This is a genomic window from Micromonospora fiedleri (assembly GCF_016774385.1).
Classification (GTDB): Bacteria; Actinomycetota; Actinomycetes; order Mycobacteriales; family Micromonosporaceae; genus Micromonospora; species Micromonospora gifhornensis.
The window spans coordinates 113573-228098 of sequence record NZ_JAETXL010000007.1 but is presented as its reverse complement, the minus strand read 5'-3'; the positions used below and the strand labels follow the sequence as shown (position 1 = coordinate 228098).

The following is a 114526-nucleotide window of genomic DNA, read 5'->3' as shown; positions in this document are numbered from 1 at the left end:
GATCACCACTGACGTCGCGGTCACCGACGGTGCCTGGCACCACGTGGTGCTGGCCGGTGCCGGTAACGTGCAGCGGCTCTATCTCGACGGCGTGCTCAAGGGCACCCTGAACGGGACGATCGCCCAGATCGCCGGCGGGTCGGCGAACGTGCTGGTCGGCGCGGGCTTCGTCGGCGGCTCGTGGCCGACGCACGTCAACTCCGGTGCCACCCCGGCCAAGGCGACCTACTTCAACGGCTCCATCGCCGAGGTCGCGTTCTTCAACCAGGCCCTGACCGCCACCACCGCAGCTGAACTCAACAGCGTCGGCCGGACCAGCCATCCGGTCCTCAGCAAGGTGGTCCGCCCGTCGGGCGGGGTCACGGCCGAGATCGGCTACGACAAGGTCAGTGGCCGGGTCGCCACGGTCACCGACGAGAACGGCGGGGTGTGGCAGCTGGGCAGCCCGACCGTCTCCGGCAGCAGCGACGTCTACGCGGCCTCGGTGCTCGGCGCCAAGCCGGCGGACTACTGGCGCCTCGGCGAGATCGAGGTGACCGACGCCGTCAACGAGGTGCAGGGCGGTACGGCCACCTACAACCAGGTCACCCTCGGGGTGGCCGGTCCGTTCAGCGACAGCAAGGCCGGATCGTTCAACGGCACCTCCTCGCATCTGGTGCTGCCGCCCGAGGACATGCCCACCACCGGCCCCAACTCCATCGAGTTGTGGTTCAAGATGCCGTCCGGCAACAACAAGGGCGGCGTCCTGTACGGCTACCAGGCCAGCCCGATCAACGACCCGACCGTGACCGGCAACTGGACCCCATCGCTCTATGTCGGCACCGATGGGAAGCTGCGGGGCGGCTTCTGGACCGGCAGTCCCACCCGGGTGATCACCAGCCCGATAGCCGTCAACGACAACAAGTGGCACCACGTGGTGCTCTCCGCCGCCAGCAACACCCAGTCGCTCTACCTGGACGGCATCTCCATCGGCAAGCTCGACCACGCGCTCGTCACCACCGACGCCGTCAACGCCTACGTCGGGGCGGGCAAGTGGGCGGGCAACTGGCCCATGCACGGCACCGGCGACGTCGGCTACTTCCCCGGCTCGATCGCCGAGGTGGCGTTCTACCGTTCGCAGCTCACCCCCGAGCAGGTGGCCACGCACTTCCTGGCCTCGAAGCAGACCGCCCCGGTCGCGGTGACCATGATCTCCGGGGTCGCCACCGCCTTCCCGATGCCGGTCTCCACCATCACCGTGACCGGGCCGACCGGTGAGACCACGTCCTACACCTACGACCTGGTCAACGGCAACCGGTTGGTGGCGCAGACCGACGGGTTGGGCAACACCACGAAGTTCGGCTACGACGTCGGCGGGTACGGAAACCTCACCTACGACCCGCGCGGTGTCTGGACCCAGGAACTCCAGGATGCCCGGGGCAACACCAAACAGGTGATCACCTGCCAGGACCAGTCCGCCGGCAGATGCTCGTCGGTCTATTACACCTATTTCCCGGACGCGACGACCACCACCCTCACCCCGGACGCCCGCAACGACCTGATGTTGACCCTGCGGGACGGCCGGTCGGCGTCGGAGACCGACAACACCTACCTGACCAGCTACGGCTACGACACCAAGGGCAACCAGACCACCATCACCGATCCGCTCGGTCGGGTCACCCGCATGACGTACACCGACGGCACCACGGTCGCGGCCAAGGACGGCGGGTTCGCGCCGCCCGGTCTGCCGGACACGGTGACCACGGCGGGTGGGCAGATCCAGCGCATCATCTACTACGCCAGCGGTGACATCGCCGAGGTCGTCGAGCCGGGCGGCAAGATCACCCGCTACACGTACGACGGGCTCGGACAGCTGCTCACCGAGACCGAGGTGACCGACACCCACCCCACCGGGCTCGTCACCAGCCGTACCTACGACCTGCTCGGGCGGGAGATCACCGAAACCGAGCCGGCCGTGACCAACCGGGTCACCGGCGCGGTGCACACCGCCCACACCAGCACCACCTACGACGTGGACGGCAACATCACCGAGGTCACGGTCAGCGACCTGACCGGCGGCGACGCACCGCGTACGACCAGGCACACCTTCAACGCGTACGGGCAGGAGGTGTCGGTCACCAACGCGGCGAACCAGACCACCCAGTTCGCGTACGACCTGTACGGCCGGATCGTCACCGAGACCGAACCCGACGGCGGGGTCACCACCAGCACCTACGACGTCGAGGGCAACCTGCTCACCTCGACGGTGGTCGGCTTCACCGGCGACCCGAACAACCCGTCCGCGCCCCGCGATCTGGTCACCACCCAGCGGTCCTACGACCCGGCGGGCCGGCTGGCCCGCGAGGTCGACTCGATGAACTGGGAGACCCGCTACACCTACACCGACAACGGTCTTGAAGCGCGGGTGGTACGCGCCGACAACGCGGGCAACGAGTTCCTGATCGAGGAGAACTTCTACGACGCGGCCGGCAACGTGGTGCGGGAGGTGACGAACAACGGTCACACCACCACCACGACCACCTACGACGCGGCCGGCCGAACGATCTCCACGACGGTGGACCCGGACGGGCTGAAGCGAACCACCACCCTGACCTACGACGCCGACGACAACGTGGTCTCCACCGTCTCCTCGGACGCGAACGGCACGCCCACCAGCATCTCCGAGGCGATGTACGACAACGCCGGACGGGCGATCGCCGAAACCGAGTACACCTCCACCGCGCTGACGCCGGTGGCCCGGTGGAAGCTCGGCGAGACCGGGGGCACGAAGGCGGCCGACTCCGTCGGCAACAGTCCCGCTACCGCGCTCGGTGGCGTCACCTGGTCCACCGACCGTGGTGGCTCCGCCGTGCTCGACGGCACCACCGGGTACTTCAAGTCCGGCCCGGTCGTGGACACCACACGGGCGTTCACGGTCAGCGGCTGGGTGAAGCTCACGTCCGAAAGCACCGAGCAGTCGGTGTTCGGCGCGCCAGGTGCGATCGGCAACTCGGCACTCAAGCTCTACTACGCGCCCAACCAGGACCAGTGGTACACGGCCATGTCGTTCCGGAAGGCGGACGGCACGGTCACCTGGATCGGTGCGGGTAGCGGTGTCGGCTCCGCCGTGGCGGGCACCTGGACGCACCTGGCCATGGTCGCGGACCCGGCGGACAAGTCACTCAAGCTCTACTCCGACGGTGTGCTGCGCGCGACCGTGACGACCACCGAGAACTTCAACAACGCGGCCACCGGGTTCACCATCGGCGGGGCCGACGGCTTCGGTTGGCTCACCGGCTCGATGAGCGATGTGCAGGCGTACCAGAAGGCGCTCTCCGCCGCCGAGATCGGGCAGGTCAGGACCGGTGCCGTGCCGGCCGCGGACGCGCAGGTCATCCGGACCTCGCAGACCCTGGACTTCGACGGCCTGCCCACCTCCGTCACCGACCCGAACGGCAACACCACCTACTACGGGTACGACGAGGAAGGCCGGGCGGTGAAGACCACCTCCCCGGCGGCCCTGGTCGAGCAGGCCGGGCAGGTCTCGGCGATGGCCAACGCGGTCAGCTGGGTCGGCTACAACACCTTCGACGAGCCGACCGACACCCGCGACGCCAACGGCAACTGGTCGGTGGTGGAGTACGACGCGGTCGGCCGGGTGGTGGCCGAGCAGGCCCCGGCGTACACCCCGCCGGGCTCCTCGACCCCGATCGTCCCGCGCAGCACCCAGGTGTACGACACGGGCGGGCAGCTCGTCTCCGTCACGGACCCGGCGGGCCGGGTGACCCGTTACGAGTACGACCAACTCGGCCGGGTCTCCAAGACGATCGCGCCGAACGACGGTGCGAGCACCTACACCTATGACGACCTGGGCAACATGCTGTCGTCCACCGACCCGACCGGAGCGGTCACCACCGCGACGTACGACTACCTGGGTCGGACGGTCACCACGACGGAGGTCGTGCGGCAGCAGGGCACGAACCACACCACCCAGTACGCCTACAACGCGCAGGGCTGGCCCTCGGTGGTCACCAGCGCGACCGGCGTGACCAGCAGCACCGAGTACAACGTGCTCGGTGAGCCGACCTCGGTGCTCGACGGCGCCAACAACCGGACCCGCTACGAATACGACGCGGAGGGCCGGACGACCAGGAGCATCCGGCCGGACGGCTCGTACTCCACAGTCGAGTACGACCTGGCCGGGCGGGCGGTCCGCACGACCGAGCGCGCCCCGGGCGGTGCCCTGCTCTCCGAGCAGGTGGCCCGCTACGACCGGGCCGGCAACATGGTGTCCAGCACGGATGCGCGCGGCACCACCACCACCTTCGAGTACGACGCGACGGGCGTGCTGACCAAGCAGATCCAGCCGATCTCCGCATCGGATTCGATCGTCACCACGTTCGGCTACGACCTGGAAGGCAACCGCACCCGGTTCACCGACGGGCGGGGCAACGCCTTCTACACGACGTACAACTCGTGGGGGCTGCCCGAGTCGCAGATCGAACCGGCCACCAGCGCCCACCCGAACCCGGCCGACCGCACCTTCACCATCGAGTACGACGACAGCGGTCTGCCGGTGCGGCAGATCCTGCCCGGCGGGGTCACGGTGACCAACTCGTACGACGAGTCGGGTCAGCTGATCCGGCAGGCAGGTGCCGGTGCCGAGGTGCAGACCGAGGAGCGGGAGTTCGGCTACGACCTGGCCGGTCGAATGACCTCGCTGTCCGGTCCCGGTGGCACCAACACGATCAGCTACGACGACCGTGATCTGCCGGTGTCGGTGACCGGCCCCTCCGGAAACTCGGCGTTCGGTTACGACGCCGACGGGCGCCTCGCCTCCCGGCAGGACGCGGCCGGCACCACCTCCTATGGGTACGACGTCGCGGGACGGCTGTCGACGCTGGCCAACCCGACGGCCGGCGTGCAGATGGCGTACACCTACAACACGCTGTCCCAGGTCACGAAGATCACGTACGGCTCGAACGGCAACACCCGCAACTTCACCTTCGACCCGCTGCGCCGGCTCAACAGCGACGAACTCAAGTCGCCGTCCGGGGCCTCGCTGGCGAAGATCTCGTACGACTGGGACCTCAACGGCAACATCATCGCCAAGACCACGACCGGCTTCGCCGGTTCGGCGGCGAACACCTACACCTACGACCTCGCTGACCGGCTGACCTCGTGGAACAACGGCAGCACGATCACCGCGTACGCGTACGACAAGTCCGGTAACCGGGTGCAGAACGGCAGCAAGCTGTTCAACTACGACCAGCGCAACCGGCTGATCAACGCCGACGGCGTCGGGTACACCTACACCGCACGCGGCACCCTGGCCCAGGCCGGCGCCAACATCACCCGTACCGATGCGTTCGGGCAGGTGATCGAGCAGCAGTCCACCAACGGCACACAGACCTACACGTACGACGGTCTCGGTCGGGCGATGCGGCCCGGGCACTCGTACACCGGGCTCGGCAACGACCTGGCCGCCGACGCCTCCGCGAGTTACGTGCGTGGGCCGTCCGGTGAGGTGGTCGGTGCCGCCTCCGGCGGTGACAAGCGGTTGGTCTGGACCGACCTGCACAGCGATGTGGTCGGCCAGTTCAGCCCGACCGGTACGGCACTGACCGGCTCGGTCACCTACGACCCGCTCGGCAAGGTGCTGAACACGGTCGGTCTGCTGGGGCAGCTCGGCTACCAGTCGGAGTGGACCGACGCGCTGACCAACCGGGTGAACATGCACGCCCGCTGGTACAACACCGACACCGGGCAGTTCGACACCCGGGACACGGCCAACAACAGCCCCGTCCCGGACTCGATCAACGCCAACCGCTACCAGTACGGTGACGCGAACCCGCTGATCGTCACCGACCCCACCGGGCACTGGGGCTGGGGCAGCGTCAAGAAGTCCTTCTCCCGGGCGGTCAGCTCGGTCTCCTCGACGGTCCGCTCGGCGTACTCGTACACCTCGTCGTACGCCTCCAGCGCCTACTCGTACGCCTCGTCCTACGCCTCCTCGGCGTACCGGTCGGCCAAGTCGACGGTGACCAAGACCGTGACGAAGGCCAAGACCACCGTCAAGAAGAAGTACCAACAGGCGAAACGCAAATACACCCAGGTCAAACAGCAGGTCAAAAAGAAGTACAACCAGGTCAAACGCACCGTCAAGAAGAAGTACGAGGCGGCCAAGAAACACGTCACCAAGAAGGTCGCCCAGGTCAAGAAGAAGGCCAAGCAAGCGGTCGCCAAGGCGAAACAGGCCGGCAAGAAGGTCGCGGCCAAGGCACAGCGAACCGTCAAGAAGGCCGTCAGCCAGGTACGCGACGCCACGAACGCGGCCAAAAAATGGGTCAAGGACCACAAGGACGTCCTGTTGGAGGTCGCCGCGATCAGCGGCGCGATCCTCGCCGGCATCGCCTGCACCGCGGTGACCGCCGGCGCCGGCGCGGTCGCCTGCATGGTCGGTGCCGGGGCGTTGATCAACCTGGCGAAGGACGCGGCGCAGGGCGACATCCACAGCATCGGTGACGCGCTGGGTTCGCTGGGCACCGGCGCGGTCACCGGTCTGGTCGGTGGTGCCGGTGGTGCGATCGCGGCCAGGGTCGGTGCGGCGGTGGCGAAGAAGGCCGGTACGGGTCTGTTGGGTCGGTTGGCGACCGAGTCGGCCGAGGCTGGTGCCGAGGACGCGATGTCGCAGCTGGCGATGACGGGCAGCTACAACCCGCGTACGGCGGCGGAGAACATGGTGCCGGGCCTGGGTGCGTTGAACCGTAAGAGCGGTGGTGGCGCGCGTAGCGGTGGTGCGGTCGCCGGTGGCTCCGGTGGTGGTAACGGGTTCGGTATCTCGGTCGGTGGGGCTGGTGCGTCGTGTTCGACGTCGGGTCGTCGGCACAGTTTCGATCCGAAGACGCCGGTGTTGATGGCTGATGGCAGTAGTCGGCCGATCGAGGATGTCAACGTCGGTGACAAGGTCATGGCCACTGATCCGGTGGCGGGTGTGTCGGTGCCGAAGCAGGTCACCCAGTTGCACCGCAACCTCGACGAGGACCTGACCGACCTGACGGTGAAGGACCAGGACGGCAAGGTGACGAAGGTCGAGACGACCTGGCATCACCCGTTCTGGAACGCCTCGGAGCGGAAGTGGACCGACGCGAAGGACCTGAAGCCGGGTACGAAGCTGCTGGTCAAGGGCCAGGGCGCGGTCACGGTCGTGGCGGTGCTCAACCGGCTCGGCCTCGAAGAGATGCGCGACCTCACCGTCGCCGACATCCACACGTACTACATCGTCATCGACGACCAACCCGTCCTCGTCCACAACATCAATAAGCCGCGGTCGGATATATGTGGGCCCCGAGGTGAGCCTATCTATGACATCCCAGGAGGATCGAGTGGTGGCCTAGGGGCTCGTGAGGAAATTCCGAAACCAATGCTTAAGGCTTACAACATCGGCGTCCAGGCTGATGCCACTAAGCCGACTCCCTTGTGTTCCTACTGCAGGCAAAACCCGGCGCAGGCTGTCGATCATGTCGAGCCGAGAATTCATGGCGGCGATCTGACTGATCAAAATACGACACCGATTTGCACGAAGTGCAATAGCTCAAAGCGTGATGGGATGGTGCCGTATAATCCTCCAGCGGGATTCACGGGCACGTGGCCACCGGCACACTGGCCGGCTAGGATGACTCAGGAGTGGTTCCTGCTACATGCAGGCCGGGGCAAGAAATGAGGGTGTGTGACAGACGCGATATATGTGAATCATGTCGACCCATTCGGCCGAGATGCTCCGTATCACATTGCCATGGTCGATCTGACTTACTCCGGTCTTCCTGGTCAACTCGAACAGGTCTGGCTGAACCCCTTGGGTGACCATTTTCGGGTCGCGTGTATACCGTTCTGCGCCTACGGTCTGGCATACCTGGATGAGGTTGTCCTCGATCCGGATGGTGTCTTTGTCCGTGAAGTTGTAGGCCTGTCCGGCAACCGCGTCCTTCGCGCACTAGTACACGAGCGGCGCGAAGGTTGTGACGTCAATCCGGATAGTGTTTGCGAATCTCTCACGGCAATTGCTTCCAATCTGGGGATAGGCATGGAAATGCATGGCGATCGTTTCCTTGCTTTTGACGTGCCGCGTGGCGCGGATGTTCGAAGTCTTGTTGATGCGATGGCCTCCTGGGCAAGCCGAAAGGCTCTCCATTACGAGTGGAGTGATGTTCGGAGTTTCGCCTATTCGCGCAGCTCCGGTTGACGGATATGCTGGTTCATCTGCCTGTCTGAGTTCTGCGCTCGGTGACATTGGGTGTTTGCGAAGAACCAGGACGGGAAGGTGACGAAGGTCGAGACGACCTGGCATCGGTCCGGCGAAGATTGGGCTATCTCGGTGAGCAGGAATGCCGGCCGATGAGGGCGGGCGTGTGCTCGTGCGACGTAGCGGGCGACGACGTCTTGGCCGGAGAACTCGCCTTGTTCGATCTGGAAGACTCGGCCTCTGGTGACGCCCATGCGGTCGGCGGTCTGCTGTTGGGTTAGGCCGCGGGCGCGGCGTACCTCGGCGAGGTGGTGTCCGACCACGGTGGCGAGTAGTTCCCGCTTGCCGTCTTCGACGGACTGCTCGCCGCCGGCGCGCTCGACGTGTGCGGCGCGGATGTCGCTCCAGCGTGCGTAGCTGCTCATGGCTGTCGGCTCTCCTCCTTGGCGCGTTCCTTCAGGTAGATCTCGTAGCGTTGCTCGGCCAGGGGGATCGCTTCGGTGTACCACTGCTGCCAGCGTCCGGCCTTGTCTCCGGCGATGAGCGGCGCAGAGAGTTCACGGGCTGCCACGTCACGGCTGATGTCGGGAGCACGGTGGCTGGACTTCCAAGGTAGTGTGGAGGTCGTGTCGGCGGTATACGAAGAGCTTCCGTTCAGCGAGTTCCTGCATCGCCCTGCTGCCGCAGCCGAGCGACTGGGTCAGGTGCGTGCCCTGCGGCTGCGTCGTCGTGGTGCGGACGACCTGGCCCTGACGTCCGCCGACCAGATGGAGCGCGACGCGGTGGTCATCGACTTCACTGCGCGGCTGCTGGCGGGTCTCGTCCGGTCAGAGTCGACCGACGTCGTGCGTCGGGTGCTCGGTGAGGCCCTGCCGTGGGTCGCCTTCCTTCCCCCGGAGGACGTGACGGAACTGCTGAGCGAACTGGTCACGGTCGCCCAGGGGGCGGCCTCGTTGGAGAACCTGTCGCCGGTCGCTGTTCTGTTGGCGCAGTGGCGACACACCGCCGAGATCTATGCCGACCCGGTGCTGTTGGAGCGGGTGACCCGCGAACCGGCTGGTGACCTTGGGCCGGTGCCGGCACCGGGTTCGGAGCGGTGAGTCCCAAACGAGGCGATCGCGCTGCCCCTCCTGCCTTGCCCGGCGAGTTCGACCTGCGTTTCGCCGATTCGGCGGCAGCCGACGGTTGGGAACACCTCGCCCGGCAGGCACCCGGCAATCTGCGACGTGCCTTCGATGCTTTGCGGAAGGCCCCACGTTCGCGCACCTCGCCTGAGCGTCAGCACCGCCTGAAGGGGTCGCTGGCGTCCGGCAGCTGGAAGGGCCAGGAACTGGAGCGCTGGCAGTACGAGGTGACCGGCGGAGGTCGGATCTGGTACCTCGTCGACGACGAGCGCCGCACGGTCTGGCTCACGTATGTCGGCACCGGTCATCCGCGTGAGACGGAGTGACCGGCTCGGGTCAGCCCCGGGCGGGGCGTAGGGCGTACCAGGCGGCGCCGAGGGTGAGGACGCCGAAGCCGGCCAGCACGCTACCCAACGGCAGGTTGACCGCGAGCAGGATGCAGCCGACCAGACCGGCCCCGGCGAGCGCCTGCACCGGCAGGTGCCGGTCGCGGTCCCGGCCCAGGGTGAGTGCCGCCGCGTTGGTGATCGCGTAGTAGACCAGCACGGTGACGCTGGAGAAGCCGATCGCGCCGCGCACGTCGGCCAGCATGACCACCAGGATCACCACGGCTGCCACGGCCAACTCGGCGCGGTGCGGCACCCGGTGTACGGGGTGCACGGCTGCCAGGGCGGCGGGCAGGTCACGGCGGCGGGCCATGGCCAGGGTGGTGCGGCCGACCCCGGCCACCAGGGAGAGCAGGACCCCGGCCACCGCGACGGTGGCTCCGGCGCGGACCACCCAGGCCAGGCCGGGCAGCCCGGCGGCGGTCACCACGTCGGCAAGTGGTGCGGCCGAGGCGGCGAGCCGCTCCGGGCCGAGCACGCCGAGGGTGATCACGGCCAGCGCCAGGTAGATGACCAGCACCAGGCCGAGGGCGAGCGGCACCGCGCGGGGGATGGTGCGTTCGGGTTCGCGTACCTCCTCGCCGAGGGTGGCGATGCGGGCGTACCCGGCGAAGGCGAAGAAGAGCAGGCCGGCGGCGGTGAGGATGCCCCGGGCGGAGCCGCCGGGCGCGTCGATCCGGGCGATCGAGACGCCGGTCGCGCCGGCCACCGCGACCAGGGCCAGCACCGCCAGCACGACCAGCACCAGGATGCGGGTGGCGGTGGCGGTCTTGGCGATGCCGCGCAGGTTCACGGCGGTCACCGCGACGACGGCGGCGACGGCGACGAGCCGGGCCTGCCCGGGCCAGAGGTACGCCCCGATGGTCAGCGCCATCGCCGCGCAGCTGGCCGTCTTGCCGACCACGAACCCCCAGCCGGCGATGAAACCGGCGAACGGGCCGAGCCGTTCCCGGCCGTACACGTAGGTGCCGCCGGATTCGGGGTAGCGGGCCGCGAGCCGCGCCGAGCTGGTCGCGTTGCAGTAGGCGATGAAGCCGGCCAGCACCAACGCGGCCAGCAGGCCGACCCCACCGGCCGCCGCTGCGGCCGGGGCGAAGACCACGAAGATGCCCGCACCCAGCATCGACCCCAGACCGATGACCACGGCATCGGGTACGCCCAACCGGCGCGCCAGCTGATTCACGGCGGCAGCCTAGACAGGCTTGGTGAACGGCCGGTCCCAACTTCGTGACCGGGCCGGCAGCGGCAGTTCGTCCCAGGGCACCCGGTGCAGGATCCGGTCCAGCAGCAGCCCCAGCAGCAGCCCGGCCACCGAGTCGCTCAGCCAGTGCCAGCCCAGGTAGGTGGTGGTGCACAGCACCACGGCCGGGGGGACGACCCGGATCGCCGGCACCACCCGGCGCGGCAGCCTCCGGCCGAGGGTCGCCAGCAGGGGTGCGAGCAGCAGCGCGATGACGCCGTACCAGACGATGGCGTTGGCCACGTGCCCGGACGGGTACGACTGGGCGAAGCGGACCGGCAGGTCCTCCTGGAACAGCGGGAGAGTCTGCTCGGCGGGTAGGAACGGTTCCTTGATGCTGGCGCTCGGTGCCGGACGGGCGGTCCACACCTTCAGCGGGCCGATGGTGAACAGGGTGAGTACGAAGGCGGTGACCGGGACGAGCAGCGGGCGTACCGAGCGCAGCCGGATCGCCAACAGCACCGACAGGCCGGTGGCGATCAGGGTCAGCGGGGTGCCCTGACCGAGGTAGTTGAGGATGATCGCAACCCACCGGGCGGCGGTGGGTCGGTGCGCGTCGGCCCAGTCGGCGACCGACCGGTCGATGCCGAAGAACCAGCCGGCGGCGAGTGCCACGGTCAGCCCGACGAGGGCGGCCAGCAGCAGCGCGTCGAACCACCAGCCGGCCGGTCGGACCGGTGCCAGGCGTACGCGGCGGCGTACCGTCGTGGTTTCTCGCACCCGATCACGCTACCGGCCGCGCGCGGCGGCCGGGTTCGGGCGGTGATCACGGTGACTGTGTGTCCAGCCACGCGGGGAGGCGTTCCGGCGGCGAAAGCGTCAGACTTGACGCCGTGCGGATCACTTCGGCCCTCGTGGACCCGGCGTTGCTCGACCTGCCCTGGTCGACACCGCTGGAGCAGTGGCCGGCCGAACATCTGGTCGCCCTGCCGCAGGGCATCTCCCGGCATGTGGTGCGCTTCGTCCGCCTCGGCGGGTACGTCTACGCGGTCAAGGAGACCGGGGAGCGGGTCGCCGAGCGGGAGTACGACCTGCTGCGCGCCCTGGAGCGGATCGACTTCCCGTCGGTGCAGGCGGTGGCGATCGTCGCCGACCGGGAGTCCGACTCCGGTGAGCCGCTCGACCCGGTGCTGATCACCCGGCATCTCCAGTTCTCCCTGCCCTACCGGGCGTTGTTCTCGCACACGCTGCGACCGGAGACCATGGGTCGGCTGCTGGACGCGCTGGCCGCGCTGCTGGTCCGGATGCACCTGACCGGCTTCTTCTGGGGCGACTGCTCACTGTCGAACACGCTGTTCCGACGCGACGCGGGCGCCTTCGCCGCCTACCTCGTCGACGCCGAGACCGGGGCGCTGCGCAACGGCCTCTCCAACGGTCAACGTGGCGAGGACCTGGAGATCGCCCGGGTCAACATCTTCGGTGAGGCGCTCGACCTGCAGGCCGCCGGTCTGCTGCACGAGTCGATCGACCCGGAGGTGGTCTGCGAGGAGGTCGTGCAGCGCTACGAACGGCTGTGGCACGAGATCACCTACGAGCAGCAGGTCGAGCGGGAGGCCCGGCACGACATCGAGGGCCGCATCCGCCGGCTCAACGAGATGGGCTTCGACGTGGCCGAGGTGGCCATGTCGACGATCGGCAACGGGCGTTACCTGATCCGGCCGAAGGTGGTCGACGCCGGCTACCACCATCGGCGACTGCTCCGGCTGACCGGTCTGGACGCCGAGGAGAACCAGGCCCGCAAGCTGCTCAACGACCTCGACGCGTACCGGGCGGAGAGCGACCTGACCGACGAGCAGCAGGCCGCCCACCGCTGGCTGACCGAGGTGTTCGAGCCGGTGGTCCGGGCCGTCCCCGCACACCTGCGCCGCAAGCTGGAGCCGCAGGAGTTGTTCGCCCAGATCATCGAGCACAAGTGGCTGCTCTCCGAGCGGGCCGGCCGGGACGTCGGGATGCGTCACGCCGTGCAGTCGTTCCTCACCGAGGAGTTGGTGCACCGCCCCGACGAGCAGGCGGTGCTCGGCGTGGAGATCCCCGCACCCCGCTGATGCGGGGTCACTGGACCCAGGTGCCGCCGCGCATCACCCGGACGACGTTCAGGTCGTTGTCGAGCACCACCAGGTCGGCGCGCAGACCGGGCTGGAGGGCGCCGACCTGGTCGCCGAGGCCGATGGCGAGCGCCGGGGTGGTGGAGACCATGCGTACCGCGTCGGGCACCGGGATGCCGGCGGCCACCGCGTGCCGCAGGGCCGCGTCCATGGTGAGGGTGCTGCCGGCGATCGCACCGTCGCCGGCCAGTCGGGCCACCCCGTCGGCGACGGTCACGGCCTGGCCGCCGAGTTCGTACTCGCCGTCGGGCATGCCGGCGGCGGCCATCGCGTCGGTGATCAGCGCGCAGCGTTCCGGCCCGGCGGTGGAGGTGGCGAAGGTGAGCGTGCCGTCGTGCAGGTGCACTCCGTCGGCGACCAGTTCGCAGATGACGTTCGGAGTGCTCAACAGCGCCACGACCGGCCCCGGCTCGCGGTGGTGCACCGGACGCATGCCGTTGAACACGTGTGTGCCGACGCTCGCGCCCGCCGCGATGGCGGCACGGGTCTGCTCGTACGTGGCGTCGGTGTGACCGACCGCGGCGACCACGCCGTGTCCGGTGAGCAGTTCGATGGCGGCCAGCGCCCCGGCCCGCTCCGGCGCGATGGTGACCATCCGCACCGCCCCGTCACCCAGCTTGATCAACTCGGTCAGCTCGTCGGTGGACGGGTCGCGGAGGAACTGCGGGTTCTGCGCGCCGCAGCGGGCGGCGGACAGGTACGGCCCCTCGAAGTGGATGCCGGCCAGCACCCCCTCGTTGACCAGCGGCGCGAAGGCCGTGGTGGCCGAGCGCATCAGCTCGAAGGGTGCGCTGACCAGGCTGGCCAGCAGGCTGGTCGTGCCGTGGCCCAGGTGGAACGCGGCGGCGGCGCGGGCGGAGTCGGCGTCGCCGGTGGTGAAGGTGTGCCCGCCGCCGCCGTGGGTGTGGATGTCCACGAAGCCCGGTACGACCCAGTGCCCGTCGCGTACCGACGGGTACTCGGCGACGGCGGTGATCCGGTCGCCTCTGACCTCGACGCAGCCCTGCCGGACGACCCCGGTCGGGGTCACCACCTTGCCGTTCACCCGTACGGTCATGAGTCCTCCAACTGGTCGAGGGCGAGCAGGGCGGCACCGAGGCAACCGGCCTCGTCGCCGAGGGCGGCCGGGACGAGTCGTGGCTCCCGGTGGAAGGTCAGGCGTTCGCGCAGGGCGGTGCGCAGCGGGTCGAACAACCCGGGGCCGGCCTGGGCGAGGCCGCCGCCCAGCACGATCGTCTGTACGTCGTACAACGCCTGCGCGGTCGCGAGGCCGTCGGCCAGCGCCTCGACGGCCTCCCGCCAGACCCGGGTGGCCAGTTCCTCGCCGGCCGCCGCCCGGCCGGCGACCTCGGCGGCGGTGACCACTGTCGGTCCGGCGGCCCCGCCGTCCGGTGTGGTGTCGGCGTTGCCGGTCGTGCCGGTGGCGAGTGCGGTGTAGCGGCGGGCCACGGCCGAGGCGGAGGCGATCGCCTCCAGGCAGCCGGAGCGTCCGCAGCCACAGCGCGGACCGCCCGGGCGGACCAGGATGTGGCCGAGTTCTCCGGCGGCGCCGTGTGCGCCGGTGGCCGCCGCTGCGGCGACCACGTGCGCGGCGGCGATGCCGGTACCGATCGCCACGAACAGCACGTGCCCGCAGTCGCGGCCGGCACCGAGACGCGCCTCGGCGAGGCCGCCGGCACGGACGTCGTGGCCGAGCGCCGTGGGCAGGCCGAGCCGGTCGGCCGCCAGGTCCCGCAGCGGTACGTCCCGGAAGCCGATGTTCGCCGACCAGACGGCGACGCCCCGGGTCTGGTCCACGATGCCCGGCACCACGATGCCGAGCGCGGTCGGGGTGAGCCCGGCCGTGCGCGCCGTGTCGATCAGCCCGTCGGCGACCGTGAGGATCGTGTCGACCACGGCCTCGGCCCCACGGTCGGCACCGGTGGGGTGCCGTTCGGTGTGCACCACGGCACCGTCCGGACGGATCAGCGCGCACTTCATCCCGGTGCCGCCCACGTCCAGCGCGACGACGACCCTGCCGTCGCGCTCGCTCACGCGAGCACCACGGACCGGCTCAGGTGCCGGGGCGCGTCGGGGTCGAGCCCGCGACTTGTCGCCAGTGCGACGGCGAAGCGTTGCGCCAGGATCAGGTCGGCCATCGGGTCGACCGGGTTGCGTCCGGCGGCCCAACGACCCAGCACGGTACGGACCCCGTGGGTGCGGCTGTGCACGAAGGCCGCGCCGGTGGCGGCGACGTCCTCGGGCAGCCCGTCGGGCAACTCGCCGAAGGCCCAGACCAGCCGTCCGGGAGCGGCCACCGAGATGGGGCCGTGCCGGTAGTCCATCGCCGGGTACGCCTCGGCCCAGAAGGTGGCCGCCTCCCGGCACTTCAGTGCCGCCTCCAGGGCCAGCCCGATCGTCCAACCGCGGCCCAGGAAGGTGACCTGCTCGATCAGGCTCGGGTCGATCGGCAGCGGGGCGCGGACGGCGACCTCCGCGTCGGCGACCAGCGCGTCGATGTTGTCGCCGAGCTGTGCACGCAGCAGCGCCAGCGCGGTGGTGGCGAAGCGGGTCTGCACCACCGACCGTTCGTCGGCGAACGGCAGGGGCACCGCGGCGTCGGCGAGGCTCACTGCCGGGGAGGCGGGGTCACCGACCAGCACCGTGGTCGGGATTCGCCCGCGCAGCGCGGCGAGCAGGTCGAGCACCTCGGTGGTGGTGCCGGAGCGGGTGATCGCCAGCAGCCGGTCGTAGCGGCGGCCGGTCGGGAACTCGCTGGCCTGGAAGGCGTCCGTCTCGCCGTGACCGGTGGCCTCGCGGCGGGCCGCGTACGCCTTCGCCATGAACCACGACGTGCCGCAGCCGACGACGGCGACCCGTTCACCGTCGCGCGGCAGCCGGTCGAGGACTGTCGGAGCGAGGTCGGCTGCCTGGCGCCAGCAGTCCGGCTGGCTTGCGATCTCCGCGTGGACGTACGCCATGAGAACTCCTCGCAGCGGCTGCGCAATATGGCTCGTTTGACCCGTCTTTCGCGCGTTATTCTGCGCGAAACTCGATGGAAATAGCAACCGCAGGCTTGATCGAGCAGTGTCGGGTTTTGCTGTTTCCGCGTTTTGAGCACTAGTGTGCACGCAACCAATCACATTCGTGCAGACACGGAGGTCCCGGGGTGGACCGTTACGCGAGATGGAACGCCCTGCTCGAGATGCTGACCGAGTCCGGTCGGGTCACCGTCGAGGAGGCCGCTGACCGGCTGGACGTTTCCCAGGCCACCATCCGGCGGGACTTCGACCAGCTCGCCCAGCAGCAGATGATCACCCGCACCCGGGGTGGCGCGGTCGCGAACGGGGTCTCCTACGACCTGCCCCTGCGCTACAAGACGGCCAAGAACTCCGCGGAGAAGCAGCGCATCGGCGCCGCCGCCGCGGCGCTTGTCACGCCGGGCACGGTGGTCGGCCTCAACGGCGGCACCACCAGCACCGAGGTGGCTCGGGCGCTGGCCGTCCGACCGGATCTCAACACCAATGCCGAGGGCGCTCAGTTGACCGTGGTCACCAACGCCCTCAACATCGCCAACGAGCTGCTGGTCCGCTCCCGGATGAAGGTCGTGGTCGCCGGCGGGGTGGTGCGACCCAAGTCGTTCGAGCTGGTGGGGCCCCTGGGTGGGGCGCTGCTGCGCGAGGTGACCCTGGACGTCGCGCTGCTCGGCGTGGACGCCATCGACCCGCACCTCGGTGCCGCCGCCCACCACGAGGGCGAGGCCGCGATGAACAACCTCATGGTGGCCCGGGCCAAGCGAGTGGTGATAATCGCTGACTCGTCCAAGCTGGGCGGTCACGCCTTCGCCCGGATCTGCCCGGTCGACCGGGTCGAGACGCTGGTCACCGACTCGGGCGCCACGCCCGACGTGGTCGACGCCTTCCGCGCCGCCGGCGTGCACGTCATCTGCGCCTGAGGCATTCCCTGGTCAAGCCTCCGGCGCGTCGCAGGGGGTCCTTCCCGCAGAACTTCGCGTGTTCTGGCAGGCTTCGGCGTGGCGCTGCATACCGGGTATTGCCTTCCGGTGCATACCGAGTATGGTGTCGTGGTCGCCCCCGCAACGGAGGGCGCCCCACACCCAACGGGGGAGGTGCAGCTTGCCAGCTGTCCTGGAAATCGAAGGTCTACGAAAGACGTACCGCAGTCGACGACGCGGCACCCGCAATGCCCTGGACGGCTTCGACATGCGGGTCGAGGCGGGGGAGGTGCACGGCTTCCTCGGCCCCAACGGGTCGGGCAAGACCACCACTCTGCGTACGCTGCTCGGGCTGATCCGACCCGACGGCGGCCGGATGTCCATTCTCGGCCAGGAGGTGCCGGCGGCGCTGCCCCAGGTGGCCCGTCAGGTCGGCGCGATCGTGGAGAGCCCGCAGTTCTTCCCGCACTTCAGCGCCCGCGACACCCTCTCCCTGCTGGCCAGCGCCGACGATGTGCCAGCCCAGCGGGTCGACGAGGTGCTGGAACTGGTCGGCCTGCGCGACCGGGCCGGCGAGCGGGTCAAGACGTACTCGCTCGGCATGAAGCAGCGGCTCGCCGTCGCCTCGGCCCTGCTCAAGAGCCCCAGGCTGCTGATCCTGGACGAGCCGGCCAACGGCCTCGACCCGGGCGGCATCCGGGAGATGCGTACGTTGGTGCGCAACCTCGCCGAGTCGGGAATGACCGTGGTGCTCTCCAGCCACATCCTCGGCGAGATCCAGCTGATCTGTGACTCGGTCACCATCATCTCGCTGGGTCGTCGAGTCGCCTTCGGCCCGGTCGACGAGGTGCTCGCCCAGCACTCCTCCGGCGGGGTCCGGGTCCGGCTGGAAGCCGTCATGGACCTGCCGCTCGCCGCGAACGCGCTGCACGGCAACGGTTACCGGGTGACCGCGAACCAGGACCACCTGATGGTCTCCGGAGTGGACAAGCCGGCCACCATCACCCGACTCCTGGCCGAACAGGGCCTCTACGTCAGCGAACTCGCCCAGGTCACGGTCGACCTGGAGAGCGTCTTCCTCGAGTTGACCAACACCGCGCCGGTCCCCGGCCAGCACCGGCAGGTCGACCATTCCGTACGAGTCGATGGGGCGGCACCGTCCGCGCCCACCGGGGGAGGTTGGGGCGCGTGAGTCTCTTCCGTACCGAACTGCGCCGGCTGGTCAAGCGGCGCTTCACCCGCTGGATGACCGCGGGTGGCCTGCTGATCCTGGCCCTCGTGGTGGTCGGTCTGTTCGTCACCAACGAGAAGATCGGCACCGAGCAGTGGGCCGAGGCCACGCGAGCTGCCGACAGCAGCCATGCCGAGCAGGTGCGGTGGGCCGAGCAGGAGCGCGCCAACTGCGAGCGGGCCAAGGCGGCGGGCGAGGACGTCGACCATTACCCGGCCGACTGCGCGTCGATCGCCCCACCGGCACGGGAGGACATCCAGGAGGAGTGGTACCTCCCGTCGACCTTCGTCTTCAAGTCCAGCGTTCCGGACATGCTCGTCACTCTCGCGGGCATCCTGGCCATGGTCGGCTTCGTGGTGGGCGCCTCCTTCATCGGTGCCGAGTGGAACACCGGCGGAATGATGAACCTGCTGCTGTGGCGACCGAAGCGGTTGAGCGTCCTGCTGACGAAGCTGGGAGCGTTGCTCACCGGGATGCTCGCCGTGGCGCTGACCGCCTCCGTGGCGTGGTTCGGCATTCTCTGGCTGATCGCCAGCTGGCGCGGGACAACGGACGGGATGACCTCCGGTGTCTGGCAGTCGTTCCTGCTCACCGGGCTGCGCGGGGTCGTGTTGGTGCTGGTCGCGGCAACCGTCGGCTTCGCCCTGGCCTCGCTCGGCCGGCACACCGCGATGGCACTGGGCGGGGCGGTCGCGGTCATGGTGGTCGGCCAGGCCGGGCTCGCCATCCTGCTGGACCTGGCCCAGGTCCGATTCGGCGAGGCGTGGCTGTTGCCCACGTACGTGTACGCCTGGATGACCAAGACCTTGACGCTTGAGGACTGGCGGTCCTGCAACGCCTCGTACACCGGTGAGTGCAACCCCGCCACCCTGGACATCACCTGGCAACACTCGTCGATCCTTTTCACGGTCGCCGTGGTGCTGTTCCTCGGCGGGGCGCTCTGGACGCTCCGTCGGCGGGACATCACCTGATGATCATGACCCGTTGAGGAGCCTGTGGGCGCGATCTCTCCCCGGATCGCGCCCACGGGCCGTGTCCCGCCACCTGCCGGCGCGGCACGGGCATCGGCGCGCCGCGCTGCTGATGCGTCGGGTGTGACCTGTGGTTAGGCTGGGAAACCCGGTTGGCGTCGCCCGTGCCGGCCGCCCCCGTGAGGAGCCCCATGCCACCCGCCGACGCCACCCCGACAGCGGAGAGCCCCGACGCCCGGGTGTCGACCAGCGCCGGTGCGGACACTGCCGCGGTGCCGCCCCCGCGATCGGCCCCCGACGACGAGTCGCTGCCCCCGAACACCCCCGATGCCGCCACCGCCGAGTCGGCCGACGCTCTTGCCGAGCGGGAGCGGGAGATCCTCGCGTTCGAACGGCAGTGGTGGCGGCACGCCGGCGCCAAGGAACAGGCCATCCGGGATCGCTTCGGTCTCTCCGCCACTCGCTACTACCAGTTGCTCAACGCGCTGCTGGACAATCCGGCGGCGCTGGCCGCCGACCCGGTGCTGGTCGGCCGGCTACGACGGCTGCGCGCGTCCCGGGCCCGCAACCGCCGCCGCTGAGCCCACCGCCCGCCGAGCCGAAACGGCACCGAGGGCATGTCGGGGCGTCGGGCGGGTAGCCGGGGCGCGGAGGTGGCGGCGATGACCCGAGGAGACCCCGCCGGATCGAGGCGGACCGGGATGCAGGTGACGCACCCGGGCAGCGGCACCGGGCCGCCCGAGGCGACGGCCGACGAGCGTCGGCGGGGCATGGCCGTCGGATCCGCGCCGACCATGCGGGTACGCTCCGCGTCCGCTCCACCACCCGGCAGTACGGTCAACGAGGACGTGGTGTTCCAGTTCGGCCCCCTGGTCGGGGTGCTGGACGGGGCGACCGTGCCGGAGGGCTTCGACACCGGCTGCGTACACGGGCCGCAGTGGTACGTCCGGCACCTGGCCGCCCGGCTCGGGCTGGCCGAGGCGGCTCGGCCGGCGGCGACCCTGGTGAGCAACCTGGCGGCGGCGATCCTGGCGGTTCGCGCCGACCACGGCGACCAGTGCGATCTCGACCATCCGGGCACTCCGGCCAGCACCGTCTGCCTGCTGCGCGACGGCGGTGACCAGGTGGACTACCTGGTGCTCTGCGACAGCCCGCTGGTGCTCGACACCGGCGACCGGGTCGACGTGATCGTCGACGACCGGCTGGCGGCTGCGGCGGCCGGCCTGCGGGACACCGCCGCCGCGCTGCCCGAGTCGACCGACCGGGCCACCCGGTTGCGGCACGCCGTGTCGGTGCAACGGGAGCGGATGAACCGTACGCACGGTTACTGGGTCGCGGCCGCCGACCCGGACGCGGCGTACCACGCGGTGGTCGGCAGCCTGCCGTTGCGCGGCCCGTCGGCGCTGCGCCGCGCGGTGCTGCTCAGCGACGGAGCCTCCGTCGCCGTGGAGGAGTTCGGGCTGTTCGACTGGGCTGGCCTGCTCGACGTGGTCTCCGCCGAAGGGCCGGGTGGGCTGATCGCCCGGGTGCGGGCCGCCGAGCGGAACCATCCCGACCGGTTGCGCCGGCACAAACGGGCCGACGACGCCTCCGCCGTCTACTGCGAATTCGACCGGCCGGACGACACCGGAATGTGAGGCAGTACCCGATTTCGGCCCGACCGGCCGATCCATTGCACCAGAGGTGCACCTCCTCGCCAACCCGGTGGACTTCCGCTGCCGGGCGCGGAAGACTCCGGCACGTGACGGGTGCGGTCCGGTTGGAGCCGGTGGACGAGCAGAACCTCGAACCGTTGCTCTCCGTAGCGGTCGCCGAGGCGGAACCGGCCGACGTGATGCCGCCGGTGGCGGCACCGGCCGGTTGGTCGCACGCGCGGCGGGAGGCGTTCCGGGAGTTCCACCGGGCCAGCTTCGGTGGGCTCGACGCGGCCACCCGCACCGCCATGTACGCGATCATGGCCGGCGGCGAGGTGGTCGGGATGATCCGGATGACCCGACGCGACGAGCCCGACGTCGTCGAGGTGGGCATGTGGCTCGGCCGCTCCGCCCGGGGCCAGGGCATCGGCGCGGCGGCGTTGCGCGAGTTGTTGAACCTGGCCGCCGCGGCCGGCATGCGGGTCGTGGTCGCCGACACCACGCCGGAGAATCGCGGGGCCCTGTCGGTGCTGGAGAAGTGCGGCGCGAAGCTGCGCGAGGACGACGATCGGGTGCACGCCGAGATCCACCTCGACGCGACCCCACCGGCACTCTAGGGCTCAGCCGCGCTGCTCGGCGTACGCGGCCAGCCACGCCACCTGGGCCGGGTCCAGGGACGGGCGTACCCGCGCCCGGGCGGTCTCCACGTGTGCGGCGGTGACCGTGGCGGCGGTCAGCGACTCGCGCATCGCGGCCAGGGCCGCCTCCCGGACCAGCGCCGCGCAGTCGGCGGCCGAGAAGCCGTCCAGGTCGGCGCCGAGCGCACCGAGGTCGACGTCCTCGGCCAGCGGCACGTTGCGCGCGGCGGCGCGCAGGATCGCCGCCCGCGCCTCGGCGTCCGGTGGCGGCACGTAGACCAGCCGTTCCAGCCGACCCGGGCGCAGCAGCGCCGGGTCGATCAGGTCGGGCCGGTTGGTCGCGCCGACCACGACGACGTTGCGCAGGGCCTCCACCCCGTCCAACTCGGTGAGCAGGGCGGCGACCACCCGATCGGTGGTGCCGCCGTCGGTGGCCTGGCCGCGTACCGGGGCGAGGGCGTCCAGCTCGTCGAGGAAGACGAGCGTCGGTGCGGCCTCCCGGGCCCGGCGGAACAGTTCGCGTACCGCCCGTTCGCTCTCGCCGACCCACTTCGACAGCAGCTCCGCGCCCTTGACCGAGAGCACGTTCGCCCGGCCCGACCCGGCCAGCGCGGTCACCAGGTAGGTCTTGCCGCAGCCGGGCGGCCCGTAGAGCAGCACCCCGCGCGGCGGCTGCACGCCGAGCCGGGCGAAGGTGTCCGGGTAGGTCAGCGGCCAGAGCACCGACTCGGTCAACTGCTGCTTGACCTCGACCAGGTCACCGACGTCGTCGAGGGTGACCCGGGCCAGTTCCAGGGTGGAGGCGGCCATGCTGGTCGGCCGGACCACCTCCAGGGCGGCGGTGAAGTCGGCCATCCGTACCGTCGGGTTCTCGTCCGACTTCTGGCGCAGCGCCGCGCGGATGCCGGCCTCGCGGACCAGCGCGGCCAGATCGGCGGCGACGAAACCGGGCGTACGCCCCGCCACCTCGTCCAGCCGTACGTCGTCGGCGAGCGGGACCGGGCGGGTCAGCACGGTCAGCTGTTCCCGGCGCAGGGCGGCATCGGGCAGGGGTACGTCGATCCGCAACGAGAGCAGGTCCGGGGCGCGCATCGCCGGGTCGAGGGCCTCCGGCCGGCTGGTGGTGCAGACCACCGCCGCGCCGGCCTGCACGATCTGGGCGAGGCATTGACGGAACACGGTCGCCACCGGCCCCGGGGTGTCCGCCGGGGCGAGCGCCTCCACGTCGGTGACCAGCAGCACGGCCGGGCCGTCGGCGATCACCTCCGCGGTGGTCGCCCGCAGCCGGGCGGCGGCCGAGGAGTTGCTCAGGGCGGCGATCTCGGGTGCCCAGAGGGCATGCACCCGGGCACCGACCTGGGCGGCGACTGCCCGGACCAACGCCGACTTGCCGGAACCGGCCGGACCGCTGACCAGCACCCCGAGCGCCACGGTGGTGCTTAGCCGGCCCAGCACCTCGCGGTGGTGAAAGCCCAGGTCGAGCAGTTCGGTCAGCTCCTCGGCCTGGGAACGCAGGCCGGGCAGTTCGTCCACCGAGGCCACGTGCTCGGTCGCTTCGACGGTCGACCCGCTGCCCGACCAGCCCGCCGATGCCGCGTCGGCATCGATGTCACCGGCCCGGCCGGCGGTGTCGAAGCGGGAAGTGTCGGTGGGCGACGGCGAGCCCATGCCACCGGCACCGGCCAGGGACGCGGCGCGACCGGCCAGCGAGCCGGCGACGCCGTGGGTGCGGGCGCCGTGCTCCCAGCCGACTGTGGTGTCCATGGTGACCAGGGCACCGACCTCGGGTTCGGCGGCGACGACCCGCAGCAGCGTGCTGGTCCAGGCATAGCCGACCCGGGTCGACAGGCTGCGTCGGGCCACCTCGACCAGGCTGCGCGTCGCGGCGTCGGGCAGCACGTCCTGGGGCAGCAGCGACACGTCGTCCCCGGTGGTGACCACCTTGCCCAGCAGCGCCAACCGGAGCATCTCCGGGGAGACCACCGCGACGACCTCCGCCGGCCCGGCGAGCAGCACCCGGGCCGCCGCGACGGTCGGAGCGGCGCTAACCCGCACCTGGCCGCCGTCGCGTACGCCGAGGTTGCCCAGCATCAGGTCGTCGGCGTGCAGCAGGGCGCTGCTCGCGGTCGACTCGGCCGGGGCGACGATCCCGGCGGTCACCCGCCGGCCGGTCAACCGGACCGGATCGCCCGGCCGCAGGCCCAGCGCGGTGAGCACCTCGGGGTGCAGCCGGACGATGCCGCGCCGGGCGTCCAGTGCGGCCGCCCGCAGGCTCGCGGTCAAGGTCAACTCGGGTTCGCCCATCGCCCGACCCTAAACGGCCCGATCATCCTGTGTGCGGTCAGCCCGGCGGACCCTCGCTGGTGAGCAGGGACGGGTCGCGGCGGATCAGCTCGGCCAGCCGGGCCGCCGGGTCGCCGGTCAGCGACTCCTCGCGGGCGGGCCAACCGGCGACGGTGTTCGCCGACAACGGCCAGGACGGCGGTGCCGCCACCGGCTGCCCGGTGACCGTCACCTCCTGGCCGGTCCAGGCCACCCGCAGGTCGTACGCCTGCCCGTCGTGGTCGATCCGGGCGGTGACCGCCGTGCCGGGATGGACCGCGACGGCGGCCCGCAGCGCCTCGGCGACATCGTCGAGCACGTGCCCGCCCCCCTCCCGGGGCGGCTCCCAGCCGGTGCCGTCGTTCCGTCCGCCGGCACCGGACGGGGGTGTCCCGTCCGCCGAGGTGGATTCGCCGTCGGCCGGTTCGGTGGACCGGCGACGCAGTGCCTCCTCGCGCCGCCGCATCCGGGCCAGGGTTTCGTCCAGCCCGCCTCGCATCCGCCTCACCCCTTCCCACGAGGGGCTCCGAGCCGGTCGGCTCAGGCCCGCTTGTCCCGGGTGGCCCGGGCCAGCGCCCGGTCCAGGACGACCAGCAGGGCGTCCCGTACCGAGAGTCGATCCCGGGCGTCGAACTGCACCAGAGGTACATGGTCGCCGATCGCCAGGGCCCAACGGATGGCGCCGAGGTCGTGCGCCAGCCGCCCGTCGAAGGCGTTCACCCCGACCACGAAGGGCAGCCCGGCCCGTTCGAAGAAGTCGATCGCCGGGTAGCAGTCGTCCAGCCGGGCGCTGTCGACCACCACGAGCGCGCCGAGTGCGCCGCGCGCCAGGTCGTCCCACATGAAGCCGAAGCGGGCCTGACCGGGCGTGCCGAACAGGTACAGCTTGAGGCTGCGGTCGATGGTGACGCAGCCGAAGTCCATCGCCACGGTGGTGGTGGTCTTGTCGTAGCGCTGTCCCGGATCGTCGACCCCGATCCCGGCGATGGTCATCTCCGCCTCGGTGGTCAGCGGATCGATCTCCGAGATCGACGCCACAGTGGTCGTCTTGCCGACCCCGAACCCACCCGCGATCAGGATCTTGACCGGGATCGGTGGCGCGGGGCGCGATGGCGTACCGGTTGCGGCCGGCGCGGCGGCCGGCGGATGGTACGGCTGAGGCGGCGGCAGACTGGCCCGCCCCACCACCGGTGGCGGGGTCGGTGCCGGACCGCCGTAGCGGGCGGTGGCGCTGTTGGCGGAGAGCGCGCCCTGCGGGGCGACCGGCCAGTCAGGAGATTGCACGGAGTCCATCAATCACTCGCAGGATGACGTCGGGGTCGAGGGCGTCGTCGGAGTCGGTGACGTGCACGTCGAGATGGCCGGCGGCGCGCAGGTCCCCCACCAGCACCCGGGTCACGCCGAAGTGCAGCCGGGTCTTCGCGGAGATCTCGGCAACCGAGATCGGCTCGCTGCAGAGCGCCACGATCGCCTGAAGCTCCGGAGCCAGCCGGGCGGCTGCCAGGTGCCACGCCTCGGCGTCCGACCGGGCTGTCACCTGGGTTTCCAGGCCGATCGTCGGGTCCGCCCCGGCCACCCGGCCAGCGGTGAGCACGAACGGGCGCAGGCCGGTCGGCCCGGCCGTCTCCGGCTCCGCCCCGAACGCCGCCGGTGCCCCCTCGGCGTCACCGACCGGGGAGGACGCGCGCAGATAGGGCCGGATCCGGGGCTCCGGGCCTATCTGCTCACCGGCGGCGTCGTGAGTCACTGCTGGACGGAATTCTTGAGTTCGGCGATCAGGCGCGGGGTGAGAGCACTACCGGCCCGACCGGCGAAGAGCGTCATCTCGTAGGCCACGGTGCCGAGGTTGGCCGACCGGTCGGCCACCACGCCGAGCACCGAGCCGCTGCTGATCGCGCTGATCAGCAGGTACCCCTCGGCCATGTCCACCACGACCCGGTTCAGCCCGCCGAGGGCGTACCAACTGGCGGCGCCGCCGGCCAAGCTGGTCATGCCGGAGACCACGGCGGCGAGCCGTTCCGCGTTGGACCGGTCCTTGATCGCGGACATGGCCATCAGCAGCCCGTCCGACGAGACGGCGATCGCCTCCAGCACGCCCGCCGTGCTGGACGTGAAGGTGTCCAGCAGCCAGTTGAAGGTGCGGGCCTCGGGGCTGAGGTCACCGGCCGGGTGGCTCGAGTGGTCGAGGTTCTCGTGTACGTGCGGACTGGTCAAAGTGGCGTTCCTTCGTCGTTGCTGCGGTCTGGACGGACATCGCGCAGAGCCCGGGCGACGCCGTTCTCGAACGCGTTGATGAGGTCGCGCACCTCGGCCGGGTCGCCGGGGTGGTCGGTGAGCGGCTGCCGGTTGGGCGTCGTGACCAGATTCGCGCCGGGAACCCGCCGGGTCAGGTGGGCCGGAGCGCCGGACGGGGCGGGAGCCACCGGCTCGGGGTGAGCGTGCCCCCGCTCCTGTTCGGCCCGGCGTACCCCGGACTCGAACTGTTCGACAAGGGTGCGCGCGGCGGTCGGGTCGGCGGTGGTGGCGTCCGCCGGGCCGACCCGGGGGGTGATTCTCGGCAGGCTGGCGCCGGGAACCCGCTGCCGGATCCCGGGCGGCGGGGTGGTGGCACCGGGCGGTGCCGGCGGGACCGGTGTCTGCGGCGTCGCAGCCGGGTCGGCTTCGGCGCGGGCGCCGGTGGCGAAGGCGTCCCACGACTCGGCCAACTCGATGCTCGCGGTGGCCCGGGTCAGCAGCCGCTGATCGAACCCGCCCTGCCCGCCGGTGCCGGCCGCCGCCAGCCCGTCCCCGGGCCGGGCAGGGCTGGCGGGTACCGGTTGCGATGGCGTCGGCAGGGCGGGCCGGGCGGTGATCGGGGTAGCCCGGAGATCCGACTCGGGCGTGCCGAGCACCAGGTCCGGCCGAGCGATCGACAGGGTGGCGGAAACCCCGCCGCCCGGGGTGGCGGAGAGTACGACCCGCCAGCCGTGTCGACGGGCCAGCCGACCCACCACGAAGAGCCCGAGTACCTCGGTCGGGACGAGGTCCAGCCGCTCGCGCCGGGTCAGCCGGGCGTTCTCGTCGGCCAGCCGCGCCTCGGTCATGCCGATGCCGTGGTCGACCACGGTCAGCCGGGCACCCTCCTCAGTCAGTTCGCCGTTGACCACCACCCGGGTGTGCGGCGGGGAGAAGACTGTGGCGTTCTCCATCAACTCGGCAAGCGCCAGCACCAGGTCACCGACGATCGCCGGCGCCGCCGAGACCTCGCCGGGAACCTGCACGTCCACCCGGGTGTAGTCCTCGATCTCACCGAGGGCCAGGCGGACCACGTCGGCGAGCGGAACCGGCGCGGCGTGCACCACGTCGCCGGCCGCGCCCGAGAGCACCACCAGGTTGCCCGCGTTGCGCCGCAGCCGGCTGGAGATGTGGTCGAGCCGGTACAGGTTCTCCAACCGCCCCGGCTCGGTCTCCTGCTGCTCCAACCGGTCGATCAGGGCGATCTGGCGGCCGACGAGGTTCTGCGTACGCCGACCGACGTGACCGAACATCTGGGCCACGTTGCGTCGGCTCGCCACCTGCCGTTCCACCAACTGGGCGGCCGTGGTCTGGACCCGTTCGAAGGCCCGGGCCAGGTCGCCGATCTCGTCGCGCCCCCGGATCTCGACCCGGTCGAGACGGATCGACTGGGCCTGGTCCGCCTCGTCGTCGGCGACCCGCAGCAGCTCGGATTCGGCGACCCGGGCGACCCGGTCGGCGGAGCGGGTGAGCCGGGTCAGCGGCCGGGCGACCGCCCGGCCGATCAACAGGGCGAGCAGCCCGACGACGAGCAGGATCACCAGGACCAGGGCGGTCACCCAGTACGCGGCGGACAGCGCGGCCTGCCGCTCGGCGCGTACCTCGGCGGTGACGTCGGTGACCAGCTTCTTCTCCACGAACTGACCCAGGGTGATCAGCGAGGAGGTGGTCGGGTAGAGCGCCTCGATGGGAATCCGGGACGCCGCGGTGACCGGGTCCAGGGCGCTCTGTTCGAGGAAGTCCTCACCGGCACGGGCGTCCACCGCGGCCTGCTCGATGTCCATCAGCACCAGCTGTTCGGGAGTGAGCAGGCCGAGCATCTGGTTGCTGTCCGCCTGCAGGGTGGCCATGTTGGCCACGTAGGCGGTGGCGAGCCCCGGATTCGGGTCGGCGGCGATCAGCACGATCAGGGCGGCGCCCGCGCTGATCCCTTCGCTCTTGCGCAGGATGCGGTCCAGGGCCAGCACCTGCCGGCCGACCGAGGTGCGGGTGTCCACGTCGTACGGCAGCCGCAACGAGTCGATGAGTGCGAGGTGCACCGGCGCGTACGTGCCCAGGATCTGCTCGACGGTGGCGCGGTTGGCGAGCAGGGCCGTGCGTACGGGGGCCAGTTGCCGGACCCCGTCGAGCGCGGCGCGCACTGCGGGGGTCAGGTCGTCGCCCAGCTCCGCCCGCAGGTCGGCGACCAGGTCGTCGACCTCCGCGATCTCCTGGACCAGGGCGCTGCGATCGGCCTGCCGCAGCAGCAGACCGACGGCGAGCATCCGTTCCCGTTGCAAGTGTTGCAGCAGGGTGCCGACCCGGCTGGCGACCTGCACGGTGCCGGCGGTGTCGTCGGCACGCTGTGCCACCCCGACCCGCTCCCAGACCACCGGCAGGGTCAGCCCGAGCATGCAGAGCACGGGGATGAGCACCAACAGGGCGAGCTTGCCCCGGATCCGAAGCCTATCGAGCAGCATCGAAGGGCCTCCAGCGATCCGGGTCGGATCCCTGTCCGACCGGCACCGGCGGTCGTTGCGCCGCCATCTGCTCCCAGTGACTGCCGGACGGCCGGTCCGAACCGGCACGCTCCGGCTCGTTGCCGGGCGCGTCGACGGTGCCCGGGTTGTCCCTCGGACGAGACAGCCAGCTGGTCACCGCGAGCGCGATCAGCAGCAGCCCGGCGACCCCACCCGCGCCGAGGACCAGCAGGTTGTCCCGGTTCAGTTCGTCGAGCCGCTCGGCCAGCAGTCGGTCGATCTCGTCGAGCAGGACCGGCTGGAGCTGCTTGGCCGCTTCCTGCGCCTCCAGTCGGGCCCCGGTGAGCCGGACCACGTCGAGCTTGCCGGTCTGGTCGGGTTGGGAGGTCAGCGCCATCGCTTCGACCCCCCGCTGGTAGGCGTCGAACGAGCTGAGCACGTTCGCGCCCAGGTCGGCGCTCTCCGAGCTGTCCATCACCGCCCGAAGGTTGTTGACCAGGTCGTTGGCGGGTTGGAGGGCGGCGACCCGGTGCGCGGCCAGCTCACCGAAGGAGCGCAGCTGTTCGGTGGCGGGTCGCCGTTCGATGAGCGTGGCCAGGTCGGTGAGCCGCCCGGCGGCGACCAGGGCCTCCGGCATCTCCTCACCGACGCCGTCCTGAAGGAAGTGCGAGTCGGCGCCGGCGTCCCGGATCAGACCGCTGCTCTCCCGCACCTTCGTGTGCAGGGCCAGCAGCAGGTCGGTGACCTCGCGGTAGGCGGCGAAGGCGGCCTCCGGGTCCGTCAGCGAGCGTTCCGGCAGCGCCTCCAGCTTCGCCCGGATGCCGGCCCACCGTTCCCCGGTGCGTAGCTCGCCGCCGATCCGGGCGTCGACCGCCGCGACCTGCTCGATCGCCTGTTCCAGGACCTGCCGGGGCAGCGGCCTGCGGGCGATGGCGGCGCTCTGCGCGTTGACCAGCGCCTCGGTGACCGGCGCGAGGGCCCGCAGGTACTCCACCCCCAGCCGTTCCCGCTCGACGACCTCGCGGTCGGCGTCGACGAGCCGGTGGGCCTGCACGGTGAGCAGCGCCACCGGGAGCAGCAGCGCGATGCTGAGCAACAGCGGCAACAGCCGACCCCGGGTCCGGGGTCGGCGACGGACCCGCGGAGCGGGAACGGTCATGATGATCTCCTTGGGCGGTCGGCGCAGGTGCGGCAGCGGCGTCGACGAGCCGGTCCCGTGCGCCGGACCGGAAACTAATCGAACACGGTTGGTCCGGTACCGGCCTCACGGGTCGGCTTTGCGTCACTTCCCGTGAGGTGACGCAGGCTCATCGGATCGATCACCGTGGGTGCTGCTTTCGTGAGGGATAAGACGTACTTCCATATGGATTCCGCTGGAAGGTAGGAATTTCCACAATGGGAAGTCGTCCCAAAGGTTGGCCCGATGGACGTTGTGCGGTCGACCCCCTCCGGGTGACGTTCGGCCGAACAGAACGGACGTACGGCGGAACTCAGCTAATACACAGGTTTCGCGCCGTACCGTGTGGCGAATGAAATCGCCGATCTCGGCCGCGCGGCTGCGTCGTGCCCTGCCCACCGGTCGCCGGGGCGTCGCGGTGTCGGTGGCCGTCCTCCTGCTGGCCGCCGTCGTGGTCTGGGCCGCCTGGCCGGATCGCCCGGGTTTCCGCACCGAGTCCGCGATGCTCACCGTCGCGTCCGGACCGAGCGGCAACGAGCCGGTCGACCTGGACACCACGTTGTACCTGCCGAACGACGCCGACGCGGACCGGAAGGTGCCGGCGGTGCTGCTCGCCCACGGCTTCGGCGGCACCAAGAACTCGGTACGCACCGACGCCGAGGAGTTGGCCGACCGGGGCTACGCGGTGCTGACCTGGACCGCCCGGGGCTTCGGCCGCAGCGGGGGCCAGATCCACCTGGACAACCCCGACTACGAGGTACGCGACGCCCAGCGCCTGCTGGACTGGCTGGCCGCGCGGCCGGAGATCCGTACCGACGGCGACGGTGACCCGCGGGTGGGCGTCGTCGGCGGCTCCTACGGCGGCGGCCTGGCGCTGCTGCTGGCCGCCCAGGACCAGCGGGTGGACGCGATCGTCCCGATGATCACCTGGAACGACCTGTCCCGCGCCTTCCTGCCGGAGAGCACCGGCGGGGAACCGACCCGGGGGGTGTTCAAGTCCGGCTGGGCCGGCATCTTCTTCGGCGGCGGCGGGAGCGTGGGCTCCGGTCCGGCGGGGATCTCCGGCAACACCGCCGAGGCCCCCGAGGGGGCACCGGCACCGGGCCCGCCCAGCCCGGCGCCCGGGCAGGGGCCGGGCACCGCACCGGGCGCCCCGACCACGGCCGCCATCCCGGACCCGGCGTGTGGCCGGTTCGCTCCCGACGTGTGTGCCGCGTACCTGAGCATCGCCGTCACCGGGCAGGCCGACCAGGCCGCCGTCGACCTGCTGCGGCGGTCCAGCCCGGCCGGGGTGCTGGACCGGATCAAGGCCCCCACCCTGCTGGTGCAGGGGGCCGCGGACACCCTCTTCCCGCTCGGCGAGGCCGACGCCAACGCCCGGGGTATCGCCGCCAACGGCACCCCGGTGCGGGTCGCCTGGTTCACCGGCGGCCACGACGGCGGGGCGGGGCCGCGTACCGACTCCGACCGGGTGAAGTTCCTGACCGCCCAGTGGCTCGACCACTACGTCGCGGGCACGGCCGCCACGCCGGCGGACAGCTTCACCTTCTCCCGGATCGCCGGCTTCGACGCGCTGGACCGGGGACTGGTGGCCACCGGCTACCGCACCGCCGACTACCCGGGCCTGAACGGGCAGTCCCGGCAGGAGGTGGCGCTCGCCGGGCCGCCCCAGCCGGTCGCCAACCCGCCCGCCGGCAACCCGGCGGCGATCTCCTCGGTGCCCTTCGCCGGCTCGCTGAGCTCGCTGCTCAGCGGGGTGGCCGCCGACATACCGGGCCAGCACGCCCGGTTCGACTCCGAGCCGCTGACCGAGGCCGTCGACGTGGTCGGGTCGCCCACCGTGCAGATCCGCGCGGCGTCGCCCACCGGCGAGGCGGTGCTCTTCGCCAAGCTCTACGACGTCAACCCGGAAGGGGCGGCCACGCTGCCCAGCGGGCTGATCGCACCGATCCGGTTGACCGGCCTGCCGACCCAGGTCGCCGAGGCCGCACCGGTGACGGTCACCCTGCCGGCGATCGTGCACCGGGTCGAGGCCGGGCATCGGCTCCGGTTGGTCCTGGCCACCTCGGACCAGGCGTACACCACCCCGGTCGAGCCGACCGTCTACCAGGTCGCGGCCACCGGCCCGGTGAGCCTGCCCACCGTCGACGCCGAGCCGATCCCCACCGAGGCGGTGCTCTGGCGCTGGATCCTGGTCGGGCTGCTCGCCGCGATCGTGCTCGGGCTCGTCGTGCTCGTGCTCCTGTTGCGCCTGCGGCACCGCCGCCAGGACACCTCGGTGCACCCGGAGTACGCGGACACGCCGCTGGCCGTACGCCATCTGCGCAAGGAGTACGCCGACGGCTTCGTCGCCGTCTCCGAGGTGGACTTCGAGGTGCACCCCGGTCAGGTGGTCGGCCTGCTCGGGCCCAACGGTGCCGGCAAGACCACCACCCTGCGGGTGCTGATGGGGCTGACCCAGCCGACCGCCGGAGAGATCTACGTCTTCGGGCACCGACTGGTCCCCGGCTCGCCGGTGCTCTCGCGGATCGGCGCACTTGTGGAGGGGCCCGGCTTCCTGCCGCACCTGTCCGGGCTGGAGAACCTGAAGGCGTACTGGCGGGCGACCGGGAGGCCGGAGGCCGACGCACACTTCGACCAGGCGCTGGAGATCGCCGGGCTCGGCTCCTCGGTGCACCGCAAGGTACGCAAGTACAGCCACGGCATGCGCCAGCGGCTGGCCATCGCCCAGGCCATGCTCGGCCTGCCCGAGTTGCTGGTGCTCGACGAACCCACCGACGGGCTGGACCCGCCGCAGATCGCCGAGATGCGCCGGGTGCTCCAGCGCTACGCCACCGACGGGCGGGCGGTGCTGGTCTCCAGCCACCTGCTCGCCGAGGTGGAGCAGACCTGCACCCACGCCGTGGTGGTCAACAAGGGCCGGATCGTCGCCTCCGGACCGGTCGAGGAGATCGTCGGTGACTCGCCCAGCGTGCTGTTCGAGGTGAGTGACCCGGCGGCCGCCCGGGAGGTGCTTGCCGACCTCGGCGGGGTACGGGTGCTCGACGACACCGACGGGCAACTGGTGGTCGACACGAACGGCACCGCCCGCAGCGAGGTGGTGGCCGAGTTGGTCCGGGCCGGGATCGGAGTGGACCGGGTGGTGCCTCGGCGCCGCCTGGAGGACGCCTTCCTCGCCCTGGTGGGGGAGAACTCTCGGGGAAGCGGGGACCGGTGATGGCGGGATCGACTGTCGAACCCACGCGCGGCGGAGGCGAGCCCACGTCGGCCGCCGGCCGCGGGGTGGCCGCCTCGGGTGCCGGGGCCGGTTACCGACCCTCGCGGACCCTGCCGTTCGCGGCGGAGTTCCGGCGGCAGGCGTCGCGGCGGCGTACCCAACTGGCGCTCGGCTTCATGGTGCTGCTGCCGCTGATCATCCTGATCGCCTTCCAGTTCGACACCGGGGACGACGACAGCGGCCGGGGTGAATTCGGCAGCCTGGTCTCCTTCGCCACCTCCGGCGGGCTGAACTTCACCCTGTTCACCATCTTCGTGTCCGCGTCGTTCCTGCTGGTCGTGGTGGTGGCGCTGTTCTGCGGCGACACGGTGGCCAGCGAGGCGAGCTGGGGCAGCCTGCGTTACCTGCTGGCGATTCCGGTGCCGCGGGCCCGGCTGCTGACGATCAAGCTGTTGGTCGCGTTGACCTACTCGGGGTTGGCGCTGGTGCTGCTCGCCGGCACGGCCCTGCTCATCGGCACCCTCCGGTACGGCTGGTCGCCGCTGCGCAGCACGGTCGCCGCCCAGTTGGAGCCGGGCGAGGGTTTGCTGCGGCTGCTCGCCGTCCTCGGCTACCTCGCGGTGGTGCTGCTGGTCGTCGCCGGCCTGGCGTTCCTGCTCTCGGTCATCACGGACGCCGCGCTCGGTGCGGTGGGCGGTGCGGTGCTGCTGTGGATCCTGTCCAGCATCCTGGACCAGATCACCGCGCTCGGCGCGATCCGGTCCTTCCTGCCCACCCACTACAGCACCGCCTGGCTGGGGCTGCTCTCCACCCCGGTGCAGACCGACGACATCGTCCGGGGCGCCGTCTCCGCGATCTGCTACGCCACCGCCTTCTGGGGACTGGCCTTCTGGCGCTTCACCCGCAAGGACGTCGTCTCGTAGCCAGGCCGCGCCGCGAGCTCCTGGTCGGTGCGCCCTGTCCCAGTGCGTCGTCGCACCAGGATCTCGCGGCGAGTCAGTGCTGCGGTGGGACCGTGGTCGGGGCGAGCGGTATGGCGGGCGGCAGCGCCGAGGTGGGGGGCTGCTTCTTCCAGGCGCTCACGCCGACCCGGTTGGTGTTGCCGAGATCGATCGGCCCCTCGACGGCGACCTCCTGCGTCGGCTCTCCCTCCGCCGGGGCCACCTCCAGCCGCTGCGCGTTGGTGGCGACCACGGTCGGGTCGTCGACCAGGTTGCGCCAGAGCACCGCCGCGCCCGCGGCTTCTCCGGGCGCCAGCGTCAGGGGCCGGGGCGGGTCGTCGAAGCCCGACGTGATCCCTTTGGCCCCGGCGATCACCCGGACTCTGATCAGGTTGTCGTCGCTGTCCAGCAGCCGCAGCTGCGGATAGCCGTGCAGCCGGTACGGGCGGCTGCCGCAGTTGACCAGTTCCAGGCCCATCGCCCGCAGGCCCATCGCCGCGCTCACCCCGAGGGAGCTGATCCGTACCCCCTCGGCCGGGCAGGGGCCCGGTGCGGCGGTGTCGGCGGTCGGCGGCGTACCTGTCGACGGGGTGGCGACCGGTGGTGGGGCGTCGGTCGCGCCGGCGGTGGTGTCGCCGGCGTCGGGGGTCGGGGCGCACCCGGCGAGCAGGGCCAGCGTCGCGAGCGCCGCGACCGACCGGCGATACGACCGGGTCCGGCGCGTGGTGGCCATTGCTGGAGATGTCCTACGTGTCCCGCACATCGGGACATCGTCACATCGCCCGATACCGCGCGTGGCCCCGACGTCCCGGAATCGTGATCGAGGAGCACACCCGCCCCAGTAAGGGGATTCCCGCCGCGCGAGCCTTCCGCGAACCGGTTGGACGCTGAGTGGCGGGACAGCGCCCGGAAGTTTCAGCCGCTAGCATGGCTTGGGAGCGTTCCCACAGTCAGAGATTGCATCGACAACTATCTATTCATCTCGCATTCTGGATCCCCCCATCGGGATCTACTACGGAGGTATCCGAATGCGTATCGACCGGTTCGGCGGGCCGGCACTGTCCCTGTTCCGCATGGTTGTCGGCCTGCTCTTTCTCTGTCACGGCCTGGCCTCGTTGTTCGGCGTCTTCGGCGGTAACCGGGGCACTGGTGAACCCGTGCCGCTCGGTCAGTGGCCGGGCTGGTGGGCCGCCCTGATCCAGGCGCTCTGCGGTGCGCTGGTGCTGGTCGGCCTCTTCACCCGACCCGCCGCGCTGCTGGCATCGGGCTCGATGGCGTACGCGTACTTCGTGGTCCACCAGCCCGAGGCGCTGCTGCCGCTGCGCAACCACGGCGAGCTGTCCGTGATGTTCTGCTGGTCGTTCCTGCTGATCGCGATCCTCGGCCCGGGAAGCTGGGCGCTGGACAACCTGCTCGGTCAGCGCGGCGGGCGGGAACTCGCCCTCGACGCAGAAGCACGCAGTTCCGTGCCGGCCTGACCCTCCGTGCGAGAGTCGCGATCATGCTCGGACCTGGATCGAGTGGTCATCCGGCGGCGCTGATGCCGCTCGATCCAGGAATGAGCGTGACCTGCGGATCAACCCGCGATCTCGCTCACAAGCTGGGACAGCCAGGCGACGGCCCCGGCGCTACTGCCTAGAATCGGCAGCACAACTGCATACCTCATCCAGAGGGGCTGAGGGATACGGCCCGACGACGCCCCGGCAACCACCTCGCGCGCTCATCGTTGAGCGTCCGGCGGGGCAGGTGCCAATTCCGTCCCCGCCGCAGAGTGCGATGCGGGGAAAGATGAGAGGACTTCGACATGACGTCGACGCTCGCCCCCTCCGGCATCAACACCGCCACCAGCCCGGCCCGCGCTCTGGTCTGTCGCGCCTGTTCGGCCCGCTACCCCCTCGCCGCCCAGCACGCCTGTTACGAGTGTTTCGGCCCGCTGGAGGTCGACTACGACCCGGCCGCCCTCGCCGCCGTCACCCGGGAGCAGATCGAGGCCGGACCGCGCAACATCTGGCGGTACGCCGCCCTGCTGCCCGCCGGTCAGGACCCGGCCACCCGGGTCACCCTGGAACCGGGGTTCACCCCACTTGTCGCCGCCGACCGGCTCGCCGCCGAGTTGGGCATCACCGCCCCGCTGTGGGTCAAGGACGACAGCGCCAACCCCACCCACTCGTTCAAGGACCGCGTGGTGTCGGTGGCGCTGACCGCCGCCCGGGCGCTCGGCTTCTCCCGGTTCGCCTGCGCCTCCACCGGCAACCTGGCCAACTCGGTCGCCGCGCACGCGGCCCGGGTCGGCGTCCCCTCGGTGGTCTTCATCCCCAGCGACCTGGAACAGGGCAAGGTGGTGACCACCGCCGTCTACGGCGGTGACCTGGTCGCCATCGACGGCTCCTACGACGACGTGAACCGGCTCTGCGGTGAACTGGTGGAGACCGACGAGTTCGAGGACACCGCCTTCGTCAACGTCAATGTCCGGCCGTACTACGCGGAGGGTTCCAAGACGCTCGGCTACGAGGTGGCCGAACAACTCGGTTGGCGGATTCCCGCCCAGGTGGTCATCCCGATGGCCTCCGGTGAACTGCTCACCAAGATTGACAAGGCATTCACCGAACTGGTCGAGATCGGGCTGGTCGAGGCGCCCGCGGGCGGTTGGAAGGTGTTCGGCGCGCAGTCGGCCGGCTGCAACCCGATCGCCACCGCCCTGCACGCGGAGAGCGACGTCATCACCCCGGTCAAGCCGACCGGCATCGCCAAGTCGCTCAACATCGGCGACCCGGCCGCCGGTCTGTACGCCCTGGAGGCGGTACGCCGCACCGGCGGCTGGATGGAGTACGCCGACGACGACGAGATCCGCGCCGGAGTGCGGCTGTTGGCGCGTACCACAGGGGTTTTCGCCGAGACGGCCGGTGGCGTGACCGTGGCGGTGCTGCGCAAGCTGGTCGAGTCCGGCCGGTTGGATCCGACCGCCGAGACGGTGGTGTTCAACACCGGCGAAGGGCTCAAGACCCTCGACGCGGTGGCCGGCGAGGTGGGGCCGACCCATCGGATCAAGCCGTCGTTGCGGGCCGCCCGCGATGCCGGCCTGCTCGGCTGAGTTGACCATCGGGCACATGATCAGCGGAAATGCCGTGACCAGCGGTGAATGATCAAGCGGGATCGCTGGTGATCGAAGTGGATTCACGTTTCTTCAGAAATGCGGAAAACACGCCGACGAGGACTTGACGGCAAGAACCGCACAGCGGAAGATGCTCCGTGCGGGAGGGCGTATCGCCGTAGACTTTCAGTCTGTACGACCCAACGCCGGAGGCGTTGTGCGATCGACCCTCCCGACCAGCGTCCGAACGGGCCAGCGAGAAATTCGCTGGCCCGTTCGTCTTTTCCTCGCGCAGGCTGCCGACATGACCCTCACCATCGCGCCCTTCGGTGCCGGCGACGACACCGCCATCGAGCAGGCGTACGAGATCGACACCGCCGCCTGGGCGGTGGACGTGCCCGACCTGCCCAGCTGCCGGCAACGGTTCTTCGGCATGATCCGGCACCCGATGCCCGGCGACGTGGCGGTGCACCTGCTGGCCCACCTCGACGGTGCGCCCGTCGGCTATCTGCTGCTCGACCTGCCGCAGCTGGACAATACCGAGAACGCCGCCGCCGATCTGGTCGTGCATCCGGCGTACCGTCGCCGGGGGGTGGGGCGCGCGCTGCTCGACCGGGGCCTCGACGTGCTGCGCGAGCGGGGACGCGTGCGGGTGAGCACGATGAGCGCCGCGCACCTGCCCGGCCGGCCGGACCGCCCCTCGCCGGCAACCGCCTTCGCGACCACCGTCGGCGCGACCGACGCCCTGGTCGACGTGCGGCGGCGACTCGACACCCGCCACCTCGACCAGGCCCGGCTCGACGCGCTGCTGGCCGAGGCCCGGGCCCGGACGGCCGGGTACGAGCTGCTGTTCTGGCAGGGCGGTACGCCGCAGGAGTACCTCGCCGACGTGGCGTACCTGGACGGTCGGCTGCTGGCCGACGCGCCGATGGGTGACCTCGCCTGGGAACCGGAGCAGATCGACGCCGAGCGGGTGCGTGGCACCGACCGGGCGCTGGCGGCCCGCGGCCGGCGGCGCTACCACGCGGGCGTACGCCATCAGGCGACCGGGCGGCTGGTCGCGTGGACGCTGCTGGACGTCGGCGCGTCCACCGGCTGGCATGCCTTCCAGCAGATCACCATCGTGGACCCCGAGCACCGTGGGCATCGACTCGGCCTGCTCGCCAAGATCGAGAACCTGCGTCACCTGCTCGCCCACGAGCCGGCTGTCCAGGCCATCGACACGTTCAACGCGGACAGCAACGAGCACATGATCGCGATCAATGAGCAACTCGGCTTCCAGGTGCGGGACAGGTGGAGCAACTGGCAGCTGACGGTGTGACCGAAAACCGGTGGCGGGACCGGGCGGCGGCGGGCAGGCTCGCGGCCATGGACATCGCCGTAGCCCCGTTCGACCCCTCCGACGAGGCGGCGCTGGACGACGCGTACCGGATCCGCGCGGCGGCCCAGGTGGTCGACACGCCTGACGTGCCGGCCGGTGACCGCGCGGAGTTCGGCCTGGTGGCGGCCCATCCGCCGTACGGCAACCTGATCCATCGCGCGCTGGCCCGACGGGGCGGCGAGGCCGTCGGATATCTGTGGCTACGCCTGCCGCAGTTGGACAACACCAGCACCGTCCTCGTCGAGCTCTTCGTCGACCCGGCTCACCGGCGGCGCGGGGTGGGCCGGGCCCTGCTCGCCCACGCCCGGGAGGTGGCCCTCGCGCACGGCCGCAAACACCTGATCGCAGAGGTCGACGGGGTGCCGCCGGGAGAGGACCGGCAGCCGCCCGGTGCGGCGTTCGCGGCGGCGGTCGGCGCGCAGGCCGCCCTGCCGATGGTGCGCCGCCGGCTGGACACCACAGGGCTGGACGAGGCGGCGCTCACCGCGCTGCACGAGCAGGCCCGGTCCCGGGCGGTCGGCTACCGGACGGTGGCGTGGCAGGGTGCGGCCCCCGAGGAGTACGTGGCCGACGTGGCCCGGCTGGAGGCCCGGCTGCTCGTCGATGCCCCTACCGGCGATCTCGCCATGGAGGCGGAGCGGGTGGACGCCGCGCGGATCCGCGAGATCGAGCGGTTCCAGGCGCTGCGCGGTCGGCGGCGCTACCACCTCGGGGCGGTGCACGAGCAGACCGGGCGGCTGGTCGCCTGGACGATGATCCAGACCGGCCCGTTCACGAACTGGTACGCCTCGCAGGAGATCACCATCGTCGACCCGGCACACCGTGGGCACCGCCTCGGCCTGCTGGTGAAGATCGAGAACCTGCGTCAGGTGCTGGCGCAGGAGCCGGAGCTGCGAGTGATCGACACCTGGAACGCTGCGGTCAACGACCACATGGTCAGCATCAACGAACAGCTCGGCTACCGGGTGGCCGAAAGCGCAGCGGACTGGCAGTTGACCCTCTGAGTTTGTGACACGCCTCTACTGATCGCGGGGCTTGCTGTTGCATGATGGCGGGCATGACGGACACCCCGCACCCCCACTACGACAGGCACGCCGAAACCCTCAACCGCGCGCTGACCGCGATCACGGAGCGCGGGTACTGGTCCGCCTACCCGGAATCACCGAGCCCCCGGGTGTACGGCGAGACCGCGGCGGCCGACGGCAAGGCCGCCTTCGAGGCGTACCTGGGCGGGAACTTCCCGCTCGACCAGCCCACCGACGGCCAGTGGATCACCACCGAGAGCAGCCCGTTCGGCGTCGAGCTGAACGTCGCCTACCCACACGCCACCGCCGACCAGTTGGTCGCCGCCGCGTCCGCCGCGCTGCCCGCGTGGCGTGACGCCGGCCCGCAGACCCGGGCGGGCGTCTGCCTGGAGATCCTGGCCCGGTTGCACAAGAACGTCTTCGAGCTGGCCAACTCGGTGCAGTTCACCAGCGGTCAGGCGTTCGTGATGGCCTTCCAGGCCGGTGGCGCGCACGCCCTTGACCGGGCCCTGGAGGCGATCGCCTACTCCTACGCCGAGATGACCCGGCACCCGGGCACCGCCGGCTGGGAGAAGGCCGCCGGCAAGGGCGACCCGCTGCGGATGACCAAGACCTTCCACGTCGTGCCCCGGGGCGTCGGCCTGGTCATCGGCTGCAACACCTTCCCGACCTGGAACTCGTACCCGGGTCTGTTCGCCTCACTGGTCACCGGCAACCCGGTGGTCGTCAAGCCGCACCCGCGTGCCGTGCTGCCGCTGGCCATCACCGTGCGGTACGCCCGCGAGGTGCTCGCCGAGGCCGGCTTCGACCCGAACCTGGTGCTGCTCGCCCCCGAGGCCGCCGACGAGAAGCTGGCCACCACGCTGGCCCTGCACCCGGCCGTGAAGATCGTCGACTTCACCGGCTCCACCGAGTACGGCGACTGGCTCGAAGCCAACGCCCGGCAGGCGGCCGTCTACACGGAGAAGGCCGGCCTCAACACGGTCGTCATCGACTCCACCGACGACTTCGCCGGCATGTGCCGCAACCTCGGCTTCACCCTCGTCCTCTACAGCGGCCAGATGTGCACCACCTCGCAGAACATCCTCATCCCCCGCGACGGCATCGACACCGACCAGGGGCACAAGAGCTTCGACGAGGTGGCCGCCGGAATCGCCGCCGCTGTCGGCAAACTGACCGCCGACCCCGCGCGGGGCGTCGAGCTGACCGGTGCGATCGTCAACGACGGAGTCCTGGAGCGCTTGGCCGAGGTCACCAAGGTCGGCGAGACGGTGCTGGAATCCCGTACCGTCGAGCACCCGGCCTACCCCGGCGCTGTCGTGCGTACGCCGACGCTCGTCAAGCTGGACGCGGGCGACACCGCAACCTACTCGCGGGAGTGGTTCGGGCCGATCTCCTTCGCCATCGCCACCGATTCCACCGCGCACAGCCTGGAGATCCTGCGGTCGACGGTGGGGGAGAAGGGTGCCTTGACGGCGGCGGTCTACTCCACCGACGAGGCGGTGCTCGACGCCACCGAGAGCGCCGCGATCGAGGTCGGCGTGCACCTGTCGGCCAACCTCACCGGCGGGGTCTTCGTGAACCAGTCGGCGGCGTTCTCCGACTTCCACGGCAGTGGGGCGAACGCGGCGGCCAATGCGGCGTTGACGGACGGGGCGTACGTGGCGAACCGGTTCCGGATCGTGCAGAGTCGTCGGCACTCGTCGTAGGTCGTAGTGGTTGCGGTGGGGGTTCCGGGGCAGCCCGACCCGCTCCGGGCGGTCAGGCTTGATCCCTGCGCGGGTCGGGCTGCCCCGGAACCCCTGCCGGTTGGGCTGTGTCCGGCGGTGCCGGGTGCCGGGTGGCGGGTGGCGGGCGCTGAGTGCTGGGGCTGGGCTGGTGTGGCGGGGGCTCGGCTGGTGAGGACTGGGCTCGCCGGGGGGTCAGGCGGGGCGGCGCATTTGGAGTTCGCGGAGGGTGGGGATGGTGGGGTGCGGGACGCGTAGGCCGGTGTCGACGAAGCCCAGTCGCTGGTACGCCCGGTAGGCGCGGTCGTTGCCGACCACCACTTCGAGCATCAGGTCGTCGCGCCGTTCGGCTCGGGACCAGGCTGCCACCGCCGCCACCAGGTCCGCGAGCAGGCCGGTGCCGCGCCACATCGGGGTCACGTAGACCGCGTAGATCAGGGTGACCCCGCGCTCGGTGGGGTGGGCGACGCCGCCTATGTGGCCGACCAGGCGACCGCCCGGATCGGCGACGAACTGGGCATTTGTGGGGCCGGCCGAGGTCTGACGGATCCGGGCCGCGTACTCCGTGTGCGGGCGGGCGGCGGCCTCGGCGAGCGTCTCCAGGAAGGCCAGCGGCGCGTCGGCGAGCATCTCCAGACGCAGCGCGCGCATCCGGGCGGCGTCCGTGGGGCGGACCCGCCGTACCTCGGCCCGCAGGGGGGGCCTCATCGCCCGGAGCGCTGATCATGTCGCATACCTATCACAATGACGAGCGACGATGTCGCTGGTCAGAATATGTCCGATTTGTGGTCGTGCGCCGCCGTCACGCCTCGTGTACCGTGCGATTTCGGTCACCCTATTCCGTGGTCGTCGATGACTGCCGAAGACGGTGAGTTTCGGGCCGTCCGGCGTGCCGCCGGCCCGGCCCGGAGGTAGTGGAACGCCGCGCAGAGTGAGGACAACACCGTGGCACAGGGCACCGTGAAGTGGTTCAACGCCGAAAAGGGCTACGGCTTCATCGCCGTCGACGGCGGGCAGGACGTGTTCGTCCACTTCTCCGCGATCGAGATGGACGGCTACAAGGCGCTGGACGACGGCCAGCGGGTGGAGTTCGAGATCGCCCAGGGTCAGAAGGGCCCCCAGGCCGAGCGGGTACGCGTCATCGCCTGAGTGCGTTCCACCCACGCCGGCAGACCGCCGGTACGGGTGGCGTGGTCGCGGCCGGAGGGGGGCTGCGGTGCGGATACCTCACAAGGGAAGATCGTGAGCCGGAACCAGCTGTCGCTGAGGAGGGTTCATGTCCGACCAGCCACCCCCGGCAGGTCCACCGCATTCGTCACCAGATGAATCGGCCCCGTCCGTCGGTGCTTCCAGCTGGCAGCCCACCGACCCGACGGCACCTGCCTCGCCGCAACGAGACCCGGCCACCGCCGGCCCGCCGTCCCCTCCGCCGCAGGGGTACGGCCCGGCCCCAACGACCCCGCCGGGTGAATACGGCCCGCCCGCTGCCGCACCGCCAGCCGGGCACGGCCAGCCGCCACCCGGGCACGGCCAGCCCCCGGTCGGATACGGCCAGCCAGCCGGCGGGTACGGCCCGCCTGCTGCCCCGCCGCCGGGCGGGTACGGTCCGCCGCCGGGCGGGGTGCCGGGTGGTCCGCCGCCCTGGGCTGGATATCCCCCCTATCCCGGCCAGCCGGTCGGCCATCCTCAACAGTCGGCGCCGGTCTATCCCGGCCAGCCCTTCCACGGCTGGTACGACCCGGCGGCGTACGGGTTCGATCCCGCCGATGCCCTGGTCACTCCGCCGGGTGCGGGTCTCAATGGTTGGTTCAGCCGCTGCTGGGGTGCGGTGCGCCGGGGCTGGAGCCTGCTGCTGCCGATCGTCGTGCTGACCCAGGTGCTGCCGGCGGCGGCGCTGTCGGTGCTCGGGCTGATCTTCGACCCGTCGGCCCGGTGGGAGGCCGAACTCGCCGCCGACTCTGCGGCCCTGCCCGCCAACTTCGGTGTCGACCTGGCGAAGTGGATGGGAGTGCTGGTCGCCGGGAGTCTGATCTTCGGTCTGGTGCAGTGCGTCGGCTGGGCCGCCGGCACGTGGGTGATCGCCCGGCAGGCGGCCGGTGCGCAGGTCAGCCTCGGGGGCGCATTCGGCTACGGCATGCGCCGGGCGTTCGGCCTCTGGGGCTGGACGCTGCTGCTCACCCTGATCGTGCTCCTCGGTTTCTGCCTCTGTTTCCTGCCCGGCGTCTACGCGGGCTTCGCGCTGGCCATGGCCGGCCCGGTCTACCTCTTCGAACGCCGCGACCCGATCGGCCGCTCGCACCGGATGCTGCGCGACCGGCTGGGGCTGCTGCTCGGCCGGGTGGCGTTGACGGTCGGGGTGGTGATCGGCATCGGGTTCGTCGCCGGCCTGGTGGAGGGGTTGGTGCTCGTGCCGTTCGGCACCGCGCCGCTCGAAGCCGTGGACACCGCCGTCGGCGCGGTCCTGGTGATCGTCGGGGCGGCGCTGGTGGGGCTGCCGGCACACCTCGCTCAGCTGGTCGGGCTGGTGGTCACGTACGCCGAACAGCGGGCTCACGAGGCCCCGGTGAACAGCGGGCAACTGGCTGCCGAACTCGGCTGAACCGGGCCATCGTGCTTGCACTCGGCAGGTGAGAGTGCTAAACAAGTCATTGGCACTCGCATAGCGTGAGTGCCAACTGGTCGGGACGGTGGGGCTGCGGCCGCGCTCGTGGCATAACCGCGGGTGAGGCACGTGGCCGGTCGTCGCGGGCTATCCGGCCCGGCCGAGGAGACGTCGTCGTCGCCAGGTGGCGACGTCCCAAGGTGCGTACACCAGACGGTTCATCCGGGGCACACACTCGGGTGGCCCGTGAGTGTCCAGGAGGACAACGCCGTATGGCCAAGATGATCGCGTTCGACGAAGAGGCGCGCCGCGGCCTCGAGCGGGGCATGAACCAGCTCGCCGACGCCGTGAAGGTGACCCTCGGCCCCAAGGGCCGCAACGTGGTGCTCGAGAAGAAGTGGGGTGCCCCCACCATCACCAACGATGGTGTGAGCATCGCCAAGGAGATCGAACTCGAGGACCCGTACGAGAAGATCGGCGCTGAGCTGGTCAAGGAGGTCGCCAAGAAGACCGACGACGTGGCCGGTGACGGCACGACGACGGCGACCGTCCTGGCCCAGGCTCTCGTTCGCGAGGGTCTGCGCAACGTGGCTGCCGGCGCCAACCCGATGGCCCTGAAGCGGGGCATCGAGGCTGCGGTCACGAGCGTCTCGGAGGAGCTGCTCAAGCTCGCCAAGGACGTCGAGACCAAGGAGCAGATCGCCTCCACCGCCTCCATCTCCGCCGGTGACAACACCGTCGGCGAGATCATCGCCGAGGCGATGGACAAGGTCGGCAAGGAAGGCGTCATCACCGTCGAGGAGAGCAACACCTTCGGGCTGGAGCTGGAGCTCACCGAGGGTATGCGCTTCGACAAGGGCTACATCTCGGCCTACTTCATGACCGACCCGGAGCGTATGGAGGCCGTCTTCGACGACCCGTACATCCTGATCGCGAACAGCAAGATCTCCTCGGTCAAGGACCTGCTCCCGATCCTGGAGAAGGTCATGCAGTCGGGCAAGCCGCTGCTGATCATTGCTGAGGACCTGGAGGGCGAGGCCCTGGCCACCCTGGTGGTCAACAAGGTCCGGGGCACCTTCAAGTCGGTCGCCGTCAAGGCGCCGGGCTTCGGTGACCGCCGCAAGGCCATGCTGACCGACATCGCCATCCTCACCGGTGGCCAGGTCATCAGCGAGGAGGTCGGCCTCAAGCTGGACGCCGTCGGCCTCGACATGCTGGGCCGCGCCCGCAAGGTCGTGGTGACCAAGGACGAGACCACCATCGTCGACGGTGCCGGTGACGCCGAGCAGATCCAGGGCCGGGTGAACCAGATCCGGGCCGAGATCGACAAGAGCGACTCCGACTACGACCGGGAGAAGCTGCAGGAGCGCCTGGCCAAGCTGGCCGGCGGTGTTGCGGTGATCAAGGTCGGCGCGGCCACCGAGGTCGAGCTCAAGGAGCGCAAGCACCGCATCGAGGACGCGGTGCGCAACGCCAAGGCCGCCGTCGAGGAGGGCATCGTCCCGGGTGGTGGTGTCGCGCTGGTGCAGGCCGGCAAGACCGCCTTCGACAAGCTGGACCTGACCGGCGACGAGGCGACCGGCGCGCAGATCGTCAAGATCGCGCTGGACGCCCCGCTGCGGCAGATCGCCGTCAACGCCGGCCTTGAGGGCGGCGTCGTGGTCGAGCGGGTTCGCAACCTCGACGCGGGTCACGGCCTCAACGCCGCGACCGGCGAGTACGTCGACCTGCTGGCCGCCGGCATCATCGACCCGGCCAAGGTGACCCGTTCGGCGCTGCAGAACGCCTCGTCGATCGCCGCGCTGTTCCTCACCACCGAGGCCGTGGTGGCGGACAAGCCGGAGAAGACCCCGGCCGCCCCGGCTGGCCCGGGTGGCGGGGACATGGACTTCTGAGTCCAGTTCCAACCTGAAAGGGCGGGCCGCGTCAGCGGTCCGCCCTTTTCCTATCGGGGCAACTTCGCTATCGGGGCAACGGGCGCTGGTTGCGCCGCTTCTGCGCCCGGTCGTACGGCGGACGGTGTGGCACCGGCTCGTCCACCAGGATGAGTGGCTCCTCGGGTGCTTCGGTCGTCCCGGTCATCTCCGCCAGCTGCTCGGCGTCGCCGTAGTCCAGCCGGTTGATCGGCAGTGTGCCCGGCAGGTCGTGGACCGGGGCCCAGCCGGCAGGCAACGCCTCCGAGGCCTGATCGTCGTCCGTGGTCATGGCTGCCTCCTCTATACCGAACGGTAAGGGGCGTCGATGACCCGGGCGGGCGAACGGCGCTATCGGCGGCTATGCGCCTTTCGCCCGGTTATGCCGAGCCGAGGCTCTTGCGATACAGGAAGAACACCCGCTCGATCCGGGCTCCCGCACTGCGTGAGTAGAACGGCACCGGACCGACCCAGCCGATCTGCGCGGCCTCGATCCCGGCGGCCCGCTGGTCGGCCAGGCAGCGCCGCAGCAGGACGCCACCGATGCCGGATCCCTCGGCTGCGGGTGCCGTACCCATCGGCCCGAACCAGCTCGGCCGGGCCGAGCCGTAGGCGGCGAAGCCGAGCAGCCTGCCGTCGCGTTCGGCCAGGTGGCAGCCGGCGTCCGGGCGTCCGAGCGAGCCGGCCAACTCGGCGTCCCAGGAGCCGCCGAAGGTGGTGCGGGCGAAGGCGGCGAGCGCCGGCAGGTCGCCAGGTTCGGCACGGCGTACGGTCACCCCCTGCCCGGCGAGGCGGGTCTCGGCGGCCTCCGTGGAGCGCAGCGCCGGTGACCCGTCGGACGACAGGTCGGCCGTCATGTTCCAGGCCGTACGGTCCTGCGTGTAGCCCAGTGCGAGGGCCAGGCAGACCGCCGGGGTGTACCGGACGTCCACCCCGGGCCAGGCGTAGTGCGGCGGATTCCCGGCGAGCAGCACCTCGACCGCGCCGCCGATCCGGTGTCAGGCGCGCTCATGGTGAGATGCTGATGCCGCTTCGGACGCTCAACGGGTCGTCGACGCTGGACTTGGTGACCACCTGGATCACTCCGCAGCACAGGGCCACGACGAGGGCGGGCACGCCCAGCAGGACCAGCAGCGCCATGCCGCGCCACCGGGCAACCGACGGCGCCAGGGGAGCCCCGGGTGAATGACCGTGCATGAGCCTGCAAGATAGCAGTCCACGGACCTTTTGTGACCCCGTGGCGAGAGTTGCTCACATTGCGTGAGGTCAGCCGCGGGCGGCGCGTACGGCCGCGTACGCGTCTACCAGGCCGGCGCCGATCACGTTGCGGGTACCACCGCAGGCGTCGGTCCGCTCCGCCGAATCGGTACCGGTCGGCACGGCGGTGGCCGTGTCGCGCAGCAGTTGCCGGGTCCGATCGAGGTCGCCGATCAGCTCCGGATCGGCCGACCACATCAGCGCGACCACGCCCGCCACCTGCGGGGTGGCCATGGACGTGCCGTCGAGGGTGGCGTACCCGCCGCCGGGCATCGCGGAGAGCACGTCCGCTCCCGGGGCCATCAGGTCCGGTTTGGCCACCCCGCCGGGCGCCGGGCCCCGGGAGGAGAAGGCGGCGACCTGACGTCGCCGGTCCACCGCGCCGACAGTGAGCACGTCCGGGTACGGCGCGGGCGGGTCCTGTACCGAATCGCAGAGCGGTCCGCTGTTGCCGGCCGCCGCGACGACCAGGATCCCCGCCGCCTCCAGCGCGTCCGTGGCCGGTCGTAGCGCTCCCGGATCGCAGCCCTCGATCGGCGGGCAGCCCCACGAGTTGGTCAGGATCTCCGGTGCCCGGGCCGGCCGGCCGTCGGTGAACGGGTCACCGCCGGGTGGGAAGGGCGCCAGCATGAACTGGAGGCAGTCGAGGTAGGAGGCCGGATTGCCGAGATTGCGGTCGAGGTTGACGCAGCCCACCCAGTTCGCCCCCGGCGCGACGCCGATGCCGCCCCGGCCGACCGCGCTGCCCACCGTGTGGGTGCCGTGCCCGCTGCGGTCGGTCGGCGTACGGGTGCCGTTCCACGGATCGAACCAGGAATCGTCGCCGCCCCGGAAGTTCTCGACAAGCGTCGGATGCCGCCCGTCCACCCCGGAGTCGGAACTGCCCACGGTCACCCCGGCCCCGGTGACGCCCAGCTCGGACCAGACCCGGTCAGCGCCGATCATGGTGATGTTCCAGGGCGGGCCGTCCGGTGCCGGTGCGTCACCGACCGCCGGCGCGGCGGGCGCGGGCAACGGGCGCAACCGCTGGCTGATCAGCACCCGAGCCACCTCGGGCCGGCCGGACAGCCAGGCCCGTACCGCCGGCCCAGCGTCCACCTCGATCGCGTTGACCAGGTAGTACGGCCGGTGGTCCAGTCGCAGCCGGCGCAGGTCGCGACGCAGTTCGGCCTGGGTGCGCTCGGCGGTGGCGACCAGTCGCCGGTAGACCTGCTCGGCACGGGCGTCGCGGCCCGCCTTACCCGTACCGGCCGGCAGGTCGGCGAGATCCGCCTGTTCGCGCAGCAGCACGAAGAGCCGCTCGCCGTGCAGGCCGGGCTGACCGGCCCCGACACCGATCGCGCCGACCGCGACCAGCAGGACCAGCAGGACCAGCGTGGTCAGCCCGGCCAGTGCGGGGCGGGGCGGGCGCGCCGCCGGACGGGCCAGCAGCAGGCCGTACGCGATGGCCAGCACCAGCGCGACGACGAGCCCGGCACCGGTGGCGACCGCCACCCAGAACGGCACGTCCCGGGTGCTGGCGAGCAGCAGGCTGATCTCCTCCGGGTCGGTGAACGCCAGCGGACCGAACACGGTGAGCCCGACCAGCCAGGCGGTGGAGGTGCGGCCTGCGGTCCGGGGGTGTCGGCGGGTCAGCGCGTGCAGCGCGGCCAGCGCGAAGCCCACCGGTGGCAGCGCCACCAGCAGCGGCAACTGGGCACCGGACTGGCCGGTGCCGGCACCGACCAGCAGCAGCACCACCCCCGCGACCAGCCCACCCAGCAGGACCAGTCGAGCCGGCCGGGGCGGCTGGCCACCGGTGAAGTGGCCCCAGAACCGGGCATCGAGCAACGCCGCCGCCAGCGCTCCGACGGCCGCTGCGGCCAGCCCGGCGAGGACGGTTTCCAGCAGACCCCCGAGCGCGCCCAGCCAGACCCAGGGCACCAGCAGGGCCAGCCCGGCGGCCAGCGCCAGCCGGGTCGCCACCGATGGCCGCAGGGCGCGCGGCTGCGCCGGTGCCGGCCACCGGTCGGCCCCGGCCAGCCGGCCCGACACCCACCTGGCGACCAGCGCCAGCAGGGTGGCCGTGACGGCCAGCGCGGCGAGGTACGCCTCGTGGTGCACCGGGGGGATCGCACGCAACAGCCCGAGTACGCCCAACGCGAGCGCCCCGGCCAGCCACGCCCGGCCGGTGCCCCGGATCGACGGCGAGCGGGGCACCAGGGCCAGCGGCAGGGCGGCCGTGCCGATCGCGACGACGGTGAACAGGCTCACCAGCGGCCAGAGCAGCGCCAGCCGATCCAGCGCGGTGATCAACAGCACCTCATCGACCGCCCACCCGCCGGTCTGCGACACGACGGTGACCCCGACCGCCCAGCAGCCGATCAGCACCGTGGCGACGACCGCTCCAGGGCTGCTGGCACTGCCGGATGAGTAGTCCGCCCGCATCCGCACACAGTACGACGCCTGCCGTACCCGGCCGGTGCGCTCGGCGCGAAGGGGGACCGGGTCCGCCCTGGCGGCGAAGGTCGCGGGTACGGCGGGACGGCTACGGTGGAGCGATGCGCGATCCACACGTACTGCGGTCCGTCGCCGGACAACTCTCGTCCTCCCGCCGGGCCGGCGACCTGCGTCGGCTGCGGGCCGAGCGCTTCGACGTGCTGATCATCGGCGGCGGCGTGACCGGTGCGGGCGCGGCCGTCGACGCCGCGTCGCGAGGGCTGAAGGTGGCCCTGGTGGAGGCGCGGGACTTCGCGGCCGGCACCTCCAGCCGGTCCAGCAAGCTGATCCACGGCGGCCTGCGCTACCTGGAACAGTTGGAGTTCAACCTGGTGCACGAGGCGCTGACCGAGCGAGGGCTGCTGGCCACCCGGTTGGCGCCGCACCTGGTCCGCCCGGTGCCGTTCCTGGTGCCGCTGCCCGCCGGTGACGGCGTACGCGGCCTGCCCGCCCGGATCGTTCGGCGGGCCTACTACGGCGCCGGGGTGGCCGCGTACGACGCCTTCGCGGGTCTGTTCGGCGGGGGTCGGGGCATGCCGTTGCACCGGCACCTGAGCCGGGAGGGGGCCCGCCGGATCTTCCCGAGCCTGCGCGCCGACGGGCTGGCCGGTGCGATCCGCTACTACGACGGACAGGTGGACGACGCCCGGCTGGTGGTCACCCTGGCCCGCACCGCCGCGAGCCTGGGGGCGACAGTGGTCAGCAGTGCCCAGGCGGTCGGCCTGATCCGGCAGGCCCGGGAGGTCACCGGGGTGCGGATCCGTGACCTGGAGGCGCCGGCCGCCGAGTTCGAGGTGCAGGCGCGATCGGTGATCGCGGCGACCGGGGTGTGGACCGACGACATGTCCCGGATGCTCAACGACGTCGGGCTGCGCCCCGGCATCCGGGTACGGGCCTCCAAGGGCGTGCACCTGGTGGTGCCCCGCTCGGCGATCACCGGGGACACCGGGCTGATCCTGCGGACGGCGACAAGCGTGCTGTTCGTCATCCCGTGGGGCGGGCACTGGATCATCGGGACCACGGACACCGACTGGCGGTTGGACCGTTCCCACCCGGCGGCCTCCGCCAGCGACATCGACTACCTGCTGCGGCAGGTCAACACCGTGCTCGACCGGCCGCTGACCACCGCCGACATCGAGGGGGTCTACGCCGGGCTGCGCCCGCTGCTGGCCGGCGAGGCGGACTCCACCTCCAAGCTGTCCCGGGAACACGCGGTGATCGAGCCGATGCTCGGCCTGCTGCTGGTCGCCGGGGGCAAGTACACGACCTACCGGGTGATGGCCGCCGACGTGGTCGACCAGGCCGCGCGTCGGCTCGGCTGGCCACGGCCGTCGCGTACCGCCGACCTGCCGTTGCTCGGCGCCGACGGGTACGCGGCCATGTGGCGGGACCGGGCCGACCTGGCCCGCCGGCACGGGTTGCCGGTCGGCGTGGTGGAACACCTGCTCGAACGGTACGGCAGTCTGACCCTGGATCTGCTCGCCCTGATCGACGCGGATCCGCTGCTGGCCTCTCCGCTGGCCGGGGCGCCGGAGTACCTCGCGGCCGAGGTGACCTACGCGGCTCGGGCCGAGGGCGCGCTGCACCTGGAGGACGTGCTGACCCGGCGTACCCGGATCTCGTTCGAGACCACCCACCGGGGCCTGGAGTCGGCCGAGCACACGGCCGAGTTGATGGGCGCGGTGCTCGGGTGGGACGCCGACCGGCGGGCCCGGGAGGTGGCGCACTACCGGGCCCGGGTGATGGCCGAACGGCAGTCGCAGTTGATGCCGGACGACGCGACCGCCGACGCGGCCCGGCTCGGTGCGCCGGACGTGCGCGGCTACGCCGCCGACCGGGGTGCCGACGATGCCGGACTTCCACGCTGAGCAGTCCGCTTCGGGCATTGTTCGCGGTAGATGTCCACATGACGGGTTCCGCTCGCTACCTACGGTGGGGTAAGTTCCGCGCGTGATGGCGCTTTCCTGGTCACGGCTGGCTCACCTCTGCGCTTCCGCCCTACTGGCGGTTGCTGTCACAGGGTGCGCCCCGTTCGGCGACCAGCGCGACCCGGCGGGCCAACCGGCGGCGGCCGGTAACGCCGCCGGCAGCAGCGGCAAGTACCGGGTCAGTCTGCTGCAGAACGAGGGCACGGACGGCCCGCTGCGCACCCTGAACGTGGAGCCGGACGGGCGCTGGGAGTGCGTCGACTGCGCGGGCGACGGGGTGACCTCCACGGGCGCGTTGAGTCAGGAGCACTCGGAGCGGCTGCAGCTCCTGCTGGCCGACCCGGCGTTGGTGATGGAGACCGACGAGGCGCGCGGCTACAAGGTCACCTGCATCGGCGCGCTGACCTCCAGCCTGCTGACCACCGCCGGGCTGATCACCTCGCAGGACTGCCCGGGTGAGGAGCGCCCGCCGGTGGCGGAGGAGATCCTGCTGCTGCTCACCCAGAACACTCCCGCGCAGCTCACCTCGTCCTAGGCGGAGCGGGCCGACAGGCCCGGGTCGACCGCTTCAGAGCACCTTGCCGGGGTTGAGCAGCCCGGCCGGGTCCAGCGCGTTCTTGATCGCCTGGTGCACCCGTACGCCGACCGGCCCGATCTCCCGGGCCAACCAGTCCCGCTTGAGCAGACCGACGCCGTGCTCCCCGGTGCAGGTGCCGCCGAGCTCCAGACCGAGGCGCATGATCTCGTCGAAGGCCCGCCGGCCGCGTTCCAGGCTGGCCGGGTCGTTGCGGTCCACCACGATGTTGGGGTGCATGTTGCCGTCGCCGGCATGACCGACGACACCGATCGGCACCGCACACTCCGCAGCGATCCGGGCCACCCCGTCGAGGAGGGCGGCCAACGCGCCCCGGGGCACGGCCAGGTCGTCGATGATCAAGCCGCCGTTGCCGCCCGGGTACGTGTCGGCGGCGTACTTCTCCATCGCCGGATGGGCCAGCCGGCGGGCCTGCAACAGGGCGGCGGCCTCCGCCGCGTCGGTGGCCGCGTACACCTCCTCGGCGCCGGCCGCCGTGCAGACCGCGGCCAGTTCGGCCAGGTCCTCGGCGGCCCGTGGGCCGGTGTCGGCGGCGGCCAGCAGCAGCGCCTCGGCGTCGGTCCGCAACCCCATCGGCCGGTACGCCTCGATCGCCACCAGATGGGTGCGGTCGAGCAGTTCGAGCAGGCTGGGGGAGAGGCCCTGGGCGGCGATCCGGGCCACCGCCTCGCCGGCCGCGCCGGTCGAGCCGAAGACGGCGACCAGGGTCAGCGATGCCGCCGGGGCGGGTCGCAGCGCCACCGTCACCTCGGTGATCACCCCGAGGGTGCCCTCCGAGCCCACGAAGAGCCGGGTCAGGTCGTATCCGGCGACCCCCTTGGCGGTACGTCGTCCGGTGCGCAGCACCTCGCCGGAGGCGAGCACCACCTCCAGCCCGAGCACGTACTCGGTGGTCACGCCGTACTTGACGCAGCACATGCCGCCCGCGTTGGTGGCGACGTTGCCGCCGATGGTGGACGACTCCCACGAGCCCGGATCCGGCGGATACCAGAGCCCGTGCTCGGCCACCGCGGCGGTGAGCGCCGCGTTGACCACGCCGGGCTGCACCACGGCGATCCGGCTCACCGGGTCGATCTCCAGGATGGCGTCCATCGCCGTGGTGCTGAGCACCACCGCGCCGTCGACCGCGTTCGCCGCCCCAGCCAGCCCGGTCCGCGCCCCCTGCGGCACCACGGGTACGCCGTAACGCCCGGCCGCGCGGACCACGGCGGCCACCTCCTCGGTGCTGCGCGGCCGGGTTACCACCACTGGCGTGCCGGAAGCGCACAGGTCGGCCTCGTCGCGCTCGTACCCGCGCAGCAGGTCCGGATCGGTGAGCACCGCGTCCGGCCCGAGGGCGGCGCGCAGGTCGTCGAGGAGGAGGGAGGCGGCCATGTCGCCGAGGCTACGGCCGGCCGCCGGTGATCATCAAACGGATGCCCGGTCCCGGGTACCGTGGCTGCCGTGATCTACCTGGACCGGCCGGCCTGGCCGGCGCGTGGTCGTCTCTGGTCACACCTGATCAGCGACGTCTCCCTCGCCGAACTGCACGTCTTCGCCGAGGCACTGGGCGCACCCCGGCGCGGCTTCGACCGCGACCACTACGACATCCCCGCCGACCGGTTCGACATGGCGGTCTGGCTCGGTGCCGAGGTACGGCCCAGCCGCGACCTGGTCCGCCTGCTGTACGCGGCGAACCTCCGCCGCCCCAAACACCTGCACCGGGTGCCGAGTCAGCCGGTCAGTCGGCCGTGACGTCCTGATCCGCCGCCTGGAGGGTGCCCAGTTCGCGGGCGAGGTTGGCCCGGGCTCGGGGCTCCCAGCGGGTGGCCGGCTCCGGCAGGCGGAAGATGCCGGGCAGGGCGAGCAGGTGGGTGAGCACCTGGGCACGGCCGATCCGGTAGGCGGCCGGCGGCACGTGGGCGTACTCGCGGCGGATCGCGCTCGCGTACCTGTCGTACTCCGGCTCGGCTGCGGCCAGCACGGCCAGGTCGGCGTCGCAGAGCAGCACCCCGTCGGCGTCCGCCGGATCCACCTGGTGCCCGGCGGTGAGCAGCACCAGCCGGCGCACCTCGGCCACCTCGGGACCGGGCAGCCCGGCGCGGGTGAGCAGGGTGTCGGCGAGCGCGGCGCTGTCGCGTTCGTTGCGGTCGCCCGGCGCCCGTGGGTCGTACACCGCGTCATGGCACCAGGCGGCGAGCCGGACCAGGTCCGGGCGCTGCCCGGCCGAGGCGTACCGGTCGACGACGTCGAGTACGGCGGTCAGGTGGTCGACCGTGTGGTAGTGCCGGTGCGGCTCCCGCCACCGTTCGAGCAGTTCGCTCCCGGTCGCCTCGATCGCCGCAGGGTCACTCGCCCCGGCGGCCCGGACGGTAGTACGCCACCGCTCGATCAGTCCCGCCATCCGGTCAGTCTGCCGTATCGGGGGACATCGTCGGCCCGACGGTGCGATCGGTACCGCTGCGCGAGGATTGTCCCGGCGCGCGGCGGGTAGTAGCGGCCATGGTGGAGGCCCGGAAGCGACGTTTTCGAGTGCTGCGCCGTGACCGGATACGCCAGAGCCTGTCCGACGTGGGCACGGCACGGATCACCGAAACCGCAGCGCAGGTGCGCCAACGGGGCAAAGCGACCCTGCACGACCGCCTGCACCGGGTCCGGATGTCGCTCGCCCTGGCCGTACAGGCGGGTCTTGCGGCCGGACTGAGCTGGGTGGCCGCGCACGAACTGCTGGGCAACCCGCAGCCGGTCTTCGCCCCGATCTCCGCAGTGGGCACCCTCGCCGTCTCGGTGGGGCAGCGATTCCGGCGGACCGTGGAGCTGATCATCGGAGTGGCGGTCGGGGTGGCGGTCGGCGACATCCTCGTCCACTTTCTCGGCACCGGTCCGTGGCAGCTCGCGCTGGTCGTCACCGTCGCCATCCTGCTGACCATCTTCGCCGGGGGAAGCGTCGCCATCGTCATTCAGGCCGCGGCCACGGCGGTGCTGATCGTGACCCTCAGCCCGACGGTCGAAGCCCTGGAGATCCCCCGGTTCGTCGACGCGTTCGTCGGCGGTGGCATCGCGCTGCTGGTCACCGCGATCCTGCTGCCGCTCAACCCGTTGCGGGTGCTCAACCGGGCGGCTCGACCCGCCTTCGACCTGCTCGCCGACCAGCTCGACGCCGCCGCAGACGGGTTGCGCGAGCGGGACCGGGAGAAGATCCAGGCGGCACTGGACCGGCTGCGCGACAACAAGGCGGAACTGGCCACCCTCACCGAGGCGATCGAGGGCGCCAAGGAGACCGCCCTACTCTCCCCGGCGCGCTGGCACCGGCGCAGCGAACTCACCCACTATGCCGAGGCGGCCGACCCGATCGATCGGACGATGCGTAACAGCGGCACCCTGATCCGGCGTGCGGTCACCCTGATCGAGGACGCCGAACCGGTGCCGGAGCCGATGCCGGACGCGGTCGCCCATCTCGCCGAGGCGGTCCGCCTGCTCAAGCGCGAGTTCGCCCAGGGTGAGGAGCCCGAGCGGGCCCGGGAACGCTCGCTGCGCGCGGTCAGCGATGCCGGCCGGGCGTACGCCGAGGGGGTCGGCTTCTCCGGCAGTGTGGTGGTGGCCCAGGTGCGTACCACCGCCAGCGACCTGATGGTGGCCTCGGGGATCAGCCAGGAGGAGGCGAACCGGTTGGTCCGGCGGTCCTTCGGCGAGACCGACCGGCCCGGTTCCCCGGCCGGCCCGGAGCCGGAAGTGAAGCAGCCCACCGCGCCGCCGGTCGGCTGAGCACGGCCCGCCCGGCTCTGGAGCACGCCGCCCGAGTGTGGAGCACGCCCGTCCAGGTCTGGAGCGCGCCCGTCCGAGCCCGGAGCGCGCCCGTCCGAGTCGGGAGCACGCAGGTGGCCGGCGTTGCCGCCGATGTCTGCGGCCCGGCGAGCCGGACATGACTACGCTGACCGCATGGCCGACACCCCGTCCGGCGGTCCCCTGCCGCCGTCGCCGCCCGTGCCCGCCGCGCCGCCCGGGGGGATCGGGGCGCCTGGAGTGCCCCGTCGTCGGCTGGGTTGGCGCCGTGCCCTGGTGCTGAGCGGGGCGATCCTGCTCATCGCGGCCTGCGCGATCTTCATGCTCTTCACGCTCGGCACCAACCTCGGTACGGAGGCGCTGCTGATCGGTGCCGCCGCCGCGATTCTGCCGGTTCCGGTGCTGGTGGCCTGCTTCCTCTGGCTGGACCGGTACGAACCGGAGCCGCTCAAATACCTGATCTTCTGCTTCGGCTGGGGTGCCTTCGTCTCCACCGCGGCATCCCTGCTGGTCAACGAGACCGCCGCCGGGTGGTTCGAGGATCAGGGCCTGCCCGTGGCGCTCACCGCCGTGCTGGTCGCCCCGTTCATCGAGGAGCTGACCAAGGCGATCGCCCCGATCCTGCTGCTGGTGTTCCGGCGTCGGGAGTGGTCCGGCATCACCGACGGCCTGGTCTACTGCGGGTTGTCCGCGATCGGGTTCGCGATGGTGGAGAACATCCTCTACCTCGGCGGGCACGGGTACGCCTCGGGCGCGGAGCAGTACGGCCCGGCCACCGGGGCGCAGCAGGTGATCGCCATCTTCATCGTCCGGATCCTGCTGTTCGGGTTCGCCCATCCCCTGTTCACCGCGATGACCGGTATCGGGCTCGGCATCGCCGCGCGTACGGCGGACCGCCGGGTCCGGGTGCTCGCACCGATCGCCGGTCTGCTGCTGGCGATGATGCTGCACGGGGCGTGGAACCTGATCCCGACGCTCACCCAGGCCACCGGCCAGGTGCTGATCTCGCTCTTCGGCTTCGTCGGCGTGATGGTGCCGATCTTCTTCGGCATGGTCGGCCTGGCAGTCTGGCTACGGGCCTGGGAAGGTCGCCTCACCGAGCGGATCCTGCCGGACTACGTGCGCGCCGGTTGGCTCACGCCACCGGAGGTGGCGGCGCTGAGCAGTCTCGGCCGCCGGCACGCGGCCCGGGCCTGGGCCCGACGGGTGGCCGGCGACGCCGGTCTGCGCGCCATGCGCGGCTACCAGTTCGCGGCGACCCGGTTGGCGCTGCTGCGCGACGGCTCCCTGCGCGGACTGGACCGTCGGCCCGTCGACCGGGAGCGGACGGCGCGGGAGGAACGGGAGCTGCTGGACTCGATAAGCGTCTACCGGTCGTTCTTCGTGGGGCGGGACCCGCAGACACCTGTCGGCGTCTGGGACGGTCACCGCTACCATCTGCGCTTTCCGGACGGATCGCAGCGTGCGGTGGACGCGCCGGAGGACCCGGTGGTCCCGATCCCGGTGGTGCTCGCCGCGCCCCCGCCGTACCCGGGTCACCACCCTCCGCCGGGCTGGTACGGACCGCGCCCGGTGACACCCTGGCCACCGCACCGCTGACCGGTCCGTCGAGGCTGCCGGTCGAACTCGGGCGTGGTCAGGTCATCAGGCTGGTGAGGAAGTCCCCGAACCCCTGGGCCATCATCACCAGGGCGCCGCCGATCGCCTTGAACATCTGCGCCGCGCCCTCCGGGCGGAACGCCATGAAGTAGATCAGGAACGCGAGGCTTCCCCAGGCCAACACCTTCTTCACGAATACCGGCATCGTCCCTCCCCAGGGCCGGTGGTGCGGCTGGCTTCCCGCCGGGGAGCGTGGCAAACGACGCGGACCGTGTCGGTGCGGTGCCGGGAAGGCTCAGAGGTAGAGCCCGGTGGCGTCTTCCTCGACTCGTTCGGCGGCCACCGCGTGCACGTCGCGCTCGCGCAACAACACGTAGCCGCGCCCGTGCAACTCGACCTCGGAACGGTCGTCGGGGTCGAAGAGCACCCGGTCGCCGGAGACGATGGAGCGGACGTTGGGCCCCACGCCCACGGCGGTGGCCCAGGCCAGGCGCTTGCCCACGGCTGCGGTGGCCGGGATCACGATGCCGGCGGTGGAGCGGCGCTCCCCCTCGCTGCCCTCCATGCGCACCAGGACCCGGTCATGCAGCAGCCGGATGGGGAGGCCGGAGTCGAGGTCGTGGTCGGCTGTCACGTCGCAGACGCTACCGTGTCGTTTCCGGCAAGCCGCCGGTGGTCTGCGATTCACCGGACCGTCGGCGGGGCAATGTGTGGTGCAAACCTGACCTACTGTCGAGTCGCCGGGCGTATCCTGTCCGCCCTGGCGCCGTGCACGGGCCGAATTCTGCCGGGAGGTGCGCTTGAGCCGATTCGAGCGGTTACGTGGACGGTTGCGCCGCGCGTACGAGTCGGGCCGGGACACGGTCCGCGCCGCCCGCAGCACGCCGCCCTATGTGCCCACGCCCGCCCGGGCGGCCTCGCCGTCGGAACCGGGGCCGGTGGCACCGCCGGCCGCCACCGTGGTCGGCGCGGAGCCACCGTCCCCGGCCCTGCACCACTCCACCTCCAGCCGCGACGACGCGGACGTGCCGCACGCGCTGCGCATCGCCGCCGCCTGGTCGTGGCGGCTGATCGTCGTCGGCGTGGTGTTCTGGGCGCTGGTGAAGCTGGTCAGCACCATCAGCATCGTGATCATTCCGCTCGCGGTGGCGATGCTGCTCTCGGCGTTGCTGGCACCGGCGGTGGGTTGGCTGCTGCGGGCCCGGCTGCCGAAGTCGCTGGCGACCGCGGTGGTGCTGGTCGCCGGGCTCGCCGCGGTGGTCGGCACGCTGACCCTGGTGGTCAACGAGTTCATCAAGGGTGTGCCGGAGCTGGCCGCGAAGTCGAGCCAGGGCCTGCAACAGATCCAGGACTGGCTCAAGACCGGGCCGCTGCACCTGTCGGACAACGACCTCGACCGCTATCTCGAAGAGGCCCAACAGTGGGTCAACAACAACACCGAGCAGTTCACCAGCGGCGCGCTCTCCACTGCGACGACGCTGGCCGAGGTGCTGACCGGCACGATCCTGGTGCTGTTCGCGGCGTTCTTCTTCCTGCGTGACGGCAACATGATCTGGCGCTTCGTGGTCCGGCTGCTGCCGGTCGCCGCCCGTTGGAAGGTCGACGACGCGGGGCGCGCCTCCTGGGCCACCCTGGTCGCCTATGTCCGGGCGACGGTGCTGGTCGCCTTCATCGACGCCGTGGGCATCGGCATCTTCCTGGTCATCTTCGACATCCCGTTCGCCTTCCCGCTGGCCGCCCTGGTGTTCCTCGGTGCGTTCATCCCGATCATCGGCGCGACGCTCTCCGGCGGCGTGGCGGTGCTCGTCGCCCTCGTCGACAGCGGGCCGGTCACCGCGCTGATCATCCTCGGTGTGGTGATCGGGGTGCAGCAGGTCGAGGGGCACATCCTCCAGCCGTTGATCATGGGCCGGGCGGTGGCCATCCACCCGCTCGCGGTGATCATCGGGCTGGCCGCCGGTGTGGTCCTCGCCGGGATCACCGGAGCGCTGGTCGCGGTCCCGTTGATCGCGGTACTCAACACCGCGGTACGTCGGCTCGCCGCCCGTACCGTTCCCGACACCCCGCCCGACGCGGTCGTCGTCGCCTCCCGCGCACCCTGACCGCGCTGGTCGGTCAGCTGTCGGCCAGCCGGGTCAGCGCACCCCGGACCACTTCCCGGCGGGTGGTGTACCAGAACGGCGGCAGCGACCGGCGCAGGAACGGGCCGTAGCCCCGGGCGGTCTCCAGCCGCGAGTCGAGCACGGCCACCACGCCACGGTCGCCGGAGGCGCGGATCAGCCGCCCGACGCCCTGCGCCAGCCGGACCGCGGCGATGGGCACGCTGACCGCGGCGAACCCGGACCCACCCTGGGCGTCCACCGCCGCCGCCCGGGCGGCTGCCAGTGGCTCGTCGGGCCGCGGGAACGGCAGCCGGTCGATCACGACTAGCTGGCACGAGTCACCTGGCACGTCCACGCCCTGCCACAGGGACATCACCCCGAACAGGCAGCTCGACCGTTCCTCCCGGAACCGGCGGACCAGCAGCGGCAGGGCTTCCTCACCCTGCAACAGCACGGGCAGGTCGGTGCGGGCCCGCAGCAGCTCCGCGGCCTGGGTGGCGGCCCGCCGGGAGGAGAACAACCCGAGCGTACGACCACCGAGCGCGGTGACCAGCTCGATCAACTCCTCCCCGGCGGCGTCGGGCAGCCCGGAGACGCTGGGGCGGGGCAGGTGCGCGGCCACGTAGAGGATCCCCTGGCGGGGGTAGTCGAACGGGGAGCCGACGTCCAGCGAACGCCAGCCCGGCCCCGAGTCGGCGTACTGGCTGGGGGAGTCCTTGGCGCTGCCGCCGGCGGTCGGTGCGGTGCCGCCCGGTCGTACGGTCGAGGCGGCGAGCGCCTCGGCGGCCGGCGACGGCGGGCCGGGCGGTGGCGCTTCGAGGCCCAGCGCCCGGGCCACCGTGTCGAAGCGCCCGCCCAGTGCGAGCGTCGCCGAGGTGGCCACCACCGTCCGCTCGTCGTACAGGTGGGTGGCGAGCGTACCGGCGACCGACAGCGGCGCCACCACCAGCGCCCGCCGGCCGGTGTTGTCGTTGCGTTCCACCCAGGCGACGTCGTGCTCCGCCTCCTCCAGCAGCCGCTGGGCGGTGGTGGACATCTCGTCGAGGACGGCCTTGGCCTGCTGTTTGCGGACCGGGTCCGGGTCGTCGGCCTTGATGTCGCCGATGGCGTCCAGGGCGGCCCGGGTCGCCGCGTCCAGCAACGTGCACGCCTCCCGCAACGGACCGGGCAGGCCGCTGGTGATCCGTCCGGCCGGGGCCTCGGCCAGCCCGATCGCGAGAGCGTCACCGGCCTCGGTCAGCAACTCGGCCGTCTCCGGACGCAGCAACGGGCGGGCCCGCCGGGCGGACCGGTCGATGAGATCCGGGGTCAGTTCCGCCTGCGCCGCCGAGGAGACCCGATCGGCCAGCTCGTGCGCCTCGTCGACGACAAGCAGCCGGTGCGGCGGGACGATGTGTCGTCCGGCGAGCATGTCGACCGCGAGCAGGCTGTGGTTGGTCACCACGATGTCGGCTTCCCGGGCCCGGGCGCGGGAAGCCTCCGCGAAGCACTCCGCACCGTACGGGCAGCGGGCCGCGCCGACGCACTCGCGGGCCGGCATCGAGGCCAGCCGCCAGGCCTGGTCGTCGACGCCCGGGTCGAGTTCGTCCCGGTCGCCGGTGTCGGTCTCCAACGCCCAGTCCCGCAGGCGTTGGATCTGCTTGCCGAGGCGGCCCGCCTCACCGAGCCAGCGGGCGCCGCCACCGGGCCGCTCGGCCGGAGCGTCGAAGAGGGTGTCCGCCGGCTCGTCCTCGGTCGAGTTGTCCAGCCGGGCCAGGCAGAGGTAGTGGTGCCGGCCCTTGAGTACGGCGTACGTAGGGCGTCGTCCCAGCAGCGGCTCGACCGCGTCGGCGAGCCGGGGCAGATCGTGCTCGACCAGCTGGGACTGCAACGCCAGGGTGGCGGTGGAGATCACCACCGGGCCGTCGACGGTGAGCGCGGGAGCGAGATAGGCAAGCGACTTGCCGGTGCCGGTGCCGGCCTGCACCAGCAGGTGCTCACCGGAGGCCACGCACTCCTCGATCGCCGTGGCCATCTGCTGCTGACCCGGACGAGCGGTGCCACCGGGCACCGCACCGACCGCGGCGGCCAGCAACTCGGCCCCACCCGGGCGATCACCGGACCGACGGGCCCTGCTGCGGGTCGAGGCGGAGCCGGTGGCGGTGCGGGGCGGGGTCACCGTGGCACGGTACCCGCCGGGACCGACGCGGGCGGTACCGATCGGACCGTGTTGCGGTTCACGCAGCGGATACCGCCCTTGCGTCCGGTAACTTCCCGACGGCGCGGCGTGGGCGTAATCGGTTAGGGTGCGACTCATGCCGAGCGACGTGGTCCGAGTGATCTACCGCAAGTACGACGGCAGCGCCCACCGGGACTATCCGGCTCGCCGGTTGGCAGAGGACGACCTCGGCATCTGGCTCGGTGTACCGGCCGGCACCAGCTCGGTCTATCACGGTCGCCCCTCGGTGGAGCAGATCCCCTTCGTCCTGCTGGTGCCGCATCAGGCCTGGTGGACGGGCATGTTCAACCCGCCGCCGCGGACCAGCGAGGTCTACTGCGACATCGCCACCCCGGCACGCTGGGAGGGCGAGGAGACCGTACACCTGGTCGACCTGGACCTGGACGTGGTCCGCCGCCGGGAAACCGGCCTGGTCGAGTTGCGCGACGAGGACGAGTTCGCCGAGCACCGGGCCCGGTTCGGCTACCCGGACGATCTGGTGGTCGAGGCCGAGGCGGCGTCCCGCTGGCTGCTCACCGCGCTGGGCGATGGCACGGAGCCGTTCGCCACCTCGTACCGTAAGTGGCTCGCCCTGGTGGTCTGACCTGGCGAAGGTCCTGGTCAGGCCGGGGTCGACCCGGCGCACATCTGCCCGGACGCCGAGCGAACGCGTCGGCGACGGGTGATGATGCAGCGATGGAGCACGACGGCGTGAGACGTTCGACACTCTGCTCTCGGGGGGTATCCACCGCCCGGCTTCGACGTCACGTGGGCGTGCGAAGGCGCGCTGTCGGTTGCGGTGGAAGCGGTGAAGGTGAACGGAAGTTGAACGACCGGTGAATGGCACCTGGCCAGGGGTGGGCCGCCGAATCGCCGGTCGAACCGTTCCCTAGCATTCCCTCAGCAGAGCGCCGGACAGCGCGCTGACACCCCTTCCGCCGACACGACGAGGTCCGTGCTGTGAAGTTTTCCTTCCGCCCCAACGAGGGCGCCTTCTACGAGCTCTTCACCAGGGCCGCGCAGAACCTGGTCCGGGGTACCGAGCTGCTCAACGAACTTGCCCTGCCCGATGTCGAGGTGCAGTCGGTCAGCGAACGGCTCACCGAGGTCGAGCACGACAGCGACAAGATCACACACGAGCTGTACAAGAAGATCAACTCGACCTTCGTCACCCCGTTCGACCGGGAGGACATATACCGACTCGGCTCGCTGCTCGACGACGTGATGGACCACCTGGAGGCGGTGGGCAACCTGCTCTACCTCTACGGGCTGACCAAGCTGCCGTCGCTGCCGCGGGAGATGCACGAGTTGGTGCACGTGCTGGACCAGCAGGCGAAGCTGACCGCCGAGGCGATGCCCCGACTCAAGTCGATGAAGGATCTCGAGGACTACTGGATCGAGATCAACCGGCTGGAGAACGATGGCGACCAGGCGTACCGGATGCTGCTGGTGCGTCTCTTCTCCGGCGAGTACGACGCGTTGACCGTGCTGAAGATGAAGGAGGTCGCCGACGAACTGGAGGCCGCCTGCGACTCCTTCGAGCACGTGGCCAACACCGTCGAGACCATCGCGGTCAAGGAGTCCTGAGCCTGTGAGTCCCGAGCTCATCGCGGTGTTGGCGGTGATCGGGGTGGCCTTGGTGTTCGACTACACCAACGGCTTCCACGACGCTGCCAACGCGATCGCGACAAGCATCTCCACCCGGGCGCTCACCCCCCGGGTCGCCCTGGGCATGGCGGCGGTCGGCAACTTCATCGGCGCGCACTTCGGCGCCGAGGTGGCCAAGACCGTCGGCAGCGGCCTGGTCGAGCTGCCGACCGGCGTGTCCAGCCTCGGCATCGTCTTCGCCGGCGTGATCGGCGCGATCGTCTGGAATCTCATCACCTGGTACTTCGGGCTGCCCTCGTCGTCCTCGCACGCCCTGATCGGTGGTCTGGTCGGCTCGACCGTCGCGGCGTCCGGCACGGTGCTCTGGAAGGGCATCGGCGAGAGCGTGATCATCCCGATGATCCTGTCGCCGATGGTCGGTTTCATCCTCGGCTACATCGTGATGATCGGTGTGCAGTGGCTGTTCCGCAACGGGCACCCGGGCAAGCTGAACCGCGGTTTCCGGTGGGCCCAGACCGCTTCGGCGGCGGCCATGTCGGTCGGTCACGGCATGCAGGACGCGGCCAAGACCATCGGCATCGTGGTGCTGGCCCTCTTCGTTGGCGGTTACCAGAGCGACCCGACCCACATCCCGGAGTGGGCGTTCTGGACCTCGGCCGCCGTGCTCGCCGCCGGTACGTACGCCGGTGGTTGGCGGATCATCCGCACCCTCGGTCGCAAGATCATCGACCTGCGTCCGCCGGAGGGCTTCGCCGCCGAGACGGTGGCCAGCGGTGTGCTCTACTTCAACGCCCTCGTGCTCGGCGCCCCCATCTCGACCACCCACACGATCACCTCGGCGATCATGGGTGTGGGTGCCACCAAACGGCTCTCCGCCGTCCGGTGGGGCGTGGCCGGCAACATCGTCGGCGCCTGGATCCTGACCTTCCCGGCCGCCGGCTCGATCGGTGCCCTGATGTACTTCCTGGTCCGCCCCCTGTTCAGCTGAGCGGTGCGCAAAGGGCCCCCTCGTCGCGAGGGGGCCCTTTCGCTACGGCACCGTCAGAGGTACGAGACGCCGATCTGCGCGCGGACCTCGTCGAGCAGCCCCATGATCTCCAGCGTCGCGGAGTGCGGCACCAGCGAACTCTCGGTCAGCCCCTCGGCCAGGCAACGTTGCACCTCGATGGCCTCGTACTGGTAACCCGAGCCGACCAGCTCGGCGGTGAACGTCTCCGTCTCGGCACCCTCCCGGTGCAGGTGGAAGGCATCCGGCCGGAAGAACGGCTCGGGCAGGTCGATCCGCCCGGCGGTGCCGGTGATCGACGCGGTGACGCCGGTCGCTCCCACCAGGCCGCAGCTCAGCGTGGCGATCGCGCCCGAGTCGTACCCGAGGACCAGGCCGGTGTTCTCGTCCGTGCCTTCCGGGCCCAGCTTCGCCCACGACCGCACGTGCTGCGGCACCCCCAACAGCAGGTGGGCCAGGCTCACCGGATAGATGCCGAGATCCAGGAGGGCGCCGCCACCCAGCGCGCGGGCCCGCAGCCGATGCTCGGGCGGGAACGGGCCGGCCAGGCCGAAGTCGGCCCGGACGTTCGTCACCGTCCCGATCGCGCCGTCCGCGATCAGCTCGCAGACCCGCAGGATGAGCGGGTTGCAGCGCATCCACATCGCTTCCATCAGGAAGACCCCGGCCGCGCGGGCGGTGTCGACCAGTTCGGTGCTGGTGGGCAGGTCGAGGGTGAACGGCTTCTCCAGCAGCACCGCCCGGCCGGCGGCCAGGCAGGTGCGGGCCGCCTCGTAGTGCGCGACGTGCGGGGTGGCCACGTAGACGACGTCCAGGTCGGTGTCGGCGGCCAGTTCCGCCCAGGAGGCGTACGCCCGGGCAGCGCCGTGCCGGTCGGCGAAGCGCTGCGCGCTCTCGGCGGTTCGTGAGCCGACCGCGACCAGTTCGGCCCCCGGCACCAGCCGGAGGTCCTCGGCGAAGCGGGCGGCGATGTGGCCGGTGGCCAGGATGCCCCAACGAGTCATGGCGTGACGCTACCGAAGATCACCACTGCGTCGTACGGCTGATCCACCCGTCGAGACCGCGACGAGCACCCGGCTAGGCTGCTGGGCGATGACGACCGACCGTGGATACCCCGCCCCGCCTGCGTTGGTGGAGCACGCCCGCCGGTTCTGGACCAGTGGCGACCAGCCGCCGGTGCCCCGGGTGGCGGCCACCGTGCTGCTGCTGCGTCCCGCCGGGGAGGGCTTCGAGGCGTACCTGATCCGTCGGGTCGCCGCGATGGCCTTCGGCGGCATGTACGCCTTTCCCGGCGGCGGGGTCGACCCCTCGGACTCCACCACCGGAGTCGACTGGGCGGGCCCGACGCCGGCGAGCTGGGGGGAGAACCTCGCCCTGGCACCGGCCGCCGCACAGGCGGTCGTCTGCGCGGCGGCCCGCGAGGTCTTCGAGGAGGCCGGGGTGCTGCTCGCCGGGCCGGACGCGAGCCGGGTCGTCGGTGACGTCAGCGACGACAGTTGGGAACGCGCCCGCGCCGACCTGGAGCAGCGCCGTACCGGCTTCGCCGAACTGCTCGCCCGGCGCGGGCTCACCCTCCGGTCGGACCTGCTGCTGCCGTGGAGCCGGTGGGTGACGCCGGAGTTCGAGCCGCGTCGGTTCGACACGTACTTCTTCGTGGCGCTGCTGCCCGAGGGGCAGCGGACCCGGGACGTCTCCGGGGAGGCCGACCACACGCTCTGGATCCGGCCCGCCGACGCCTGCGCGCGTGCCGGGGCCGGTGAGCTGAGCATGCTCCCGCCCACCCTGGTCACGCTCGGCGAGGTGGCCGCCTGCCCGGACCTCGACGCGGTGGCGCGTGCCGCCTCGGCCCGGGACGCGGCCACGCCGATCACTCCCCGGCTGGATCTGTCCGACCCGGGCGACCCCCGGTTCCACCTGACCTGAGTCGGTGGGCCCTCAGCCGAGCTGGTAGTTGACGTGGGCGGACCAGCGGGCGAAACCGATCCGCTCGTAGAGCGCCACCGCCGCGGTGTTCGACTCGTCGACGTAGAGCATCACCCGGTCCAGGCCGCGTTGCTCCCGGAGGTACGTCAGCCCGGCCGTGGTCAGCGCGCGGCCGAGCCCGCCGCCGTGCGCGGACGGATCCACACCCAGCACGTACACCTCACCGATGCGGGCCGAGCCGGGACGCTCGTGCACCTTCGTCCAGTGGAAGCCGAGCAGCCGGCCGGTCGCCGACTCGACCGCGAGCAGGAAGCCGGCCGGGTCGAACCACGGCTCGGCGAGGCGTACCCGCAGATCGTCGGCGGTCCACCGGCCCTGCTCGGGGTGCTCGGCGAAGGCCCGGGCGTTGAGGGCCAGCCAGGCCTCGTCGTCGGCATCGGGACGGAACGCGCGCAGGGTCACCCCGTCGGGCAGGTGGGGTTCGGGCTGCGGGGAGGAGAGCGGCCGACGCAGTTGCCAGAGCACGCGGGCGCGACGGAAGCCGAGGTCGACGGCGAGTGCCGCGGCGGAGGGGTGGTCGCCGTGCGCCCACGCCCGCAGGGGTCGGGCGGCATTCGCCAGCACCTGCTGTGCCAGCGCCCGCCCGATGCCCCGTCGCCGGTACGCCGGATGCACCACCAGTCCGACCCCGACACCCGAGTCGGGGTCGGTGGTGTCGAGGTGCGCGTACCCGGTCAGCGTCTCGTCGGCGCCGCGGGCGACCAGGTGGATCGCCGGGGCCCGCTCGTCGCGGAGTCGAAGCAGGATCTGCTCGTCCAGCGGGTCGGCGCCGTCGGTGTCGCCGGCCGCCCGGGCGAGGTCGACGACCTCGGCGATCTGTGCGGGATCGAGCCGGTCCAGCCGACTCACCTGCGTACCGGTCATACCCGCGCTCTGCGTTCGCTCGCTCATCCCCGAAACGGTATCCGCACCCGGCAGGGTCCCTCACGTACCGTGCTTCGGCAGGGCCTGCAGGTCGAAGCGGGCGGTCAGGTCGGGCAGGATGCGGTAGAGCGCGTCGACGGTGCCCTGTCGGTCACCGCCCGCGTCGTGCAGCAGCACGATCGATCCGGGGCGGGCCTCGGACAGCACCACCGAGGCGATCCGGGTGGCGCCGGGCGCCCGCCAGTCCGACGGGTCGAGTGTCCAGTGCAGAGGCGTCATGCCCAGGTCGCGGGAGACGGAGATGACCGGGTAGGTCCAGGCGCCGCCGGGCTGCCGGTACCAGGTGATGGGGGCGTCCGGCGCGGCGGCGTGGATCGCGGCGTTGGTACGCAGCAGGTCGTCGCGGATCCGATCCGGCGACCGGCCGCCCAGGCTCACGTCATGGTTCCAGCTGTGGTTGCACAGGGTGTGGCCCTCGTCGACGATCTGCTGGACGAGCCACGGGTAGGCCTGGGCGTTCTGCCCGACCACGCAGAAGGTGGCCGTGACGTGGTACTCGCGCAGGATGGCGAGGACCTGCGGGGTGTAGTCCGGGTTCGGGCCGTCGTCGAAGGTGAGCGCCACCTCGTTGGTGCCGGTGCTCAGCCGGGTGCCCATCGGGCCGAAGTTCGGGTCCGTCCCGTCCGGCGGGCTCGGCGGGTTCGACGGGCTGGCGGACGGGTGACCGGGGTCGGCCTCGGCGGACTGGTCGGCGTACTCGGGGTGGTCAGCGCCGGTGGCGGTGACCGCCGAGTCGTGGCGCGGTGGATCGGGGACCAGGCTCCGGCCGAGCAGGTACGCCGAGCCGAGCACCGCCGTCACGACGAGCGTGATGATCCCGAGCACTCGGCCCGTGCCCCCGTGATAACCGCGCACCGCTGCCCCTCCCGCTGGCCAACTCGGCAGTCACCATATGACTGCCAAGCCGCCCAAAAGGGGCATATGCGAAATTAGCCCTCGACGGTGAGGGGGCGTGCAGCGAGGGACGCCGACTCGACGGCGTCGGAGAGCGAGTTGCGCGAGGACGGCACGACGAACTTGTAGCCGACCTGCCGCACCGTGCCGATCATCGACTCGTACTCCGAGCCGAGCTTGGCCCGCAGCCGCCGGACGTGCACATCGACGGTCCGGGTGCCGCCGAAGTAGTCGTACCCCCAGACCTCGCGCAGCAGCTGGTCGCGGGTGAAGACCCGGCCCGGGTGCTGGGCGAGGAACTTGAGCAGCTCGAACTCCTTGTAGGTCAGGTCGAGCGGGCGACCCTTGAGCTTCGCGGCGTAGGTGTCCGGGTCGATCATCAGCTCGCCGGCCCGGATGGAACCACCGACACCGGCCGTCGCGTTGCTGAGCCGACCGACCGCGAGCCGCAGTCGGGCCTCGACCTCGGCCGGGCCGGCGGAGGCGAGGATGACGTCGTCCACTCCCCAGTCGGCGTTCAGGGCGATCAGGCCGGCCTCGGTCACCACCGCGACCAGCGGTACGCCGAGGCCCGTCGCGTGCAGCATCCGGCAGGTGGCCCGCGCCTCGCTCAACTCGGAGCGGGCGTCGACCAGGACGGCGTCCGGGCTCGGCCCGGCGACCAGGGTGCGAACGTCGCGAGGTGCGGTGCGTACCGAGTGTGGCAGCAGGTCCAGTGCCGGCAGCACTGCAGATGGTTCGCCGGCTCGTGCGGTCACCAGCAGCAGGATCTCCACGATCACCTCCGTCCCGGCGGCCCCGTGCGGCCGCGCGCGACCAGCGGCACTCCTTGGCGGATATGGCGCTGGGAACATCCGTGGGTCCCGGCGTCGCTGACGGGCGGGTTTCGGCATGAGCGTAACCGATCGACTGCGCCGAGCCCGGGCGCGATTTCCCGTTTGCCCCATCTGCCCTCGATCGCGGCTCAGGTTTTAACCTGGCGGAAACGCTGGCACCCGCGATCTGCGGTCGGTCTGGCACCATCGGTGGGTGTTTCCCTCCAGCTCACCTGAGACCGGCCGCGAGCCGTGGGCGGACGACCCGCCCCCGGCCGGTGGCGCGGCACCGTCGACCGGCCCGACCGTGGAGAACGACGAGGCGCGTCGCTCCGGCGGCCCGCGACGCCTGCGCCGTGGCGGCTCGGCACGCCGCTCCGACGAGGCGCTCGACGGTGACGACGAGGAGGAGACGGAGCCGCCGGTCGAGGTCAGCCGGCAACTCTCGCTCGCCATCGCCGGGTTCGCCGCGCTCCTCGGCCTCGGCCTGGTCCTCGGTGCGCACACGTCGGGGCCCGACCACCGGCTGCCCTTCACGTTCGTGGTGCTCACCGTGCAGATGCTGTTCCTGCTGGGCTGGACGATGGTCACCCGACCACCCGCACTGCCGGTGGTGCTCGGCGTCGGCGCACTGTCCGCGTTGGCGGCCGACGCGGTGGCCGTACGCAGCTCCGAGGCGCGACTCGGACCGCTGCTCTACATCGCGATCGGCGCGGTGCTCGCCACGGTGCTCGGTCAACTGGTGCGCCGGGTGGACCGGGTCCGGGTCACCGACTCGCTGCGGACCACCGCCACCATCATGTTCGGCACGGTCGCCTTCGCCACGCTGATCGTGCTGAGCCGGATCCCCGCCGGCACCCAGGCCATCGTCGTCTGCCTGACCGCGGGCGCGGTCACGGTGGCGGTCGCCCGCGCGACCGACGCCTTCGCCGCCTGGCCCCGCCTCGCACCCCAGGTGCCCCGGGGCGCAGCGGGTGTGGTCGGCGGGGCGATGGTCGGTACGTTGGTCGGCGCGGTGCTCGGCAGTTACCTGGTCACCCCGTTCACTCCGACCAGGGCCGCGATCCTCGGTCTGGTCGCGGCGGTGGTCGCCGTGCTGGCCGACCTCGCGGTCAGCTACGCCGAGGCCGGTCGGTTGATGGCGGGTGAACAGCCCACCGTGTGGGCGGCCCGGCACGTGCAGGGGCCGTTGGGCGCGCTGGCGATGGTGGCACCGGCCGCGTACCTGATGTGCCGGCTCCTGCTGTGACCGACCGCTGCGGCACGGGCGGTGATTGAGCAATTCGGGCTCCGGGTAACACTCGTGCGCCGGCATCGGCGTACGTCAGAGACAGTCGGCGTACGCGCCGGCGTCCGTGAAGACAGGAGGCGGCGTGGACCACGAGCAGACGTACGACCGGCGACCGCGGCGACGGGGCCGCAAGCTACTGATCGGGTTCGTCGTCCTGCTGCTGGTCCTCGCCGGGCTGGTCGTCATCGCCGACCGGGTGGCGGCCAGCGTCGCCGAGCGCACCATCGCCGACGAGGTTCGCCAACAGGTGGCTCGCCAGCACGCGCAGTCCTCGCCGCCGGAGGTCGAGGTGGGCGGGTTCCCGTTCCTCACCCAGGTCGTCGACGGGCGGTACGAGCGCATCACCATCCGGATGCGCGACGTGCAGGGCGCGGTGCAGGGCGACGCGATCTCGCTGCCCAGCCTCGACGTGGACGCCCGCAACGTGCGGGCCTCGCTGGACACCCTGCGTACCGGTCAGGGCGACGTGGTGGCCGAGACGGTCAACGGCACCGCCACCATCAGCTACCAGAGCCTGGCCGCCCTGCTCGACCGGGAAGGGCTGACCCTCGGTGAGCGCAACGGGCAACTCGCCGTCACCGCCCCCCTGGACGTCCTCGGTCAGCAGCTCACCGTCACCGGCGTCGCCGACATCGTGGTCAGCGACGAGGGGCAGATCGCCCTGCGGTTCGCGGACCTCGACGCCGAAGGGCTGCCCAGCGCCCCGCTGGCCCGTACGTTGCTGAACAACTTCGCCCGCAGCATCTCCGTCGACGTGCCGCTGCCGGAGTTGCCGTTCCAGCTCACCGTCCGGGAGGTACTCCCGCAGCCCCAGGGGCTGACGGTGACCGCCGATGCGCGGGACGTACCGATCAACTCGGTTGGCTGACCTCGGGCTCAACGTCCCGGATGCTGGTCGGGCCCCTGGAGAAAATTGGGATCACTGGTAGGCTCCCTGGTCATGGGGACGCTCCTCACCAAACGGCGCGCGGTCGACCTGTGCCGCGTGGCCACCTGCCTGTGTCGCCCCGTCATCTGACGGCGGGGCTGCTTCCGGCCGCATAGCGGCCATCGGCACTCGGGGTTTGCGTACTCCATCCCGGTGCACCCACCGGACGCCCGGCAGCGGCGCCGTCGCACAAACCCGTGATCCGTTCCTAGCTATGGGTCCCGCGCGTGGTGCGACAACTTGAACATCCCACAGCCTCCGCGCGCTGGCTCACCATCCATCCTCACCAGGGAGTGATCTGATGAGTCGCGACACCGCACTCGTCTCGGCCGACTGGGCCGAGAAGAACCTCGACGCCCCGGGCGTCGTCTTCGTCGAGGTCGACGAGGACACCTCGGCCTACGACACCGGCCACCTGGCCGGCGCCATCAAGCTCGACTGGAAGACCGACCTGCAGGACCCGATCCGGCGGGACTTCGTCAACAAGGCCCAGTTCGAGGCGCTGCTCTCCGAGAAGGGGATCAGTAACGACGACACCGTCATCCTCTACGGCGGCAACAACAACTGGTTCGCCGCGTACGCGTACTGGTACTTCAAGCTCTACGGCCACCGCGACGTCAAGCTGCTCGACGGCGGTCGCAAGAAGTGGGAGCTGGACGCCCGGCCGCTGGTCAAGGACACGGTGACCCGCCCGGCCACCCAGTACGTCGCCAGCGAGCCGGACAACAGCATCCGGGCCTTCCGCGACGAGGTCGTGGCCGCGATCGGCACCAAGAACCTGGTCGACGTACGCAGCCCCGACGAGTACGCCGGCCGCCTGCTCGCCCCCGCCCACCTGCCGCAGGAGCAGGCGCAGCGCGGTGGCCACATCCCGACCGCGATCAGCGTGCCGTGGTCCAAGGCGGCCAACGAGGACGGCACCTTCAAGTCCGACGACGAGCTGCGCAAGCTCTACGGCGAGGCGGGGCTGGACGACGGCAAGGAGACCATCGCGTACTGCCGGATCGGCGAGCGCTCCTCGCACAGCTGGTTCGTCCTCCAGGAGCTGCTCGGCCACCCCAACGTGAAGAACTACGACGGCTCGTGGACCGAGTACGGCTCGCTGATCGGCGTGCCGATCGCGCTCGGCGATGAGCCCGGGGAGGCCTGAGATGACCGCACCCACCGCCGCTGGTTGCGCCGCACCCGACCAGGCCGCGCCGCTGCCCGCCAGCATCGACCTGGAGAAGGAAACCGTCATCACCGGTGTCGTCCACTCCGCGCAGGGCGAGGCGGTGCCGGGTGCGTACGTCCGACTGCTCGACTCCACCGGTGAGTTCACCGCCGAGGTGGTGACCTCGCCGGCCGGCCAGTTCCGCTTTTTCGCCGCGCCCGGCAACTGGACCCTGCGGGCCCTGTCCCGCCACGGCAACGGCGACATCGCCGTCACCGCCGGTCGGGGCATCACCGAGGTGACCGTCACCGTCGGCGACTGACCCCCGTACCACTGGCCGCGTGGCCCGTGTCCCTCCCATCCGTTGGGGGACCCGGGCCACGCGCCGTTCCCGCCCCTCGACGAGGATCGTCGGTCGGCTCCGGGTGCATCTGTTGCTGCCCCGACGACAACAACCGCACCCACACCCCGGCAAGCCCAGCAACCGACAAGATCACACACCGCGCTCACCTCTCTGGCCGAGACGGCGTCGGTGATCAGCGGCAGTCGCGCTGTCCCCCTCGGCGGGTCAGGCCAACTCCACTGCCACCACTCACCCCACGGAGGCCGGTGCCCCTGCCCTCGATTGCCCAGCCGCGCACACAACGCCGGAGTTGTTGTGTGCGGGCCGTGCTGATGGGGCGCAGCATCCCTGTGGTTGCTGGCCGTGATTGGGGGCGGGCTGCGGTGGGGCTGCACCTGCTTGGCGTGGGCGGTCGGCGGGTCGCAACAACGCCGAAGTTGCTGGGTGTGGGCGGTGCTGATGCCGCAACATCCCTGTACTTGCTGGGCGTGATTGAGGGCGGGGCTGGGGTGGGGCGGCATCTGCTTGGCCTAGGCGGCCGGCGAGTCGCAACAACGCCGAAGTTGCTGGGTGCGGGCCCGGTCGATACCGCAACATCGCCGTATTTGCTGGGCGTGGTCCGGGGCGGGCCGCGGTAGAGCCGCACCTGCTTGGCCTGGGCGGTCGGGGGGTCGCAACAACGTCGAAGTTGCTGGGTATGGGCCGTGCTGATGCCGCAGCATCCCTGTAGTTGCTGGGCGTGTTCGGGGCGAGGCCGCAATAGGGCCGCACTGCTCAGCCGGGGTGGGCGACGGGTCGCAACCACGCCGAGTTGTTGGGTGCTGGCCGGGTCGACGCCGCGACAACGCCGAAGTTGCTGGGTGCGGGCCCGGCCGATACCGCAACATCGCCGTTTTTGCTGGGCGTGGTCCGGGGCAGTGCTGCAACAGGGCTTCCTGCTGGGCTGGCGCCGGCTCCGCAAGATCGCCGAGGTTGCTGGGTGTGGGCCGGGGTGATGGCGCAAGATCGCCGAGGTTGCTGGGCCTGGGCCGGGCGATGGCGCAACATCGCCGAAGTTGCGGAGTGCGGGCCGGGGTGATGGCGCACCATCGCCGAAGTTGGTCGCTCACCCATGTCGGCCACCTCCACCCGACGCTGGGCAGGTGTCTGGCGCAGTGGGCGGGCGGGGCGAGCGGCGGCGAGGAGGGCTGGGCGAGAGGGGGGCGAGGAGGGCTGGGCGAGGGGGTGGCCGGGGCTGATGCGGGGACCGGCTGCGTAGGGCGTGATCGGGAAGCGCATACGGCCGCCGGGGGCAACCCGGCGGCCGTACGGTGTGTGGTTGTTGCTCTTCGAGCTGGCGCTCGCGCGATCAGCTGATCTTGCGGCGGGCCTTGGCGCCGAGGTTGGCGACGGTCACCAGCAGGGCGCCGAGCCCCAGCAGGATGCTGCCGACCAGGCCGACGGCGGCCGTCGAGGCGCCGGTCAGCGGGAGGTCCTGGTTTGCGGACATGTTCTCACCTCCCTCACCCCTTCGCACCGACGGCGATGCGGGCCGGGGAGTCCCAGACGCATCGTTCGACGGTGGGTTGACGGATCGCCTTCACCAGGGCGTGCACGAGGATCACCCGGTACAGCAGGTCAGCGACGATGATCACTGGTAGGAAGAGCGGAAGCTGCGGGTGGCGGAGCCGCCAGGCGGCGATCCCCACCCAGATGCCGTGGCCGGCCAGCAGGAACAGCAGGCCGGGGAGCAGCCCGGGGCCGGCGGTGGCGATCAGCCAGAGGGTCAGCGGGCCACCGGCCACGTAGAGCAGCCAGTGCAGGATCAGCAGGAGGTACGCGTAGTCGAAGCGGGTCGCGTACCGGCCGACGCGGTGGCCGATGACGCCCTGGAAGGTGCCCCACATCCAGCGCAGGTTCTGCCGGTACCAGTCGCGCAGGTTGGTCGGGTCCTGCAGGTGGGCCAGGGCGCGGGGTGCGTAGACGACCCGGCCGAGGTTGCGCCGGTGGGTCTCCAGCACCCAGTAGGTGTCGTCGACGATGTACGGCGGCTGCGTGGGCAGCACCACGTCGAGCAGCTCGGTCCGGTAGATGGAGTTCGAGCCGGAAATGCAGTTCATGACGTTGAAGTGGCTCTGGATCCGGCGGATCACCGCCTGGTACATCCAGTAGCTGTACGCCCGCTTGGCCAGCCACGGGTTCCAGCGTCGCTCGGGCGGCCACCAGGTGGCGTTGTGCCCCACCACGATGCTGACCTCGTCGGTCATCTTGTCCAGTGCGGCGGTGACGAAGTCGGGTGCGACCACCACGTCGTCGTCGAGGATGGCCACTGCCCGGTAGCGACGGCCGAGTTCGAAGGCCTCGTAGGCGGTATGCAGGGCGGCCGGCTTGCCGACGTTGTGGGTCAACGGCAGCACCCAGGCGCCGGCCCCGGCGGCGAGTTCGGCGGTGTCGTCGGTGGAGGCGTCGGAGACCAGGTAGACGTCACTGCCGGTGGCCCGCGCCGCGCGTACCGTCGCGGCGATCGTGGCGGCGCCGTTGCGGCAGGCGATCAGGATGGCGACCTCGTCCGCGCGTACCGGCCCGTAGAGCGGGGGGCGGGCGGCGTGGCGCGGCTGGTAGCCCACGGCCGGACGGAGGAAGCCGTACCCGAAGGAGCCGATGATGAGGAGCAGTACGAGACTACTCACAGTAATCGATACGGTCAGCAGAACTTCGGGCATAGGGGGTCAATTCGCAGGTAGAGGGGGAGGTGAGCGCTACTCGCGTTGGGGGTTCGCCGATAACGCTAAGTGATATTTGATAGATCGCCAAGTCTGGTGATCAAATTCGGCCGATCGGACCATCCGTGAATGTCCTCGCGGCGGCGCGGAGCCGCGAACCAGCAGGCCAGGCTGGCTGGCCGGGCTGCCCGAAGTGCCACCGAGCCGCCCGTTTGACCGGGTTCAGAACCCTCCGCGGCCAGACGCTCCCCGCCGAAGTGGTCTTCGCCACCCCACGCGCAAATCACCCCACCACGACCCACCATTCCGCCACGGCTCACCCGCCACCCCACCCCGGCCGTTCCGCGCGGACCCCCAGACAGAAAGCGGTGGCCGCCGGTCGATGAACGACCGGCGGCCACCAGAAGGTTGTCGGATCAGATGCCGGTGGCTCTGGTGCAGGTGGAAGCCGGGTCGAGGGCGAAGTTCAGGGTGCCCACGATGCCCGCCTCGATCTGGTGACGTTGCACCTGCGGAACCCAACCGTCCTTGGCGACGATCACCTCGTACCGGCCTCGCGGCAGCCACCAGGCGTACTTACCGCTGGCGTCGGCGGTCAGCGTGGTGCCGGTGCCGGCCGAGATCAGGTTCACCCGCACGATCGCCGGGATGCCGACGGTGACGCCGCCGCAGGTGGTGCCCGTGACCGTGCCCTGGATCTTGCCCCAGTTGTTCGGCGGAGACACGTTCATCTCCACCGACACCGGGGTCACCGGATAGGGGGTGTTCGAGGCGATCGCCAGCTCACCGGCGTACCGGCCCGGCTGGAGAACGCCCGCCTCGGTGGTGGCGTCGAGCGTCACGGTCACCGTCCGGGACGCGCCCGGAGCGAGTGTGAAGGTACTCGGCGACGTGCTCAGCCAGGGCAGGTCCGCCTCGGCCGCGCAGAGGTCCAGGCCACCGAGCCGCTCACTGTCCGGACTGCCCACGAACGAACTGGGCGAACCACCGATCTTGTACGCGCCGCAGGCGGCGGCGCCCCGGTACCTGCCGAACTTGGCGTTCGGCAGGTCACGCCACGCCCCGGTGGCCGGGTCGAAGGCGACGGAGCGGTTGGTGACCGCCGTCGACCCGTCGGTCACCCCACCGGCCAGCACCAGCAGCCCGCCGGCCGCCGCGTACTGCGAGCCCCACAGCTCCAGCGGCATGCTCGGCAGCGGGCTCCAGTTGTCGGCCGCCGGGTCGTACCGGTAGGCGTCGGTGTACTCGGTGCTGCCCGTGCCACCGGCGCAGTAGACCGAGGATCCGATCCCGCCGCAGGACAGCCAGGACACCGGATGCGGGTAGTTGGCACCAGTACGGAAGGAACCCGTGGCCGGATCGAAGATCACTACCCGGTTGCTGTCGGTGCAGGTGGCATCGGCGCAGCCACCGACCAGGTAGACCTTCCCGCCGAGCACCGCCGCGCCGGCCGCCGCGACCGGGGCCGGGTTGGTGGCACCCGGGACAGTGCCCCAGGTGCCGGCGGCCGGGTCGAAGACGTCGACCGTGGCAACCGTGTTACCACTGCCACCCCATCCACCGATCACGTAGAGCTTGCCGTTGACCGCTGCTGCCGCCGGCTTCGAGCGGGCCACCGGCAGGTCGGGCAGGGCGGTCCAGGCGTTGGCGCTCGGGTCGTACACCCAGGCCTTGCGTTCGGTGCCGGTGCTGCTGCCACCGCCGACCGAGTAGACCTTGCCGTCCAGCCACGCCCCCGCGTTGTCGTAGATCGACGCCGGCAGCTTGGCGATTTCGGTCCACGCGTCGTCGGCGGCGGTCGAAGCGGACTCCGGCGCGGCACCGCCGTACGCGATACCCGACCGCTCCTTGCTGATGCCCTTCATCTTCTGCACCTGCAGAGGCGCGCCAGCACCCTGCTTGAGCAGCTCGAACTGGCCGGAACGCTCCAGCAGATCCACCTCGGCCGGCGCGCTACCGGTGTTGCGTACCGTCACCGTGGTGGTCCGTACGAGGCCGTGCCGCTGGTGCGACTCGATGCTGGTCGGGCTGACCGTCACCCGCCCGGCACCGAGGGCGAAGTTCGTCCGCTTCACCCCGTCCTCGACCACCGCGACATTCTTGGTGACCGACTGGTACGGCGTCCGGCTGGCGGTGAACGGCCGGGTGCCGGTCAGGGTGGAGAAGATCCAGTAGAAGCCGTCCGGCTGGGCGTCGTCCTCCGGGGTGGCCGCCGACACCGCGTTGTCCTGCGGCTGCTCGTCGCTGACCACCGTCACCCCGTTGATCGCCGCACCGGTGTTGCGGTCGGTGGTGTTGCCCACCACCAGGCCGCCCGGCAGCGGCGTGCACTCCCGGTTGACCACCTCCACGTCGTCCACCTGCCACCACCAGGCGAAGGTGCCGTTGAACCGGAATCGGACCAGCGCCGACCCGGCGTTGGCGGCCGGGGTCAGCGGCACCTCCTCGACCCGGGGCCCACGCCGGCTCGACGTCTGGTGCCAGACGTTGGTCCAGGTCGCTCCGGCGTCGGTCGAGACGTCGATGTCGGCCGTGTCGGTGATGCCGACCGCCCGCCAGTCGCTGCGGAAGCGCAGCACCGGTGCGGTCGCGCCGGACAGGTTCAGCGGCGGGGCGACCAGGTCGGTGTCCTGGGTGTTGCCGCTGCCCAGGGCGTCACTGTCGATGATGGCGAACCCGCCCGAGCCGCCGGTCAGGTTGCCGCGCGAGCGCGGGTCGTTGAAGACCCAGCCACCGGAGGCGGTGCGGTTGGTCACCGTCCAGCCCGACGGCGCACTCGTGCCGTCGAAGCTCTGGGTCAGCAGCGGGGCACCGAACTGGCCCGAGTAACCGGCGGCGACACAGCTCGCCTCGACCGGTACGGCGATGTTGGCCGTCACGTCCCGAGCGGCCACCGCCACGTCGCGGGTGACGGTCTGATAGCCCGGGTACCGCGCGGTGACGGTGAGCCGGTACGAGGTGCCACCCGGCGCGGTGAACGAGTAGCGCCCGTTCACCGGGTCGGTGAAGATCGGACCGCCGGGTCGACCGGCCACCTCGATCCGCGCGTACAACGGCCAGCCGTGGCCGGAAGCGTCGGTGACCTTGCCCTTGACGGTGACCGTCGGGTTGGCGGTCAACGCGAAGTCGCGGGTGACGGCGCCGCCCTCGGCGACGGTGACGGTAGCCGACTGGCCGGCGTAGCCGTAGGCGCTGACCGTCACCGTGCTCTCGCCGGCCGGCACGCTCAGCGTGTACCGACCGTCGGGGCCGGTGCTGGTGGTACGGGTGCCGTCGGTCACGGTCGCCCCGTTGATCGGGTCGCCGTCGGCCGCGTCGGTCACCCGGCCGGTGACCCGGCCGATCGAGCCTCGGGGCGCGTCCCGGACCGCCGCGTACGCGTCCAGCCGACCCTCGCCGAAGACGTTGTTGTCGGCCGGGGTGCCGCCGCAGGTGGTCGCGTCGACGTCGCGGGCGGTGCGGTCCAGCAGTTCCTCGGTGGCGGCGATGTCCCCGCGCAGGCTCGGCGCGGCGGACCAGACCAACGCCACGGTGCCGGACACGTGCGGGGCGGCCATCGAGGTGCCGCTGGCCGAGGCGTACCCGCCGTTGCGGACGCTGGAGCGTACGTTGCTGCCGGGTGCCGCGACGTTCGGCTTGATCAGGTCGGTGCCGGAGCCGCGACCGGAGAAGCTGGCGATGGCGTTGTTCACGTCGTAGGCCCCGACCGCGTACGCGTTGGCGTTGTCGCCGGGGGAACCGGCGCTGCCGCAGCTCGGGCCGTCGTTGCCGGCGGAGAAGACGGGGAACATCCCGGCGGCCCGCCAGGCGGCGATGGTCTGCTGGTACCAGGGGTCACCGCCGTCGCCGCCCCAGGAGTTGTTGACGATGTCGGGACGCAGATCCGGCCGGGGGTTCTGGCCGTTGGCGTCGGTGGGGGCGAGCACCCACTGGCCGGAGGCGAGCAGGGAGGCGTCGGAGCAGTTGCGTGCCTCGCAGCCCTTGGCGGCGATCCACTTCGCGCCCGGTGCCACCCCGATTTGGTTGCCGGCCCCGTCGTCACCGACCATCGTGCCCATCGTGTGGGTGCCGTGGTCGTTGTTGTCGCAGGGCGCGGTGCCGGTGCAGATCCCGGCCGGGTCGAACCAGTTGTACGCGTGGTCGAAGCTGCCGCCGAGGTTGCCCCGGTAGGAGGCGACCAGCGCCGGGTGGTCGTACTGCACACCGCTGTCGATGTTGGCCACCACGATGCCCTCACCGCGGTCGCCGAACTCCTCCCAGACCCGGGGTGCCCCGATGTTGGTCAGCCCCCACTCGACGGCGGCGGTACGCGCCCGGGTCGCCTCGCTGGAGGTCGGCAGCAGCAGGGGGTAGCTGCGACTCGGCGCGATCCGGGACACCTCGGGCCGACCGGCGATCTCGTCGACCAACGCCTTGTCGCCCTCGACCCGGATCGTGTTGGCGATCCAGTACGCCGTGTGCGGCACCTTCCGCTCGTCGAGCAACTCGCGCAGGTCGGCCTGGCTGCGGGCGGCGGTGCTGGTGAGCAGCCGGTGCACGGCGCGGGCCCGCTCGTCGGCGTCGCGCGTCCTGGCGGCCTCGGCCAGCGGTGCGGTCTCCCGCAGGTAGACCAGGAACGCGGTGGTGTCGCTGGTGGCGAGCCGGTCCACCAACGCCTGGTCGACGGTGGCCCGCTGGGGCGCCGGCTGCGGTGCCGGCGCGGCGACCGCGGGCTGCGCGGTGACGGCCAGCAGCGCAGCGGTCGCGACCGCCACCGCCCGCCATCGTGGTGACCGTGCGGATGGTCGTGTGAACAAAGGTTCCTCCCCCACGTCGTCGTCCCGATCGACTCGGGCCGGGCATCCGCGGGCCGGGTCGTGACACCGCGGAGCGGTCGGACGATGTGGGTGGCTGGTGGTGGTGCCCGCCCGCTGAGAGTCATGCTTCTGCGCCGACGATCAGTGATCAATGGAAGATGTCGGTCAGTACTCGGTCAGTGACGAGGCGCGATCCTGACCGTTAGGCTCATTGCCGGGAGCCATCGGTGGCCGTCGTTGTCGATTGATGGGAAGTCGCAGGTCAGCGCCGGCTCGTGGGGAGGCAACGTGTCCGGTGTGGAGATCCCGATCCTGGTCTGCGTCAGCTCCGACGCCGCTGTTCGGCAGCGCGTGGTCCAACGACTCGACGGTGTGGGTCCGGTGGTGATCTGCGCCGACCTGGCCCAGTTGCGAGCGATGTTTCCCGAGCCACCGGGCGAGCCCGACCTGACGGCTGTCCGACCTCCTGAACGTCGGGCCGACGCTGCGGGTGGCTGGGTCGATCTCGTCATCGACCGGGCCGGGCACCTGGTCAGCTGGCGGGGGGTACCGCTGGGGCTGACCCGTACCGAGCGGGAGCTGCTCGCCCGGCTGGCCAGCTTGCCGGTGAGCCTCTGGAGCTACGAACGGCTGTTCGCCTCGGTCTGGGGTGGCGCCTACCTCGGCGACACGGCGATCCTGCACTCGGCGGTCAAGCGACTGCGTCGCAAGCTGCGCGCCCTGCCCGGTGGGCCCCAGGTGCAGACCGTCCGCGGGGTCGGCTACCGCCTGACCGCACCCCCGGACGCCGTCGAGGACCAGAACTGACACCGCACCGCTGACCCGGCCCGGGAAGAGTCGCCGCGCGTGACACCATGGCCCGGTGAGCAGTACAGCCCCGACGGGGTACGCCCCTTCCGCCGGCCCGCCGCCACCCGAGTCCGGCCCTGGCTGGCCGCGGTGGCTGGTCGCGCTGACCGTGGTCTGGGCGGTGCTGCTCGCCGGCCTGACCTGGCACTCGGCCCGCAACGATCCGCCGACCGTACGCGAGCAGCGCACCATCTCCCAGGCCGCGCCGCGCGTGGACGCCGCGATCGGCGAGCTGGTCGCGGCGGCCTCCGGCACGGTGTACGCGCTGACGCCGACCGAGTTCGAGCAGGGCTGCCGGGTCACCCCGTTCGCCGACGGCGCGATCCTGCGCAGACACGTCGAGCTGGCCGTGCCGGCCGGTGAGGAGCGGGCCGTGCTGGAGCGGGTCGCCGAGGGACTGCCCTCGACCTGGCGGGCAGGCGTCCGGCTGACCTCCGACGGCCCCCGGCTGCGCGCCGACGCGGGGGAGTTCGTCACCGTTTCGGGTCGTACCGTCGCCGACGGGCGGGTGCGCCTGAGCGTCGAGACGGGCTGCCGCCCCGCCGACGCCGTAGTCGCTTCGCTCCTGCCGGGGTACCCTCCGGGCCCCGAGTCGACGGCGCTGGCTGCCGCGCTCTCCGCCCTCGGCGTGCCGGCCGGAGAGCCGGACGTGCGGGTGGAGGCGGCCTGCCCGAGTGGCGGGGTGGCGCGTACCGTCCGGGCCGACGTCGCGGCGGCGGCGCAGTCACCCCAGGCCGCGCTCGCGCCCCTGGCCGGTGGGACGCCCGTCATGGCCACCGACGAGTTGTACGCCTACCAGCACGACGGCGTGGCGGTGCTGGTCGAGCTGTACGAGGACCGAACGGTCCTGGCGGCCACCACCGGATGCGCCGGCTGAGCCGCCGCGCTCTCACTCGTCGTCGCGGTTGCGGCTGCGGCCCAGCGCGTCCACCCGGCCCCACCGGCCGGGGATGTCCAGCAGTTCCACCCGACCCATCCCCTGCGGCACGTACGGGTCGATGATCAGGTGTTCGCCCTCGGGTTCGAGCCCGAGCAGGACCCGGACCAGCAGCAGCGGAGTGCCCGCCGACCATGCCTGCGGGCTGCACGCGGTCGGGTACTGCACCGGAAACTCGGTGAGGTCGCGTTCGTAGCCGGCGAACGCCTCCGGCAACCGACCGTCGAAGTAGCGCGAGGCGCCGAGCATCGACTCGCAGATCTGCCCGGCCTCCTGCCGGAAGCCGTACTTCCACAGGCCCCAGGCGATGAGTGAGTTGTCGAACGGCCAGACCGTCCCCACGTGGTACCCGATCGGGTTGTAACGTCCCTGGTCGTCGCCGAGGGTGCGGACCCCCCAACCCGAGAACAGGCGCGGTCCCACCAGGTGCTCGGCGACCCGGGCGGCCCGTGACTCGTCGACGATGCCGCTCCACAGCAGGTGCCCCATGTTGGAGCTGAGCGCGTCCACCGGAGTGCCGTCGCTGTCCAGCGCCAGCGCGTAGTACTCCTTGTCCGGCAGCCAGAAGTCCCGGTTGAACCGTTCCTTCAGCTCGGCGGCCTGGAGTTCCAGCTGGTCGGCGTACTGCGGGTCGTTCCAGAACAGTCGGGCCATCCGGGCGGCGCGCCGCTTGGCGTCGTAGGCGTAGCCCTGCATCTCACAGGTGGCGCGGGGGAAGCCCGGCAGCCGCCCGTCGGAGTAGGAGATCCCGTCCCAGGAGTCCTTCCAGCACTGGTTCTCCAGCCCGTTGCGGGTGTTGCGGGTCTGATACCAGAGGTAGCCGGTGCCGAGCAGATCGCCGTACGTGTCGATCCAGGTCAGCGCCGCCCGGGCGGGGTACTCCAGCTGTTTGACGAGCTGGCTGTCGCCGGTCCACCGCTCGTACTCGTCGAGCAGGATCACGAACAGCGGGGTGGAGTCGGCGGCACCGTAGTACGGCGAGTGCGGCTGCTCCTCGAACCCGGCGGTCTCGCCGTAACGCAGCTCGTGCAGGATCTTGCCGGGCTCCTCGTCGCGGAAGTCGTCGATCCGGTGGCCCTGCAGCCCGGCCAACATGATCAACGTGGGCGGGATGATGTCCGGCAGGAACGGCAGCACCTGCAGTGAGGTGATGATGCTGTCCCGACCGAACAGCGTCATGAACCAGGGCAGCCCGGCGGCCATCAGCCGGACGCCGAGGGCAGTGGACTCGTACCGCAGCGCGGCCAGGTCCTCCAGGCTGCGCCGGTACGCGGTGGCCAGCGGTTCGCAGTCGCAGACGAGCTTGGGTGCGTTCGCGACGAGTTCCGCGTGCTCGGCCTGAATCGCCGCCGTGCTGCGGCTGCCCGCCATCGGCAGCCCGGTGCGGACGTCCTGGCCACGCGCACCGTAGATCACCGTGGAGATCCTCAGGTTGGTGGTCCATTCGCCGTGCGGACCGATCCGGATCGAGAAGGTCATTCCCCGCTTGTCCACCGCCGCGGGTGCGCTGCTGTAGACCACCGTCTCGCGGTGGAACGCCTCCCGTCGGTACGTCAGGCGCAGCGCGTGATCCTCGACCGCGACGGTGAGGTCGCCCTGCTTGCGCTGCACGTCCTTGATCTCGAACAGGTCGGCGAAGTCGGCGGCGATCTCGAGCCGGACGGTGAACGTCATCTCCTCCCCGGAGTGGTTGAGCACGGTCAGGTCCTCGTCGAAGCTGTCACCGATGGCCCGGCTCCGGATGATCGAGACCTTCGTGTCCAGGAAGTGGGTGGGTTCGCCGGGCACGAGGAAGTAGCGGGTCCGGTAGGACTCCGCGTCGTCGACGGACAGGGGTTGCAGCCGCTCGCCGTCGAGCAGCAGCAGCCAGGTGGAGAGGAACCGGGTGTCGAAGGCGAACAGGCCGGTGGGGAAGTCGATGGAGGGCTCGATGTCCCCACAGCGATCACTGACCAGGAAGGTGTTGCCGTCCAGGATGCTGACGAGCTCCTTCACCGGGCCCGCCTGACCTTCTCCCGGGCCACCTCGCGCGGGTCCCTGGTGCCGGGTGGGGACGGAAAGAACTGCCGGAACGCGAGGAACAGCACCACCCGTCCGCTGAACGTGCTCTCGTTGCGAAACAGCGCGGCCAACGCATGGGCCCGGCCGGTCACCAGCCGGTCGAACAGGTCCATGCTGCTGTACCAGATGGCGTCGGCGTCGACCGGCCCCTGGTCGACGTCGACAGCGCCCTGACGCATGCGGAGCACCCAGTGCTGGGTGCGGCCGTCGTCGGCGAGGTCGATCCGAAGCGTGCCGGTGAGCGGGGCGTGCAGCACCTGCGGGGCGCGGTCGGGCAAGGTTGCAAAGAACTGCTCGATCGCCTCGGTCACATCCGAATCGTAGGCATTCGTCCGGGTTGCCGGGCGGGTTCTGTCGCCTTGCCGAAGCCGGCTTTGGCTACTGACGATCGAGCAGCCGGCTCAGTAGACGAGCGCCTGCGCTCCCTCGGCCATCGTCTCCTCCACGAACACCGCCGCGCCGGCGATCCGGATTCCCGGGATGACGTCGTCGGTGCCGATGTCCCGGCGGGCCGCGCACTGGGTGCAGGCGGTCACCGTGCCGGTGGTGAGGATCACGTGCAGCAGCTCGGCCAGCGGCGCCGAGTGCGGCAACTCGAAATTCTGCGCCCGTCCGGGCAGCGCGAACCAGGTCGATTCGCCGGTCAACCAGAGCGAGACGTGCACACCAGCGGCAGCGGCGGTGGCCGCCACCGTGAACGCCTGGGCACAACGCTCGGGCGAATCGGCACCGGCGGTGGCCTTGACGACGAGAGAGCGGGCCATGGCGCCCAGCATAGGATGAGCCGGATGGTCACCGAGATCGGGTTCGTCAGCCTGCTGGTCGCCGGCCTGGGCGCGCTCGCCGGTGGCCTGATCTACCTGGCCGTCCGCATCTCAAGAGGCAAGTGAAGCGCGAGGAGTGAGCCGGTCTTGCGAGCCCCGCAGTCGTGAACAAAGGTGATGCTGTGAGTGACGACAATCCGTTGGCACCGCCGCCGTGGCTGAACGCGCCGCCGGTCGACCCGTACCCCTACGAGGAGAGCCACGACCTGCGGGTGGGGCCGAAGCTGCACCCGAGCCTGGACGGCCTGCTGCCGTACATCGGGGTGTGGCGGGGTCGGGGCCGGGGTGGTTTCCCCACCATCGAGGACTTCGACTTCGCCCAGGAGATCCGGATCAGCCACGACGGACGGCCGTTCCTGTCGTACGAGTCGCGGGCGTGGATCCTCGACGAGCAGTCCCGCCCGGTGCGCCCGGCGGGACGGGAGGTCGGCTGGTGGCGGCCGGTACTCGACGGTGACCGGGTCACCGACGAACTGGAGGCGCTGCTGACCGTCCCGACCGGGGTGATGGAGCTGCACATCGGTCGGCGCAAGGGCACCCAGATCGAGTTCGTGACCGACGCGGTGGTGCGTACCGCCACCGCCAAGGAGGTCACCGCCGGGCACCGGCTCTTCGGCATCGTCGAGGGCGCCCTGCTGTACGCGCAGGACATGGCCGCCGTGGGCCAGCCGCTGTCGCCGCACCTGTCCGCCCGGCTCATCCGGGTCGCCGGCTGACCCGACGATCAGGGCAGCGGAAAGCCGAGCAGGTCCCGCAGCGCGTGGGTACGCGGGCTGCGGGGCAGCGGCTCGCCGTCGAGGGTGTGTACCTCCACCAGACCGCGTACGGAAGAGGTGAGCCAGACGGCGTCGGCGTCGCGTAGCTCGGCCGGGGTGACCATGCGTTCGGCGGCGCGGCAGCCGACCTCGGCGGCATTGGCGAGCAGCCAGGCGACTGTGGTGCCGGGCAGGATGCCGGTGCGCGCGGCCGGCACCGTGCAGAGCGTGTCGCCGGTCGACCAGAGCACGTTGGCGGTCGGCCCTTCCAACACGTAGCCGTCGGAGGAGATCCAGAGCACGTCGTCCACCCCGGTTCGGGCGGCCCATCGGCGGGCCGCCGTGCTCGCCCCGTACGACGTCGACTTGATGCCGGCCGGCAGCCAGTCCAACTCGGGGCGGGCGTCGGCGGGTACCCCCAGGTGCAGCGTGGCCACCCGTACCCCGTCGTGTCGGGCCTGCCGGACCGCGGCCGGGACGGCGGCGAGGGTGGCGTACACCGTCGGTGGGCCGCCGCCCTCGGGCCCGCGGGTGCAGACCAGCCGCAAGGCGCCCTCGACCTCGGTCGGCCACCCGGCGGCGACGGTCTCCAGGAGTTCGACGAGCGCCGCGTCGTCGGGCAGGGTCAGCTCCACCGCCGCGGCACCGGCCCGCAGCCGGGCCAGGTGCGCCTCGCGCAGCCAGGGCCGCCCGTCCCGCAGGTGCATGGTCTCGAACAGCCCGTCGCCGCGCAGCACCCCGAGGTCGTCGCCGCGCAGCACCGGCTCGGTGACCGGTAGCAACCCCCGACCGAGTACGCCGATCCGTGTGACCTCCACAACTGGGCAGGATAGTGGGCAGTGGTCTCCGTCGAACGCTTCGGAGACGGCCGAACTATGATCGGAGGGTGTCCGAATCCTCCCTCGCGGAACTGCTCCGCTCCCGTGGCCTGCGGCTGACGGCGCAGCGGCAGCTGATCCTGCAAGCGGTGCTGGACCTGGGGCACGCCACGCCGGAGCAGGTGCACACGGCGGTGCGCGAAGTCGCCGCCGGGGTCAACATCACCACCATCTACCGCACGCTCGAACTGCTGGAACGGCTCGGCCTGGTCACCCACACCCACCTGTCGCACGGGTCGCCGACCTACCACGCCGCCGGTGAGCACCAGCACGTCCACCTGGTCTGCCGCGAGTGTGGCGCGATCGACGAGATGGACCCCGAGTTGATGCGCCCGCTGGCCGAGCAGTTGGCGCAGGAACGTGGCTTCCGGATGGACATCGGCCACGTCTCCTTCTTCGGCAACTGCGCACGGTGCGGGGACGGGAGTCCGGAATGATCGACATCGCGGGTGCGGTGGCCGTGGAGAGCATCGACGAGTCCAGCCGCGACCAGCCGGAGCCGGCGCACGCGGCGGCCGGGGTGCGCCCGGTGGCGGCCCACTACGGCGACCCGATGCGCGAGCAGCGCCTGCTCGACACCGAGGTCGGCCTGGTGGACCGATCCCACCGGGGCGTGATCGCGGTGCCGGGTGCGGACCGCATCTCCTGGCTGCACACCCTCACCACGCAACATCTGGCCGAGTTGGGCCCTTGGCAGGGCACCGAGTTGCTGGTGCTCTCGCCGAACGGGCACATCGAACAGCACGCCATGGTCGCCGAGGACGGCGACACCACCTGGCTGGACACCGAGCCGGGTGCGACCGAGGGCCTGCTGACCTACCTGGAGAAGATGCGGTTCTTCAGCCGGGTCGAGCCGCGTGACGTCACCGCCGATCAGGCGTTGCTGTCGCTGGTCGGGCCCCGGGTTGACGAAGCGCTGGCCCTGCTCGACGTGCCCACGTTGAACGCACCGGACGTCAGCGGCGTGCCGGGGCCCAAGTTCCGCTCCGGCGAGGTGCCGCCCCGGCCCACCGCCCGCTACGACGTCAAGCCCCTGCCGTCGGGCGGGTGGGCGCGACGCGGGCCGCTGGGCGTGGACCTGCTGGTGCCCCGGACCGCGATGGACCAGGTGGTCACCCGGCTGCGCGACGGCGGGGTCGGGGTCGCCGGGCTGTGGGCGTACGAGGCGGTGCGGGTGGCCGCCCGGCGGGCCCGGGTCGGTGCCGACACCGACCATCGCACCATCGCGGCCGAGGTCGACCTGATCGCCCCGGCCGTACACCTGGACAAGGGCTGTTACCGGGGGCAGGAGACGGTCGCCCGGGTGCACAACATGGGCCGCCCGCCGCGTCGGCTGGTCCTGCTGCACCTGGACGGGGTGACCACCGACCAGCTGCCGGTCGCCGGCACCCCGGTCGACCTCGCGGGGCGTACGGTCGGCTTCGTCGGCACCGCCGTGCACCACCACGAGCTGGGTCAGGTCGCGCTCGCGGTGATCAAGCGTTCGGTGCCCGACGACGCGGAGCTGCGCGTCGGCGAGAGCGCCGCCGCCATCGACCCCATGTAAGGAAGGGCACCTTATTAACGCCTCCGGTAGAGGCCGGGCCCCCTGTTAACACCAGTACCTTCAGCGGGCGTTCTAGGATCGCCGGCATGACAACAGGGACGTTGATCACGGTTGCCCCCACCGGCGCGGAGTCGGCCAAGACGGAGGTACCGGCGCTGCCGGTGACCCTGGACGAGCTGCTGCTCACCGCCAAGGAGTGCGAGGCGCTCGGCGCTTCGATCATCCACGTGCACATCCGCGACGACGACGCCCGACCCACCCTCGACCCGGGACGACTGCGGGCCACCGTGGCGGCGTTGCGGGAGAGCACCGACCTGATCGTGCAGCTCTCCACCGGCGGCGCGGTCACCGACCCGGAGGCCGACCGGCTCGCCGTACTGGACGCCGCCCCGGACATGGCCTCCTGCACGATGGGCACCGTCAACTTCGGTGACGACGTCTTCCTCAACCGGTGGGAGTTCATCGTCGGCCTGCACACCCGGATGCAGGAACGCGGCATCGTGCCGGAGTACGAGATCTTCGACCTCGGTCACCTGACCGCGTTGCGCCGCCTGCTCGACAAGTACGGCCTGCCGCACGGCGGTCACGTGCACGTGGACTTCGTGATGGGCGTACCCGGCGGGATGCCCGGCACCACGGCGGCCCTGGTCGCGGCCCAGCAGATGCTGCGTGATCTGCCCGAGGACACCACCTTCTCGGCGACCGGCATCGGGCGCAGCAGCATCCCGGTGATGCTGGCCTCGCTGTCGGCCGGCGGCCACCTGCGCGTCGGCATGGAGGACACCGTGACGTACGCCAAGGGCCGTCCGGTGGAGTCGAACATGCAACTGGTCGCCCGGGCGGTCGGCTTCGCCCAGCTCGCCCAGCGTCCGCCGCTGAACACCACCCAGGCCCGCGAACTGCTCGGCCTGTAAGGGCTGACCCACCCGGCGTTGCTGTACACCCGGAGGGGGAGTCCCTGCTCACCCCGACGTCGGTACGCCATCAACCGTCGGTACCGTCCACAGCGTGGGAATGACGTACGCGGGCGGGGTGCCGCTCGCCGAGGTGGTCCGGTCCGACTTCGTGGAGGGCGTGCACCGCGGCTCGGTCGTGGTGCTCGACGCCACGGGTGCCGTGCTCGACGCGGCCGGTGACGTGCGTGCGCCGATCTTCCCGCGCTCTTCCAACAAGCCGATGCAGGCGGTCGGCATGCTCCGGGCCGGGCTGCCGCTGACCGAACCCGCCGACCTGGCGTTGGTGGCGGCCAGCCACGCGGGGGAGGAGTTCCACCTGGCCCGGGTCGCCCGGCTGCTCGCCGATGCCGGGCTCGACGAGGAAGCGTTGCACTGCCCGCCGGACCTGCCCGTCGGCGAGCAGGCGCGGGAGGCGGTGCTGCGAGCCGGCGGCGGCCCCACCCGGATCCAGATGAACTGCTCCGGCAAGCACGCCGGGATGCTGCTGACCTGCCGATCCGCCGGCTGGCCGGTGGACGGTTACTGGCGGCCGGAGCACCCGTTGCAGCAGCGATTGCGCGACACGATCGAAGACCTCACCGGTGAGCAGGCGGCGGCGGTCGGCGTGGACGGGTGCGGCGCACCCGTGCTGGCGGTGTCGTTGACCGGGCTCGCCCGGGCGTACCTGCGGTTGGTGTCGGCCGAGACCGGAACCGTGGAGCGGACGGTGGCCGACGCGATGCGGGCGTACCCGGAGATCGTCGGCGGCACCGAGGCGGACGACACCCGGCTGATGCGCGGCGTACCGGGACTGCTGGCCAAGGTGGGCGCGGAGGGCGTGATCGCCGCGGCCGTGCCCGGTGTGGGTGCTCTCGCGCTGAAGATCGACGACGGCGCGGGCCGGGCCCGGATGCCCGTGGTGACCTCCGCGCTCCGCCGACTCGCGATCGACGCCCCGGTGCTGGCCGAGTTCGCCGAGATCCCCCTCTTCGGCGGCGGCCTCCCCGTAGGCACCACCCGCCCCCTCTGGTAACCCAACCCCCTCCTTCCCCACTCCTCCGCGCCCCGCCCGCGGCGCTGTTGTCGGCGCGCCCTGTTGCCCGCGATCTTGCACTTTTGGTCGCTGATTCGCGTTGTTTGTGGCGTTTGCCCCGGCAGGAAGTGCAAGATCGCGGGTGCGGGTGCGGGTGCGGGTGCGGGTGCGGGTGCGGGTGCGGGTGCGGGTCGAGATCGGGGTGGGGGGTTGGAGGGGGTTTGGGGTGGGTGGAGTGAGGCTGCTAACTGTGGCTAGCGGATTGCTTGCTGGTGCTAGCGGGGCGAGCTAGCGTTGAGTCATGGCCACTTCCAAGGACCTTCCCGACGTCGGCGGGTTCATTCGTGACCTGCGGCGAAACGCGAAAATCTCGTTGCGGCAGCTTGCCGAGCAGGCCGGGGTCAGCAATCCCTACCTGAGCCAGATCGAGCGAGGGCTGCGCCGACCAAGTGCCGAGGTGCTCCAGCAACTCGCCAGCGCGCTGCGGGTCTCGACGCCGGCGATGTATCTGCGGGCCGGCCTGCTCGATGACAAGGAAGGCCAAGGCGTGCTGGCCGCCATCGCGGTCGATCCGGACCTGACGATGGCGCAGAAGCAGTCCCTCACCCAGATCTACGAGACCTTCCGCCGGGAGAACGCCCGGCTCGCCGAGGCCACCGCTGCCGCGGCCGATGCTGCCCCGGGTGGACCGGCCACCGCCACCCCGGACGGAACCGCCACCACCGGGTCCGCCCCGGTCGGCCCCGTCGACGGTACGGACACCAGCGGCGAGGAGATTGTGCCGATCACCGCGCCCGACGTGGCCAACCTGGCCGCGACCGGCCCCACCACCCCTGAGGGCGCCCCCACCGAGGCCGTCCTTGAATCGGTCGCCGTGACCGAGGCGGGTCCCGCTCCGGCACCGGCCCGCCCCCCTGCCAAGAAGGCCGCCCGCAAGGTGGTCCGCAAGGCCGCCGTCGCGGCCGAAGAGGAGAAGTCGTGACTCAGCCGAAGACGAACCGTATCCCCGCTCCGATCTACGCTGCCGCCGGTGCCGGTGACCTCGCCCTGGAGCAGCTGCGCAAACTGCCCACGGTGGTCGCCGAGCTGCGCGAACGGGTCGCCAGTGACGGCAGCCGGGTCGCCAACGACCTCGGTGGCAAGGCCGTCGTGGCCGGGTTCGAGCTGCGCCAGAAGGCCAACGAGAAGCTGCGCAACGCCAACCTGACCGCCGAGTCGCTGCGGCGCAACGCCGACCTCAACCGCCTGCGCGAGGCCGCCGATCTCAAGCGCCTGCGTGAGGCCGCCGATCTGGACCGGCTGCGTGAGGTCGCCGACTTCAACCGTCTTCGGGAGGCGGCCGACCTGGATCGGCTGCGGGAGAGCGCCGACTTCAACCGTCTGCGTGAGGCGGCCGATCTGGACCGGCTGCGTGGCCTGGCGGCCCGTAACGCTGCCGTGGTCGTCGCCGGTGCCCATGCCGCGCAGGAGCGCGCGATGGCCGTCTACAGCAAGCTGGTGACCCGGGGCGAGCGGGCGGTCGGCACCGGCGTGCTGGAGGCCGCTGACACGGTCAACGCCGACATCGAGGCCACCCAGGCCAGCGTCCAGGCCGCGCCCGCCACCACCGAGGCCGCCGCGACGACCGAGATGGCCACCACGACCGAGGCCGCCGCGACGACCGAGGTAACCGCGACGACCAAGGCAGCGGCCACGACCGAGGCCGCGGCCACGACCGAGCTGGCCGCGACGAAGAAGCCGGCTGCGACGAAGAAGCCGGCCGCGACGAAGAAGGCGGCTGCCGGTGTCGAGTCGGCCGAGGTGCCGAGCCCGGCCGAGGTGGCCGAGATCGCACAGGCCAAGCCGGCCGCTGCCAAGAAGGCCACCCGCGCCAAGGCGACGACCCGGCAGCCGGCCGCCAAGCGGACGGCAACCCCGTCGGCGAAGCTGCCCGGAGCCACCAAGCGGACCCGTCCGGCCGCCGAGTGACCACCTGCCGGCGACCCCGGTGACCGTCCTGTCGGACGGATCCGGGGTCGTCGGCATAAGCTTGCCGTCATGGCCTACGCCGCGCCGATCTTCGCCTTCGATGTTCGCCTCGTGATCGACCTGATCCTGTTCGTGTTCGCACTGATCGTGCAGGGGGTCGCGCTCGTGCACGCCATCACGCAGCGCTCCGACGCCTTCCCCGCCATCGGCACTCTGCCCAAGGGCGGCTGGATCGCGATTCTCGCGGTCACTCTCCTGCTGACTCTGCTCACCCAGACCACGCTCAGCATCTTCGGGCTGATCGGCATCGCGGCGGCCCTGATCTACCTGCTCGACGTCCGGGTCGGCCTACGCGAACTGGGTGACAACAGAGGATCGTGGTGAGGGCGTTCCGCTGGCCACCTCCACCTGACGGCGGGCCTCGCACCTGGGGGCCCGGCCCGGGTGGGCCACGCAGCGGACGACCGGCGCTACCCGAGCCGGACACCGAGCTGGTCGCCACGCCGCACGGCGTACGGCTGGAAAGGCTGGTCACCGGCACCGGTGATCCGGTGACCGTGTTCGCGCACGGGCTGGGCAACGGCATCGCCGTCACCCGCCCCTTCGGCAGCGGCGTCACCGGCCGCAAGGTCTTCTTCCAGTTCCGTGGACACGGTCGCTCGGACGCGCCGGAAGGTCTGTGGAGCTATCTCGACCTGTCCCGGGATCTGCGGGCGGTCGCCGATCTGTCCGGTGCGACCCGGGCGTTCGGTGCCAGTCTCGGCGCGGGTGCGCTGTGTCGGCTGCTCGTCGAGAGCCCGGAACGCTTCGAGCGGCTCGTCTTCTTCCTGCCTGCGGCGCTCGACAAGCCGCGGCCGCCGGTCGCCCGGACCCGGCTGCTCGAACTGCTGTCCGCGGTGGAGAGTGGGGACGCCTCGGCGGTGGCCGAGGTGGTCGCGGCGGAGATGCCACCGGCGGTACGCAACACGCCGGCCGGATGGGCGTACCTGCGGCAGCGGCTCGATCACCTGCTGCGCGACGGTCTCGCCGCAGGCCTGGCCGATCTGCCCGGGCAGGCACCCGTCACCGATGCCGGGGCGCTCGGCGCGGTCACCGCTCCGGCGCTGATCATCGCCTGCGAGGGCGACGACCTACATCCCGTGGAGGTCGCCGAGCAGCTTGCCGCCGCGCTGCCCCAGGCGACCCTGCACCGGTACGCCCGCCCCGGGGTGCTCTGGACGGAACGCGCCGACGTACGGGCCCGGATCTCCGACTTCCTCAACGGGTAGCCTGCCCTGTCATGGGCGTCACACACCATGGCCGTACGCACCGGCTCGATCTTGCTGATCCCAGCCTGCGCGAGTGGCAGTGCACGGTGCTGCACAGCGACCCCGAGCAGGGCATCGTGCTCGACCGCTCGGCGTTCTACCCGGGTGGCGGTGGGCAGCCGCCGGATCACGGCGTACTGCTCTGGCAGGGGGTGCAGACCCGGATCGTGGGCACCCGCAAGGCCGACGACCTGTGGTTGATCCCCGCCGAGGGGGACCCGTTGCCGCCGACGGGCACCACCGTCACCGGTGCGGTGGAGGATGATCGGCGCACCCGGCTGATGCGTACCCATTCGGGGTTGCACGTGCTCTGTGGGGTGGTGTTCCGCGACTTCGGTGCCCTGGTCACCGGCGGCAACATGGAACCCGGCGAGGCCAGGATGGACTTCAACCTGCCCGAGGTGCCGTCGGACTTCAAGAGCCGGATCGAGGAGCTGGTCAACGCGGAGGTGGCCGCCGACCGCGCGGTCGCCACCCGGGTGCTGCCGCGCGTGGAGGCGCTGGCCCTGCCGGACATCATCCGTACCCAGTCGAATCTGATCCCGCCCGACGAGGCGGAGGTCCGCATCGTCGACATCGTCGGGTTGGACGTGCAGGCCGACGGGGGTACGCACGTCGCCTCCACCGCCCAGATCGGCAAGGTGCGGGTGGTCAAGGTGGAGAGTAAGGGCCGGGCCAACCGTCGGGTCCGCATCCGCCTGGCCGACTGACCCGGGCCGGACCGACCCGGCAGGTGTGCCCGGTCAGCGGGGCAGGTGGGCGGCGCGGACGTCGAGCAGCCAGCGCTCCACCGGCTTCTCGTCCGGCCGGTCGGGCAGTGGCGTCCGGATCCGGTCGAAGTCGAGTTCGGCCTCGGCGAGCAGGGTGCGCGCCTCGTCCAGCGCGCCCTCGGCGACCCGGTTCCCGAAGCCGCGGAACCACTCCGGGTCGGCGAGCCGGATCTCCAAGATCCCGGTGGCGTAGAGCAGTCGGCCCTGGTGCACCAGCCGGGCCAGGTGTCGGGCGTGCTTCGCGGTGCGCCGCCGGGTCTCCGACGAGAAGGTCCCGTCGCCCCGGGACTCCAGCTTGCGGAACTGCTGGGCGGCGTAGCCGAGGTAGGCCTCGCGGACCCGGGGTGCGCTGAGGAACGCCGACCGGATGCCGATCAGTCGCTCGCCGAACTCGGTACGGGTCTCGTAGCAGTCGTCGGGGAGCCAGGCCAGCTCACTGGCGGTCGGATTGCCGCTCAGCGCCAGCCGGCACCACTTGCGGGCCTCGTGCAGCGTGGTGTCCGGGTCGGTGGTGACCACCGACTCGCGCGGCGGGTGCAGACCGTGGAAGGCGACAGTGGGCGCGGCGAAGACGCCGATCCGGTCGACGTCCGAGCCCGGCCCCGCCAGCCCGTACGCCACCGAGCCGACGATGCCGGAGAGCAGCAGGTGCATGCGGGGAGCATGACGGATCACCGGTCGTCTGCGAAACCTGACATCGGTTGTCACGTTTCGCTGGCAGCGTGGCAACCATGACGAAACCGCTTACCGCAACGGTGGCGCTGGTGGCCGGGGCGACCCGGGGCGCCGGCCGACAGATCGCCGTGCAACTGGGTGCCGCAGGCGCCACCGTCTACGCGACCGGCCGCAGCAGCCGGGCCGGCCGCTCCGAGCTGGACCGGCCGGAGACCATCGAGGAGACCGCCGAACTGGTGACCGCCGCCGGTGGCACCGGCATCGCCGTCCGGGTGGACCACCTCGTGCCCGACCAGGTACGCGACCTCATCGCGCGTATCGACGCCGAACAGGGCCGACTCGACGTGCTGGTCAACGACGTGTGGGGTGCCGACCCACTGATCACCTGGGAGAAGCCGGTCTGGGAGCAGCCGCTGGACGCCGGTTTCCGTACGCTGCGGCTCGCGGTGGACACCCACATCATCACCAGCCACTTCGCGATGCCGCTGCTGATCCGCCGCCCGGGCGGCCTGGTGGTGGAGATCGGCGACGGCACGCGGGCGTACAACGAGCAGAACTACCGCCTGTCGGTCTTCTACGACCTGGCCAAGACCTCGGTGAACCGGCTCGCCTTCAGTTGGGCGCACGAACTCAAGCCGTACGGCGGCACCGCCGTCGCGCTCAGTCCCGGCTGGCTGCGCTCCGAGGCGATGCTGGAGCACTTCGGCGTCACCGAGGCCAACTGGCGCGACGGCGCGGCCAAGGACCCGCACTTCCTCATCTCGGAAACCCCGGCGTTCGTCGGCCGGGCGGTCGCCGCCCTGGCCGCCGACCCCGACCGTGCCCGGTGGAGCGGGCACTCCGTCTCCGCCGGCGACCTGGCCAAGGTGTACGGCTTCACCGACGTCGACGGCAGCCAGCCGGACGCGTACCGCTACATCACCGAGGTGGTCGACGCCGGCAAACCGGCCGACGTCACCGGCTACCGCTGACCGAACACTCGGAGAGGGTCAGCGGGCGTCGGGCGCGGTGTAGAGGGCGGCGGCGCGGGCCGTCGCCTCGGCCAGCCGGGCGCGTAGGTCGGGCGGGTCGAGCACCTCCACCTCCGGGCCCAGCCCGAGCAGTTGGGTGTACGCCACGTCGACGGACTCGACGGGCAGCCGGGTGGTGACCCAGCCCTGCTCGTCGGGCTCGTCGGCGGCGGCGACCGCCTCGGCGTACCCGAACGGGATGTCGCTGCGGTGCTTGAGCTGGCGCAGGCCGGCGGGGCTCAGCCGGATCCGCACCTCGGCCCGCAGCATGCCGCGCAGGAACGCCTCCGCCTGCGCGTGCCAGTACGCCGGCAGGTCGAAGTCCGGCTCCCGGTCGAAGGTCTCCTCGTGCGGCTCGACGTCGACGATCCGGTCCACCCGGTAGGTGCGCAGGTCCGCGTCGACCCGGCCGACGAGATACCAGATGCCGCTCTTGAGGACCAGACCGTACGGGTGGACCCGCCGGGTCACCTCCCGATCGCCACGCCGGTAGTGCAGGGTCACCACCCGGTCCCGCCAGACCGCGCCGGCCAGGTCGGCCAGCCACGGCGGTGGGGCGTGCTGCGCGTACCAGCCGGGCACGTCCAGGTGAAACCGTTGCCCGGTACGGTTCGGTGCGTCACGCAGACTCGGCGGCAGCGCGGCGAGGACCTTCAGCTCGGCTGCGGCGACCGCGTCGGCCAACCCCATGTCCCCGGCCGGTCCGGGCAGCCCGGCGAGGAAGAGCGCCTCCGCCTCGTCCCGGGTCATCCCGGTCAGCCGGGTCCGGTAGCCGCCGAGCAGCCGGTAACCCCCGGCCCGACCCCGGTCGGCGTAGACCGGCACCCCGGCGGCGGAGAGCGCCAGGACATCCCGGTACACCGTCCGCTCGGAGACCTCCAGCTCCCGGGCCAGTTCCGCCGCCGTCATCGCCTCCCGCGCCTGCAACAGCAGCAGCAACGAGATCAGCCGCGCCGCCCGCACGGTCAGCGTCCGCCGGGGGTCAGCAGACCCCGGTCGTACGCGACGGCCACGGCGGCGGCCCGGTCGTTGACCCCGAGCTTGGCGTACAGGTGCAGCAGGTGGGTCTTGACGGTGGCCTCGCTGATGAACAGTTGCGCAGCGGCCTCCCGGTTCGTCGAGCCGCGCGCCACCAGGGTGAGCACCTCCAGTTCCCGCTGACTCAGCGGCTCCTCCGCCGGGGCACGCAGCCGGCCCATCAGCCGTCCCGCCACGGCGGGGGAGAGCACCGACTCACCCCGGGCGGCGGCGCGGACCGCCCGGACCAGTTCGTCGCGAGGCGCGTCCTTAAGCAGGTAGCCGGTGGCACCGGCCTCGATCGCGGGCAGCACGTCGGCGTCCGTGTCGTACGTGGTCAGCACCAGCACCTTCGCCGTACTGTCCGAGCGGGCCAGGCGACCGATCGCGGTCACCCCGTCCATGCCGGGCATCCGAAGGTCCATCAGCACCACGTCGGGACGGTGCCGGGCGGCCAACGCCAGCGCCTCGGCTCCGTCGGCCGCCTCGCCGACCACCTCGAACCCTGGATCACCGGTGAACATGCCGCGCAGCCCGTCCCGCACCACCGGATGGTCGTCGACGATCAGCAGGCGTACCGGATCGGTCACCCCACACCCCCAGGCAACGCCGGTACGGACGCCGAGATCGCGGTGCCGCCGCCCGGCTCGGACTCCACATCGAGGCGACCCCCGACCTCGGTAACCCGTTGCCGCATGGCGGTCAGCCCGTAGCCGCCGTCCGGTTTCGGTGCGGCAGCTTCGGCGTCGAAGCCGGTGCCGTCGTCCCGCACGTCAAGCGTCACCACATCCGACATGTAGGACAGGGTCAACCCCACCCGGGAGGCGGCGGCGTGCCGGGCCACGTTGGCCAACGCCTCCTGGGCGGCCCGCAGCAGGGTCACCTCGACCTCCGGATGCAGCGGCCGAGGGGTGCCGGTGGTGTTGACCTCGGCCCGTACCCCGTGCCGGGCCGACCAGCGTCCACCCAGCTCGGTCAGGGCGTCGGGCAGCCGGGCGGCCTCCAGCGGCTCCGGGCGGATGGCGCGCACCGAGCGGCGGGCCTCGGTGAGACTCTCCCGGGCCAGCGCCAGCGCATTGTCCACATGCCGCCGCCAGTCACCGGACCGGTCGCGGGTCTGCTCGGCCGCCTCCAACTGGGTGATGATGCCGGTGAGCCCCTGGGCCAGGGTGTCGTGGATCTCCCGGGCCATCCGCTGCCGTTCGTCAAGCACCCCGGCCTCCCGAGCCTGGGTGACGAGTTGGGCGTGCAGACCCTCGTTCTCCCGTACCGTCTCGGTGAGCTGTCGGTTCGCGGCGGCCAACTCCGCCACCAGCCGCTTGCGTTTGGCGTCCTCCCGTTCGGCGACGATGTTGAACCAGATCACCGCGCCGGCCACGAGCACGTTGAACAGCACCAGGACCAGCCAGAGCTGCGAGCCCGCCAGAGCGGCGGAGACGCCACCGCCCTGTGCGGTGGCGAGCAGTACGGCGGTGACGGCCACCCCGCCGATCCGCCATCGCCAGGACAGCACCGGAAAAGCGTGCACGTAGCCGATCCAGGCGAAGTAGCCGTACCACGGGCTGCCGACCACCAGCACCGCGGCGAAGGTGAGCAACCCCGCGTAGTAGATCGCCATCCGGGTACGACGACTCTGCCAGCCCGGATGCAGGGTGATGAACCAGGCGACCCAGGCCCCGGCCGCCACGACCACGGCCAGGGTGAGCTGTATCGGAAGGCCGCGCGGTGCCGTGGTGAGCAGGGCCAGCAGCGTGCCCACGGCCAGCCCGCCGTAGGGCAGCAACCGGTAGAGGGCCGCCTCCCGTGCCTTCCAGGTGGCCAACCGGTCGTCGCCCTCGCCGCTGCTGGTCATCGGCTCCCCGCTCACTGCCAGCGGAACAGTTTCGTCGCGAGAGCACCGGCGGCCACCGCGACCACCGCCATTATCGCCAGGTGCAGCGGATGCGGGGCGGTGCCGGTCCAGGCGTCCAGCAGGGCCTGCACACCGGGCGGGGTGTAGGCGCCGATCTCGGCCAGGAAGTCGGGCAGCAGGAACCTCGGCAGGTACACGCCACCGAAGAACATCACCGCCATGAACACCGGTACGGTCAGCGCCTGGGCCGACCTGGCGGAGGATGCGACCGCCGCCACCAGCAGTCCCAGCGCGAGCAGCGCCGCGGTGCCGAGGACCAGGGCTGCGGAGAATCCGAGCGGATGCTGCGGCAGCGGTACGCCGAACGCCAGCCGGGCCACCACGGCGAGCAGCACGGCGCTGGCCAGAATGCCGATCAGCGCCAGCACCAGTTGGGCGAGCAGCAGGGCCAGCGGGCTGGCCGGGGTGGTGGCCAGCCGGCGCAGGATGCCGCGCTCCCGGTAGGTGGCCAGCACGGTGGGCAGGACGTTCACGCCGACCATCGCCAGCGTGACCACCAGCAGGGACGGGGTGAAGTAGGAGATGAAGGACTGCCCGCCGAGGTCCGCAGTGGGCTGTCGGAGGGTGGGGATGAGCCCGAGGACCACCAGGATCAGGGTGGGCAGTGCGATGGTGAGCACCATCGTCGAGGTGTCCCGCAGGTAGAGCCGGGCCTCGGTCTTGAGGATCTGGCCGAAGGCGTGCATGGGTTCCCCTCAGTCGGTGAGTCGGTGCCCGGTCAGCTCGACGAACGCGTCGTCCAACGTGGCCTGCTCCAGCCGCAGGTCGGCGGCGATGATCTGGTTACGGGCGAGGACGGAGGTGACCGCGTGCAGCACGTCACCGGTGCCGGTCACCACCACCTGGGCGCCGCTGCGGGTCACCGAGGTCACCTGCGGCAACCCGGTGAGCAGGTGATCGTCGAGCGGGGTGGACGGGCGGAACCGGATCCGTTGCTCGGGTACCACGGCCGAGACCAGCCCGGCCGGGCTGTCCAACGCCACCACCCGCCCCTTGTCGATCACGGCGAGCCGGTCGCAGAGCCGCTCGGCCTCCTCCATGAAGTGGGTGACCAGCAGGATGGTCACGCCGCGATCCCGGACCCGCTCGATGAGGTTCCAGGTGTCGCGGCGGGCCTGCGGATCCAGCCCGGTGGTCAACTCGTCCAGGATGGCGATCCTCGGGTTGCCGACCAGTGCCAGCGCGATGGAGAGCCGTTGCTTCTGGCCGCCGGAAAGCTTGTCGTACGGGGTGTTGCGCTTCTCGCCGAGCCCCAACTCGTCGATGAGCTGAGCCGGGTTCGCCGGATCGCGGTAGAACGAGGCGTACAGCTCCAGCGCCTCGGCGACCCGGAGCCGATCCGGCAACCGGCTCTCCTGTAGCTGCACCCCCACCAGTTGGCGCAGCCGGGTGGCGTCCCGGCGAGGGTCCAGCCCGAGGACGGACACCTCGCCCCCGTCGGGGACGCGCAACCCGGCGACACACTCCACGGTGGTGGTCTTGCCCGCACCGTTCGGGCCGAGGACGCCGAAGATCTCGCCCGCCGCGACGTCGAACGACACGTCCTGCACCGCCACCGTCTCGCCGTACCGCTTGTGCAGGTGGGACACCTCGATCACCGGCATCGCATCGCCCTTCGCTCGGTTACCCGTACAGCGTCGCGGCGGCGGGCCGGTGCAGGGATCGACCAGCTGTAGATGATCTCCATCGGCTCCGGTTGACCCGAACGATCCGTCAATCGGTTGATGTGCCGACCGGTGACTAGGCTCAGCGGCGTGAACGTTTCCGAGATGTCCGGCACCGCCACGAGCACCGCGCGGCGGTTCGCCGACGGTGCCGGGTTCCTGCTGCGTGGCATCGGTCTCTACGTACGCAATCCCGGTCTGATGCTGCTCGGCGTGGTGCCGGCGCTGATCTCCGGCGTGCTGTTCCTGGCCGCGTACGCCATCCTGGTCGTCTTCGTCGGTGACCTGGCCACGGCGGTGACCCCCTTCGCCGACGACTGGTCGACGGCGACCCGCAGAGTGGTCCGGGTGATCGCCGGCCTGGCCATCCTCGGCCTCGGTGGCCTGCTCGCCGTGCTCACCTTCACCGCCGTCACCCTGGTCATCGGCGACCCGTTCTACGAGAAGATCTCCGAGCGGGTGGAGCAGCGGTACGACGGCGCGCCCGACGCGGTCGAGGTGCCGTTCTGGGCGTCCCTGCGACGCAGCGCCGTCGACTCGATCCGGCTGGTCGCCCTGGCGGCACTGTTCGGCATCCCACTGTTCGCCGCCGGCTTCATTCCGCTGCTCGGCCAGACGGTGGTACCGGTGATCGGTGCCGCCGTCGGCGGTTGGCTGCTGGCCGTGGAACTGGTCGGCGCGCCCTTCTACCGCCGCGGCAAAGGGCTGCGGGAGCGCCGGGCAGCGCTCAAGGTCGACCGTCCCACCGCGCTCGGCTTCGGGATGGCGGTCTTCGTCTGCTTCCTGATCCCGCTCGGGGCGGTACTGCTCATGCCGGCCGCGATCGCCGGTGCCACCCTGCTCGCCCGCCGCACCCTCGGCCAACCCGTCACGGAGGACTGACCCGTGGACATCACCCTGGTCGAGGGGGACATCACCGCCGAACAGGTGGACGTGGTGGTCAACGCCGCCAACTCGTCACTGCTCGGCGGCGGTGGCGTGGACGGCGCCATCCACCGCCGAGGCGGCCCGGCGATCCTCGCCGAATGCCGCGCGCTGCGCGCCTCCCGCTACGGCCGGGGCCTGCCGACCGGCCAGGCCGTCGCGACCACCGCCGGTGACCTGCCGGCCCGCTGGGTGGTGCACACCGTCGGCCCGGTCTGGTCGGCCACCGAGGACCGCTCACCGCTGCTGCGCGACTGCTACGCCAACAGCCTCGCCGTCGCCGACGACCTGGGCGCGGTCACCATCGCCTTCCCGCTCATCTCCGCCGGCGTCTACCGCTGGCCGGTCGACGACGCGGTCCGCCAGGCGCTGTCGGTGCTGCGCGCGGCCACCCCGACGAACCTCACCGAGGCCCGACTGGTCCTCTTCGGCCCCGACACCCACGCCACCGCCAAGCAGATCCACGCAACCCTCTGACCGCTTTTCGAGGCCCGCGCCGGGTGGCCTGGCCTGACCGTTCCTGCCCTCGTGGCCGGTTGGCCACTCTGCCCGCTCGCTGGCTGGCACCGCGTGCGACTGGGTGCATTTGTTGTTGCCAGGGCGACAAGAAGTGCACCCAGAGCGAGCGGCATTGGTGATCATCCGGGCCAGCCGGCTGCGGTGAGGGCGGCGCGAAGTTGCGCCGCGACCTCGTCGGGGCGGTGCCGGATGTCGAAGGCGGTGAACCGCAGGATGCGGTCGCCCTCGATCCAGATCCGGTTCTGTCGACGCAGATCGGCGGCCCAGTGTCGGGCGTCCATGTGATGCCCGCCGTCGACCTCGACGTGCAGCCGCCACTGGGGCCAGTACGCGTCCAGGTAGCGCAGCCGCCCGTCGGTGTCCCGGCGTTGCTGCTGCGCCTGTGGTGCCGGCAGCCCGTACCGGCGACACAGCCGGACCAGGTCGATCTCGGACAGCGCCTCCGCGCCACCGGCGATGTCGTTGATCGTCTCGCGGATGAGCCTGCGCCGCCCGACCCGAGGCAGCCGATCCAGGACCGCTGCCAACTCCGTCGGCGTCGCCCGCCGTTGTTGGCAGCCGGCAGCGAGGATCTGCTGCGCCTCCTCGTCGGTACGCACCCATTGCGCCGCGTCCACCAGGGCCCGCGCCATCGCGGTGCGGTCGGGTCGGCCCCGCTGCCGATCCTCGTCCGCAAGGTGCCGAACCCGTCGTACCCGTACCGCAGGTAGGCCGAGTGGGAGGCGACGCAACAGGTCGGCCTGCCGGCGGTGGTGGGGGACCAGCACGTCGACGGTCTGGTAGCGCCACCTACCTCGCAGCCCACCGGCCGTCGCCGCCGCGAGCCCGGCGAGCACCGCGCCCGGCCGGGCGGCCAGCACCGCCGCCCACCACTGCTGCTCCCGCCGGTACGGCTCACTGGGCGGTGCGGCGCGCAGGATGCCACGGCACACCCGGCCCCAGCGGCCGGTCGCCAGCAGGTGCCGCACCTTCGCCGGGGTCAGTTCGGCGGTCGCCTGCGCCCAGCTCACCATCCCCGACTGCTCGAACAGCAACCACGCCATCGCATCCGCATCATCGCCCGGCATCCGCATCGATCGATTGCAGCGCAATGTGGGTGCGTTTGTTGTCCCTGGGACGACAACAAACGCACCCAGAAGTCAGGCGGGGACGGCGGCGATCGCTTCGACCTCGACGAGTTGGCCGGAATAGCCGAGCACGGTCACTCCGAGCAGGGTGCTGGGGGCGTCGTGGTCGCCGAAGGCCGCCCGTACCACCTCCCAGACCGTGACCAGGTCCTCCTGGCGGGTGGAGGCCACGTACACCGTGCTCTTGACGACGTCGGACAGGGTGGCACCGGCGGCGGCCAGGGCGGTCTCCAGGTTGGCCATTACCTGCCGGGCCTGGGCCGCGTGGTCGCCGGGGGCGACGGTGCGGCCCTCGGCGTCGAGCGGGCAGGCGCCCGCGGTGAAGACCAGGCGGGTGCCGGGTTCCACGGTGGCCAGATAGGCGTACGGGGCGACATCGGTGAGCGCGGGCACGGGCAGCAGGTGAACCGGGCGGGACATGCGCGGCAGGTTAGCCGCCCCGGAGACCGGATGCGAGGCGATAACGCTCAGGCGGAGTCGCGGAGGATGAGTTCGGTGGGGAGGATGAGGGCGGGTTCGACCTCCTCGCCGGCCGCGAGGCGCAGCAGGAGTCGAGTGCCCTGTCGGCCGAGTTCCACGATCGGCTGCCGTACGGTGGTCAGCGGCGGCTCGGTGTACGCGGCGGTCTCGATGTCGTCGAAACCGATCACGGCGACGTCCTCCGGCACCCGCCGTCCCGCCTCGCGCAAGGTGCGCAGGGCGGCGTGCGCCATCAGGTCGGAGGCGGCGAAGACGGCGTCCAGGTCGGGGTGGGCGGTGAGCAGTTCCCGCATCGCCGCCGCACCGGACTCCCGGGTGAAGTCGCCGACCGCCACCATCTCCGGCAGCCCGGCGGCGGCCACCGTGTCCCGGTAGCCGGCCAGCCGTTCGATGCCGGCGACCATGTCCTGCGGGCCGGCGATGGTGGCGATGCGTCGTCGACCGGTGTCGATCAGGTGCCGTACCGCCTTGGTCACCCCGGCGACCTGGTCGACGTCGACGTACGGCACGTTCGCGCCGTCGAGGGGTCGGCCGCTGCACACCACCGGGATGCCCAGCGCGGCGAGCTTGGCGGGCAGCGGGTCGGCACCGTGCAGCGAGGCGAACAGCACCCCGTCGACGTGCCGCCCGGTGGTGTACCGCTCGACCCGTTCGTGCCCGGCCGGCGAGCCGGCCAGCATCAGCACCAGCTGCTTGTCGGCGGCCTCCAACTCCTGCGCGGCGCCCCGGATGATGCCGGGGAAGACCTGGTCGTCGGAGAAGACGCGGGTCGCCTCCTCGGGCATCACCAGGGCGATCGAGTCGGTTCGCTGGGTGACGAGGGACCGGGCGGCGAGGTTCGGCACGTACCCCAACTCGGCCACCGCCTGGCGGACCGCTTCCCGGATCGGCTCGGCGACCGTGGTGGAGCCGTTCACCACTCGGGAGACGGTGGCCCGGGACACCCCGGCCCGCCGTGCCACCGCTTCCAGAGTGGGCCGTTGCGCGCCCGTCATCGGAGAAACCACCGCCTTGTCACAGCCCGTTCCGGGAGATCACCTCCTGGTACCACCGGGCGCTGGACTTCGGTGTACGCCGCTGGGTGAGGTAGTCGACGTGCACGATGCCGAACCGCTTGCGGTACCCCTCGGCCCACTCGAAGTTGTCCAGCAATGACCATACGAGATAGCCGCGCAGGTCGACGCCCCGGGCGATGGCCTCGTGCGCGGCACGCAGGTGCCCGTCGAGGTACGCGATCCGGTCGTCGTCGCGGACCGGGCTGGTCCCGTCCGAGCTGCTCTTGTCCGGAAACGCCGCGCCGTTCTCGGTGACCATCAGCGGCACCGGCGGGTAGTCGGTGGCGATGCGTTCCAGCAGTCGGGTCAGCCCGGCCGGTTCGATCATCCAGCCCATGTCGGTCAGCGGGCCGACCGGCGGCAGGAACTCCACAGCTGCGGCGGTGCCCGGGTACGCGCCGCCGCCACCCGCGCCGTCCGGTCGCCCGGCGACGTAGGTCGGCGCGTAGTAGTTGATCCCGAGCAGGTCGATCGGCGCCGCGATGATCTTCTCGTCGCCGTCGATGACGAACACCGGCTCGACGATCCGGGCCACGTGCTCACGGACGTCGTCGGGGTAGCCGCCGACCAGCAGCGGATCCAGGAAGATCCGGTTGTGCAGGCCGTCGACCAGGCGTACCGCGTCGGCGTCGGCGGCGCTGTCCGCGTCGGCGGGGCGTACGTCGGCCGGGTTGAGGGTGATGCCGACGCGCTCGGCACCGCCCGCGCGCAGCGCCTGCGTGGCCAGGCCGTGCGCCAGCAGCAGATGGTGTACGGCGCTGAAGGCGGCACCCGGGTCCTGCACCCCGGGTGCGTGCACACCGTTGCCGTAGCCGAGGTACGCCGAGCACCAGGGCTCGTTGAGCGTGGTCCAGGTGTCGATGCGGTCACCGAGCCGGGCGTACACGGCGGCGGCGTAGGTGGCGAAGTGCTCGGCGGTCTCCCGCGCCGTCCAACCACCCCGGTCCTGCAACGTCTGCGGCAGGTCCCAGTGGTAGAGGGTGACGATCGGGTCGATGCCCCGACCCAGCAGCGCGTCGGTCAACCGGTCGTAGAAGTCCAGGCCGCGCGGGTTGACCGGGCCGCTGCCGTCGGGCTGGATCCGGGGCCAGGAAACCGAGAAACGGTACGCCTGAAGGCCCAGCTCGGCCATCATCGCCACGTCGTCGGCGTACCGGTGGTAGTGGTCGCAGGCGACGTCGCCGGTGTGCCCGGCGTACACCTTCTCCGGTGTGCGGCTGAAGGTGTCCCAGATCGACTCCCCGCGCCCGTCGTCGCGGGCCGCCCCCTCGATCTGATAGGCGGCCGTCGCCGCCCCCCACAGGAAATTCTCCGGGAACCGGATTCCACTCACGATTTGACCGCACCTTCCATGATTCCGCCGATGATCTGGCGTCCGAACAGTACGAACACCAGCAGCAGCGGCAGCGTGGCGATTGCCGTACCGGTGAACACCTGGGACATGTCCTGGTAGTAGCCGTCGGACAGGGCCCGCAGGGACAACTGCACGGTGGGGTTCTCCGGATCGTTGAGCACCGCGTACGGCCACAGGAAATCGTTCCAGGTGGTCATGAACGTGAGCAGCCCGAGCACCGCGATGGCCGGCCGCAACGCGGGCAGCACCACGTTCCAGTAGATCCGTGCGGTGCCGCAGCCGTCCACCCGCGCCGCCTCGATCAGCTCGGTGCTGATCGCCTGTCCGGCGTACTGCCGCATCATGAACACACCGAAGCCGGTGACCAGGGCGGGCAGGATCACCGCGGGCAGCCGGTCGTTGAGGTTCAGCCTCGTCATCAGCATGTACAGCGGGATGATGCCGAGTTGGGTGGGCACCATCATCGTCGCGATGATGATCATCAGTAGCGCGTTGCTGCCCCGGAAGCGCAGCTTGGCGAAGGCGAACCCGGCCAGCGAGGAGAAGAACACCACCGAGACGGTGACCGTGATCGCCACGATCGCCGAGTTGATCAGACCGGTCAGGAAGTACGCGTCGGTGTTGGCGAACAGCCGGGAGATGTTCGCGCCCAGGTTGCCGCCCGGCGTGACCGGCGGCGGCAGTTGCCCCATCGCGTCGCTGGAACGGCTGGCCACCACGAACATCCAGTAGATCGGGAAGACCGACAGGACCCCGGCGGCGACCAACGCGAAGTACGTGAGCGGACTGGCCCGCCACAGCCGGCTCATCGGAAGCCTCCCTTTCGCTTGCCCTCCGGCGGTCGGGCGGAGGAACCGAGCCGGCGGATGATCAGTACGTTGATCGCGGCGACGATGGCGATCAGGGCGAACAGCAGCCAGGCCACCGCCGAGCCGTAGCCGAAGTTGTAGTACGGCGCGAAGGCGTTCTCGAACATGTACATGGTCATCGTCTGCGACTCGCGCAGCGGCCCACCCCGGATCGCGTTGGTGCCGGAGTGGAACAGCCGGGGCTCGGTGAACAGTTGCAGCCCGCCGATGGTGGAGATGATGACGCAGAAGATGATCGTCGGCTTGAGCAGCGGCACGGTGACCGACCAGAACTGCCGGGCCCGGTTCGCGCCGTCGATCGCCGCCGCCTCGTACAGGTCGCGGGGGATGGCCTGCATCGCGGCCAGGAAGATCAGGGCGTTGTAGCCGGTCCACCGCCAGTCGACCATGGTGGAGATGGCCACCCAGGAGGCGAACCGGTTGGACTTCCACTCGATCCCGTCGATGCCGACCAGGTCGAGCAGCCAGTTGATCATGCCGAACTCGCGACCGAACAGCACCCCGAAGACGATCGCCACTGCGGCGGTGGAGGTCACGTTGGGCACCAGCACCGCCATCCGCCAGCCGGTACGCATCCGCAGTTGCCGGTTGAGCAGGTTGGCCAGCCAGAGCGCCAGCAGCAGCTGCGGCACCGTACTGAGGACGAAGATGCCGAGGGTGTTGACCACCGAGTGCCAGAAGTCGCCGTCGGCCAGCAGTCGGGTGTAGTTGTCCGCGCCGATGAAGGTGGGATTGCTGCCCAGCAGGTCCCAGTCGTGCAAGGAAACCCAGAAGGTGTACGCCAGCGGCCAGGCCCCGAAGATCGCGAAGATCACGAAGAACGGGGCGATGTAGAGGTAGGGCGAGTACTTCGCGTCGATCCGGCTGAGCCGGCCGGCCCGCGACAGCCGGGACCGGCCCGGTGTCGGCGCGGTCGGCGGTCGCGCGTCGAGTTGCAACGCCATGACCCGTTGACTCCTTTCCACGCCCCCGCCCCGCGCCGATCCAGGGCCGGTGGCCACGCACGCCCGGCGAGCGTGGCGGGCCTGGATCGGCGCCGGGGGTGGAGGCCGTCGGGCCGGTTACTTGGCGGCGGCCTTCTTGGCGTTGTTGACGGCGTCCTGCCAGCCCTGCTCGGGCGTACGCTGTCCCAGCTCGACGGTGCGGACGGCGTTCTCCACCTCGGTGCGTACCGCCTGGTTCTTCGGGCCCATGTAGACCGGCTTCAGCGTCTTGGCGCCCTCGGCGAAGATCGTTCCGATCGGCGCACCGGAGAAGTACGCGTTCTTGGCGTCGGCGATCGCCGGGTCGTCAAGCGCCTGCGGCGAGGACGGTAGCGGGCCCTTGGCCTTGAAGGCGCCGATCTGACCCTGCGGGCTGGTCAGGAACTTGACCAGCTTGATGGCCTCTTCCTTGTTCTTGCTCTGTGCCGGCACGGCCAGGTGCGAGCCGCCCCAGTTGCCGCCGTCGCCGGGCACCCGGGCGATGTCCCACTTGCCGCTGGCCTCCGCGCCGGCGTTGCCCTCGATCACCCCGGTCATCCACGCCGGGCAGGCGATGGTGGCGAACTTGGCCTGCTTGAAGGCCGAGACCCACTCCTCCGACCAGGAGCCGTACTTGCCGGACAGGCCGGCACCGATGATCTTCATGGTGGTGTCCCAGGCCTGCTTGACCGCCGGGTTGCTGTCCACCACCAGGTTGTTGCTGGTGTCGTAGTAGTGGTAGCCCTGCGCCTTGCCGGCGGTCTGCAACACGATGGTGTTGAAGGTGTTGGTCGCCGCGTCCAGGAACGACGCTCCGGTGTTGGCCGCCTTGAAGCGCTCGCCGACCGCGATGTAGTCCTCCCAGGTCGGCCAGAGCTTGGAGACCTCGTCGCGCTCGGTGGGCAGCCCCGCCTTGGCGAACAGGTCCGTGCGGTAGCACATCGCCATGCCACCCACGTCGGTGCCGAGCCCGATCAGCTTCTGCCCGTCGGCGGTCAGCCCCTGGTTCCACTTCCACTCCAGGAAGTTGCCCTTGAGCTCGGCGGCACCGTGGTCGAGCAGGTTGACGAAGTTGTCCGGGTTGGCCTTGTACTCGACCATCAGGCCTTCTTCGATGGCGACGATGTCACCGGCGCCCTTGCCCGCGGCGAGCCACTGGGTCAGCTTCGGCGAGTACTCGTCGAGGTTGCCGCCGGTGCCCCGCTCGACGATCTTCACGTTGGGGTTGGCGTCCATGTACTCCTGGTAGAGCTGCTCGTAGCCGAGCTGTCCGAAGACGTCGACGGTGAGCGTTATCTTGCCGTCGCCCGCGGCGTCCTCGTCGCCGGCGCAGCCGCTGGTGGCGAGTAACGCACCAACGGTCGCCAAGGCGACCGCCGCAAGGCGATGACGGGGAAAAGTGGCCATGGTCTGGTGACCCCTCTCAGGTGGGTGAGTGGTGGTGGATGAGTCTGAGAGCGCTCTCACGTAGCCTGCGTGCCCCGCCGGGACGTGTCAAGAGAGCGCTCTCTCAGCGAGGGTCACAGATCGGCCACGGCGCCGCGATCGGTCCCCCGCCCCGCGAGTGAGCCGGCCAACCGATGCGAGGTCGCAGTTACAGCGGAATGGCGGTTACCAGGGCCCCTGGTAACCGCCATTCCGCCGTAACGGTGGATCAACCGGCCGGTCCGGCCGGTCGTGCTGTCGTCAGCCGGTGCGTACCCCGTCGAGGAGGGTGGGGTCGCCGGCCACGGTCAGGGTGTCGAAGCTGACTCGGCCCCAGAGCGCGAGCAGCAGGTCGCTGGCCGTGGCGCTGACGTGCACCCGGGCGTGGTGCTCGTCGTGGTCGAGGATGGTGCCGGTGTCCAGCAGCGCCACTCCCTCACCGCGCAGCCGCAGGTACCACTCCTGCGCCGCGTCGGTCGCGCTGAGTCGGACCACCCCGCGCCACTGACCGCTCGCCGCCCGGCGGCCGGCCGGCAGCCAGGTGTCGAGCACCTCGCTCACCCCGTCGGCCGCGAGCTTGGCCTCGATCGGTTCGCCGGCGGCGATGGCGAGTTGGGCGTCCCAGCGGTGCAGGGCCGTCTCGTGCGCCATCCGGCGGGGCCAGAAGCCCGCCTTCTTCGGCTGCGGGGCCCAGTTCCAGGCCGGGGCCTCCGGATCCAGGGTGTCGAAGAGGACCATCAGGTCGTCGTACGCCTGCTGCCACTGCTGTACGGCGGTGAGCCCCGGCACGAGTTCGGGGCGCTGCGACCGGGGGTTCGCCGGCGCGGTGGTCTGGCCCGACCCGGCGACGTCGCGTACCCACTGATAGATGCCGGTGAGGTGCAGGGCGAGGTCGGTCACCGTCCAGCCGGGGCAGGACAGCACGGGTGTCTCGGGCGGGGCGTCGGCGACCGCGGCGGCGAACGCCGGGCCCTCCGCGCGGAGTGCACCGATCCAGAAGTCCTTGCTGCCGTGCATTCTGCTCATCGCCATCCTCCCGGGGGTGACCGGGCCACCAATGGGTGCCACGGCTACCTCTCAGCCTAGGGTGAAAGATGTGCCTGACGTCTACGCCCAGCCGACAGCCGCCGCCCAACCCGTCATTTCCGGCGAACTGTCGCAATACACCACATTGCGCCTAGGCGGACCCGCCCGGCGGATCGTCACCGCAACCACCGCCGAGGAGATTGTCGCTCACGTACGCCAGGCGGGTGAACATGTGCTTCTGCTCGCCGGGGGCAGCAACGTGGTGATCGGCGACGCCGGGTTCCCGGGCACGGTGATCCTGGTCCGCTCCCGGGGTCTGCGGGTGCTGACCGAGGACGAGCAGACCGTCACCATCCGCGTCGAGGCCGGCGAGCCGTGGGACGACCTGGTCGCCGCCACGGTGCGCAACGGCTGGTCCGGCCTGGAATGCCTGTCCGGCATCCCCGGTTCCACCGGCGCCACCCCGATCCAGAACGTCGGCGCGTACGGCCAGGAGGTCGCCGAGACCATCGTCGGCGTGCAGGTGTACGACCGTACCGCCGGGACGATCAGCCAACTGGACGCCGCCGACTGCGGCTTCGCCTACCGGGCCAGCATCTTCAAGTACAGCGAGCGTTGGGTGGTGCTCGGGGTCGACTTCCGGCTGGCCCGCTCGCCGCTGTCCGGCCCGGTCCGGTACGCGGAACTGGCCCGCGCCCTCGGCGTCGAGGTCGGTGACCGGGTGCCGCTGGCACACGCCCGCGCCACCGTGCTGGAACTTCGCGCGGGCAAGGGCATGGTGCTGGACGCCGCCGACCCCGACACCCGTTCGGTCGGTTCCTTCTTCACCAACCCCGTCCTCGATGCCGCCGAGTACGAGGTGCTGCGGCAACGTGCCGCCGACATCGGTGAGCCGCCCGCCTGGCCGGGCGCGGGCGACCTGGTCAAGGTCAGCGCCGCCTGGCTGATCGACAAGGCCGGCTTCGGCAAGGGCTACGCCGGCCCCGAGGGCGTCGCCATCTCCAGCAAGCACACCCTCGCCCTCACCAACCAGACCGGCACCGCCACCACCGAGGCCCTCCTCACCCTGGCCCGCGAGATCCGCGACGGCGTCCACGCCCGCTTCGCCGTAACCCTCCACCCCGAACCCGTCCTCATAACCTGCACCCTCTAACCCCCACCCACCGCGCACCCCGGGGTTCCGCCCACCCCCCTCGGGGTTCCGCGCACACTGCGCTTCTCCGCGCCCGCGGCTCTCCGCGTTGATCAAGAGGTTTGCGTCTGGGTGAGCGCTCTCCGCCGACACAAACCTCTTGATCAACGCGCAGGTCGGCGCGCAGCTTGGGCGGGGGAGGTCGAGTCGGGGGGTGGCGCGGGGGGCAGCGGGGTCAGGGGGACGGGGAGGGCCAGGGGAGGGTCAGTTCGCCTTGGCGCCAACGGCGGGGACGGTTCAGGATGGGCCAGCCCTGGGCGCGTACGGCGGCCACGGTGTGCAGCCAACGCTGGCGGGGGCCGTACGGGGCGTAGCCGGCGGCGGCGTGCCAGGCGTCGTCCAGGGCGCGGATCAGGTCGTGGATGGGTTCTCCGGGGACGTTGCGGTGGATCAACGCCTTGGGTAGCCGTTCGGCCAACTCGGCCGGGGTGTGCAGGGTGGACAGGCGGGCGGCCAGGGTCAGCGTGCGCGGGCCGGTGGCGTCGAGCAGGATCCAGCCGGCGAGGCGGCCCAGTTCGTCGCAGGTGCCCTCGACGAACAGTCCGCCGGGTGCCAGTCGGCTGGTGACGGTGGCCCAGGCGGCGGCCACCTCGCTCTCGTCGTACTGGCGTAGCACGTTGAACGCGCGCACCAGGGCCGGGCGCAGACCGGCGAGTTCGAATCCGCCCCGGGCGAAGGTGAGGCCGGGCGGGTCGGCGGCGGGTTGGGCGTCGGCGACGCGGATCGGGTCGATCTCCAGGCCGACCACCCGTACGTCGGGGCGTACCCCTGCGGCCAGTCGGGCGCGCAGTTCCACCGCCGTCACCGGGCTCGCGCCGTACCCGAGATCCACCACGAGTGGGTCCGGCGCGGCGCGTAACGCGTCGCCGCAGGTGTCGACGATCCAGTTGTCCACCCGTCGGAGCCGGTTGGGATTGGTGGTGCCGCGGGTGATGGTTCCGAGCGGCCGGGGTGTACGCGCCGCCATGGCAGCGTTCCTCAGGCTCCGCCTGGTGACCGGTCACCGGCACCCGTGCCGCTCACCCGGTGCACCTTGTGCTGGGCGGCCTGCGCCAGCGGGCGTACGACGAGACGGTCCACGTTGACGTGTGGTGGCCGGGTGGCGCACCAGGCGATGCAGTCGGCGACGTCCTCGGCGACCAGTGGTTCGGCGACCCCGGCGTACACGGCGTCGGCCCGTGCGGCGTCGCCGCCGAAGCGGACGAGTGAGAACTCGTCGGTCTTCACCATGCCCGGATCGATCTCGATGACCCGGACCGGTCGGCCGCACAACTCCAGCCGCAACGTGCCGGCGATCGCGGTCTGGGCGTGCTTGGCGGCGGTGTAGCCGCCACCGCCCTCGTACACGGTGAAGCCGGCGGTCGACGAGACGATGACGATGGTCCCGGCGCCGGAGGACTCCAGTGTGGGCAGCAGCGCCTGGGTCACCCGCAGGGTGCCCAGCACGTTGACGTCGTACATCCACTGCCAGTCGCCGACCGAGCCGGTCTCCACCGGTTCCAGGCCGCGTGCCCCGCCGGCGTTGTTGACCAGCAGGGTGACCGGCCCGGGGGCCTGCTGCGCGGCCCGGGCGAGCGCCGCGACCGACTCGTCGGAGGTGACGTCGCAGGCCACCGCGGTGGCGGCGCCGCCGCTGGCGGTGATCTCCGCGACCAGTTCGGCCAGTCGATCGGTACGCCGGGCGGCGGCCAGTACGTGGAAGCCCTCGCCGGCCAGTCGGCGGGCGGTGGCGGCACCGATTCCGCTGGATGCCCCGGTGACGACGGCGACACGACTCATCCGGCCATTCTCGCCCCTGTCGCGCCGAGGGTCGGAGCTTCCCCAGTGATGAGGTCGGTCACGCCCGCAGCCCTGGGCGACGTATTACCAGCCGCCGATCGGGAAGATGACATCTGGCGCGGAGGTTGACGCAGAGGCACGTCGGTCGTGCAGTAGGGCATCAACCCTGGCATAGGGAGCAAAAGTGGCGGAATTGCACACCGGCGTCGGTCGTCAGCGAGGTGCTTTGCCGTGGCCGAGACCCCGGCGGATCGCGACGCTCTCGGTGCACACCTCGCCCCTGCACCAGCCCGGCACCGGGGACGCGGGCGGCATGAACGTCTACATCCTGGAGGTCGCCCGGCGGCTGGCCGAGGCCGACGTCGAGGTGGAGATCTTCACCCGGGCCACCTCGGGTGACCTGCCGCCGGTGGTGGAGGTCGCCCCGGGGGTGCACGTCCGGCACGTGATGGCCGGCCCGTTGGAAGGGCTGACCAAGGAGGAACTGCCCGGCCAGCTCTGCGCCTTCACCGCCGGCGTACTGCGTGCCGAGGCGGCCCGCCCGCCGGGCCACTACGACCTCATCCACTCCCACTACTGGCTCTCCGGGCAGGTCGGCTGGCTGGCCAAGGACCGCTGGGGGGTGCCGCTGGTGCACACCGCGCACACCCTGGCCAAGGTGAAGAACGCGCAGCTCGCCGCCGGGGACCGGCCCGAACCGAAAGCCCGGGTGATCGGCGAGGAGCAGGTCGTCGCCGAGGCCGACCGGCTGGTGGCGAACACCCGGGTCGAGGCGCAGGACCTGATCGACAGGTACACCGCCGACCCGGCCCGGGTCGCGGTGGTCGAGCCCGGGGTGGACCTGGACCGCTTCCGCCCACCGGTCGGTGACCGGGACGCCGCGACCAGTGCCGCGCGGGCCCGGCTGGGCCTGCCCACCACCGGTTACCTGGTGGCCTTCGTCGGTCGGATCCAACCGTTGAAAGCCCCGGACGTGCTGATCCGCGCGATCGCCGCGTTGCGCGAGCGGGATCCGGCGCTGGCCCAGGACGTTTCCGTGGTGATCTGCGGTGGCCCCAGCGGCAGCGGACTCGACCGCCCCACCGCCCTGATCGAGCTGGCCGCGTCGCTCGGCGTCGCCGACCGGATCCACTTCCTGCCGCCGCGTACCGGTGCCGAGCTGCCCCTGCTGTACCAGGCGGCCGACCTGGTCGCGGTGCCGTCGTACAACGAATCCTTCGGCCTGGTCGCCCTGGAGGCCCAGGCCTGCGGTACGCCGGTGGTGGCCGCCGCCGTCGGCGGCCTGGTGACCGCGGTACGCGACCAGGTCAGCGGCATGCTGGTGCGCGGACACGACCCGGTCGACTGGGCGAACACCCTGGCCCGCCTGCTGCCCGACCGGTCCCGTCGGGCGGAGCTGTCGCTCGGCGCCGCCCGGCACGCCCGCAACTTCTCCTGGCACCGTACGGCCGAGGGTCTGCTCGCCGTGTACGGCGAAGCGATCACCGCCCACCGCGCCCATCTCACCTCCGCCCTCGCCGCCTCCTGCTGACCCGGCCGTAGAGTTGAGCCGATGAGTGACCTGGGTGCTCTGATCGAATCGGTCTGCGCCGAGCGGGAACTGCCCTGCGAGCCGACCGGTCCCGGCGCGTACGCGGTGACCCTGCCCGGCACGCACAAGCTCAAGACGATCTGCAACCTGATCGTGGGCGAGCACGCG

The 114526-nt window shown here is 71.3% G+C and carries 104 protein-coding genes, 3 pseudogenes and 1 riboswitch (2 of these 108 cut by a window edge); of the genes and pseudogenes, 55 read left to right on the top strand and 52 right to left on the bottom strand.

Going from position 1 to position 114526, the window contains the following annotated elements:
• A protein-coding gene (locus tag JMF97_RS20820; protein ID WP_203223054.1) for a LamG-like jellyroll fold domain-containing protein crosses the window boundary here: on the top strand, positions 1-7702 show its 3' portion. 3128 nt of this gene lie to the left of the window's left edge; only the last 7702 of its 10830 coding nucleotides appear in the window; its start codon lies off the left edge, out of view; the stop codon is at positions 7700-7702.
• 72 nt (positions 7703-7774) lie between these two features.
• The gene (locus tag JMF97_RS20815) at positions 7775-8221 is read left to right on the top strand and encodes a DUF4265 domain-containing protein (RefSeq protein WP_203223053.1); all 447 of its coding nucleotides are present in this window, start codon (positions 7775-7777) and stop codon (positions 8219-8221) included.
• A gap of 140 nt (positions 8222-8361) precedes the next feature.
• Here JMF97_RS20815 and JMF97_RS20810 read toward each other — a convergent pair.
• Together JMF97_RS20810 and JMF97_RS20805 are read right to left on the bottom strand one after the other, a co-directional pair.
• Positions 8362-8646 (bottom strand): annotated as a pseudogene (locus tag JMF97_RS20810) (helix-turn-helix transcriptional regulator); the annotation flags it as partial.
• Positions 8643-8765 (bottom strand): annotated as a pseudogene (locus tag JMF97_RS20805) (type II toxin-antitoxin system RelE/ParE family toxin); the annotation flags it as partial. The pseudogenes JMF97_RS20805 and JMF97_RS20810, both read right to left, overlap by 4 nt.
• 82 nt (positions 8766-8847) lie before the next feature.
• Here JMF97_RS20805 and JMF97_RS20800 point away from each other — a divergent pair.
• Together JMF97_RS20800 and JMF97_RS20795 are read left to right on the top strand one after the other, a co-directional pair.
• Positions 8848-9321, top strand: coding sequence for a hypothetical protein (locus JMF97_RS20800; protein ID WP_203223051.1), 474 nt, complete (start codon positions 8848-8850; stop codon positions 9319-9321).
• Between the two features lie 35 nt (positions 9322-9356).
• Entirely contained in the window at positions 9357-9671 is a 315-nt protein-coding gene (locus JMF97_RS20795) for a hypothetical protein (RefSeq protein ID WP_238359756.1), read from the top strand.
• 10 nt (positions 9672-9681) lie between these two features.
• Here JMF97_RS20795 and JMF97_RS20790 read toward each other — a convergent pair whose 3' ends face one another.
• A complete protein-coding gene (locus tag JMF97_RS20790) occupies positions 9682-10914 on the bottom strand; it encodes an APC family permease (protein ID WP_203223049.1) in 1233 nt (410 codons plus the stop codon).
• A 9-nt stretch (positions 10915-10923) separates the two neighbouring features.
• Positions 10924-11691 carry a phosphatase PAP2 family protein gene (locus JMF97_RS20785; RefSeq protein ID WP_203223048.1) on the bottom strand — a complete coding sequence of 256 codons (768 nt, stop codon included), beginning with the start codon at positions 11689-11691 and terminating at the stop codon, positions 10924-10926.
• Positions 11692-11750: 59 nt separating this feature from the next.
• On the opposite strand from JMF97_RS20785, the gene JMF97_RS20780 reads away from it, so the two are divergent.
• Positions 11751-13016, top strand: a complete 1266-nt coding sequence (locus JMF97_RS20780) for a DUF4032 domain-containing protein (protein ID WP_203223047.1) — start codon at positions 11751-11753, stop codon at positions 13014-13016.
• 7 nt (positions 13017-13023) lie between these two features.
• On the opposite strand, the gene nagA is transcribed toward JMF97_RS20780, so the two are convergent.
• Genes nagA through JMF97_RS20765 form a run of 3 tightly spaced genes read right to left on the bottom strand, consistent with a single transcriptional unit; the run spans position 13024 to position 16036 of the window.
• Positions 13024-14133, bottom strand: a complete 1110-nt coding sequence (gene nagA / locus JMF97_RS20775) for an N-acetylglucosamine-6-phosphate deacetylase (protein ID WP_203223046.1) — start codon at positions 14131-14133, stop codon at positions 13024-13026.
• Positions 14130-15056, bottom strand: a complete 927-nt coding sequence (locus JMF97_RS20770; RefSeq protein ID WP_238359832.1) for an ROK family protein — start codon at positions 15054-15056, stop codon at positions 14130-14132. The genes nagA and JMF97_RS20770 overlap by 4 nt, the downstream gene beginning before the upstream one ends.
• A 50-nt stretch (positions 15057-15106) precedes the next feature.
• Positions 15107-16036 carry an SIS domain-containing protein gene (locus JMF97_RS20765; protein WP_203223044.1) on the bottom strand — a complete coding sequence of 310 codons (930 nt, stop codon included), beginning with the start codon at positions 16034-16036 and terminating at the stop codon, positions 15107-15109.
• Between the two features lie 188 nt (positions 16037-16224).
• Here JMF97_RS20765 and JMF97_RS20760 point away from each other — a divergent pair, with 188 nt between their 5' ends.
• The 6 genes from JMF97_RS20760 to JMF97_RS20735 all read left to right on the top strand — a co-directional run bounded on the left by JMF97_RS20760 (position 16225) and on the right by JMF97_RS20735 (position 21463).
• Positions 16225-17010 carry a DeoR/GlpR family DNA-binding transcription regulator gene (locus JMF97_RS20760; RefSeq protein WP_013736194.1) on the top strand — a complete coding sequence of 262 codons (786 nt, stop codon included), beginning with the start codon at positions 16225-16227 and terminating at the stop codon, positions 17008-17010.
• 181 nt (positions 17011-17191) lie between these two features.
• Entirely contained in the window at positions 17192-18202 is a 1011-nt protein-coding gene (locus tag JMF97_RS20755; RefSeq protein ID WP_273543894.1) for an ABC transporter ATP-binding protein, read from the top strand.
• Positions 18199-19212: an ABC transporter permease subunit gene (locus JMF97_RS20750; protein WP_203223043.1), complete on the top strand. Its 1014-nt coding sequence runs from the start codon at positions 18199-18201 to the stop codon at positions 19210-19212. The genes JMF97_RS20755 and JMF97_RS20750 overlap by 4 nt, the downstream gene beginning before the upstream one ends.
• Before the next feature lie 191 nt (positions 19213-19403).
• A complete protein-coding gene (locus JMF97_RS20745) occupies positions 19404-19793 on the top strand; it encodes a DUF3263 domain-containing protein (RefSeq protein ID WP_203223042.1) in 390 nt (129 codons plus the stop codon).
• 81 nt (positions 19794-19874) lie between these two features.
• On the top strand, positions 19875-20849 hold the full coding sequence (locus tag JMF97_RS20740; RefSeq protein WP_238359754.1) for a hypothetical protein: 975 nt from the start codon (positions 19875-19877) through the stop codon (positions 20847-20849).
• Between the two features lie 104 nt (positions 20850-20953).
• Positions 20954-21463: a GNAT family N-acetyltransferase gene (locus JMF97_RS20735; protein ID WP_203223041.1), complete on the top strand. Its 510-nt coding sequence runs from the start codon at positions 20954-20956 to the stop codon at positions 21461-21463.
• 3 nt (positions 21464-21466) lie between these two features.
• Here JMF97_RS20735 and JMF97_RS20730 read toward each other — a convergent pair whose 3' ends face one another.
• Genes JMF97_RS20730 through JMF97_RS20700 form a run of 7 tightly spaced genes read right to left on the bottom strand, consistent with a single transcriptional unit; the run spans position 21467 to position 29698 of the window.
• A complete protein-coding gene (locus tag JMF97_RS20730) occupies positions 21467-23788 on the bottom strand; it encodes an AAA family ATPase (RefSeq protein WP_203223040.1) in 2322 nt (773 codons plus the stop codon).
• A 37-nt stretch (positions 23789-23825) separates the two neighbouring features.
• A complete protein-coding gene (locus tag JMF97_RS20725; protein ID WP_203223039.1) occupies positions 23826-24305 on the bottom strand; it encodes a hypothetical protein in 480 nt (159 codons plus the stop codon).
• Between the two features lie 41 nt (positions 24306-24346).
• Positions 24347-25099, bottom strand: a complete 753-nt coding sequence (locus JMF97_RS20720) for a GTP-binding protein (protein ID WP_203223038.1) — start codon at positions 25097-25099, stop codon at positions 24347-24349.
• Positions 25077-25553 carry a DUF742 domain-containing protein gene (locus JMF97_RS20715; protein ID WP_203223037.1) on the bottom strand — a complete coding sequence of 159 codons (477 nt, stop codon included), beginning with the start codon at positions 25551-25553 and terminating at the stop codon, positions 25077-25079. Before JMF97_RS20715 ends, JMF97_RS20720 begins: the two co-directional genes overlap by 23 nt.
• The gene (locus tag JMF97_RS20710) at positions 25550-26020 is read right to left on the bottom strand and encodes a roadblock/LC7 domain-containing protein (RefSeq protein WP_203223036.1); all 471 of its coding nucleotides are present in this window, start codon (positions 26018-26020) and stop codon (positions 25550-25552) included. Before JMF97_RS20710 ends, JMF97_RS20715 begins: the two co-directional genes overlap by 4 nt.
• Positions 26017-28539 carry a sensor histidine kinase gene (locus JMF97_RS20705; RefSeq protein ID WP_203223035.1) on the bottom strand — a complete coding sequence of 841 codons (2523 nt, stop codon included), beginning with the start codon at positions 28537-28539 and terminating at the stop codon, positions 26017-26019. The genes JMF97_RS20710 and JMF97_RS20705 overlap by 4 nt, the downstream gene beginning before the upstream one ends.
• Entirely contained in the window at positions 28526-29698 is a 1173-nt protein-coding gene (locus JMF97_RS20700; protein ID WP_203223034.1) for a hypothetical protein, read from the bottom strand. The genes JMF97_RS20705 and JMF97_RS20700 overlap by 14 nt, the downstream gene beginning before the upstream one ends.
• 370 nt (positions 29699-30068) lie before the next feature.
• On the opposite strand from JMF97_RS20700, the gene JMF97_RS20695 reads away from it, so the two are divergent.
• Positions 30069-32933, top strand: a complete 2865-nt coding sequence (locus JMF97_RS20695; protein ID WP_203223033.1) for an alpha/beta fold hydrolase — start codon at positions 30069-30071, stop codon at positions 32931-32933.
• Positions 32933-33856 (top strand): ABC transporter permease, encoded by a 924-nt coding sequence (locus JMF97_RS20690; protein ID WP_238359753.1) that lies wholly within the window; start codon positions 32933-32935, stop codon positions 33854-33856. The genes JMF97_RS20695 and JMF97_RS20690 overlap by 1 nt, the downstream gene beginning before the upstream one ends.
• Positions 33857-33929: 73 nt before the next feature.
• On the opposite strand, the gene JMF97_RS20685 is transcribed toward JMF97_RS20690, so the two are convergent.
• A complete protein-coding gene (locus JMF97_RS20685) occupies positions 33930-34607 on the bottom strand; it encodes a DUF4232 domain-containing protein (protein WP_238359752.1) in 678 nt (225 codons plus the stop codon).
• A 295-nt stretch (positions 34608-34902) separates the two neighbouring features.
• Between JMF97_RS20685 and JMF97_RS20680 the strand changes: the two genes are divergently transcribed.
• The 5 genes from JMF97_RS20680 (at position 34903) to paaN (ending at position 41080) form a co-directional block, all read left to right on the top strand.
• The gene (locus JMF97_RS20680) at positions 34903-35352 is read left to right on the top strand and encodes a DoxX family protein (protein ID WP_013736178.1); all 450 of its coding nucleotides are present in this window, start codon (positions 34903-34905) and stop codon (positions 35350-35352) included.
• A 181-nt stretch (positions 35353-35533) separates the two neighbouring features.
• Positions 35534-35669: riboswitch (SAM riboswitch) on the top strand.
• Positions 35670-35678: 9 nt separating this feature from the next.
• A complete protein-coding gene (gene thrC / locus JMF97_RS20675) occupies positions 35679-36965 on the top strand; it encodes a threonine synthase (RefSeq protein WP_203223031.1) in 1287 nt (428 codons plus the stop codon).
• A gap of 304 nt (positions 36966-37269) precedes the next feature.
• A complete protein-coding gene (locus JMF97_RS20670) occupies positions 37270-38286 on the top strand; it encodes a GNAT family N-acetyltransferase (RefSeq protein ID WP_203223030.1) in 1017 nt (338 codons plus the stop codon).
• A 47-nt stretch (positions 38287-38333) separates the two neighbouring features.
• Positions 38334-39350 (top strand): GNAT family N-acetyltransferase, encoded by a 1017-nt coding sequence (locus JMF97_RS20665; protein WP_203223029.1) that lies wholly within the window; start codon positions 38334-38336, stop codon positions 39348-39350.
• 53 nt (positions 39351-39403) lie between these two features.
• Positions 39404-41080, top strand: coding sequence for a phenylacetic acid degradation protein PaaN (paaN, locus tag JMF97_RS20660; RefSeq protein ID WP_203223028.1), 1677 nt, complete (start codon positions 39404-39406; stop codon positions 41078-41080).
• A gap of 213 nt (positions 41081-41293) precedes the next feature.
• Here the strand turns inward: paaN and JMF97_RS20655 are convergent, their stop codons facing one another.
• A complete protein-coding gene (locus JMF97_RS20655) occupies positions 41294-41806 on the bottom strand; it encodes a GNAT family N-acetyltransferase (protein WP_203223027.1) in 513 nt (170 codons plus the stop codon).
• Between the two features lie 237 nt (positions 41807-42043).
• Here JMF97_RS20655 and JMF97_RS20650 point away from each other — a divergent pair, with 237 nt between their 5' ends.
• The 3 genes from JMF97_RS20650 (at position 42044) to groL (ending at position 45595) form a co-directional block, all read left to right on the top strand.
• Positions 42044-42247, top strand: coding sequence for a cold-shock protein (locus tag JMF97_RS20650; protein ID WP_013288855.1), 204 nt, complete (start codon positions 42044-42046; stop codon positions 42245-42247).
• Positions 42248-42719: 472 nt separating this feature from the next.
• Positions 42720-43697 (top strand): hypothetical protein, encoded by a 978-nt coding sequence (locus tag JMF97_RS20645; RefSeq protein WP_203223026.1) that lies wholly within the window; start codon positions 42720-42722, stop codon positions 43695-43697.
• Positions 43698-43972: 275 nt separating this feature from the next.
• Positions 43973-45595, top strand: a complete 1623-nt coding sequence (gene groL, locus JMF97_RS20640; protein ID WP_013736171.1) for a chaperonin GroEL — start codon at positions 43973-43975, stop codon at positions 45593-45595.
• 67 nt (positions 45596-45662) lie between these two features.
• On the opposite strand, the gene JMF97_RS20635 is transcribed toward groL, so the two are convergent.
• From JMF97_RS20635 to JMF97_RS20625, 4 genes and pseudogenes are all read right to left on the bottom strand, one after another.
• Positions 45663-45905: a hypothetical protein gene (locus JMF97_RS20635; RefSeq protein ID WP_238359751.1), complete on the bottom strand. Its 243-nt coding sequence runs from the start codon at positions 45903-45905 to the stop codon at positions 45663-45665.
• 88 nt (positions 45906-45993) lie between these two features.
• Positions 45994-46599, bottom strand: a pseudogene (locus tag JMF97_RS20630) (GNAT family N-acetyltransferase); the annotation flags it as partial.
• 22 nt (positions 46600-46621) lie between these two features.
• Positions 46622-46753 carry a hypothetical protein gene (locus tag JMF97_RS31810; RefSeq protein ID WP_273543893.1) on the bottom strand — a complete coding sequence of 44 codons (132 nt, stop codon included), beginning with the start codon at positions 46751-46753 and terminating at the stop codon, positions 46622-46624.
• 126 nt (positions 46754-46879) lie between these two features.
• Positions 46880-49297, bottom strand: a complete 2418-nt coding sequence (locus JMF97_RS20625; RefSeq protein ID WP_203223025.1) for a S8 family serine peptidase — start codon at positions 49295-49297, stop codon at positions 46880-46882.
• Positions 49298-49410: 113 nt separating this feature from the next.
• On the opposite strand from JMF97_RS20625, the gene JMF97_RS20620 reads away from it, so the two are divergent.
• A complete protein-coding gene (locus JMF97_RS20620) occupies positions 49411-51216 on the top strand; it encodes a glycerol-3-phosphate dehydrogenase/oxidase (RefSeq protein ID WP_203223024.1) in 1806 nt (601 codons plus the stop codon).
• An 85-nt stretch (positions 51217-51301) separates the two neighbouring features.
• Positions 51302-51811 carry a hypothetical protein gene (locus tag JMF97_RS20615; RefSeq protein WP_013736165.1) on the top strand — a complete coding sequence of 170 codons (510 nt, stop codon included), beginning with the start codon at positions 51302-51304 and terminating at the stop codon, positions 51809-51811.
• 33 nt (positions 51812-51844) lie between these two features.
• Here the strand turns inward: JMF97_RS20615 and JMF97_RS20610 are convergent, their stop codons facing one another.
• Positions 51845-53245 carry an FAD-binding oxidoreductase gene (locus JMF97_RS20610; RefSeq protein WP_013736164.1) on the bottom strand — a complete coding sequence of 467 codons (1401 nt, stop codon included), beginning with the start codon at positions 53243-53245 and terminating at the stop codon, positions 51845-51847.
• A 69-nt stretch (positions 53246-53314) separates the two neighbouring features.
• Here JMF97_RS20610 and JMF97_RS20605 point away from each other — a divergent pair, with 69 nt between their 5' ends.
• Complete coding sequence (locus JMF97_RS20605) at positions 53315-53605, top strand: DUF4031 domain-containing protein (RefSeq protein WP_126711328.1); 291 nt, start codon at positions 53315-53317, stop codon at positions 53603-53605.
• Here the strand turns inward: JMF97_RS20605 and JMF97_RS20600 are convergent.
• Positions 53592-54254: an HD domain-containing protein gene (locus JMF97_RS20600; RefSeq protein WP_126711327.1), complete on the bottom strand. Its 663-nt coding sequence runs from the start codon at positions 54252-54254 to the stop codon at positions 53592-53594. The genes JMF97_RS20605 and JMF97_RS20600 overlap by 14 nt on opposite strands.
• Before the next feature lie 98 nt (positions 54255-54352).
• Here JMF97_RS20600 and JMF97_RS20595 point away from each other — a divergent pair, with 98 nt between their 5' ends.
• Both JMF97_RS20595 and JMF97_RS20590 read left to right on the top strand, forming a co-directional pair.
• On the top strand, positions 54353-55615 hold the full coding sequence (locus JMF97_RS20595) for an FUSC family protein (protein WP_238359750.1): 1263 nt from the start codon (positions 54353-54355) through the stop codon (positions 55613-55615).
• 132 nt (positions 55616-55747) lie between these two features.
• Positions 55748-57232 carry a PrsW family intramembrane metalloprotease gene (locus JMF97_RS20590; protein WP_203223227.1) on the top strand — a complete coding sequence of 495 codons (1485 nt, stop codon included), beginning with the start codon at positions 55748-55750 and terminating at the stop codon, positions 57230-57232.
• Positions 57233-57269: 37 nt separating this feature from the next.
• On the opposite strand, the gene JMF97_RS20585 is transcribed toward JMF97_RS20590, so the two are convergent.
• The gene (locus JMF97_RS20585; RefSeq protein ID WP_013736159.1) at positions 57270-57437 is read right to left on the bottom strand and encodes a hypothetical protein; all 168 of its coding nucleotides are present in this window, start codon (positions 57435-57437) and stop codon (positions 57270-57272) included.
• Positions 57438-57527: 90 nt separating this feature from the next.
• A complete protein-coding gene (locus JMF97_RS20580; protein ID WP_203223022.1) occupies positions 57528-57866 on the bottom strand; it encodes a GroES family chaperonin in 339 nt (112 codons plus the stop codon).
• Positions 57867-58026: 160 nt separating this feature from the next.
• Here JMF97_RS20580 and JMF97_RS20575 point away from each other — a divergent pair, with 160 nt between their 5' ends.
• Entirely contained in the window at positions 58027-59334 is a 1308-nt protein-coding gene (locus JMF97_RS20575) for an AI-2E family transporter (RefSeq protein ID WP_307817023.1), read from the top strand.
• Positions 59335-59347: 13 nt separating this feature from the next.
• On the opposite strand, the gene JMF97_RS20570 is transcribed toward JMF97_RS20575, so the two are convergent.
• Positions 59348-61492, bottom strand: coding sequence for an ATP-dependent DNA helicase (locus tag JMF97_RS20570; RefSeq protein WP_239088808.1), 2145 nt, complete (start codon positions 61490-61492; stop codon positions 59348-59350).
• Positions 61493-61628: 136 nt separating this feature from the next.
• Here JMF97_RS20570 and JMF97_RS20565 point away from each other — a divergent pair, with 136 nt between their 5' ends.
• From JMF97_RS20565 to JMF97_RS20555, 3 genes are all read left to right on the top strand, one after another.
• On the top strand, positions 61629-62135 hold the full coding sequence (locus tag JMF97_RS20565; RefSeq protein WP_013736155.1) for a DUF402 domain-containing protein: 507 nt from the start codon (positions 61629-61631) through the stop codon (positions 62133-62135).
• 356 nt (positions 62136-62491) lie between these two features.
• On the top strand, positions 62492-63118 hold the full coding sequence (locus JMF97_RS20560; protein ID WP_013736154.1) for a DUF47 domain-containing protein: 627 nt from the start codon (positions 62492-62494) through the stop codon (positions 63116-63118).
• Positions 63119-63122: 4 nt separating this feature from the next.
• Entirely contained in the window at positions 63123-64127 is a 1005-nt protein-coding gene (locus tag JMF97_RS20555; protein ID WP_203223020.1) for an inorganic phosphate transporter, read from the top strand.
• 53 nt (positions 64128-64180) lie between these two features.
• On the opposite strand, the gene JMF97_RS20550 is transcribed toward JMF97_RS20555, so the two are convergent.
• Complete coding sequence (locus JMF97_RS20550) at positions 64181-65149, bottom strand: Gfo/Idh/MocA family protein (RefSeq protein WP_203223019.1); 969 nt, start codon at positions 65147-65149, stop codon at positions 64181-64183.
• Between the two features lie 88 nt (positions 65150-65237).
• On the opposite strand from JMF97_RS20550, the gene JMF97_RS20545 reads away from it, so the two are divergent.
• Entirely contained in the window at positions 65238-66068 is an 831-nt protein-coding gene (locus JMF97_RS20545; RefSeq protein ID WP_203223018.1) for an NUDIX hydrolase, read from the top strand.
• A gap of 12 nt (positions 66069-66080) precedes the next feature.
• On the opposite strand, the gene mshD is transcribed toward JMF97_RS20545, so the two are convergent.
• The 3 genes from mshD to JMF97_RS20530 form a co-directional block, all read right to left on the bottom strand.
• Complete coding sequence (mshD, locus tag JMF97_RS20540) at positions 66081-66992, bottom strand: mycothiol synthase (RefSeq protein ID WP_203223225.1); 912 nt, start codon at positions 66990-66992, stop codon at positions 66081-66083.
• Positions 66993-67052: 60 nt separating this feature from the next.
• Complete coding sequence (locus tag JMF97_RS20535) at positions 67053-67877, bottom strand: polysaccharide deacetylase family protein (protein ID WP_203223017.1); 825 nt, start codon at positions 67875-67877, stop codon at positions 67053-67055.
• A gap of 104 nt (positions 67878-67981) precedes the next feature.
• On the bottom strand, positions 67982-68722 hold the full coding sequence (locus JMF97_RS20530; RefSeq protein ID WP_043725879.1) for a winged helix-turn-helix transcriptional regulator: 741 nt from the start codon (positions 68720-68722) through the stop codon (positions 67982-67984).
• Positions 68723-68975: 253 nt separating this feature from the next.
• On the opposite strand from JMF97_RS20530, the gene JMF97_RS20525 reads away from it, so the two are divergent.
• The 5 genes from JMF97_RS20525 to JMF97_RS20510 all read left to right on the top strand — a co-directional run bounded on the left by JMF97_RS20525 (position 68976) and on the right by JMF97_RS20510 (position 72455).
• Complete coding sequence (locus JMF97_RS20525) at positions 68976-70010, top strand: hypothetical protein (RefSeq protein WP_203223016.1); 1035 nt, start codon at positions 68976-68978, stop codon at positions 70008-70010.
• A 124-nt stretch (positions 70011-70134) separates the two neighbouring features.
• Entirely contained in the window at positions 70135-70920 is a 786-nt protein-coding gene (locus tag JMF97_RS20520; RefSeq protein ID WP_203223015.1) for an LmeA family phospholipid-binding protein, read from the top strand.
• Between the two features lie 72 nt (positions 70921-70992).
• Positions 70993-71070 carry an Ms5788A family Cys-rich leader peptide gene (locus tag JMF97_RS32240; protein WP_311202345.1) on the top strand — a complete coding sequence of 26 codons (78 nt, stop codon included), beginning with the start codon at positions 70993-70995 and terminating at the stop codon, positions 71068-71070.
• Between the two features lie 211 nt (positions 71071-71281).
• Entirely contained in the window at positions 71282-72130 is an 849-nt protein-coding gene (locus tag JMF97_RS20515) for a sulfurtransferase (protein WP_013736145.1), read from the top strand.
• A 1-nt stretch (position 72131) separates the two neighbouring features.
• Positions 72132-72455, top strand: coding sequence for a DUF1416 domain-containing protein (locus tag JMF97_RS20510; protein ID WP_102659450.1), 324 nt, complete (start codon positions 72132-72134; stop codon positions 72453-72455).
• 1369 nt (positions 72456-73824) lie between these two features.
• On the opposite strand, the gene JMF97_RS20505 is transcribed toward JMF97_RS20510, so the two are convergent.
• The 3 genes from JMF97_RS20505 to JMF97_RS20495 all read right to left on the bottom strand — a co-directional run bounded on the left by JMF97_RS20505 (position 73825) and on the right by JMF97_RS20495 (position 79974).
• Complete coding sequence (locus JMF97_RS20505; protein WP_013736143.1) at positions 73825-73965, bottom strand: hypothetical protein; 141 nt, start codon at positions 73963-73965, stop codon at positions 73825-73827.
• A 13-nt stretch (positions 73966-73978) separates the two neighbouring features.
• Entirely contained in the window at positions 73979-75145 is a 1167-nt protein-coding gene (locus JMF97_RS20500; RefSeq protein ID WP_203223014.1) for a glycosyltransferase family 2 protein, read from the bottom strand.
• A gap of 449 nt (positions 75146-75594) precedes the next feature.
• Positions 75595-79974 carry a S8 family serine peptidase gene (locus JMF97_RS20495; RefSeq protein WP_203223013.1) on the bottom strand — a complete coding sequence of 1460 codons (4380 nt, stop codon included), beginning with the start codon at positions 79972-79974 and terminating at the stop codon, positions 75595-75597.
• Positions 79975-80262: 288 nt separating this feature from the next.
• On the opposite strand from JMF97_RS20495, the gene JMF97_RS20490 reads away from it, so the two are divergent.
• A complete protein-coding gene (locus JMF97_RS20490; RefSeq protein ID WP_203223012.1) occupies positions 80263-80781 on the top strand; it encodes a winged helix-turn-helix domain-containing protein in 519 nt (172 codons plus the stop codon).
• Positions 80782-80836: 55 nt separating this feature from the next.
• Positions 80837-81700, top strand: coding sequence for a hypothetical protein (locus JMF97_RS20485; RefSeq protein ID WP_412101262.1), 864 nt, complete (start codon positions 80837-80839; stop codon positions 81698-81700).
• A gap of 12 nt (positions 81701-81712) precedes the next feature.
• On the opposite strand, the gene JMF97_RS20480 is transcribed toward JMF97_RS20485, so the two are convergent.
• From JMF97_RS20480 to JMF97_RS20470, 3 genes are all read right to left on the bottom strand, one after another.
• Entirely contained in the window at positions 81713-83755 is a 2043-nt protein-coding gene (locus JMF97_RS20480; protein WP_203223011.1) for an amylo-alpha-1,6-glucosidase, read from the bottom strand.
• Positions 83752-84132 carry an SCP2 sterol-binding domain-containing protein gene (locus JMF97_RS20475; protein WP_203223010.1) on the bottom strand — a complete coding sequence of 127 codons (381 nt, stop codon included), beginning with the start codon at positions 84130-84132 and terminating at the stop codon, positions 83752-83754. The genes JMF97_RS20480 and JMF97_RS20475 overlap by 4 nt, the downstream gene beginning before the upstream one ends.
• Positions 84133-84222: 90 nt before the next feature.
• Positions 84223-84597, bottom strand: a complete 375-nt coding sequence (locus tag JMF97_RS20470; protein ID WP_203223009.1) for a DsrE family protein — start codon at positions 84595-84597, stop codon at positions 84223-84225.
• Between the two features lie 12 nt (positions 84598-84609).
• Between JMF97_RS20470 and mtfM the strand changes: the two genes are divergently transcribed.
• Together mtfM and JMF97_RS20465 are read left to right on the top strand one after the other, a co-directional pair.
• Complete coding sequence (gene mtfM, locus JMF97_RS31805) at positions 84610-84711, top strand: small membrane protein MtfM (protein ID WP_013736135.1); 102 nt, start codon at positions 84610-84612, stop codon at positions 84709-84711.
• A gap of 56 nt (positions 84712-84767) precedes the next feature.
• Entirely contained in the window at positions 84768-85361 is a 594-nt protein-coding gene (locus JMF97_RS20465) for a heme-binding beta-barrel domain-containing protein (protein ID WP_013736134.1), read from the top strand.
• Positions 85362-85369: 8 nt separating this feature from the next.
• On the opposite strand, the gene JMF97_RS20460 is transcribed toward JMF97_RS20465, so the two are convergent.
• Positions 85370-86218 carry an aminotransferase class IV gene (locus JMF97_RS20460; protein WP_203223008.1) on the bottom strand — a complete coding sequence of 283 codons (849 nt, stop codon included), beginning with the start codon at positions 86216-86218 and terminating at the stop codon, positions 85370-85372.
• A 68-nt stretch (positions 86219-86286) separates the two neighbouring features.
• Here JMF97_RS20460 and JMF97_RS20455 point away from each other — a divergent pair, with 68 nt between their 5' ends.
• The 9 genes from JMF97_RS20455 (at position 86287) to JMF97_RS20415 (ending at position 93777) form a co-directional block, all read left to right on the top strand.
• Positions 86287-86715 (top strand): Fur family transcriptional regulator, encoded by a 429-nt coding sequence (locus tag JMF97_RS20455; RefSeq protein WP_203223007.1) that lies wholly within the window; start codon positions 86287-86289, stop codon positions 86713-86715.
• Positions 86712-87824 carry a CAF17-like 4Fe-4S cluster assembly/insertion protein YgfZ gene (gene ygfZ, locus JMF97_RS20450; protein ID WP_203223006.1) on the top strand — a complete coding sequence of 371 codons (1113 nt, stop codon included), beginning with the start codon at positions 86712-86714 and terminating at the stop codon, positions 87822-87824. The genes JMF97_RS20455 and ygfZ overlap by 4 nt, the downstream gene beginning before the upstream one ends.
• 86 nt (positions 87825-87910) lie before the next feature.
• Positions 87911-88738: a beta-keto acid cleavage family enzyme gene (locus tag JMF97_RS20445; RefSeq protein WP_203223005.1), complete on the top strand. Its 828-nt coding sequence runs from the start codon at positions 87911-87913 to the stop codon at positions 88736-88738.
• 100 nt (positions 88739-88838) lie between these two features.
• A complete protein-coding gene (locus tag JMF97_RS20440) occupies positions 88839-89792 on the top strand; it encodes an asparaginase (protein ID WP_238359815.1) in 954 nt (317 codons plus the stop codon).
• A 301-nt stretch (positions 89793-90093) separates the two neighbouring features.
• On the top strand, positions 90094-90774 hold the full coding sequence (locus JMF97_RS20435; RefSeq protein ID WP_203223003.1) for a helix-turn-helix domain-containing protein: 681 nt from the start codon (positions 90094-90096) through the stop codon (positions 90772-90774).
• Complete coding sequence (locus tag JMF97_RS20430) at positions 90771-91760, top strand: hypothetical protein (RefSeq protein ID WP_203223002.1); 990 nt, start codon at positions 90771-90773, stop codon at positions 91758-91760. The genes JMF97_RS20435 and JMF97_RS20430 overlap by 4 nt, the downstream gene beginning before the upstream one ends.
• A 69-nt stretch (positions 91761-91829) precedes the next feature.
• Entirely contained in the window at positions 91830-92144 is a 315-nt protein-coding gene (locus JMF97_RS20425; RefSeq protein ID WP_013736126.1) for a DUF2516 family protein, read from the top strand.
• Positions 92141-93028, top strand: a complete 888-nt coding sequence (locus JMF97_RS20420) for an alpha/beta fold hydrolase (RefSeq protein ID WP_203223001.1) — start codon at positions 92141-92143, stop codon at positions 93026-93028. The genes JMF97_RS20425 and JMF97_RS20420 overlap by 4 nt, the downstream gene beginning before the upstream one ends.
• 11 nt (positions 93029-93039) lie before the next feature.
• The gene (locus JMF97_RS20415) at positions 93040-93777 is read left to right on the top strand and encodes an alanyl-tRNA editing protein (RefSeq protein WP_203223000.1); all 738 of its coding nucleotides are present in this window, start codon (positions 93040-93042) and stop codon (positions 93775-93777) included.
• Between the two features lie 33 nt (positions 93778-93810).
• Here JMF97_RS20415 and JMF97_RS20410 read toward each other — a convergent pair whose 3' ends face one another.
• Positions 93811-94491 carry a nucleotidyltransferase domain-containing protein gene (locus tag JMF97_RS20410; protein WP_013736123.1) on the bottom strand — a complete coding sequence of 227 codons (681 nt, stop codon included), beginning with the start codon at positions 94489-94491 and terminating at the stop codon, positions 93811-93813.
• Between the two features lie 77 nt (positions 94492-94568).
• Between JMF97_RS20410 and JMF97_RS20405 the strand changes: the two genes are divergently transcribed.
• Positions 94569-95483: an SDR family oxidoreductase gene (locus JMF97_RS20405; RefSeq protein WP_203222999.1), complete on the top strand. Its 915-nt coding sequence runs from the start codon at positions 94569-94571 to the stop codon at positions 95481-95483.
• 18 nt (positions 95484-95501) lie between these two features.
• On the opposite strand, the gene JMF97_RS20400 is transcribed toward JMF97_RS20405, so the two are convergent.
• From JMF97_RS20400 to JMF97_RS20380, 5 genes are read right to left on the bottom strand one after another with little or no spacing between them, the layout of a single operon-like run.
• Complete coding sequence (locus JMF97_RS20400) at positions 95502-96485, bottom strand: helix-turn-helix transcriptional regulator (protein ID WP_203222998.1); 984 nt, start codon at positions 96483-96485, stop codon at positions 95502-95504.
• Between the two features lie 2 nt (positions 96486-96487).
• A complete protein-coding gene (locus JMF97_RS20395) occupies positions 96488-97129 on the bottom strand; it encodes a response regulator (RefSeq protein WP_203222997.1) in 642 nt (213 codons plus the stop codon).
• Complete coding sequence (locus JMF97_RS20390) at positions 97126-98391, bottom strand: sensor histidine kinase (RefSeq protein ID WP_238359746.1); 1266 nt, start codon at positions 98389-98391, stop codon at positions 97126-97128. The genes JMF97_RS20395 and JMF97_RS20390 overlap by 4 nt, the downstream gene beginning before the upstream one ends.
• 11 nt (positions 98392-98402) lie before the next feature.
• Positions 98403-99137 carry an ABC transporter permease gene (locus tag JMF97_RS20385; RefSeq protein ID WP_203222995.1) on the bottom strand — a complete coding sequence of 245 codons (735 nt, stop codon included), beginning with the start codon at positions 99135-99137 and terminating at the stop codon, positions 98403-98405.
• Between the two features lie 9 nt (positions 99138-99146).
• Complete coding sequence (locus tag JMF97_RS20380) at positions 99147-100055, bottom strand: ABC transporter ATP-binding protein (protein ID WP_203222994.1); 909 nt, start codon at positions 100053-100055, stop codon at positions 99147-99149.
• A 165-nt stretch (positions 100056-100220) separates the two neighbouring features.
• Between JMF97_RS20380 and JMF97_RS20375 the strand changes: the two genes are divergently transcribed.
• Both JMF97_RS20375 and JMF97_RS20370 read left to right on the top strand, forming a co-directional pair.
• The gene (locus tag JMF97_RS20375; protein ID WP_203223223.1) at positions 100221-100997 is read left to right on the top strand and encodes an EI24 domain-containing protein; all 777 of its coding nucleotides are present in this window, start codon (positions 100221-100223) and stop codon (positions 100995-100997) included.
• 3 nt (positions 100998-101000) lie between these two features.
• Positions 101001-101516, top strand: coding sequence for an O-acetyl-ADP-ribose deacetylase (locus JMF97_RS20370; protein WP_203222993.1), 516 nt, complete (start codon positions 101001-101003; stop codon positions 101514-101516).
• 161 nt (positions 101517-101677) lie between these two features.
• Here JMF97_RS20370 and JMF97_RS20365 read toward each other — a convergent pair whose 3' ends face one another.
• The 8 genes from JMF97_RS20365 to JMF97_RS20330 all read right to left on the bottom strand — a co-directional run bounded on the left by JMF97_RS20365 (position 101678) and on the right by JMF97_RS20330 (position 109856).
• Complete coding sequence (locus JMF97_RS20365; RefSeq protein WP_238359745.1) at positions 101678-102601, bottom strand: endonuclease domain-containing protein; 924 nt, start codon at positions 102599-102601, stop codon at positions 101678-101680.
• A 96-nt stretch (positions 102602-102697) separates the two neighbouring features.
• Positions 102698-103105, bottom strand: a complete 408-nt coding sequence (locus JMF97_RS20360) for a RidA family protein (protein ID WP_203222991.1) — start codon at positions 103103-103105, stop codon at positions 102698-102700.
• A gap of 47 nt (positions 103106-103152) precedes the next feature.
• Positions 103153-104160, bottom strand: a complete 1008-nt coding sequence (locus JMF97_RS20355) for a LacI family DNA-binding transcriptional regulator (protein ID WP_203222990.1) — start codon at positions 104158-104160, stop codon at positions 103153-103155.
• 19 nt (positions 104161-104179) lie between these two features.
• The gene (locus tag JMF97_RS20350) at positions 104180-105553 is read right to left on the bottom strand and encodes a GH1 family beta-glucosidase (RefSeq protein WP_203222989.1); all 1374 of its coding nucleotides are present in this window, start codon (positions 105551-105553) and stop codon (positions 104180-104182) included.
• On the bottom strand, positions 105550-106383 hold the full coding sequence (locus tag JMF97_RS20345) for a carbohydrate ABC transporter permease (protein ID WP_203222988.1): 834 nt from the start codon (positions 106381-106383) through the stop codon (positions 105550-105552). Before JMF97_RS20345 ends, JMF97_RS20350 begins: the two co-directional genes overlap by 4 nt.
• On the bottom strand, positions 106380-107387 hold the full coding sequence (locus JMF97_RS20340; protein WP_203222987.1) for a carbohydrate ABC transporter permease: 1008 nt from the start codon (positions 107385-107387) through the stop codon (positions 106380-106382). The genes JMF97_RS20345 and JMF97_RS20340 overlap by 4 nt, the downstream gene beginning before the upstream one ends.
• A 117-nt stretch (positions 107388-107504) precedes the next feature.
• Positions 107505-108812, bottom strand: coding sequence for an ABC transporter substrate-binding protein (locus JMF97_RS20335; RefSeq protein ID WP_203222986.1), 1308 nt, complete (start codon positions 108810-108812; stop codon positions 107505-107507).
• Positions 108813-109091: 279 nt separating this feature from the next.
• Complete coding sequence (locus JMF97_RS20330) at positions 109092-109856, bottom strand: maleylpyruvate isomerase family mycothiol-dependent enzyme (RefSeq protein WP_203222985.1); 765 nt, start codon at positions 109854-109856, stop codon at positions 109092-109094.
• Positions 109857-109887: 31 nt separating this feature from the next.
• On the opposite strand from JMF97_RS20330, the gene JMF97_RS20325 reads away from it, so the two are divergent.
• Positions 109888-111009, top strand: coding sequence for a UDP-N-acetylmuramate dehydrogenase (locus JMF97_RS20325; protein WP_273543896.1), 1122 nt, complete (start codon positions 109888-109890; stop codon positions 111007-111009).
• A gap of 214 nt (positions 111010-111223) precedes the next feature.
• On the opposite strand, the gene JMF97_RS20320 is transcribed toward JMF97_RS20325, so the two are convergent.
• Together JMF97_RS20320 and JMF97_RS20315 are read right to left on the bottom strand one after the other, a co-directional pair.
• A complete protein-coding gene (locus JMF97_RS20320) occupies positions 111224-112015 on the bottom strand; it encodes a class I SAM-dependent methyltransferase (protein ID WP_203222983.1) in 792 nt (263 codons plus the stop codon).
• 11 nt (positions 112016-112026) lie between these two features.
• Entirely contained in the window at positions 112027-112827 is an 801-nt protein-coding gene (locus JMF97_RS20315; RefSeq protein WP_203222982.1) for an SDR family NAD(P)-dependent oxidoreductase, read from the bottom strand.
• Positions 112828-113011: 184 nt separating this feature from the next.
• Between JMF97_RS20315 and mshA the strand changes: the two genes are divergently transcribed.
• On the top strand, positions 113012-114358 hold the full coding sequence (gene mshA / locus JMF97_RS20310) for a D-inositol-3-phosphate glycosyltransferase (RefSeq protein WP_203222981.1): 1347 nt from the start codon (positions 113012-113014) through the stop codon (positions 114356-114358).
• Positions 114359-114379: 21 nt separating this feature from the next.
• Positions 114380-114526, top strand: partial view of a type III secretion system chaperone family protein gene (locus JMF97_RS20305; RefSeq protein WP_203222980.1) — the beginning only. The gene runs 480 nt beyond the window's last position; only the first 147 of its 627 coding nucleotides appear in the window; the start codon lies at positions 114380-114382; the stop codon falls past the right edge of the window.

What these genes read in the sequence shown, in the direction of transcription:
- JMF97_RS20435 (WP_203223003.1), top strand. Translation starts at nt 90,094, where the DNA reads ATGGCCACTTCCAAGGACCTTCCCGACGTCGGCGGGTTCATTCGTGAC.
- JMF97_RS20440 (WP_238359815.1), top strand. Translation starts at nt 88,839, where the DNA reads ATGACGTACGCGGGCGGGGTGCCGCTCGCCGAGGTGGTCCGGTCCGAC.
- JMF97_RS20765 (WP_203223044.1), bottom strand. Translation starts at nt 16,036, where the DNA reads ATGGCGTACGTCCACGCGGAGATCGCAAGCCAGCCGGACTGCTGGCGC.
- JMF97_RS20815 (WP_203223053.1), top strand. Translation starts at nt 7,775, where the DNA reads ATGGTCGATCTGACTTACTCCGGTCTTCCTGGTCAACTCGAACAGGTC.
- JMF97_RS20690 (WP_238359753.1), top strand. Translation starts at nt 32,933, where the DNA reads ATGGCGGGATCGACTGTCGAACCCACGCGCGGCGGAGGCGAGCCCACG.
- JMF97_RS20415 (WP_203223000.1), top strand. Translation starts at nt 93,040, where the DNA reads ATGGGCGTCACACACCATGGCCGTACGCACCGGCTCGATCTTGCTGAT.
- JMF97_RS20665 (WP_203223029.1), top strand. Translation starts at nt 38,334, where the DNA reads ATGGACATCGCCGTAGCCCCGTTCGACCCCTCCGACGAGGCGGCGCTG.
- JMF97_RS20375 (WP_203223223.1), top strand. Translation starts at nt 100,221, where the DNA reads ATGTCCGGCACCGCCACGAGCACCGCGCGGCGGTTCGCCGACGGTGCC.
- JMF97_RS20335 (WP_203222986.1), bottom strand. Translation starts at nt 108,812, where the DNA reads ATGGCCACTTTTCCCCGTCATCGCCTTGCGGCGGTCGCCTTGGCGACC.
- JMF97_RS20390 (WP_238359746.1), bottom strand. Translation starts at nt 98,391, where the DNA reads ATGACCAGCAGCGGCGAGGGCGACGACCGGTTGGCCACCTGGAAGGCA.
- JMF97_RS20355 (WP_203222990.1), bottom strand. Translation starts at nt 104,160, where the DNA reads ATGACGGGCGCGCAACGGCCCACTCTGGAAGCGGTGGCACGGCGGGCC.
- JMF97_RS20445 (WP_203223005.1), top strand. Translation starts at nt 87,911, where the DNA reads ATGACAACAGGGACGTTGATCACGGTTGCCCCCACCGGCGCGGAGTCG.
- JMF97_RS20345 (WP_203222988.1), bottom strand. Translation starts at nt 106,383, where the DNA reads ATGAGCCGGCTGTGGCGGGCCAGTCCGCTCACGTACTTCGCGTTGGTC.
- JMF97_RS20730 (WP_203223040.1), bottom strand. Translation starts at nt 23,788, where the DNA reads ATGGGCGAACCCGAGTTGACCTTGACCGCGAGCCTGCGGGCGGCCGCA.
- JMF97_RS20600 (WP_126711327.1), bottom strand. Translation starts at nt 54,254, where the DNA reads ATGGCGGGACTGATCGAGCGGTGGCGTACTACCGTCCGGGCCGCCGGG.
- JMF97_RS20385 (WP_203222995.1), bottom strand. Translation starts at nt 99,137, where the DNA reads ATGCACGCCTTCGGCCAGATCCTCAAGACCGAGGCCCGGCTCTACCTG.
- JMF97_RS20770 (WP_238359832.1), bottom strand. Translation starts at nt 15,056, where the DNA reads ATGAAGTGCGCGCTGATCCGTCCGGACGGTGCCGTGGTGCACACCGAA.
- JMF97_RS31810 (WP_273543893.1), bottom strand. Translation starts at nt 46,753, where the DNA reads ATGGCGCTGCTGGTCCTGCTGGGCGTGCCCGCCCTCGTCGTGGCCCTG.
- nagA (WP_203223046.1), bottom strand. Translation starts at nt 14,133, where the DNA reads ATGACCGTACGGGTGAACGGCAAGGTGGTGACCCCGACCGGGGTCGTC.
- thrC (WP_203223031.1), top strand. Translation starts at nt 35,679, where the DNA reads ATGACGTCGACGCTCGCCCCCTCCGGCATCAACACCGCCACCAGCCCG.
- groL (WP_013736171.1), top strand. Translation starts at nt 43,973, where the DNA reads ATGGCCAAGATGATCGCGTTCGACGAAGAGGCGCGCCGCGGCCTCGAG.
- JMF97_RS20365 (WP_238359745.1), bottom strand. Translation starts at nt 102,601, where the DNA reads ATGGCGTGGTTGCTGTTCGAGCAGTCGGGGATGGTGAGCTGGGCGCAG.
- JMF97_RS20505 (WP_013736143.1), bottom strand. Translation starts at nt 73,965, where the DNA reads ATGTCCGCAAACCAGGACCTCCCGCTGACCGGCGCCTCGACGGCCGCC.
- JMF97_RS20410 (WP_013736123.1), bottom strand. Translation starts at nt 94,491, where the DNA reads ATGCACCTGCTGCTCTCCGGCATCGTCGGCTCGGTGGCGTACGGGCTG.
- JMF97_RS20705 (WP_203223035.1), bottom strand. Translation starts at nt 28,539, where the DNA reads ATGCTGCTCGATAGGCTTCGGATCCGGGGCAAGCTCGCCCTGTTGGTG.
- JMF97_RS20655 (WP_203223027.1), bottom strand. Translation starts at nt 41,806, where the DNA reads ATGAGGCCCCCCCTGCGGGCCGAGGTACGGCGGGTCCGCCCCACGGAC.
- paaN (WP_203223028.1), top strand. Translation starts at nt 39,404, where the DNA reads ATGACGGACACCCCGCACCCCCACTACGACAGGCACGCCGAAACCCTC.
- JMF97_RS20320 (WP_203222983.1), bottom strand. Translation starts at nt 112,015, where the DNA reads ATGGCGGCGCGTACACCCCGGCCGCTCGGAACCATCACCCGCGGCACC.
- JMF97_RS20510 (WP_102659450.1), top strand. Translation starts at nt 72,132, where the DNA reads ATGACCGCACCCACCGCCGCTGGTTGCGCCGCACCCGACCAGGCCGCG.
- JMF97_RS20515 (WP_013736145.1), top strand. Translation starts at nt 71,282, where the DNA reads ATGAGTCGCGACACCGCACTCGTCTCGGCCGACTGGGCCGAGAAGAAC.
- JMF97_RS20740 (WP_238359754.1), top strand. Translation starts at nt 19,875, where the DNA reads ATGACCCGAGGAGACCCCGCCGGATCGAGGCGGACCGGGATGCAGGTG.
- ygfZ (WP_203223006.1), top strand. Translation starts at nt 86,712, where the DNA reads ATGATCGACATCGCGGGTGCGGTGGCCGTGGAGAGCATCGACGAGTCC.
- JMF97_RS20615 (WP_013736165.1), top strand. Translation starts at nt 51,302, where the DNA reads ATGGCGCTTTCCTGGTCACGGCTGGCTCACCTCTGCGCTTCCGCCCTA.
- JMF97_RS20545 (WP_203223018.1), top strand. Translation starts at nt 65,238, where the DNA reads ATGACGACCGACCGTGGATACCCCGCCCCGCCTGCGTTGGTGGAGCAC.
- JMF97_RS20725 (WP_203223039.1), bottom strand. Translation starts at nt 24,305, where the DNA reads ATGCGAGGCGGGCTGGACGAAACCCTGGCCCGGATGCGGCGGCGCGAG.
- JMF97_RS20340 (WP_203222987.1), bottom strand. Translation starts at nt 107,387, where the DNA reads ATGGCGTTGCAACTCGACGCGCGACCGCCGACCGCGCCGACACCGGGC.
- JMF97_RS20360 (WP_203222991.1), bottom strand. Translation starts at nt 103,105, where the DNA reads ATGTCCCGCCCGGTTCACCTGCTGCCCGTGCCCGCGCTCACCGATGTC.
- JMF97_RS20635 (WP_238359751.1), bottom strand. Translation starts at nt 45,905, where the DNA reads ATGACCACGGACGACGATCAGGCCTCGGAGGCGTTGCCTGCCGGCTGG.
- JMF97_RS20425 (WP_013736126.1), top strand. Translation starts at nt 91,830, where the DNA reads ATGGCCTACGCCGCGCCGATCTTCGCCTTCGATGTTCGCCTCGTGATC.
- JMF97_RS20550 (WP_203223019.1), bottom strand. Translation starts at nt 65,149, where the DNA reads ATGACTCGTTGGGGCATCCTGGCCACCGGCCACATCGCCGCCCGCTTC.
- mshD (WP_203223225.1), bottom strand. Translation starts at nt 66,992, where the DNA reads ATGACCGGTACGCAGGTGAGTCGGCTGGACCGGCTCGATCCCGCACAG.
- JMF97_RS20590 (WP_203223227.1), top strand. Translation starts at nt 55,748, where the DNA reads ATGTCTGCGGCCCGGCGAGCCGGACATGACTACGCTGACCGCATGGCC.
- JMF97_RS20380 (WP_203222994.1), bottom strand. Translation starts at nt 100,055, where the DNA reads ATGCCGGTGATCGAGGTGTCCCACCTGCACAAGCGGTACGGCGAGACG.
- JMF97_RS20620 (WP_203223024.1), top strand. Translation starts at nt 49,411, where the DNA reads ATGCGCGATCCACACGTACTGCGGTCCGTCGCCGGACAACTCTCGTCC.
- JMF97_RS20565 (WP_013736155.1), top strand. Translation starts at nt 61,629, where the DNA reads ATGCCGAGCGACGTGGTCCGAGTGATCTACCGCAAGTACGACGGCAGC.
- JMF97_RS20585 (WP_013736159.1), bottom strand. Translation starts at nt 57,437, where the DNA reads ATGCCGGTATTCGTGAAGAAGGTGTTGGCCTGGGGAAGCCTCGCGTTC.
- JMF97_RS20325 (WP_273543896.1), top strand. Translation starts at nt 109,888, where the DNA reads ATGGGTGCCACGGCTACCTCTCAGCCTAGGGTGAAAGATGTGCCTGAC.
- JMF97_RS20330 (WP_203222985.1), bottom strand. Translation starts at nt 109,856, where the DNA reads ATGAGCAGAATGCACGGCAGCAAGGACTTCTGGATCGGTGCACTCCGC.
- mtfM (WP_013736135.1), top strand. Translation starts at nt 84,610, where the DNA reads ATGGTCACCGAGATCGGGTTCGTCAGCCTGCTGGTCGCCGGCCTGGGC.
- JMF97_RS20680 (WP_013736178.1), top strand. Translation starts at nt 34,903, where the DNA reads ATGCGTATCGACCGGTTCGGCGGGCCGGCACTGTCCCTGTTCCGCATG.
- JMF97_RS20610 (WP_013736164.1), bottom strand. Translation starts at nt 53,245, where the DNA reads ATGGCCGCCTCCCTCCTCCTCGACGACCTGCGCGCCGCCCTCGGGCCG.
- JMF97_RS20720 (WP_203223038.1), bottom strand. Translation starts at nt 25,099, where the DNA reads ATGGACTCCGTGCAATCTCCTGACTGGCCGGTCGCCCCGCAGGGCGCG.
- JMF97_RS20470 (WP_203223009.1), bottom strand. Translation starts at nt 84,597, where the DNA reads ATGCTGGGCGCCATGGCCCGCTCTCTCGTCGTCAAGGCCACCGCCGGT.
- JMF97_RS20700 (WP_203223034.1), bottom strand. Translation starts at nt 29,698, where the DNA reads ATGACCGTTCCCGCTCCGCGGGTCCGTCGCCGACCCCGGACCCGGGGT.
- JMF97_RS20315 (WP_203222982.1), bottom strand. Translation starts at nt 112,827, where the DNA reads ATGAGTCGTGTCGCCGTCGTCACCGGGGCATCCAGCGGAATCGGTGCC.
- JMF97_RS20670 (WP_203223030.1), top strand. Translation starts at nt 37,270, where the DNA reads ATGACCCTCACCATCGCGCCCTTCGGTGCCGGCGACGACACCGCCATC.
- JMF97_RS20695 (WP_203223033.1), top strand. Translation starts at nt 30,069, where the DNA reads ATGAAATCGCCGATCTCGGCCGCGCGGCTGCGTCGTGCCCTGCCCACC.
- JMF97_RS20405 (WP_203222999.1), top strand. Translation starts at nt 94,569, where the DNA reads ATGACGAAACCGCTTACCGCAACGGTGGCGCTGGTGGCCGGGGCGACC.
- JMF97_RS20625 (WP_203223025.1), bottom strand. Translation starts at nt 49,297, where the DNA reads ATGCGGGCGGACTACTCATCCGGCAGTGCCAGCAGCCCTGGAGCGGTC.
- JMF97_RS32240 (WP_311202345.1), top strand. Translation starts at nt 70,993, where the DNA reads ATGGGGACGCTCCTCACCAAACGGCGCGCGGTCGACCTGTGCCGCGTG.
- JMF97_RS20595 (WP_238359750.1), top strand. Translation starts at nt 54,353, where the DNA reads ATGGTGGAGGCCCGGAAGCGACGTTTTCGAGTGCTGCGCCGTGACCGG.
- JMF97_RS20685 (WP_238359752.1), bottom strand. Translation starts at nt 34,607, where the DNA reads ATGGCCACCACGCGCCGGACCCGGTCGTATCGCCGGTCGGTCGCGGCG.
- JMF97_RS20745 (WP_203223042.1), top strand. Translation starts at nt 19,404, where the DNA reads ATGCCACCCGCCGACGCCACCCCGACAGCGGAGAGCCCCGACGCCCGG.